The following is a 115,343-nucleotide window of genomic DNA, read 5'->3' on the forward strand; positions in this document are numbered from 1 at the left end:
GTTTGAAATGCATGCGTGCGTATTTTCCGCCCCTGCCGACGGCCCGGAAATCACCGGTTCAGTGCCTGCCATCACGGCTTCATGGGGCCCTGGCAAGTGAATACGTATGCGTCGCAACGCAGCAATCATCTGCATACGTATTTTCGCGCTCTCCGTTTTCAAGGTTTGTAACTAAATTCGGGATGCAACATGCCGGATCAATGGGGCCCTTTACCGGGTCCATTGCTAACGCCGCCGACGGGTCGCCCAAGTTCTGCACAGGAATGATGCACCCGTTTTACTTGGTCACCTTTGTGATCAAGGGGCGGCGGGGGGCGGTCAATAATACCAAGGCTGTTGCGGGTGAAGGTTTGTCGTCGCGTCCGTTCGTTAAGGTTGTTGCGCGCCCGGAAGGAATGGCGGGCAATGGAAGTTGCTTGCCTGTTTGCGGTCAGGAACTGCGCCCCCGCCAAAAGGGGTCAACAAGAACAATGGCGTCGGTGACGCTCAAGTCGATGGGGAGTGAGAGGAATGTCCAAGGTTCATCCAATGCGTTTCGCGTTGCTGGCGACGGTTGCCGGCGCCGCCCTGGTGCAGGCAGGATCCGCGTTTGCGGCTGATGACAGCATCGTCACCCAGCGGGCCGAGACCCAGGTGGCCCAGGCCGCCCCCGCCGCTGCGGCCGGCGGCGACACCATGCTGGAAGAGATCATCGTCTCCGGCTTCCGCCAGTCGATCCAGGCCTCGATCGAGCAGAAGCGCAACGCCACGCAGATCGTGGAAGTGATCACGGCGGAGGATATCGGCAAGCTGCCCGACAATTCCATCGCCGAAAGCATCGCCCGCCTGCCCGGTCTGGCGGCCCAGCGCGTCGATGGCCGTGCCTCGGTGATCAGCCTGCGCGGTCTCGGCCCCGACTTCACCGCCACGCTGCTGAACGGGCGCGAGCAGGTGTCGACCGGCAATAATCGCGGCGTGGAATTCGACCAGTATCCGGCCGAAATCTCGTCGGGTGTCGCCGTCTACAAGACCTCCCAGGCCAGCGTCATCGGCCAGGGCCTGGCCGGCACGGTGGACCTGAAGACCATCCGACCGCTGGATTACAAGGAACGCGTGGTCGCCCTGTCGGCCCGGTCCGAATATGTCACCAACGGCAAGCTGAACAGCGACAGCAAGGAGATCGGCTACCGTTTCTCCGGCACCTATGTCGACCGTTTCGCCAATGACACGCTGGGCCTGTCCATCGGCGTGTCGCACCTGAACCAGCCGACGCAGATCAAGTCGGCCCGCTTCTGGGGCGACGGCAACTATCCGCAGGCCACGCGCGGCACGACGGTGCTGCCGAACATCCCGACCACGCCGACCTATATCATCGGCGGCGGCGAGTTCCGGGCCAATTCCCAGACGCTGAAGCGCACGGGCGTTGTCGCCACCGTGCAGTATGAGCCGACGGACAATTTCGCCACCTCCTTGGACTTCTTCTATTCGAAGTTCGACGATGTCCAGTATCAGCGCGGCGTGGAGCTGCCGCTGTTCTGGTCGGGCGCGGTGCCGACGGCCACGACGGTGGAAAACGGTCTGGTCACGGCCGGCAGCTTCTCCGGCGTCAAGGGCGTGGGCCGGTCGGACATCCGCGAGACGCAGGCCGACCTCTACTCCGCCGGCTGGAACGGCCAATACACCAAGGACGCCTGGACCGTGACCGCCGACCTGGGCTACAGCTCGGCCGACCGCAAATCCTCGCGCTTTGAGGCCTATTACGGCACGGGCCGCAATGGTGTCGGCGCCACCGACACGGTGGGCTATACCTCCAAGCCCAACGATTTCGGCTGGCAGCTGACGCATAACCTGAACTATGCCGACCCCAACCTGATGCTGCTGACCGATCCGGGCGGCTGGTCCGGCGGCTCGATCAAGGGTCTGGTCAACGGTGTCGAATATAATCTGGACCAGAACGGCTACCTGAACCAGCCGCACATCAAGGACGAGCTGTACACGGCCCGCTTCGACGTGAAGCGCGAGATCGACAGCCAGGCGTTCAGCGCCGTTACCCTGGGCGCCAATTACACCGACCGCAGCAAGGAGTACGAGCAGCCGGAATGGTACATCGTGACCACGGCCAACGTGCAGAACCCCGCTTCCCAGCGTTCCATCGCCGTACCGTCCGGTTCCGTGCTGAAGCCGACGGACCTGTCCTGGATCGGCTTGGGCGATACGCTGGCCTTCGATCCGCGTGACCTGCTGGCCGACGGTACCTATTCACTGGTCAAGTGCCCGCGCCTGAACTGCGTCGATGATCTGGCCTATTCCATCGATGAGAAGGTGTGGACCGGCTATGCCCAGGTCGATATCGATGCGCAGCTGGGCGATACCCGCCTGACCGGCAATATCGGTGCCCAGTATATCCGCACCGACCAGAGCTCCACCGCACCCGTCATCAATCCGGACAAGAGCTTCAAGGCCATCACCGACGGCATCAAGTACAATAACTTCCTGCCGAACATGAACCTGATCTTCACGCTGCCGAATGAGGATCACAAGATTCGCCTGGCGGCGGCGCGGCAGATGGCGCGGGCCCGGCCGGACCAGCTATCCGCCCTGTTCACCTATGGATTCGACGGCGGCAACGAGGCGAAGCTCAACAGCACCAATATCGAGATGTCGCCCTGGAGTGCCGATGACGAGAAGAACGGCAACCCGAAGCTGAAGCCCTGGATCGCGGACGCCATCGACGCCACCTATGAGTTCTACTTCGCCGATGCCGGCTATCTGGCCCTGAATGGCTATTACAAGTGGCTGAAGACCTACATCTACCGTGAAACGACCATCTACGACTTCACCGGCCTGCCCACCAACGGCCTGACGCCGAAGCTGTTCACCGGCTATTCCAAGCGTCCGGTGAACGGCAATGGCGGCGACATCTACGGCATGGAATTCGCCCTGTCGCTGCCGTTCGAGCTGATCAGCGAGCGTCTGGACGGTTTCGGTGTCACCGGCAATGTCGGCTACACCAAGACCAGCATCACGCCCGACCCCGGTCAGCCGTCGCAGCCGATCCCCGGTTATTCCAAATACACCGCCCAGGGCACCTTCTATTACGACAAGGACGGTTTCCAGGCCCGTGTCTCGGCCAACCACCGGTCCAAGTTCCTGGCGGAGGTCACCGGTTTCGGCCAGGGCCGTGCCAACCGCATGGCCAAGGGCGAGACGGTGATGGACGCCCAGGTATCCTACGAGTTCCAGGAAGGCTCCTCGCTCCAGGGCCTGACCATCATGCTCCAGGGCTACAACCTGACCAACGAGCCGTTCGTGGCCTATGGCCAGAACGACACCCGTCTGGTGGAGCGGTACGAGGAATTCGGCAGCCGCTATCTGCTGGGCGTTTCCTACAAGTTCTGACCCCATCCTCCCTCGCCCCCGCCGGCAACATCCGGCGGGGGTTTTTCTTATGAGGGCGGCTTTTTCCCATGACGTCTGGGCTGTAAGGGGTCCAACTCCCCCACCATCACCCCCGCTTGTCGCCCATAGGCGCTAAGTTAGGATATTTGCATCACCGTAGACGCCTCTCCTACCGTCACCCCGGCGAAAGCCGGGGCCCAGTTCGTAGAACAAAGCGCTCGTGATTCTGGGCCCCGGCCTTCGCCGGGGTGACGGTGGATGCTCAAGCGCCCTCGAATAGCGGCTTCCTGTACATTGACGCCCCGCCCCCAATCGCGCTTCGCTGACCCTCTCCACCCCTCCCGAACCGAGGCGGCAATCCATGCACAAACCCATCCGTACCATCGTGATCGTCGGCGGCGGCACCGCCGGCTGGATGTCGGCCGCCGCCCTGGCCCGCGTGGCCGGCAAGACCCACCGGATCCATCTGGTGGAAAGCGATGAGATCGGTACGGTCGGGGTGGGGGAGGCGACGATCCCGCCCATCGCCACCTTCAACCGCGTGCTGGGCATCGACGAGGATGATTTCCTGCGCGCCACCAACGGTACCATCAAGCTGGGGATCGAGTTCAAGGACTGGTACCGCCCCGGCCATCGCTACATGCACGCCTTCGGTGCCGTCGGCCGACCCCTGGGCATGACCCCGTTCCACCATGTCTGGCGCCGGGCAAACGCACTGGGCCTGGATCATGACTGGGAACAATATGTCTTTAACACCGTGGCCGCCCGCGACCTGCGCTATGGCCGGCCGGGGCCGCAGCGGCGCACGCCGCTGGAACCGCTGGGCCATGCCTTCCATTTCGATGCCGGCCTCTATGCCGCCTATCTGCGCCGCTATTCCACTGAACGTGGCGTGGTGCGCACAGAGGGCAAGATCCGTCGCACCATCCTGAACGCCTTCAACGGCCATGTGGAGGCGGTGGAGCTGGAGGATGGCACAAGGATTCAAGGCGACCTGTTCCTGGACTGCTCCGGCTTCCGTGGCCTCTTGATCGAGGGGGCGCTGGGCACGGGGTTTGAGGATTGGTCGCACTGGCTGCCCTGTGACCGGGCCTGGGCCGTGCCCTGTGCCAATGGCGGCGACTTCACCCCCTTTACCCGCTCCACGGCGCATGCGGCCGGCTGGCAATGGCGCATCCCGTTGCAGCACCGCATCGGCAACGGCCATGTCTTTTCCAGCCGCTATATGGGGGAGGAGCAGGCCCGCGACATCCTGATGGCCAATCTGGATGGCGAACCCCAGGCCGACCCCCGCCTGCTGCGCTTCACCGCCGGGCGCCGCCGGAAGATGTGGAACCGCAATGTCATCGCCATCGGCCTGGCCAGCGGCTTCCTGGAACCGCTGGAAAGCACGTCGATCCATTTGGTGCAGTCGGCGGTATCGCGCCTGCTGATGGCCCTGCCAAATGACGGCATCGATGCGGTGGAGGTCGAGGATTTCAACGAGAAATCCCGCAGCGAGTATGAGCGCATCCGCGACTTCATCATCCTGCATTACAAGGCGACGGAGCGCGACGACAGTCCATTCTGGCGCGACTGCCGGACCATGGACATCCCCGACGAACTGGCCCGCCGCATGCGCTATTTCGCCTCCCACGGCCGCGTCAGCCGCGTCTATGACGAGCTGTTCATGGAGGTGAACTGGATTCAGGTCTTCCTGGGCCAGGGCGTGATCCCGCGCAGCTGGCACCCGCTGGCCGACCAGTTGAGCGAGGCGGAACTGAAGGAATTCCTGGCCGAGGTGAAAGGCATGATCGCGCATGAAATGAAGACCCTGCCCACCCATGCCGAGTTCATCCAGCGCAATTGTGCGGCAGGTTCGTAGGCGAATTGCGCTTCGCTAATCCGCACTACGAACCTGCCGCGTACCCCTGGGCACCCTCATTCCCGTCCTCTCTACCGTCACCCCGGCGAAAGCCGGGGCCCAGTGTCAAGGCGCGGTTAGCGCCGGTATGACTCATATCGCGGCAGACGCCGCTCTACGCCTGGGCCCCGGCTTTCGCCGGGGTGACGGTAGAGAGTGGTGGCACCCTCACAGCCCGGAACTTCACCAAACAAAAACAAACCCCAAGGAGTTGGAGCCATGCCCCGCCTGCTGACGACAGCCGCCACCCTGCTGGCCCTGGCCACCCCCGCCTTGGCCCAGACGCAGAACCCCGACCGGCCCTTTGCCGATGACGTGGTCTATTTCGTCGTCACCGACCGCATGGCCAGTGGCGACACGGCCAGCGACAGGGGCGGCCTGTCCGGCGGGCCGGAACAGACCGGCTACGATCCCACCGATATCGGCATGTTCCATGGCGGCGATTTCCAGGGGCTGACCGCGAAGCTGGATTATATCCAGGGGCTGGGCGTCACGGCGATCTGGGTCACCCCGCCTGTCGTCAACAAGGTGGTGCACAAATATGATGGCGGCCTGTCGGCCGGATATCACGGCTATTGGGGCGTGGATTTCCTGAATGTCGATCCGCATCTGGGCGGCAACGCCGCCTTCAAGGCTTTCGTGCAGGCGGCCCATGCCAGGGGCATCAAGGTGATCATGGATATCGTCGTCAACCATACCGGCGACGTCATCCAGTACCGGGAATGCGACGGCACCAGCATGGCCAAGCCCTGCCCCTACCGCTCCAAGGGCGATTACCCCACCACACGCCGCGCCGCCGACGGTGCCACCATCAACCAGGGCTTCCAGGGCGACCGCCCGGCGGCCCAGACCATTCCCAACTACGCCGCCCTGACCGACATCAATTACGCCTACACGCCCTATGTCCCCGCCGGGCAGGAGGCGGCGAAGAACCCCGCCTGGATGAACGACCCCCGCCATTACCATAATCGCGGCGACAGCACCTTCAGCGGGGAGGACAGCATTTTCGGCGATTTCGCTCGCCTGGACGATCTCTATACCGAACAGCCCGCCGTGGTGGACGGCCTGATCGACATCTACAAGCACTGGGTCCGCGAATACCGCATCGACGGCTTCCGCCTGGACACGGCCAAACATGTGAACCCGGAATTCTGGCACCGTTTCGTGCCGGAGGTGACCTCCTTCGCCAAGGCCCAGGGCATCCCGAACTTCATCATTTTCGGGGAGGTGGCCAATGATGATGTTGCCGATCTGGCCGCCTATACCGGCATCCTGGGCCTGCCCTCGGTCCTGGATTTCGCCCTGTCGGCGGCCACCCTGGACACGCTGGGCAAGGGCAGGGATCTGGACGCATGGGACCGGCTGTTCCGGGGCGACCGGCTCTATCCCGGCGGGGCCGATGCTGCCCGCACCCTCGCCACCTTCATCTCCAACCATGATCAGGGGCGTCTGGCCTTCAAGCTGCGCAAGGCCAATCCCAAGATGACGGCGGCGGAGCTGCAGGCCCGCGTGGCCCTGGGCCACGCCCTGATGTTCTTCTCCCGCGGTGTGCCCGTGCTCTATTACGGCGATGAACAGGGCTTCGTCGGTCTGGGCGACGACAAGGCCTCGCGCCAGCCGATGTTTGCCAGCGCTTCCAAGCAGTTCAATACAGAGGAACGACTGGGCACCGTCGGCCCCCGCACGGCCGACGCCTACCAGCCGACCCACGCGCTCTACCGCGCCTTCCGTGACATGGCCGCCATCCGCCAGGCCCATCCCGGTCTGCGCCGGGGCAAGACCGTGGTGCGTTACTTCGAACGCAAGGGACCGGGTCTGCTGGCCTTCTCCCGCGTGGACGAGGATCGGGGCGAACAGTTCCTGATAGTGGCCAACACCGACACCAGGCCACGGTCGGTCAGCATCGACGTGGACGGTCCGGGCCAGGAATGGACCGCCCTGCGCGGGGCCTGCGCACCGGCCGGGGCCACGGCGCAGAGCTACAGTGTCACGGTGCCGGCGCTGGATTATGTGGTGTGCAGAAGGGGGTGAGGGCAGCACCTCTATTGTCGTCCCTTCCACCGTTATTGCTTATACCCCGCTCACACCACCTCCACCTCCGACACCGGCCCATGCCGCATCAGGGTGGCCAGCTTCTCCAGCGCATGGGTCAGGGCCGGCTGGTCCGGGGCGGCACCCAGCGCCACGCGCACATATTTCTGCGGCGGTTCCGCCGCCATGGCGAAGTTGGAGCCGGGCACCACCGTCGCGCCGGCCTTCTTGGCGGCCAGGGCGAAGGCGCGGTCGGTCCAATAGGGCGGCAGGGTCAGCCACAGATGATGCCCCTGGGGATGGGCCGCCATCGATCCCAGCGGCAGCAGGCGCCGGGCGATCTCCTGCCGCTCCATGGCTTCCTGCCGGATGGCGGCCAGGATCTCCGTTGCCGTGCCATCCTCGATCCAGCCGGTGATGGCCGCCACCGACAAGGGCGGGGCCATCTGCGAGGTGGCGCGCAGTGCGGCGCGGATGGGGTTGGTGTCCGCACCTTGCGGGGCCACCAGATAGGCCACGCGCAGGCCTGGTGTCAGGCATTTGGACAGGGTGGCGATGTGCCAGACCCGCTCCGGTGCCAATGCTGCCAGCGGCGGCGGGCCGGGATCGGCCAGCATGCCATAGGCGTCATCCTCGATGATGATCAGGTTAAGCGCCCGTGCGATCTCGACGATCTCCAGGCGCCGTTCCAGCGGCATGGTGATTGTGGTCGGGTTGTGGATGGTGGGCGTCAGATAGACCAGCCTTGCCTGGCTGTCGCGCCCCACCGTCAGCAGCGCCGACGCCACCATGCCCAGCATATCCGCCTGGACCGGCGTCACCCGCAGGCCGCGCATCTGGGCGGCGAGACGGAAGCCGGTATAGGCATAGGGATCGGTCAACACGTCGCCGGCCCAGCTGGTCTCCAGCGTCAGCAGCGCCGTCAGGCAGGACTGCGCCCCGCCGGTGACCAGTACGCGCGACGCATCCAGGCCGGGGATGCGGCCAGCCAGCCATCTGGCCCCGGCCTTGCGGTCGGCCTCGCTGCCGCCATTGGGCTGATAGTTCAGCAGGCGTGTCAGGTCGGGCCGTCGCGTCAGCCCCGCCATGGTCCGCGCCAGCCGTGCCGCCAGATTGGCGCTAGGCGGCTGCGGCGGCAGGTTCATCGACAGGTCCAGCTCCACCGGTGGCGGCGGGGGCTGGCGGGCGGTATCGGCCACGAAGGTCCCGCGCCCCACCGACGCCTCCACCAGCCCGCGCGCCCGCGCATCGGCATAGGCCCGCGTGATGGTGGTCAGGTCGACCCCCACCGCATCGGCCAGCGCCCGGTGCGTGGGCAGCCTCGCCCCCGGCTTCAGCGCGCCCGAGGCGATGTCGGCGGCCATGGCGTCGGCAATGGCGCGATAAAGCGGCACACCGGGCGGCAGGGCAGGGGGCGTCCAGTCACTCATTCATCCCCGCCCTCGTCCAGCCGGCCCTGCTCGGCCTTGTTCATATACTGGGCACAGACCAGCCAGCCCTTCAACGGCCGCAGCAAGGCCAGGACCGACAGAACGGTCACGGGCAAGGTGGTGAACAGATGCACCCAGTACGGCGCCTGGAACACCATCTCCTGCCACACCGCGAACCCGGTCAGCGGAAAGCTGACGATCGACATGGTGAAGAACGCCGGCCCGTCGGCCGGATCGGCAAACGACATGTCCAATCCGCAGTTCGGACAGTTCTTGGCCAGCTTCAGATAACCGTCGAAGATCGACCCTTGCCGGCAATGCGGACACAGCCCCTTGATGCCCAGCCCGAAGGGGGTGGTGGCGAAATCGACCTTCTGCTTGCCGGCCATGACGGCTCTCCATTGTATGGCCATACAGATGGGATTGTATGGCAATTGTCTTATCCATACACGTGATCCACCGGCTTGTCTCGGGGCCAGCTTGTCGCAGCCCCCGCTTGCACCCCCATGCCACCCATGTTGATCTGTCATGGATCGGGTTTGGAGGATGGATGATGCGGGTTGTGGGATCGCTGCTGCTGGCCTGGATGCTGGTGGGAACCGCGCAGGCCAAGACCCTGGTCCATTGCGCCGAAGCCGCCCCCGACAGCCTCAATCCGCAATATTCCACCTCGGGCAATGCCTACGATATCGCCCAGCAACTCTATGAAAAGCTTGTGAATGTGAAGCGCGGCACGCTGGAGCTGGAGCCGCAGCTGGCCACCGGCTGGGAACTGGCGGATGGCGGGCGGACCATCATCTTCACCCTGCGTCAGGGCGTGAAATGGCACCGGTCCAAGCTGTTCACGCCCACCCGCGATTTCAATGCCGACGATGTGGTCTTCTCCTTCGCCCGGCAGATGGACAAGACCCATCCCTATCACGCCGTGGCGGGGGGCAAGATCTATCCGGCCTTCCATAATCTGGGCCTGTCCACCAATCTGCTGTCGGTGGAAAAGCTGAGTGATTACAAGGTCATCTTCCGCCTGAAGGAACCGGATGCCGGCATCTTCTACGCGCTCGCCAGCCACGCCATGTCCATCCAGTCGGCCGAATACGGGGCCGCCATGCTGAAGGCCGGCACCCCGGAAAAGGTTGATCTGGACCCGATCGGCACCGGCCCGTTCCAACTGATCCGCCACCTGCTGGATACGGAGGTGCGGATGCGCGCCAACAAGGATTACTGGCGCGGCGTGGCGCCGCTGGACCAGCTGGTCTTCGTCATCGTGCCCGATGCCACCGTGCGCTATGCCAAGCTGAAGGCCGGCGAATGCCACACCATGACCTATCCCAACCCCGCCGACCTGGGCCGCATGCGCCAGGACAAGGATGTGCGGTTGGTGGGCGTGGACGCCATGTCCGTGGGCTATGTGGCCATGAACATGGCGAAAAAGCCGTTCGATGACACCCGCGTCCGCCTTGCCGTCAATCTGGCGGTGGATAAGAAGGCGATCCTGGACCAGGCCTATATGGGTACCGCCAAACCCGCCGTCACACCGATTCCCCCCGGTCATTGGGCCCATGATGACACCATCAAGGACCTCCCCCACGATCCCGCCAAAGCCAAGGCTTTGCTGACGGAGGCCGGTTTGAAGGACGGGTTCGCGACGGAGCTGTGGACCATGCCCGTCACCCGCCCCTACAATCCTGCCCCACGCCGCATTGCGGAGATGATCCAGGCCGATCTGGCCAAGGTGGGGATCAAGGCGAAGATCGTGACCTACGAATGGGGCGAATATGTCCGCCGCGTGCGCTTCGGGGAGGCGCCGATGGCCCAATATGGCTGGTCGAATGACGAGGTGGACCGGTTCTGGTCCGACCTGCTGTCCTGCGAGGCCGCCAAGCCCGGCAATGGCAATCTGGCCCGCTGGTGCGACCCGGAAATGGACCGCCTGATCACCGCCGCGCGGCGCACCGGCGATCAGGCGGCGCGCAAGGAGTATTATTTCAAGGCCCAGGCCCTGTTCCACCAGACCCTGCCCTGGATCCCCGTGGCCCATCCGCAGGTCTTCACCGGCGTGCGCCCGGAAGTGGTGGATTTCCGCGCCTCGCCCTCCACCCGGCTGGATTTCTACGGCGTGGATGTGAAATAGGGCGGCAGGCCGAGCACGCCGATGGGGGTTTCGCGCCCGCGCAGCGTGACCGGGCCCAGCGGCGTCGGCTCCATCCCCGCCAGGGGCGTGCAGGCGGCCAGGGCGGCATCGGTCAGGATGATGTCGCGGCCCAGATCCTTGGCCACCCCGTCCAGCCGGGCCAGCGAATTGATCGTGTCGCCGAAATAGGTGATCTCCTTCCGCTCGTCCCCCACCTGGGCCACGATGACCGGGCCGGCATGGATGGCGATGCGAAAGCCCAGCCCCACCCCCATCTCCCGGTTCAGGCCGGTCAGGGCCCGGCGGATGGCAAGCGCGCAAGACAGGGCCGGCGCCTGGGGCCGCTTGGGCGTCAGGCGCCAGCTGATGATGGCCTGGTCGCCGACATATTTGTCGATCACCCCGCCATGGCAGCGCACCGGCTCGCCCAGCGCATAGAGGAAGCGGCCGACCACCCGCATCGCCTCCCGGTCGCCCAGCCGGGCGGCCAAGGCCGTGGAGTTGGCCATGTCCACCTGCAGGAACAGGCGCTGTTCCTCCATGGGCCGTGAATAGCGGCCGGTGATCAGGGCGAAGAACACCGGATTGCCGATCAGGCTGCGGCTCTGGTCCAGCAGCAGCAGCAGGACCACCGACGCGGCGGAATAGGAGAAGACCTGGAAGAAATCGATATTGGGCGACCCGTCATCCACATCCAGCCCGGTGCTGGCATTGATGATATGGGCCAGCGCGATGCCCACGATGATCAGCCCGCCATGGGTCAGATAAAGCGCCGGCAGCCCGAAGCCGCGCGGCAGATCGCCGATGCGGGTGTGCAGTCCCGGCAGCAGCAGCCGATGCTTGAAGGCCAGGCACAGGCCACCGATGCATGCGCCGAACACGATGGAAATGGGCAACGACACCCCGGCCCAATGCGCGATGGGAAAGCCCAGCGTCCCGCCGATCAACAGCACCATCAGCCAGCGGCGCAGGGTCCGCGTGCGCTCGCGCCACGTAGTAGAACCCCGATCCTGGGCGGCTTCATCACTGATGGGGACCATGGCGGCAGCCTTCTTACGCGGGCGGTGCGCCGGGCACGCTATCACGCGCGGGCGGGGATGCAATGACGGCGCACACAGCCCCATCCCTGCTGCCCCTGGGCAAAAGCCGCTTTCAGGCGCATATTGTGCGCCTGCAACATCGCTTTCTTTTTGTCTGGTGCCTGAACTCCCATGGATAACCTGTCCCCGGAACCGTCCGTCCCGATGGAACCGGACCTTGTCTTCGCCGTCGCCCGGCATCACCCGGAAATCACCACCATCGGACGCCTGGGCCTGGACCGGGTGGAGCAGGCGGCCGCCTATGGCATGGTGCCGCTGGGCCTGCCGCTGCCGCAGGGACGGCGCGATCTGGTGGTGCTGGCCGAAAGGCGCGACGCCGTGGCGCTGGAGATCGAGGGGCTGGTGGCCCGCTTGGTCCGGCGGTCGGAACTGCTGGAACAGGGCCGTCGCGCGCTGGAGGGCACCCATGTCACCCTGCTGTCGGCGGAGGCCAAGAGCCGGGTGCGCGCCCGCGCCCATGACGAACTATCCTTCCCCGACATTCCCGGCCCTATCCGGCTGGAGGTCAGCCGCAGCTTCGATATCGATGAGCTGACGGGATTGGACGACGACACCCTGCGCCAGCGGCTGGTGGAGGACCCGCAGCTGGCGCAGTTGCTGGAACAGGCCCTGTCCGACGTGTCGGGCCGGCTATGGCAGCTCCGCGCCGCGGTGGGGGAGGCGGACGATAGCTGGACCTTCGAAAACCTGGCCCAGCGCCTCTACCGCGTGGCCCGCACCAACCATCAGCCCAATGACATCCTGCGCCGGTGGGAGGAGACGGCCGACACCTGGCTGCGGGAGCGGGCGGTGGCGCGGGGCCGGACCTTCGTGAATACCGAGTTTGACTTCGCCAAGTTCGAACGGCTGTTCCCCACGGCGCGTGCCATGGGCCGCAAGCTGGTGGCCGTCGTCGGCCCCACTAATTCCGGCAAGACCCACCGCGCCATGGCGGCCCTGCATGAGGCGGAGCAGGGCGTCTATCTGGCGCCCCTGCGCCTGCTGGCGCTGGAGGTCATGGACCGGCTGAACCGTGAGGGCACGCCCACCACCCTGCTGACGGGCGAGGAGGAAATCCGGGTGCCCGGTGCCCGGCATCTGGCATCCACCATCGAAATGCTGGACCCGGAGCAGATCGTGGATGTGGCCGTCATCGACGAAATCCAGATGCTGGCCGACAAGGATCGCGGCTGGGCCTGGACGGCGGCGCTGATGGGCGTGGCGGCGCGCACTGTCTATCTGCTGGGCGCACCGGAAGCGCTGCCGCTGATTGAACGGGTGGCGGGATATCTGGGGGAGCCGCTGGAGGTGGTGCGGCTGGAGCGCAAGCAGCCGCTGCATATGCTGGATCAACGGCTGGAATATGAGGATGTGCGCAAGGGCGATGCCCTGATCGCCTTTTCCCGCCGCAATGTCCACATGGTCCGCGACATCGTGCAGGCCAAAGGCATGACGGCCGCCGTGATCTATGGCGCGCTGGCGCCGGAGGTGCGGCGGCGTGAGGCGGAGCGCTTCACCAATGGCGAGGCCGATGTGGTGGTGGCCACCGACGCCATCGGCATGGGCCTGAACCTGCCCATCCGCCGCGTGCTGTTCACCACCCTGGAAAAATATGACGGGGTGGAGCAGCGCGAATTGTCGCCGGCCGAACTGAAACAGATTGCCGGCCGCGCCGGCCGCTATGGCCATCATGAGGAGGGCGAGTTCGGCGTGGTCGGCAAGGGCACGCCGCAGCAGTTGCGCACCATCTGGACCCGGCCCGACCCGTCCTTCGGGCCGCGCCGGGCGCTGACCGTGCGGCCGACGCGGGCCATGGTGGCGCGACTGGCGACCCGCGTCGGGCGGGACAGCATGATGCTGCTGGTCGATTGCTTCGCGGCGGCACGGACGACGGGCAGCCCGTACCGTGTGGCCGATCTGTCGGCGCTGCGCCGTCTGGCTCAGGCGCTGGATGAGCGCAGCATCGGGTTCGAGGAGAAGCTGAGCCTGCTGTTCATGCCGGCCGATCTGGAGAAGGAAGTGGATGCCCGCTTCTTCAACCAGATGCTCCGTGCCGTGGAAAAGGATGAGCCGGTGCCGCTGGGCCTGGTCGTGCCGCTGCGCATGGAACGGCTGGATGATTACGGGCTGGAGGAGCTGTCGCGCTCCTGTGATCTTTACTACTGGGCCAGCCGCAAGTTCGCCCGCCTGTTCCCCGACCGCAAGGCGGTGGAGGAACGCCGGGCCGAGGTGGCGGGGCGTCTGTCGGAACTGCTGGCCAGCACGGCACGGCGGCAACGCATGGGCAAGCCCGGCGGTGGCGGGCGTCCTGGCGGCGGCGGCAAGCCCAAGCCGCCGCAGGGCTTCCGCGGTGCGCCCAAGAAACGCTACGGCCCGCGTAAGGGATAGGAGAGTGATTTTCCTCAGCCTTCACGCAACTGACATCAAACCGAGACAATCCTGTCGTCGATCCATCGGATAGTCCGGCCCGGTTTCCATGCCGCAAACGGGGCCCTTCCGATGTCGCCTGACCGTCCGTTCAACGTGCTGTTCGTTTGCCGCCGCAACGCCTCGCGCAGCCTGATGGCCGAAGGGCTGCTGCGCAAATGGGGGGCGGGCCGGTTCGAGACCTTCTCCGCCGGGCCGGAACCGCGCGAGACGGCGGATCCGATTACCCTGGACCTGCTGCACAAGGTCGGCATCGATACGGAAAATCTGCGGCCCAAGCAGTGGGACCTGTTCACCGGTCCCGATGCGCCCGACCTGGATTTTGTTTTCCATGTCTGCGAACAGTCGGCCGTGCTGCCACAGCCGGCCTGGACCGGCAATCCGATGATCGTCAATTGGCGCTTCCCCGATCCGCTGGCCCTGGAAGGGTCGGAGACGGAGCGCCGGGCGTTGCTGAACCTGGTGTTCGGCATGGTGGAACGCCGGGTCAAGCTGCTCTGTGCCCTGCCCGACCACCGCCTGGCCCGCCTGACGGCGTCGGACGTGTCCGATATCGCCATGGCGGGGTAAGGGGAACGAAGCCCCATTCCCTCCCGCCTGCATCCGCGTTAAACCATCCGCCGGTTTGGGAGCGGGTGGTGGCGGGAATGAGCAAGGCCTGGGTGAATGAGAATGCCCGCGACGCGGCGGGGGACGATGATGACGGTCACGACGATCCCAGCCCGCTGCCGCCCGGCCAGAAGAACCATATCACGCCCCAAGGGTTCGAGCGCATGCGGGGCGAGATGCAGAACCTGCTGCGCGTGGAGCGGCCCCGGGTGGTGGAGATCGTGCATTGGGCGGCCGGCAATGGCGACCGGTCGGAGAATGGCGATTACATCTATGGCAAGAAGCGGCTGCGTGAGATCGACCGGCGCATGCGATTCCTGTCCAAGCGTCTGGAAATCGCCAATGTCGTGGACCCCGCGAAGCAGAAGCACCGCGACCAGATATTCTTTGGCGCCACCGTCACCTATGCCCGCGAGGATGGGGTGGAGAACACGGTGACCATCGTCGGCGTGGATGAGACTGATATGGGGCCGGGCCGCATCAGCTGGGTTTCCCCCGTGGCGCGGGCCCTGCTGAAGGCCAAGCAGGGCGATCTGGTCATGCTGCGCACACCGGCGGGGGTGGAGGAGCTGGAAGTGGTTTCCATCCACTATCCGACGTCGGATGAAGCTGATCGCTAACGAAACCTAACCTTCTGCGTCTACCATACCGGTTGGTGATTTGTTACTTAATGCCCAACCGTATGAGGTGCGTTGGACAGCCATGTCCGTCGCCGGAGGGACGATGACCTTCGCGTCCAAAAAGCTGCTGCTGGTTCTGGCATCGACGCTGATCCTGATCTGGGCCGGGACCGGCAGCCTGCTCTGGCTGGAGCGGGAGCGCGCGCTGGAACAGGCGCGGCGGGACGTTGCCAATCTGGCGCTGGCGTTCGAGGAACAGTCCTTCTGGATTCTGTCCACCGTGGAGCAGACGCTGCGCACGGCCAGGGCGGAGTATGAGGCGGATCCGTCGGCCTTCCACCTGCAAGAATTCATGAAACAGCATACGATGCCTGTCGGCTTCACCGTCCAGATGTCCCTGGTCGGGCCCGATGGCTATCTGGTCGACAGCACGCTGGGCATGGGCCCGGAGGCGCGCATCACCAACTATCTGGACCGTGCCCATATCGCCATCCATATGCACCAGGACACGGGCACCATCTTCGTGGGTCCGCCCATTGTGGGGCGGCTGTCGGGGAAATGGTCGCTGCCGGTCAGTCTGCGCCTGAACCTGCCGGATGGCAGTTTCGGCGGCGTCATCATCATGGCCGTCGATCCCTTTTACCTCTCCAACTATTTCCACAAGCTGGACCTGGGCGATCAGGGGGTGGTCAATATCCTGGGCATGGACGGCATCGTGCGGGCCCGGTCCGGCCGGGCCGGCAATGTCGACAATGTCAGCGGCCTGGGCCAGTCCATGGCTGACAGTGGCGTGATGGCCATGGCGCGGCAGACGTCGAACGGCGTGCTGGACAGCCCCAGCAGCATTGACAATATCCGTCGCCTGATGGCTTTCCGGCATATCCGCGCCTATCCGCTGGTCGCCATCGTCGGCCGGGGCCTGGAGGAGATTCTGGCTCCCTGGCGTTCCCTGGCCTGGCGGGCGCTGGTCGCGGCCCTGGTGGCCAGCCTGGGGCTGGGTTTGATGATGCGGGCGCTCGAACATGAATCGCGCCGCCGGCGGGCCCAGGCCCGGGATCTGGCGGAGGCCAACCGCCTGCTGCGCCTGGGTGAGCAGTTGGCCATGGTCGGGCATTGGCGGTTCGAGCTGTCGACCCGGCGCCTGACCTGGTCGGACGAGGTCTATCGCATCCACGGCCTGCGCAAGGACAAGTTCCAGCCCACCATGGAGACCACGCTGGCCGCCCACCATCCCGACGACCGGGACCGGCTGCGCGAACTGGTACAGGCGGCGATGAGCACGGGCAGTTCCTATGAGATGGGCCTGCGCATCATCCGGCCGGGCGGGGAGGTGCGGCATGTGGTGACGCGCGGGGTGGTGGAGTTCGGGCCCGATGGCAAGCCTTTCGCCCTGTTCGGCGCCGTCAGCGATGTGACCGACCGCACCGCGCAGGAGGAGGCGCTGCTGGAGGCGCGGCGGGAGGCGGAGGCGGCGGCCCGCGCCAAGACCGACTTCCTGGCCACGGTCAGTCATGAGTTGCGCACGCCCTTGAACGCGGTCATCGGCTTTGCCGATCTGCTGCTCACGGCCGATCTGCCGGAAGCCGAGCGGCGGCGCTATATCCGCCTGCAGGCCGAAGCTGGCCGCACCCTGCTGGCCGTCATTAACGATGTGCTGGATTTCTCCAAGGTCGATGCCGGACATTTGCAGCTGGAGGAGATGCCGACCGACACGGTGGGCATGCTGCAGACCTGTGCCGAACTGGTGCGGCCCATGGCGCAGGAGAAGGGCCTGACCCTGAAGGTGGACCTGCCGCCCTACCTGCCGCCCTGGCTGATGCTGGACCCCACGCGGGTGCGCCAGGTGGTGCTGAACCTGCTGAACAATGCCGTGAAATTCACCCAGGCCGGCAGCGTGACCCTGGCGGTCAGCGCCGTGGGCGAGGGGGCGACCGATGGTGAGTGGCAACGGCTGCGCATCGCCGTTCAGGATACGGGCATCGGCATCGCACCCGAACGCCAGAAACAGCTTTTCGAGCCCTTCCATCAGGCCGACGCCTCCACGGCGCGACGCTATGGCGGCACAGGCCTGGGGCTGGCCATCTGCAAGCAGCTGGTGACCCTGATGGGCGGGCGTGTCGGCCTGTCCAGCGAAGCGGGGCGCGGCAGCCTGTTCTGGATCGAGATCCCGCTGCGCCCCACCGACCCGCCCTCGCACGGGCCCGCCCTGCCGACCCCCGGCGTGGGGGAGGAGGGGGCGCCGGCCCGGCCGCTCTATGTGCTGGTGGCGGAGGATTTGCCCGTCAACCAGTTGCTGGTCCGCGCCATTCTGGAACGGGCGGGCCACAAGGTCGATGTCGCCATGGATGGCATCGCCGCCGTGGAGGCGGTGCAGCGCCAGTCCTATGATCTGGTGCTGATGGATGTGCAAATGCCGGGCATGGATGGGCTGGAGGCGACGCGGGTCATCCGCGCCCTGCCATCGGCCGCCGGGCGCATCCCCATCGTGGCTCTGACCGCCAATGCCCTGCCGTCAGAGGTGGAGCGCTGCCGCGAGGCCGGCATGGACGACCATATTGCCAAGCCGATCGAGGCCAGCCACCTGATCGCCGCGCTGGCTCGCTGGTCACAGCGCATCGGTCCGGCGCCGCTGCCCGTGCCCGAGCCGGGCGGTGTTGCCCAGATGCCGGACGCCGAGGTGATGTCGGGTGCCATGCAGTCGCAGCTGGAAATGCTGATGGGGGCCGGGGCCCTGCTGACCATGTTGCAGGAAGTGGCGACATCGCTGCGCCAGCGCGTTTCCATCGCCACCGAGCCGGCCACGCCGCTGGACATACTGCGTGGTCATGCCCATTCCATGGTGTCGCTGGCCGGCAATTTCGGGCTGATGGAACTGTCGCAAGCGGCGCGCAACCTGGAACAGGCCATCGATAACGGCGCCGACCGGGAGAGTGTGGCGGGGCCGCTGGCCCGGCTGGTGGAGGCGTCGGGGCGGGCGCAGGTGGCATTGGCCGACCGTATCCCGGAGCTGTCGCGCGCAGCCACGGCGCAGGATACGGCTCCTGAAAAGGTTGGCTGATCGGCGCAATCGCCCCCTTGCCATCCGTGCCGGGAAGCGCCATGAAGTATGCTATCGTTCCGTGCTGGAAAGTATGACCCTCGATGCTCACCCAGCGGGCCAAGTACGCCCTTCGCGCCTGTATCCATCTGGCTGATCATTACGAAGACGCAACGACAGTTCAGATTGCGGAGATTGCGGCAGCGGAGAATATTCCGGCCAAGTTCCTGGAAGCCATCCTGCTGGACATGCGCAAGGCGGGGCTTTTACAGAGCCAGCGTGGTCGCCATGGCGGCTATCGTCTGGCGCGTGCACCGGAGAACCTGTCAGTGGGTGATATCATCCGGGTCATCGACGGCACGCTGGCCCCCATCCGCTGCGCCAGCCGTCTGAAGTTCGAGCCCTGCGAAGATTGCGAAGACGCGGCCACCTGCGTCATCCGCTGGGCCATGCTGAAGGCCCGCGATGCCATGGCCACCGTGCTGGACCGCTGTACCCTGGCCGAAGCCTCGCGCCGCCGCCGGTCGCTGAGCCACCCGATGGACTTCGTCATCTGACGGCGGTTCGTTCTGCTTCACCAAATCATCACCGGCATTCGGCTTGACTCCGGCCCGGCGTTATTCCCTATTCTACGTATAGGATAATGCCGCCAGCCATGGAGACAGCCCCGCATGACGGACCGCGCCCGACGTCCGACAGTCGCCGTGATCGGTGCGGGCTTCAGCGGGTCGCTGGTGGCGCTGCATCTTCTGGCGGCCGGATCGGCAGCCCCCCGTATCCTGCTGGTGGAACGGGCGCGGGGCTTTGGCAAGGGTGTCGCCTACAGCACCCGCCATGGCGCGCATCTGCTGAATGTCCGCGCCGGCAATATGAGCGCCTTTCCCGATCAGCCCGGCCATTTCCTGGACTGGTTACGATGCCGGAACGATAATGTCGATGCGGCGGGTTTCGTGGCCCGCGCCACCTATGGCCAGTATCTGCAGGAGATGCTGTCGCAGGCGGCCATGCGGTCGGAAGCGGTGGGGCGGTTGGTGCTGGTGGCCGATGATGCCGTATCCCTGACCCGTTTGCCGGAAGGCGGCTTCCGCCTGACCACGGATGTGGGCCGATCCTATGATGTCGATGGTGCCGTGCTGGCCGTGGGGAATTTTCCGCCCGATCCACCACCAGGCGTGGACAAGGATCTGCTTGGATCATTCCGGTTCCAGACCGATCCCTGGGCACCCAAGGCGCTGGCCCGGATCGGCAAGACGGATTCGGTGCTGTTGCTGGGCACCAGCCTGACCATGGTGGACGTGGCCCTGTCGCTGGCCGACCAGGGGCATGAGGGGCCGATCCTGGCCTTGTCGCGGCGCGGTCTGCTGCCGCGCCGTCACGGGTCGGCCGCCGCTCCCACGGTGCCGCAGGTGCCGCCGCCCATAGGGCCATCGTTGGCGGCGGCGCTGCACAGCGTGCGCGCGGCGGTGCGGGCGGCCGATGCGGAGGGACGGTCCTGGCATTTCGTCATCGACAGTCTGCGGGGCGGCACCGGTGCCTATTGGCATGGCATGTCGGTGGATATGCGCGCGCGGTTCCTGCGCCATCTACGGCCCTGGTGGGATGTACATCGCCACCGGCTGGCCCCGCCGGTCGATGAGAGGCTGCGCGCCATGATCGCTGCCGGCCGGTTGCGGGTGGTGGCCGGGCGGCTGGAGCGGCTGTCGGCGGGCAAGGAGGAGGATCTCTGCCTGCGGCTGCGTCCGCGCGGCCGGCCGGCGGGGGAAGAACTGTCCATCCGCCATGCCATTAATTGCGTGGGCCCCGGCGGCGATATCGCCGGCACCCATGACCCGCTGCTGCGCGGGTTGCTGGATGCGGGGCTGGTGCGACCCGATCCGCTGCGCCTGGGGCTGGATACCGATGGCGGGGGCCGGTTGCTGGACCGGGCGGGCGGGGTCGTGCCGGGACTTTACGCCATGGGGCCGATCATGCGGGGCACCTTGTGGGAGATCACGGCCGTGCCCGATATCCGGGTGCAGGCCCGGAAGCTGGCCGGCATCCTCCTGGCGGAGGCGGGGCTTTAGCGGCCTCCCGCGTGCACGCGCCTGGTATCGACCGCCCGCTTATCCGCCGTGGAAACGTTCCCAGACCCCGCGGACCTGGCCGGCCAAGCCCATCGGCTCGAAGGGCTTGGCGATAATATCCACCACGCCCAGGGCCCTGAAGGCCTCCACCTCGCGCGGCTGAACCTTGGCCGTGATGAAGATGACGGGGATGGATGCTGTTTCCGGATCGTCCTGCAGGGCCCGCAGGGTCGCGGGGCCATCCATGCCGGGCATCATCACGTCCAGCATGATCATGTCGGGCTTGAACCGCTTGGCAGTCTCCACGGCCTTGGTGCCGCTGTCGCAAAGCTCGACCGTGAACTTGCCGATGCGGGTCAGCGCCAGGTTGGTGACCGTGCGCAGCATTTCCTCATCGTCAACATAGAGGATGCGCTCCAGCACAGGGATCATGGCGGGGACTCCACAGGGGACGGTGCATGGGTTTCCAAATCGGGGGCCATCCTATGTATCAGGCGGCGGATCGTGTCCACCAGTTCCTCATTGCGGGCGCGCGACTTGACCAGGGTGGCGGTCACCTGGCGCAGATCCACCGGACCCGCGTCGGCGCCGGTGAAGACGACGATGGGTACGGGCTCCCCACGCCGGTCGCGCAGGAACTGGATGACATCCAGACCGCAGCCGTCGGGCATGTCGATATCGATGATCCCGACATCGAATGTCTGGCCGGCGGCCAGCTCCCGCGCCTCGGCCATGGTGGCGGCGGCGAGGATTTCCGCCTGATCGGATAGGAGCCTTTCCACGACGGCGCGGATATCGGCGTCATCCTCCACATGCAGCAGCCGGGGCCGGTCGCCGGCCCGGTCGCGGACGGCGCGGTGCAGGGCGGTGATCAGCCTGCCCTCGTCGATGGGCTTGGACAGCCAGTCGATAATGCCCACGGCCTCGCCCTCGATGGCCCCACGATCCCCATCGCCGATGGCAGTGACAATGATGACCGGCAGGTCGCGGGTTTCCGGCTGGGCCCGGATGGCGCGGAACAGGCTGATGCCCGGCAGGTCGGGCAGCATCAGGTCCAAGGTCATGGCCTGGAACCGCTGCCGCGACAGCAGCGTCATGGCCTCGCCGGCATTGGCGGCGATGACAGGCGCGAAGCCGGCCCGACCCAGCATCATGGACAGCAGGCGGGCGATATGGGGATCATCCTCGCAGATCAGGATGCCGGCGCCGTGGCCGCTGCTTTCCCTCCCCATCGGCTCGTCGGTCATCTCCGCCGTCGGCGGGGGCAAGGTCGCCTGGACGGGCAGGTCGATATGAAAGCGCGTACCTTCGCCCGGCTCGCTGTCGAAGCTGATGCGCCCGCCCTGGCGTTCCACGATCTCCCGCGTGATGGCCAGGCCCAGGCCCGTGCCGCCCTTGGCCCGGCTGTCGGAACCGTCGGCCTGGGCAAAACGCTGGAAGACGCGGGCGCGGAAGGCCTCGTCGATGCCGATGCCCTGATCGGCGACCGTCGTGCGCACCCAGCCATCCGCCAGCATCCGGGCCGACAGGGTGACGGTGCTGCCGGCGGGGGAGAATTTGACGGCGTTGCTGATCAGGTTGGCGAAGGCCTGGGCCAGCCGGTCGGGATCGATCAGCACGGTGGCCGGTACGACCGGCCCGGCCACCAGACGGATGTCCGCCCGCTCGGCCAGGGCGGCACTGCCCTGGATCGCATCCCTCATCAGATCGGCCAGCGGGCGGGGGGAAAGGTCGAAATGCATCTTGCCCGATGCGATCTTCTCCACATCCAGCAGATCGTTGATCAGCCGGATCAGGCGCTCCGTGCTTTGCTGGGCGATATCGGTCAGCTGGCGCGCCTCTTCCGGCAGGGTCCCGAACATGTTGGAATTGACCATCCCCAGCGAGGCACGGATGGCCGTCAGCGGTGTGCGCAGCTCATGGCTGACCGTTGAGATGAACTCCGATTTCAGCCGGTCCATCTCTTTCAGATGCGAGATGTCGTTGGCAACACCCAGGAAGCCCTGGATATGGTCGCTGCAGTCGCGAATGGCGGTCACCGAAAGCAATACGGGTACGCGCCGGCCGTCGCGGGCGATATAGGTCCATTCCCGCTGGTCGCGCTTGCCCTGACGGGCGCGATGGACGAACACCTCGAACGGGTCGGCCGGGGCCTGGCCCTGGCTGGCCGTCAGCTTGGCCAGGGCGGCCTCCATCTCCTCCGGGTCATGGAACATCCGGGGTGTGGCCTTGCCCACCATATCTTCGGCCTGGTAGCCCAGCATACGCTCGGCCCCGCGGTTGAAGGAACGGATGGTGCCGTCGGGATCGGTGACGATGATGGCGTTGGCGGCGCTATCGACGATGGCCTGCAACTCCGTTGCCAGGCGGCGCGTTTTGTCCTCCGCTTGCTTGCGGGCCGTCACCACCTCCGTGAACATGATGATGCCACCGACCTGGCCATCGATGTCGTACCAGGGATGGATGGCCCAGCGAACCCAGATGATGGAGCCATCCATGCGCACGAACTGGTCTTCGTCGGCGCTTGCATGCTCGCCCAGCAGGCAGCGCCGGTGGATGTCGCGCCAGCGTTCATCGATCTCCGGGAAGATCTCGTAGTGGCCGCGGCCGATGAGGTCGCGGTCGCCCAGTTCGTAGTCCGACAGCCAGCGCCGGCTGACGGCGACATAGCGCATGTTTGTGTCCAGCATGGCGATGGCGGCCGGCGTGTGGCGGATGAACAGATCCAGCAGATGCTCGCGCCGGCGCAGCGTCTCGGCCAGATGGGCGCCGGCCAGATGGGCGGCGCGGAAGGCAGTGGCGGCCCGGGCCAGGTCGCCCACCTCGTCCGGGCGGGTGATGTCGGGCATGGCCACATCCGTCTTTCCCCGGGCGATCTGTTCGAACAGGTCGGTCAATGCTGCCAGCGGCCGCAATACCCGCCATTGCACCAGCAGCAGGGCCGCGGTCCCGATGGCCAATGTGGCGAGGCAGAGCAGCACGCCCCTGGCCAGGCTGAGCAATGCCTCCTGCGACAGTTCGCGGGCCCGCATATCCGTCACGGCGCGCGATGCCGCCTGCACATCCTGAATGGCATTGATGCCCAGGGTGGCGATGGAGAACCAGTCATCGGCCATGACGGGATCGATGGTGCCGCTGCGTGCCGCATCCAGGGCGCCGCGATGGAACGGGTTCACACGATCGGCCATCGTGCTGTCGGCCGCCGTCACGGCAACACGCACCGGGGCCATCCCCGCATCCCCGCGTGCGGCCAGCTGGCGCACATTCTCCCAGGCCAGGACGAAGCGCGTCTCCGTCTCCGCCAGGGTTTGGCTAAGGGCCGGGCCATTGCCGCGCAGCAGGGCAGCCGACAGCAGCGCCCGGCTGCGGCCCGCCTGCTCTGCCGCGATCCAGGCGGACTGGCGCAGTTGTGCATGGGCGGCGATCAGCGGATCGATGACGGGCGACCGGTCGGCCAGCGCCTCATGCGTATTGCGGGCCTGGTCGATCAGCGCGGTCAGCGTGCCGAACCAGCGCTCCGCCAATGACGGGGGGCGGGATGCGCCGGGCCGGACCAGCGCCTGGTCCAGCTCCTCGCGCAGGTCGGCCAGGGCACGGCGTGCCTTTGTCAGGCCTGCAACCAGCTCCTCTCCGCCGCGCGGCGCGTTGTGGGGAGAGGTCAGCAGGGCCAGCAGTCCGTCCATCTCCGCGTCGGCATGCCGGCGCACCTCATGCAGATGCAGCAGCCGCGCCTCGGCCACTGGCTCGGGCCGGGCCAGCAGCACATAGGCGCTACCGCGTTCCAGTGCCCAGTTGCCGGCCAGTTCCGCCAGGTCGCCGCGGGCCTGGTTGGCGGCCAGGAACCGGTCGGCCGCACTCTTGTCTTCCCAGTCGCGGACAAGCCCCATGACGGCCAGCGCCACCAGGGACGCGGCCATGACCAGGATCAACAGGGGAATGAGCAAGCGCAAGCGCATGGGATGCCGATCCGGGCGGCTGTTCCTGTCCGGGTACGGCACCACCGCCCGCACAGCGCGACCATGCGACGATGACTCAATCAGGCCGGGTAGGCCAGCATCACGGCACCACCCTATCCCAAAGCATAGAAACGCGAAGCGTGCCTATTCCAGGTAGCCGTCCACCTCGGCGGCAGCACGCTCCAGGGGCCAGTTCAGGCGTTCGATGATCTCGTCGATGGCATCTTCGGGCGACAGGCCGCCGCGGCCCAGACGTTCCAGGATGGCGTCCAGAACCGACTCCTCCTTGGGGCTGGGGCGGCCATAGGGCTTCAGGATATCGAGAATGCTGCTCATGATGCGCGCAATGTTCCTTTGGCGCCGGCATCGGGAAAGGCCGGCCGATGAGTGATCTTAACACAGGACCCGGGCAGGTTGGCTAGAAGCTGCCGGGTCAGCGCCCGAAATCCATGAGATCGGGGGCGGCCTCGGCCAGATGGCGTGCCATCTCCTCCACCCGGCCCAGCAGAGCGGGGTCCAGCCCGGACACCGTCTCCTCCTCCTCGCGCAACTCATTCAGCTGCTTGACCCAGCGTTGCAGGACGAAGCGGGTACCGATGGGCATGTGGCCGATATTGGCCACCATCCTTTCCAGCCGGGGCGCCACGGCGGATAGGTGCAACTGCCACAGGGCGACGGTCAGCTGGCGCAACTGCCCCTCCACCTGGGCACGCCGCTCGACATCCAGGCTGACGGTGTTGGACCGCAGCACGGAGGTGAAGGCGGCCACCGCCTCGAACGCCGGCCCCAGCTCCTTGAATTGTCGCAGTGCGACGGTGACATCGGGCGGGATGGTCAACCCGGCGCATCGGTTTTGAAGCCGGGCAAGGTCTTCCTGCAGCAAGGCCAGCTGCAACTGTATAGCCCGATCGGTGGTCTTGATCTGCATCCCGCTACACCTCCAACGAAAGGTATAAACCGAATCGCCGGGAACGGCAGTGGAGAAATGAAAGGCCCGTGACGTCTCTGTTTTGTTGTCGCGAAACTGTAGACGGGGCTGCCTTTCATTTTCCCCGGTGGGCGTTGCGGTGCTGCACCATCACCATTCAGCATTACGCCGCATGTGATAGATACACATCCGAAATGGTCGGCCCCCGCTCGGCCATTTTTCCGAGGCGGGTGCGCAATCCATTGATATTCAACATGTATTCTTGCCATCGCAGGATGGTCTGGCGGCTCTTTAACGTCGCGGCGCCGCGACGGCATCCTTGAAGTGTACGGTCATGATGCTATTTTAGGCGGGCCGTCGCGCAAGAAGCCTCTCGCAACGCGAAAAAGAAGTGGTATAAGGCACATCGGTCCAACCTCTGGGGAATTTACCAATGAAAAAGGAACTCCTGGCTCTGACGCTTGCCCTCGCCCTGGGTGCTGCTCCGGGTGTTGCCAATGCGCAGAACACCACCAGCCAGCCGGCGGCGGCCCCGACCGCGACCGGTTCCGCGGCGGGTTCTGGCGCGTCCGGCGTCGCCCTGGGGTCCCTGGGCACTGTTGCTGTTGTTGGCGCCGTTGCCGTTGCCGGCATCGTGGCAGCCGCTTCTGGTGGTGGTGACGAAGAGCAGCCGGGTCCCGGTCCGGGCCCCGGCCCGGGCACCCAGACCACGCCCCCCGCGACCGGCACCACGACGTCGTCGGCGCGCTGACCCGGTCGGGGTTCGCACCAGCAGGCTGTGGACTTGGGGTATCGAGCTGGACCTCCGGAGAGATCCGGAGGTCCTTTTCGCTTGTCCGTCCGGCGGACGAAAAGGACGGAACCCGCGGGAACCATCCCGCAGGGTTCATGCGGGTCGGATCAGCCGGCCGGCTTGGTGATCTCTATATTCACCGCATCCGTGCGGTCATGAATGTGCTGGCGCGACTTCCAGCAGAAGCCGGTCTGGTCGATCCAATACTCGTTGGTGAAGGGCTTCATGCCACGCATTGTCACCTCTTCCCGGATGTGGGTCAGGGTGACGGGGCGTTCCAGGATGGTGACGGTTTGCGTGCCCGCCAGGGTGAAGCGCCCCCGAACCTCGACATCGAACAGGCCGGCGGCCTGGATGTCGACATGGCGGACGAACTCACCCCCGATCAGTTCACGCAGATCGGGAATCCGGTCGTCCGGAAGCCGGGTGTGGGACAAATCGCCGGGCAGGCCGACGGTCTGCACCAGGAAGGGGCCGCGCGTCACCAGCACCTGGCGGGTCTGGCTGTAATAATAGAGCGCCCCATTTCCGCCAACCTCGCCCAGTACCATGAAGGCTTGGCTGCTATCCTCCAGCCAGGCGAGGATCGAGGCATAGGGAAGGGCATCGGCCTGCGCGCGGGTCATGGGTGCTTGCCCGCCGATGCCGCCGACTGCCGCCACAGTTGCCCAGTACGGAGATTCAGTGTTACCCAGGTCACCACAGGCTGCCAGGACGCCGGCCGGTATGATGGCGGCAACAAGACCCAGGCACTTGCGGCGACTGATCCGTGCCGTTGGGCTACCGGAAACGCTTTTGGGAAGAGTCATGGAGAACTCGATGCGTCGTGTGTTCAGGGGCGCCGTCGGCGGACGGCACGTGCGGTTCGGTCTAGCATGGGCCGCCCTGCTTGTCAGTGCCGTGATGCCCGCCCCGGCCCAGACCATCGAATTATCAGAGGGTTCGCTGGATCTCCAGCGCCTGCAGAGCCAGTATGGCCAGCGTGGCGACGGGCAGATGTCGGCGCCCAGCAACCTCGACCGGGCCCGCGCCGGCAATGGTGTCGATGGATGGCTGAACATGCCGCCGGGCCAGTCGCAGTTCGATGTGCGGGATCCGTCCAACGGGCAGGATGATCAGCAGTACCGCAAGCCCTCCGTGCTGGAACAACAATATAGCCAGCGGGGCGGCAGGAAGCTGGAACAGTTTGGTTACGACCTGCGGGCCGACCGCCGCCTGACGGCCACCAGCCTCCTTAATGGCGCGGTGCCGGAGGATTATGTCCTGGGCATTGGCGACGAGCTGGTGGTGACGCTGCGCGGGCAGGTGAACAGCACCACATCGGTGCGGGTCGACCGCGAGGGGCGGGTGGTGCTGCCCAACATGGCGCCCGTGGCCGCCGCCGGCCGGCCCTTCGGCGAATTCCGTGACGACCTGACTGCCCAGGCCAATGCGGCCTTCCTGCAGACCAGCGTCTTCGTGTCCGTCGGCGCCGTACGCTCCATCGGCGTGCTGGTGACGGGTGAGGTGAAGGCGCCCGGCCGGTACACGCTGACCAGCTTTTCCAGCCTGATCGATGCCTTGAGCCAGGCTGACGGCATCCAGAAAACCGGTTCCTTGCGCAATCTGCGCATCCTGCGGGGGGGCAAGTCGATCCCCGTCGATCTGTATGAGGTGCTGCTGGGCAGCCGCACTGTCAACGACCTGCGCCTGGCCGATGGCGACCAGATCGTAGTGCCGGCCATCGGCGACACGGTGGCCGTGCAGGGCGATGTGGTCCGGTCCGGCATCTATGAATTGAAGCCGGGCCAGCCGGCCCTCTCCGATGTGGTGGAACTGGCCGGCGGCGCGCAACGCGCGCGCGGCAACCGCATCGACATCCTGCGCCTGGATAAGTCCGGCCGCAACCAGACCATCCGCGACGCGGGTGCCAAGACCAGGGTGCTGGCCGGCGACATCCTGACCGTGGAATTGCCGCGCGACGCCTTTGCCCTGGAAGGGGCGGCGGAGCGGCCGGGTGGGCGCGGGCTGGGGCAGGGCAAGACCCTGCGCGACGTGCTGAACGAGCCTTATGTTCTCGCCGCCAACCCCTATCTGCCGCTGGCGGTCATCGATACCGAGGATCCTGTCACGCGCCAGCGCCGCTATGTGCCGGTCGACCTCCAGCGCGTCATGGACGGGTCGATGAACGTCACCCTGCGTGAGCGTGACCGGGTGATCGTGCTGTCCCAGGCCGATATCCGCTATCTGGGTTCGGCCGACGTGCAGGCCGTACTGCGCGGCGAACAGCCGCCCAGCGTGAAGCTGGCCGTGGACCGCACCGTCACCAACGAAAAGCTGGCCATGGCCGGTGCCGCGGTCAACCTGGGCGGGGATGAGACGGGCACGCGCACCCAGATGCAAGGGCGCGCGCGCGACCGTACCCCCGCCGACACCGGTTACGACGACACTCAGAACCTTGACCGCTATACCGGTCAGCCGGGCCGCGACGATATTCCGGAAGGTCGTGAGGGCGATGATACGGCCCGCCCCCGCCGTCTGATCGGCACCTATGCCGACCCGCAGAGCCCCACGGGCGTGCGGCTGGTGGAATCGGACGTCGAATGCGGCGGCCTGCAGACCCTGGCGGCGCTGGCATCGGAAGGGCTGCAGCAGCGCTATGCCGTGTCGCTGCGCACCGGGTCGCGCAAATCGGGGGACACGCCGGTGATCGATATCCGGTCCTGCCCCAAGGTTTTCCACCGCCATCCCGACCTGCTGCCCTTCCTGCTGGAATATGCCATCTCCATCGAGGGTGAGGTGCGGTTCCCCGGTGTCTATCCCGTGGTGCCGGGGGCCAAGGCCGACAGCGTGATGCGCGCCGTCGGCGGCGTGACCTTGGATGCCGATAGCGACGCGGTGGAGATGACCAACGTGTCGGGTGAGCGCACCAGCGACATGAGCCTGCGCCAGCTGACCCAGTCCACCCTGAACCCCGGCGACGTGGTGCGTGTCAGTGCCCGCGTGGCGATGCGTGAGGTCGGTGTGGTCAAGGTGGCGGGCGAGGTGGTGCGGCCCGGCCGCTATGATATCAAGCGCGGGGAGCGCCTGTCGGAGCTGCTGCGCCGCGTCGATGGCCTGACGCCGGAGGCCTTCCCCTATGGGGCCGTCTTCACTCGCGTGCGGGTGCGCGAGGCGGAGGAGGCAGGGTTCCGCCGCGCGGCGCTGGAACTGGAACAATCCATCCCCAGCGTGCTGGCCGGCGCCTCGGGCCAGGAAGCCGAGCAGGCCCGTCAGGCCCTGCCTTTCCTGCAGGGCCTGATCACCAGCCTGAAGAGCACACGCGCCGTGGGTCGTGTTGTGGTGGAGGTCGACCCCACCATCCTGGCCGCGCGTCCGGAGATGGATTTTGTGCTGGAGCCGGGTGATGAGCTGATCATTCCCAAGCGTCCCTCCCATGTCACCGTTTCGGGTGAGGTGCTGAACCCCAGCTCCGTCATGTTCAAGAGCGGCAAGACAGCCCGCGACTATGTCACCCTTGCCGGTGGCGAGACGGCGGCGGCGGAGCTGTCGGACGCCTTCGTCATCTATCCCAACGGCGAGAGCGAGCCGCTGAGCCTGGGCCGGTTCAGCGACGGCAGCGTGCCGATTCCGCCCGGTTCCACCATCGTCGTGCCGCGTGATCCCCAGCCCTTCAACTTCCTGAGCGTGACCCGCACGGTCGTTGGGCTGGTCAGCGATCTGGCGCTGGCCGCGGCGTCCCTGGCCGTCATTTCCCGGAACTGAGGCGGGCCCCTTATCGTGAAGAAGCTCCGCTTTGCCCGTACGGCCAGTGCCGTCGTCGCCCTTCTGGCGGCGGCGGCCCCGGCCGGGGCCCAGGACAGCAACAATCCCTTTCTGCCCTGGCGGCCGCCGGAATCGGTGAATGATTTCGGCGGCACGGGACTGTTCCAGACGCCGATCGCGCGGGCGGCCGAGGATGGCCAGGCCTATGCCGGCTTCACCTATGTCTGGCCCTATTCGCGCTATTTCATCACGGTCCAGGGTCTACCCTGGCTGGAGGCGACGCTGCGCTATACCAGCGTCGCCAACCGTTATTATGGTCCGGAGGATTTCTCCGGCTTCCAGTCGTTCAAGGATCGCGGCATCGATGTGAAGGTGCGGCTGGTGGAAGGTGACGCCACCTGGCCCAACATCGCGGTCGGGCTGCGCGACATTGCCGGCACGGGTCTTTTCGGTGCCGAATATATCGTGGCCGACCGCACCTTTGGCGATTTCGACGTCTCGCTGGGCATGGGTTGGGGCAACATGGGCACCCGGAGCCATTTCGGCAATCCGCTGGGCTTCATCTCCAGCAAGTTCAAGCGACGCGGCGAGGGATTCACCTCCGGCGGCGGTGCGCTTTCCACCGATTTCTTCCGCGGCGACGTGGCCATGTTCGGCGGCGTTTCCTGGCAGACGCCCCTGGAAGGGCTGCGGCTCAAGCTGGAATACGACCCCAATGATTACCAGCAGGAACCGCTGGACAATAATCTGAAACAGTCCGTGCCGGTCAATGTCGGTTTCGACTACAAGCCCTGGGACTGGCTGCAGGTGGGGGCCGCATTTGAGCGGGGCGAGCGGCTGATGTTGCGTTTCGCCACCACCACGAATTTCCATAAGGCCAAGGGGCCGGGCAAGATCGATGCCCCGCCGCCGCCGCTGGTTCCCAGCGCCACGCTGGCGCCGGCCGTGGCCTTGGCACCGCCCGCGGCCGTGGGCCCCGCGCCCGGGCCGACGGATGATGTCCGCACCGGCCTGGGCCGGCAGGCGGCGCTGGACGGCGTGGCCCTGCAGCATTTCACCCGCATGGGGGGCGAAATCCACATTACCGTGTCGGGCACGCCGCTTCGCGACGGTACGGCCATGGCCTATGATCTGGCGCGCCGCGCAGCGGAACTGGCGCCGGATTTCAATGGCCGCATCCAGGTGACGCGGGTGGAGTACAACCTGCCCTGGATGGTTACCAGCTTTGAGGCGGAAAGCCTGCGCTCCGGCACCGGCCTGCGCGCCGCGACAGCTCCCGCTCCCGCGGTGCCGGTCGCACCGGCCGTCACCGGCCAGGCCCCCGCTGAGGATGTGCGCAAGGACCTGGCCAGCCAGCTGCAAAAGCAGGGCTTCTACCTGACAGCCGTCAATTACAAATCGCCCAAGGCAACCCTGTTCCTGACCAATGGCCGCTACCGTCAGGTGCCCAAGGCCATCGGCCGCGCCGCACGCACCGCCGCCGCCGTGCTGCCGCCGGAGTATCAGGAACTTGAGATCATCTTCATGGATAATGGCATGGAGATGCTGTCCGCCACCCTCTATCGGGCGGACCTGGAGCGGGCCCTGTCGCCCTATGGCGGCTCCATCGAGGAGGCCTGGCTGCGCACCCGCATCGAGCGGCCGGAGGCGAAGGCGGAGGACGCCAGCAACCCGGAGAAGGCGGAATATCCTGGTTTCGGCTGGAACATCCGGCCGGCACTGCGCCAGACCCTGGGCCGGCCGGAAAGCTTCATTCTCTATCAGGCCTGGGTGCGTCTGAACGGTACCATGGTGATCACGCCCGGCCTGAACCTGGCCGGCGGCCTGGGCATCAACGTGTCGAACAATTTCGACAAGATGCGCATCCCCTCGGACAGCCTGCTGCCGCATGTCCGATCCGACATCAAGAACTACCTGCAGGAGGGCACGACCGCGATGACCTACCTGCAGGCCGACTATACCAAGCAGGTGGCCACCGACACCTATGCCCGCCTGTATGGCGGGTATCTGGAAGAGATGTTCGGCGGTGTCGGCGGCGAAGTGCTCTATAAGCCTTTCGGCAAGGAATGGGCCATCGGCCTGGATGTGGCCTGGGCCAAGCAGCGCGACTACGATCAGTGGTTCAAGTTCCGGCCCTATGATGTCGTGACCGGTCACCTGACCGGTTATTATCATTATGAGCCGATGGGCGTGGATGCGCGCCTCAAGGTCGGCCGTTATCTGGCCGGCGACAAGGGGGCGACGTTCGAACTGTCGCGCACCTTCGACAGCGGCATCACCGTGGGCGCCTTCGCCACCTTCACCGACGTGTCGGCAAAGCAGTTCGGTGAAGGAAGATTCGACAAGGGCATTTATTTCATTTTCCCGCTGGACAATCTCTATGTGAAATCCACGCGCGGCAGCCTGGGCTGGCTGTGGCGCCCGTTGACCCGCGATGGCGGCCAGACGCTGAACAACCGCCGGCCGCTGATCGGGCAGGTGGGGACGGCGGACGGCTCGGCGCTGCGCCGTGACTGGAACATGTTGATGGATTGATGGTTGCCCATAGGCACCCTGATCCGAAGTTGAAAGCGTTGTCGATGATCTTTGACCAACCCTGGCCGGAAAGCGAACTGGAGACGCTGGGCGCCTGCCCCGTCTGCGGTTCGACCGAACGTGCGGTGCTGCTGGAGGGGCTGCATGACATGGCCTTCCGTGTGGCGCCGGGCCGCTGGACGCTGTGGCGCTGCCGCGGCTGCACGGCGGCGTACCTTGATCCGCGGCCGGCCGCCGCCTTCATCGTCAAGGCCTATGAGCGTTATTACACGCATGGGGTGAGCGATGCCTTCCGTCTGGATCCGCCGGGACCGCTGGATTTGCGCACGCGCTTCATCACCGGCATCCGCAATGCCTGGCTGAACCGTCGCTATGGCGTGAAGCTGCCTTGGGCGCTGCCGCTGGGCTGGCTGCTAGCCGGGCTGTTTCCGGACCGGCAGCGCCGGGTGGAACAGCTGATCCGCCACCTGCCGCCGGCCAAGGGGCAGCATCGCGTGCTGCTGGATGCGGGTTGCGGCAGTGGCGATTTCCTGCGCATGGCGGGGCAGTTGGGCTATCAGGCCATGGGCCTGGATTTCGACGCAGAAGCCGTGTCCCGCGGCAAGGCGGCCGGGCTGGATATACGTCAGGGGTCCCTGCCGGGTACGGGGCTGGCGCCGGAAAGCATCGACTATATCACCCTCAGCCATGTGCTGGAGCATGTGCATGACCCCGTGGGGACCTTGCAGGAGCTGTTCGGCCTTCTGAAACCCGGCGGCTGCCTGTGGGTCACCCAACCCAACTTGTCGGCTCTGGGCCTGAAGCAATTCGGGTCCGCGTGGCGTGGGCTGGAGCCTCCGCGCCACCTGACCCTGTTCGAGCCAGCGGGGTTGATGACCCTGTTGGGGCAATTGGGGTTCGAACGGGTGGAACTGCACGACGCCGTGCCACAGGCGGAATTCTATTACCGGCAGAGCCGGGCGCAGCAGGTGGGGGCCGATCCCTACCAGCCCGGTGAAACGCCTGGCTGGTCGTCGGAATGGGCCGCCAGCGCCGCCGCGGCCGATGACGCCGCCGCACAGGATTCCCGCCTGTCCGAAGCGCTGACCATCACGGCCTGGAAGCCGGCCTGAACATACCGGCGCCACAGGGTGCCGGCTGGAGTGCGCTGCTTTGACCGATCCGGGTCTGAAGAAGAATTTCGCCTATACCGTCATTGGCATGGCCACGCCTGTCATCGTGGCCCTGGCGACCATCCCGATCTATATCCATCATATCGGGGAGGAGCGGTATGGGGTTCTGTCCATCGTCTGGCTGCTGCTGGGTTATTTCGGCTTCCTGGACATGGGCCTGTCGCGCGCCTCGGCCAATGCCCTGGCCAAGCTGCGCGATGCGCCGGATGCCGAGCGCTCGCGGGTCTTCTCCTCCTCGCTCTACCTTAATCTGGGGCTGGGCGTCGGGGGGGGCGCGCTGATCTATTTCGCGGGCAGCTATCTGTTTCGTACACAGTTCAACCTGTCGCCTGATCTCTGGACGGAACTGGCCGGTGGCATGCCCTGGGTGGCCGCCATGCTGCCGCTGGCGCTGGCATCGGGTGTGGGGTTCGGCGCCTTGGAATCGCGGGAGCGTTTCCTAGCCGTCAACCTTTTGCAGATGACCGGATCGGCGGCGGGGCAGGTGGTGCCGGCGCTGTGCGCCGTGTTCATCTCCCCCTCGCTGGAATGGGTGATCCCGGCGGCCTTCATGATCCGCCTGCTGACCACGATGCAGGTCTTCTGGTACTTGTCGCGCGTCGACCGGCTGCGTCTGACCCGGTATGACCGGGGCCGGGGACGCGCCTTGTTCAGATATGGCGCCTGGGTTTCTGTCACCAACATTGTCGGGCCCATCCTGACCTCGCTGGACCAGTTCATCATCGGATCGAAGCTGGGCCCGGCCGCCGTCTCGCATTATTCCGTGCCGATGAACCTGACCACGCGGGTGCAGATCTTGGCTGCTGCCCTGTCGCGCGCCGCCTTTCCACGCTTGTCGCGCTACGGCAAGGAAGAGGCGGTCGACCTGGCCGAACGGTCGATCCGTGGTCTGGCCTATCTGTTCGGGGCGGCCTGCGTGGGGGCACTTTTCCTTGTGGAACCGTTTCTGGCGCTGTGGATCTCGCCGGCATTCGGGCAGGTGGCCACGCCCGTGGCCCATATCCTGCTGACCGGCGCCTGGATCAACGGCCTGGCCTTCGTGGCCTTGTCGCTGTTGCAGGGGCAGGGGCGGCCCGATCTGGCGGCCAAGATGCATGTGCTGGAGCTGGTGCCCTTCATCGGGGTGCTCTGGCTGCTGATCGACCGGTTCGGCCTGCCCGGGGCGGCAGCGGCCTGGACTCTGCGCGTGGGCGTGGATGCGCTGTTGATGTTCCACCTGTCGGGCCTGCGCTGGCGCCGGCTCTGGACCCTGCTGCCGGCGGGCCTGCTGGTGCTGCTGGCGCAGTTCGCGGTTACCTGCTGGTCGCCGGCATTGTTGCCCGCCCTGGCGGCGGGGATGGTGGCGGCGGTGTTTGTCGTCATGGTGGGGTTTGCTGTTGACGAGGCGATGCGCGCGGCTGTCGTCGCGCTGTGGCGGCGCTGGCGCCGTCGGGAGGGATGATGAGCATCATGGCGCCCAGCATCGACATCCTGTTGGCCACCTACAATGGCGCGCGCTACCTGCCCGAGATGCTGGCCTCGCTGGACGCGCAGGAGGGGGCGGAATTCCGCGTGCTGGTCCGTGACGACGGCTCCTCGGACGGTACGCGCAGCCTGTTGGCCGACTGGGCTGCCCGCCGGCCCGACCGGGTCACCCTGCTCCCGGCCGACCAGCCGACCGGCAGTGCCGCGGGCAATTTCGCTCGGCTGATGGCGGCATCGGGCGCCGACTATGTGCTGTTCGCGGACCAGGATGATCGCTGGCGACCGGCCAAGGTGGCCACCACCCTCGCGGCCCTGCGCGCGGGAGAGGTGGAGGCCGGCGGGCCCGACCGGCCGGTCATGGCCTTCTGCGATCTGGCGCTGGTCGATGCGGCGGGCACGCTGCTGCATCCCAGCTTCCGTGCTTTCCAGCGCCTTGACGCGGTTGCCGGGGCGCGGTTCGACCGGCTGCTGTTGAACAATGTCGTCACCGGTTGCGCCATGGGGGTGAACCGGGCGGCGCTTGATACTTGCGGAACCCCGCCGGCCGAGGCGGAGATGCATGATTGGTGGCTGGCGCTGATCTGTGCCGGCATGGGCGTGGTCAAGGTCATGCCGGAATGCCTGATCGACTATCGCCAGCATGGTGGCAACGTTGTCGGGGCCCGCCAGGACACGGTGCTGGACGCGCTTCCCGGTCTGCGGCGCCTCTCCGCCGTCGCCGCCAATATCAAGGCCTACAGGGCCTGGCTGGACCGGCTCTATGTCCAGGCTGCCGCCTTCGAGACTCGCCATGGCGCGCAGCTGCCGGCGGATCGTCGCGCCGTGCTGGCCGCCTTTGCCGGCTTGCGCCGGCAGGGTCCTCTGGGGCGCCGATGGACGGCGATCCGGTACGGATTCCACCTGGAGTCCCGCGTCCAAACACTGGCTTTCCTGGCCCGCATGTGAAATGGTCCGACGCGGAGAATCAGCCTGCCGCCCTTTCGCGGGGGAATCGGACTCCGACTTTCCCGCGTCGCAGTGATTTTGATGCGGGGCAACCGATAGCGGTGCCACTACCGGCCATAAATCCGACCCCGGATGTGTTCATCAACACTTCTACCTGCTATGTGGCAGAAATGCACCAGTCGCGGGTGTGCTTGATTTATGTATTTTTATCAATGACTTATGGAGACTTCTTCAAGCGTCGCCGCCTATCAGCGACCTCATGTTAAAGAGTTGCTATACAAAACCTCATTCCTGGCGGTTTCGCAGTGCATTTGCCGCTTGCATCAAGAATGTACCTCGCATAAAGAACCTAACGACGCATAACGTGTGAGGAGCGTTTTTGGAGCATGGTGTGGCCGAGCAAAATGTCTTCTGTCAGCTTTTTGCCAGTGCGTGCCGCCCTGTTCACGGCGGATGCCAACGTTTTATCCTATCTTTTGCGGGCGAATCCGTCTGCAAATAGGCCCTTTGGCTCGCCGCACGCCAGTTTCCAATAACGGTTTCCAACACGGTTAAGCGCGACCAAGACTTTCCTACGGAGATACTTAGATGGCTAGTCCCTCCATTGTCGTGTTCAACGAAGCCTACTATCTGGCTCAGAACCCGGATGTCGCCGCCGCTGTTACTTCCGGCGTTTTCGCCACCGGTCTGGCGCACTGGCAGGCCTACGGTCAGTCCGAGGGCCGTCCTTCGTCTGCTTTCTTCGACCTGCAGACCTACAAGGACAATAACGGCGATCTGAACGCTGATGCCGGCTTCGTCACCGATGCCGACTACATCCGCCACTTCACGACCTATGGCTATGCCGAGCAGCGCGTGTTCCTGAGCGCCACCGTGTTCAACGCCGACATCTATGCGGCGCAGAACCCGGATCTGGCTGAAGCCGGGATCACCGACCGTCTGGCCCTGGAGCAGCATTTCCTGCGCAGCGGCATCTATGAAGGCCGTATCACCAAGGCTGGCTTCGATCCGGTCGCCTATATCAATGCCAATGCCGATCTGAAGGCGCTGCTGGATGCCGGTGGCAACATCAACGGCTATACCAGCGCGAACATCGCCAAGGCCGGCTGGTTCCACTACCTGAACTTCGGCATCAGCGAAGGCCGTACCGTTCCGGCCCCGAACCCGACGGTGACGATCGCCGCCGGCGCCAGCACGGTCACGGAAGGCAATGGCGCGACCTTCACGGTCACGCTGTCCATTCCGCTGACGACCGACACGACCTACACGTTCAACGTGACGGGCGACACCAAGAATGGTGCCCTGAACGCGGCGTCGGCCACTGATTTCGGTTCCGTCACCGGCACCGTGACCATCTCGGCCGGCTCCACCACCGGCACCTTCACCGTCACCCCGTCGGCTGACGGCGTGTCGGAAGGCCTGGAAGGCTTCAAGGTCACCCTGTTCGACGCTTCGCTGAACGTCATCAAGACCTCTGACGTCATCGGCATCATCGACGCCGCCGCCCCGGTGACCCCGAAGACGATCACCCTGACCACCTCTGCCGATGCCGGCACGGGCTTCATCGGTGACACCGCCAACGACACCTTCATCGGCGCGTTCAACCTGGGTGCTTCCGCCACGGACACGGCGACCACGACGCTGACCGCTGGCGACAGCCTGGTTGGTGCTGCTGGTACGGATACGCTGTCCATCTCCGTCGCCGGTAGCTCCGGCACCGGCAGCGTCACCCCAACCCTGATCGGGGTCGAGAAGATCAGCATTGCCTCGTCCCATGCGGGCGTTGCCACGTTCGATCTGTCGCTGACCGACAGCGCGCTGAGCAGCATCAGCGTCACCTCCTCGGTGACCGCTGGCTCCGACCTGAATTTCACGAATGTCGGCACGATCGTCGCTCTTGACGTCAAGGGCGTGGGCGATGTCGATCTGGGCTTCGCCACCGCGACCACCTCCGGTACTGGCGATGCCCTGTCGCTGACCCTGAATGGCGTTGGCACCTCCGGCACCGCGTCCGTCATCGATGCCAATGGCATCGAGACGCTGAACGTGACCAGCGCCGGTGCGGCCAATTACCTGACCCTGGGTACTGATTTCGCCGCTGGCACCAAGACCGTCAATGTCTCGGGTTCGCAGGCCGCGACCATCAATCTGGGTGGTACCACCAGCGTCGTCACCGCGGTCAATGCCTCCGGCCTGACCGCGGCCCTGTCGCTGTCCGGTATCGGCACCGGCAAGGTCACCGTGACCGGTGGCGCTGGCAATGACACGTTCGATTTCGGCACCGGTTTCGATGCCACGCTGGTGACCGGGACGGGCGCTGCCCAGAACGACGTCATCGTCGGCGGCGCCGGTAACGACACGCTGAAGATCAACGCCGCTGCCGTCGTCGGCGATGCGCTGTTCGGCAACGTGTCCTCGGTCGAAGTGCTGAACCTGACCGGGACCAGCGCTGTGACCTTGGATGCCAAGGCCCTGGCCGCCGGCATCGGCACCGTCATCGAAGCCAGCGCCGGCGATATCAGCCTGTCGGTCGGCACCGGCTATACCGGTGGTCTGATCGTCGCTCTGACCAGCACCACCGGTGCCGACAGCATCACTGTCGCCGCCAGCGGTTCCGCCAGCCTGACGGTTTCGGCGGTGTTGAGCGACAATCTGGGTCTGACCGGCACGACGATCACCGCCGGCACGGGCACGGGCCAGACCAGCGACGTCCTGTCGCTGACGGCTTCCGGCACGGGCACCATTGCCTCCACGCTGGCCGCCACCATCACCGGTATCGACAAGATCACCGTTGGCGCCACGGGCGGCGCCACGGGTCTGACCCTGACCACCAATAATGCGAACATCGCCTCCGGCGGTACGCTGACGGTTGACGCTTCCGCCCTGGGGACCGGCACTGCCCTGACCCTGAGCGGTGGTGCGGAGGCCGACGGCAAGTTCAGCGTGACGGGTGGCGCTGCGGCCGACACCATCATCGTCGGTGCTGGCAACGACACCGTGTTCGGTGGTGCTGGCAATGACTCGATCGACGCTTCCTCTGGCGGCAACGACGTCCTGTCGGGCGGTGCGGGCAACGACACGTTCAACTTGTCGGGCGCGCTGACCTCCGGCGACGTCATTGATGGCGGCGACGGCACGGATACGCTGGTCCTGGCCAGTGGCACGGTGACTTCGGCCATGCTGACCGGCGTGACCAACGTCGAGAACCTGGTGTTCTCCGGCGACGCCACCCTGAACGCGCCGATCCAGTTCACCAGCTTCGACCTGAGCCTGGCTTCCACCGCCGGCGTCCTGACCCTGGCCTCCGGCTATACCGGTGCCACCACTGTGACGCTGGGTGCCGGTGACAGCGTCGTGAACAGCGCCAATGTCGTCCTGACGGTCAATGTTACCGACGTGGCCTATACCACGACCACCGGTCTGGTGATTTCCGGCGGTACGGGCACCGACACGCTGAACCTGACGGGCGGCTCCACCGGTGCGTCCGGCGGCACGGCCACTGTCGTCACCCTGAACGCCGCTAGCAATATCGAAGTCATCAACATCGTTGATGCCGGCGATGGTACGGGCACCGGCGCCACCGGCGCCGGCAAGGATGTCTCGCTGGTCCTGGCGTCCTCTTACGGCAAAGCCGTTACCGTTGACGCGTCCTCGCTGGACAGCGGTTCGTCGGGTCTGGATGAGACCTTCACCTTCGACGGTTCCGCGTCTTCCTTCACCGTGACGGTGACCGGTGGCGCGGCCAATGACAGCATCACTGGCAGCTCCGGCAATGACGTGCTGAACGGTGGCGCTGGCGCTGATCATCTGGTCGCTGGTGTCAACACCGGCACCGGCACCGGCAACAACTTCGATGTCCTGAATGGCGGCGACGGCAACGACACGCTGGTGTTCAGCACGGGCTTCGACGGCAATGACACGGTCAATGGCGGGTCGGGCACCGACACGCTGTCGATCGAGCAGGGCACGGGTGGCCTCGGCGATCTGGCGTTCCTGAATGTCTCCAATGTCGAAACCCTGTCCCTGGGTACCGGCACGGGTGCCGTGACCCTGGACACTCGCGCTCTGGCCGCCGGTATCGTAACCGTCGCCCTGACCACGGGTGCGGTCAACACCGTGGTCAATGCCGGTGGCTACAGCTCCGGCATCGCGTTCGCCGTCGGCAGCAATGCAGGCAATGTTTCGCTGACCGGTGGTGCGGGCAATGACAGCTTCACCTTCGACACCGCCAGTCTGACGGCAGCCGACACGCTGGTCGGCGGCTCCGGCACCGATACCATCTATCTGGTCAACGGTTCGGGCACCGGTGTTGGTGCTGCCTTCACCGCTACCCTGGGTTCCGCCGTCTCCGGTATCGAGGTGATCACCGTCACTGACGGCCTGTCCAACACCGGGAGCAGCGGTGCCGTCACCCTGACGCTGAACAGTGGCTTTAACGGCGGTACGGCGGTCACGGTCAATGCCTCGGCCCTGAACGGCACGGGTGAGACCTTCACCTTCACCAATGACGGCACGGGTGCCGTGACGGTGACGGGTGGCGCGGCTGCCGACACGATCAACGGCGGTTCCGCCGCCGATAGCATCGTCGCCGGTGCAGGTAATGACAGCGTCAATGGTGGTGCAGGCAACGACGTCATCGACGGCGCCGCCGGTAACGACATCCTGATCGGTGGCTCCGGCGCCGATACGCTGACGGGTGGTTCGGGCAATGATACGTTCTTCATCACCTCCGGCTCCTCCAGCAGCACCGGTGCCGACACCATCACCGACTTCGCGTCGGGTGATGTGGTCAAGCTGTCGCTGACCGGTACGGGCTCGATCGATGCTACCTACAAGGGTTCGGCTACGTCCTACGCCAACGCCCTGTCGCTGCTGACCGGTCAGTCCGGCACCAACACCGCTCAGTATGTCTATGTCTCCGACCTGAACCAGCTGGTCATCGATGTGGATGGCAACGGCCTGCTCCAGGGTAATGATCTGTACCTGACCCTGTCGGGCACGACCGGAATCGCTGCCAACACGGTGGCTCTGGATTATCTGTTCACGGGCACCAGCACCACCGGTACCGGCGGTGCCGGGACCACGGCTGTCACTGTCATCGGCGGCACGGCGTCCGACACGGTTACGCAGAGTGGGACGGGGCACCTGACCCTGTCAGGTGTTGAAACCTACACTGGCGACACCGCGACGGGTACGGTCTACCTGTCCGGTACCCAGGCGATCTCGATCAGCGACACTGCGGGGCTGAGCGTTATTGGCGCTACTGGTGCCGACACGATCACCTTCTCTGCCGTGACCTCTGCGACGACTGTGTCGGGTGGCGCGGGTAACGACACGATTACCTTCGCTGCCAGCGGTGCCAACACCGCGACGCTGAACGGCGTCGAGACGGTGAACGGTTCGTCGGGTGCCGATGTGATCACGCTGGGTACGTCCGGCGAGACCATTACGGTTATCGATGTTGCCGGTGGCCTGACGGTCAGCGGCGCCTCGGGTGGCAATACGATCACGATCGGTTCCGGCAATGCCGGCACGATCAGCGTCGTTGCGCACGCTTCGGGTACCTTCACTGTGAATGGTACGACGGGTGCTGACACTGTCGTCTATACCGCTTCCTCGGGATCGGGCGTCATCAGCCTGGGTTCGGGCAGCGACGTCCTGACGCTGTCCGGCACCACCGGTTCGGTCACGGTGACCGATACCGCCGGTACCGCCGATACGTTGACCTTCAGCGGCGCTGGCGCCCTGACGGCCACCATCAGCGGCATCGAGTCGGTGACGGGTGACGCTGGTGTCAACACTGTTGCCCTGAGCAACACCGGCAGCGACGTTGTTCTGCTCGGCGCTGGTACGGGTACCGGTACGACGGTTACCTTCACCAGCTGGGGAACGGGCGCCGATGTGATCGATCTGACCACCGCCGGTGGTGCTGATACGGTCGTGTTCGGTACCGGCTTCTCTGCCTCTGGCATCACGGGCTTGGTGATCAACAACTTCGACGCTGGCGCTAGTTCCGATGTGTTGAACTTCGCCGACATCGTGGTTGGCACGACCATCGCAACCACCGGTGCAGCCTATGATCTGGGTGCCACCACTGCGGCCGACCTTGCGGTTGGTTCCAATGGCGTGGTTCTCACGTACGGTTCGTTGACCCTGGCCAACACCGACTTCACGGTGACGTCGGGTTCGAACACCGACATCTTTGTCGGTAACAACGATCCGTTCATCGTGTTCGCCGCTGCGACCAACACTTCCACCGCGATCAACGTGTACCTGGTTGATCGGGATCTGGACAGCAACGCGGCTGATGTTTCTGCTAACGACATCCGTTTGATCGGTACGATCAATCTGGTGACGGGCGACAACATCAATACCTTCGCGACCGCGAATTTCGGCCTCTAAGGCTGAAGCGTTCACAAAGGTAGAGTACAAGACCTCCGCCGCCCCAACCGGGGCGGCGGATTTTTTTTGAGAGATACTTTCCCCAAGGCCGATTTCAGCAGGTTGAGATGCACGCGTTCCTGGTTGCGGAAGATTTCACGCTTAACACCACCCGCTTTGTCCGGAAATATCGCGGCGGGTCGTTGCAGGGTGAGGTTCCGCTGGACCGGCTGGTCATCGATATCGGCGCAGAGGCCGACATGGTCCGCAAGGCCATGGAGGCGGAGCACAAGAAGAAGCATGCCCAGGACGAAGTGCTGAACCTGGAGGGGTCGGGCACCAGCTCGGGCGGGTCGGACCCGGCGTCGGGTGATGGCACCGCGACGGGCGACGGTTCTGGTGGCGATGCCCCCAACCCCGACATGCCGCAATTTGTCACCACGGTGAATGAACCGGCACTGTTGAGCTGGGTCGGCACCCCGCCGCGCCTGGGTCGTGTCTCCGCCCGCTTCGTGGGCGACGGGTTGCACAAGCATCCCGATGAGGGCGATGTGCTGGCGGCACAGCTGGCCGCCCTGAAGGCCCGCCACCCCAACCGCAAGCATTTCCGTCTGGCTGTGGTCAACGCCTTCGGCACCAATCTGGGTGATTGCATCCAGGGCATGACGGCGATGCGCCATATCGCCAAATACCTGAAGCAGCATCTGGACAGCTTCGTCATCGACCTGCTGCTGGGCGCCAATTCCGGCGTTGCCAATTTTGACATTGCCGGTCATGACGACTGGGTGGGTGAGCAGTTCCTGATCGGCCCGACCCTGTCGGAATTCAGCCGCTATGATGCCTATTTCGATTTTTCTGGCCTGATCGCCCTGCCGCGCATCACGGAGATCGCCATTTCCGACTGGTACCTGTGGTGGTGCGGGCTGGACCCGGACACGGTGCCGGCGGCGGAAAAGCGCAATGTGATGCACCATCAATGGTCCGTCTGGCAGGACGTGACCCGCATCCTGCAGGGCATCAAGGGCAAGAAGATCTTCTTCAACCCCAAGGCCAGCGTGCCCCTGCGCACCTTCGCCGACGCGCATGTGCCGAAATTCCTGAAGAAGCTGCTGAAGATCGCCCCCGACGTCACCGTGATCGTCGATCGGGAGATCAAGCTGGATCACCCGCGTCTGGTGGACCTGTCGAAGGAGATGAACTCCGCCGCCCGGTTCGCGGCCCTGGTGGCCCAGGTCGACGGGATGATCAGCGTCGACAGTTTCGCGCTGCACGCGGCCGATTGCGGCAATGTGCCAACGGTCGGTCTGTTCGCGTCCATCGACCCCTATGCCTATCCCTATTATCCCCATCACAAGGGCATGCTGATCCCCGGCGGGGAGACGCTGCCCTTCTATAAGAAGTTCAAGACCAACACCGATGAGGAGTGGGACGGCGTCAAGGAAGGCTATGCCGAGGCCTGGAGCCGCCTGGACGCCGAGAAGGTCTATGAGGCGCTGCAGGCCCAGATGGCGAACCGGGGCAACGCGCCGGCCCATATCGGCACCCGCATGACCTATGGGCCGCATATGCGCCCGCGCTATCGCCAGACGGGGCAGGGCCGCGCACTGCCCTATGAAAACCCGCCGGAGGTGTGGACGCGCGCGCAGCGCCGCCTGCAGGAGATCGGCCGGTCGTTGATCCGCCCGCGCACCCAGGCGATCCTGGTCACACCGGGCCAGAGCCATCTGCCCGTGGCCATTGCCCAGCAGCTGGACCATGAAGGAAGGCTGCATATCTTCGAACCGCGCGAGGCGCGGCGCCAGCTGATCAGCATGGACATCCTGGACCGGGCCGCCAACGGTCTTTCCATCACCTGGCATGACACGTTTCCCGGCAAGGTGGAGCAGGCCAGCTTTGGGCTGGAGGATGCGCTCAGCGAGACCAATCCCGCACACTGGGGCGGATTGCGCGAGAAGAAGACCGTCAAGCCGAAGAGCATTGACGAGATGCAGCTGGACACCTTGGCCAGTATCGTCATGTCGGCGCCGGCGCCGTGGAGGCTGGTGCTGGAATCGGCGATGGAAACACTGGAACGGACCAAGGCCGCCGTCCTGATCGGCCCGCTGGGGACGTTCCAGGAAGTGCGCGAGATTGTCACCCTGCTGCTGCCCATCAAGTATCAGTGCTGGGTGGAACAGCTGGAGCCCGGCAAGACCGAGACCTCGATCCTGCTGGCCGTCAATGACCAGGTGAAGGTCCAGGGCCTGAAGCGCGTTCAATTCAGCTGACCGGCATCGCCGGCAGCCCGACCGATAAGGAGTGGACCCATGTCCCAGAGCTGGACCGACATCCCCCTGCTGCCCGTTGCCTGGGGAGAGGTCTTTGACAAATGGACCATCCTTGTCATCAAGGAAGCCCGCATCGGCGATCCGGACAAGGTGCGCAACGTCGCGCGCGAGCGTGTGGAGATCGAGAAGGTCGTTGGCGACCGCACGCGCTTTCCCGCCGGTCTGGACGCGCTGGTCGATGCGCTGCACGACATCAATGCCCAGCTTTGGGACATCGAGGACGGCAAGCGCCGCTGCGAGCGGGAGAAAAGCTTCGATGACGGTTTCATCCAGCTTGCCCGCCATGTCTATATGAAGAATGACGAGCGGGCGCGGATCAAGAAGGATATCAATCTGCTGCTGGGCAGCGCCATCGTCGAGGAGAAATCCTACAAACCGTATTGAGCGCGGTCCCGGGGCGGGGTATCGGGTTTCAGCCGGGCGGGGACGATGACGCCTCCTGCCACGGATTAATAGATGTACGCCCCAGCGGAGGTCGGTTTTGCCAGGTAACGCCGCGATCTTCTTCCATCCGGAAGGGTTCGATACGAAAAGCCCAAAGTTGATGGGCCGCCACGCGGCGGGCGAGGGGTTTCTGCGGGGTTGGGCGCTGCATGGCGGCTTCGACGTGCTGCATACCCAGGTCGGCGATCTGCGCCATGCCAAGGTTTTCGTACAGGAGACCGCTGCCCATGGCTGGCAGGGCAAGGTGCATGTCCATCGGCTGGATCAGCCGGAAACATTGTCCGCAGTGGGCGGTGTCATCCTGCCGGGCCCGATGTTGGCCCCACCCGCCTGGCATCGCCGCTCCCGCGGCTTGTCCAGCAACCATTCCATCATCGGCCTGACGCACACCACCGCCTCTGCCTCGGCCCTGGATAATATCGGGGAGATTCTGACGGCGCCGCTGGAGGAGTGGGATGCCCTGATCTGTACGTCCCAGGCGGTGAAATCCATGGTCATCCGCACGCTGGGCGACCATGCTGACTATCTGAGTCAGCGCTTCTCCATTCCGTCCGGCGCGCCGTTCCGGTTGCCGCAGCTGCCAGTCATCCCGCTGGGCGTGGAATGTGACCGGTACGCGGCGCAGCCGGAACGGCGCCGGGAATGGCGGGACCGGCTGGCCATCGGTCCCCTGGATGTCGCCGTGCTGTTCATGGGTCGCCTCAGTTTCCATGCCAAGGCCCATCCCATGGCCATGTACATGGCGCTGCAGGAGGCGCGGAGCGCCTTGCCTGACGGAGCGCGGCTGCATCTGATCGAGGCCGGCTGGTTCGCCAGCGACGCGATCAGGCAGGCTTTCCACGACGCGGCGACCATGCTGTGCCCCGACATCATCCGCCATGTGCTGGACGGGCGCCAGCCGGAGGTGCGGGACGGTATCTGGCAGGCGGCCGACATCTTCTGTTCCCTGTCCGATAATATCCAGGAGACGTTCGGCCTGACCCCGATCGAAGCCATGGCGGCCGGGCTGCCCTGCGTGGTGTCCGACTGGAACGGTTACAAGGAGACGGTGCGCGACGGTATCGACGGTTTCCGCATCCCGACCTGGATGCCGCCATCCCCGATCGGACGCGAGATGGCGGAGCGCCATGCCATCGGCATGGACAGCTATGACCTCTATTGCGGCGTTACCTGTCAGTATGTCAGCGTCGATGTCGAACGCACTGTGCAGGCCTTCCGCGCCCTGATCGCTGATCCGGCCCTGCGTCGCCGCATGGGGGACGCAGGGCGCCGCCATTGCCGGGAACGGTTCGACTGGCGGGTCGTCATCGGCGCCTATAAGCACCTGATGGTTGAGCTGGCGGCCCGCCGCGCCGCGGCCGCGCCGTTGCCGGCACCCCGGCCGGGCACAGCCTGGCCCTTGCGGCCGGACCCGTTCCGGTCCTTTGCCCATTACCCGACCCATCTGCTGACGCTCGACACGCGGGTGGAGGGCACGGGCGCGCCGCCCGACCGGCTGGCCGCCATCCATGCCAGCGGGATGGTCAATTATGCCCATGCCAGGGTGCCCGGCGTCGATCGGCTGACCGAAGTCCTGGCCCTGCTACCCCCGCAGGGGGCGGTGACCATCGCCGGGCTGGCGGCGGCCGGCGGTGCATCCATCGCCCCTATCCTGGCGTCGGCTCTGGCCTTCCTGGCCAAGTACGGCTTCGTTCGGCTTTCGCCTTCTGGCGACACCCAAGGAAACGTGGGATGAAGATCCTCTGCGTCCACCAGAATTTTCCCGGACAGTTCAAGCATCTGGCCGCCGCCCTGGAGCGGGCCGGGCATCAGGTGCGCGCCCTGGCCATTAAGGGCGTTGGCATGCCCGGCATCGACCTCACCAACTATCCCGTGGCGCGCACCTCCACCCAGGGTATCCATCCCTGGGCTGTCGATTTCGAAACCAAGCTGATCCGTGGCGAATCCTGCGCGCAGGCCGCGCTGGTGATGAAGCAGCAGGGCTATCAGCCCGATCTGATCCTTGGCCATCCGGGCTGGGGGGAGATGCTGTTCCTGAAGGAAATCTGGCCCCAGGTGCCGCAGCTGCATTTCCTGGAGTTTTATTACAGCCCCGATGGCGCCGATGTCGGTTTCGACCCGGAATTCTGGGTGGATGACTGGCGGGGCCCGGCGCGGGTGCGCGCCAAGAACAGCAATGGGTTGTTGAACCTGGAAAGCATGGATGCGGCCTACAGCCCTACCCATTGGCAGCGTTCCAGCTATCCCGCCCTGTACCAGCCCCGGATCGAGGTCATCCATGACGGGATCGACACGGATGCGCTGGTCCCCGGCCCGGCACAGGAGGTGAGTGTCGGCCCCGATAAGCTGATGCTGCGCCCGGGGATGGAGATCGTCACCTTCGTCAATCGCAATCTGGAACCCTATCGCGGCTACCATGTTTTTATGCGCACGCTGCCGCGGCTGCAGAAACTGCGACCCAACGCCATCTTCCTGGTCGTGGGCGGTGACGGCGTCTCCTACGGTGCCGCGGCGCCCAAGGGGCAGAGCTGGAAGAACATTTTCCTGGATGAGGTCAAGGACCAGATCGACCTGTCCCGCGTCATCTTCCTGGGCAATCTGCCATACGCCCATTTCATCAACATTCTGCGCCTCAGTGCCGCCCATATCTATCTGACCTACCCGTTCGTGCTGAGCTGGTCGATGCTGGAGGCGATGAGCCTGGGGGCCCTGGTGGTGGGCAGCCGCACCCAGCCGGTGGAAGAGGTCATCGAGCATGGCAGGAACGGCGTGCTCGTCGATTTCTTCGACCGTGAGGGGCTGGCCGACCAGGTGGCCGATGCCCTGGCCAATCCACACAGCTATCTGGGCATACGGCAGGCCGCCCGGCAGACCATTATCGACCGTTACGACCTGAAGCGTCATAGCCTGCCCCGGCAGATGGAACTGGTCGAGCGCGTTGCCGCCGGCAACGCGTGAGGAAGGGAAACGGCATGAGCCTGCGCGCAACCGCCCTTGATGTGCGCTACATCCTGCTGGAGGACCGGCTGGGCCTGACCTTGCGGTCCGACAGTGACAGCGTGGAGATGCTGGTGACCCGTCGCATGACGCGCGCCATCCTGGCCGGGATGATCGACCTGCTGATGCGCAGCAGTCGCGAAGTGGCGGCTGCCCCTGGTGAAAGCCGCAACGATGTGCTGCTGTTCGAGCATATGGCGGCCGCAGCCGGCTGGAAACGCATGGAGGAACCGGCGCCGGAAGCTGGTGCGGTCGGCGGCAGTGCGATGGCCGGGGAAGGGGTGCGGCAAACTGCTGCTCCCGCCACATTGTTGGTGAAGGCGGATATCACCGTGCGCCAGGAAGTCATGCACCTGCTGTTCCAGGATACCGCCGGGCTGCGGGCCGAAATCGATCTGCCGCGAGAGAAGGCACACCATCTTCTGTCGATCCTGCGGGAGAAATCCGTGCAGGCGCAATGGGATATCGGCGAGATGTCGTGGCTGGACCGCCGCACGCATTTCGTGATCCCGGATGGGTTGCGGCTCAGCTGACGCATGGGATGGCCGGGCGGGAGCGGATGCGGCTCCTACGGGTCACCGTTGTGACATCAGCAACTTACTGATATTGCCCTGCAGTACATGCGCGGATACAATGCAGGTGCGATTGAGTGGGTGGCCTCGTGCAGGCACCCCTTATATAAGGCAGCCAAGTCTATGAAAATCATGGTTCCGAACCGCCCCGCAGGCGCTCATTCTCCGCTGCGGCAGGCGCTACAGAAGTCCGCGCGAGCCTTCGGGTTCGTTGGGGTTTTCAGCTTCTTCGTCAATCTGTTGATGCTGGCTTCGCCCATTTACATGCTGCAGGTCTATGACCGGGTGCTGACGGCGCGCAGCGAATCGACCCTGCTGTATCTCAGCCTGGTTATCGGCGCCATGATGATGGTCATGGCCATGCTGGAGGTCATCCGCTCCCGCGTGCTGGTGCGCGTCAGTGGCAAGATGGAAAAGGAATTGGGCGCGCGCGTCTTCGACGCGATCTTCGCGCTGAACCTGCGCATGCCTGCGGCCAACCGCAGCCAGTCGCTGCGCGACCTGGACAATGTGCGCCAGTTCATCACCTCTCAGGGGCCCTTCGCCTTCTTCGATGCGCCCTGGGCGCCGATCTTCATCGGCATTGTCTGCCTGATGCACCCGCTGCTGGGGGTCGTGGCGCTTGGCGGCGCCATCCTGCTGTTCGCGCTGGCCTATGCCACGGAAGTGGTGACGAAGAAGCCGCTGTCGGAGGCCAATGGCCACGCGCTGCGCGCCACCTCCTTCGCCGAAGCCAGCCTGAAGAACAGCGAAGTGCTGGCGGCCATGGGCATGCTGCCCGGTATCCGCCGCCGCTGGCGCGCCAGTCAGGACAAGGCCATGCTGTTGCAGGCCGTGGCCAGCGACAATGCCGGCTTCATCGGTGCCATGACCAAGTTCACCCGTCTGGCCGTACAGTCGGCCATTCTGGGCATGGGTGCCTATCTGGCGCTGGAAAATGAGATCACGCCGGGCGTGATGATCGCGTCATCCATCATCATGGGCCGCGGCCTGGCTCCGGTGGAGCAGGCCATCGGTTCGTGGCGGATGTTCGTCGGCGCCCGTGGCGCCTATTCCCGCCTCAACGAGCTTCTGCGCGCCTTTGATGGCGGTCAGGAAAGCATGGAACTGCCGCCCCCGCAGGGCAACCTGTCGGTGGAGCGCGTCGTGGCCGTGCCGCCGGGTGGCAACACCCCCACGATCAAGGGCGTCAGCTTCGCCCTGGCGGCGGGCGAGGCGCTGGCCATCGTCGGTCCCAGCGCCGCCGGCAAGTCCACCCTGGCCCGCCTGCTGGTCGGCGTCTGGGCCCCGCATAGCGGTTCCGTCCGCCTGGACGGTGCCGATGTCTATTCCTGGAACCATGAAAGCCTGGGGCCGCATATCGGCTACCTGCCCCAGGATGTCGAAATCTTCGACGGCATGATCAAGGACAACATCGCCCGGTTCGGTGAGGTTGATCCTGCCAAGGTGGTGGAAGCGGCCCAGCTGGCCGGGGTGCATGAGATGATCCTGCGCCTGCCCAACGGGTATGACACGCTGATCGGGCCGGGCGGCATCGCCCTGTCCGGTGGGCAGCGCCAGCGGCTGGGCCTGGCCCGTGCCGTCTATGGCAATCCGCGCTTCCTGATCCTGGATGAGCCGAATTCCAACCTCGACAGCGAAGGGGAGGCCGCCCTGGTCCAGGGGCTGGCCAAGCTGAAGGAACGCAAGGCGACCGTCATCCTCATTTCCCACCGTCCCAGCGTCATGAACCATGTCGACAAGATCCTGGTTCTGCGCGACGGCCTGGTGGAGATGTTCGGTCCCAAGCAGGAAGTCCTGGCCCGCTTGACCCGCCCTGTTGCACAGCCGCAGCAGGTGGCGCCGCAGCAGGCCCCGGGCCAGATCGCCTCTTCCGCCGGTGCGGGCGCCTGATCGCGCGTCCCCGGTCGCCCCTCGTTGGAAAGTGTCGGAAATGATGAAGCTCCTGACCACCTCGAAAGTGCCGGCCCTGGCCGGCGATGCGGACGTTCCCGCGGTTCCCACCGATGAGATGCCCGTCGTCCGCGCCGGCCTGGCCCTGATCGCCGTCGCCTTCGGCGGCGTGCTGCTCTGGTCCTTCCTGGCGCCCATCGCCAAGGGCATCGTAGCCCCCGGCCTGGTCGCCGTGGACAGCAACCGCAAGACCATCCAGCATCTGGAGGGCGGCATCGTCGCCGAGATCCTGGTGCGGGACGGCGCCATGGTGAAGGCCGGCGACGTGCTGCTGCGCCTGGACGAGGTGACCCCCCAGGCCCAGCGCGATGTGCTGTACGGCCAGTTCCTGACATCCAAGGCCCAGGAGGCCCGCTTCATCGCCGAACGCGATGGGGCGAAGGACATCGCCTTCCCGGTGGAGCTGCAGGGGACCGGCGACACCAGCCGCAACGCTTCCATCCGCGGGTCGGAACAGGAAGTGTTCAAGTCCCGTCGAGACGCCTTGAACGGCCAGCTCTCCATCTATGAGGCGCGCATCAAGCAGCTGGAGGAGCAGAGCAAGGGCCTGCAGGCCCAGGTCGATGCCAACACCAAGCAGATCACCCTGATCGATAGCGAGCTGGAAGGCCTTCAGCAGCTGTTCGAGAAGGGCTATGCCTCCAAGACAAGGTTGCTGGAGCTCCAGCGCCGCCGGGCGGAGCTGGATGGCGACCGCGGCAATTACGCGGCCGAGATGGCCCGCAACCGGGTGGCCATCGGTGAGGCGCGCCTGCAGATCATCCAGGTCCGCAAGACCTTCGAGGAGGATGTGGCCAAGGGCCTGTCGGAGGCGCAGGCCCGCGTCTTCGATCTTCAGGACCGTCTGACCAGCGCCACCGATGTATTGAAGCGTCGCGAAGTGAAAGCGACGACGGATGGCACCATCGTCAATTCGCGGGTCCATACGGTGGGCGGTGTCGTCCGCGCCGGCGACCCGCTGATGGAACTGGTGCCCAGCAACGATGACATGATCATCGAGGCGATGGTGTCGCCGATGGATGTCGACGTCGCCAACCCCGGCATGGAAGCGGAGGTCCGCTTTTCCTCCCTGTCCACCCGCCATATCCCCATTCTGACGGGGACGGTGGAGACGGTGGCGGCCGATGCCACGACCGACCAGCATGGCAACCGCTATTTCGTGTCGCGTGTACGTGTGCCCAAGGAGCAGTTGCAGCATCTGGCCGGCCAGAAGCTGGTCCCCGGCATGCCGGCGGAGGTGCTGATCAAGGCGGGTGAGCGGACGATCCTGGAATATCTGTTCCGGCCGCTGACCGACAGTTTCTTCCGCGCGTTCAAGGAAGGCTGAGGAGAGGAGACGGAGCATGATCCCCGTACAGGGCGGCTCCGGTCTCATCTGGCGTATCCAGGCGGCCCCGCGGGACCTGTCGCGGGGCATTGCCGCCTGCGACCTGCCCGCGAACTGCCTGGTGGTGCCGGAGGCGACCTGGAACGGCACAGTGCCCGACGCGGCCTATGTCGAATGCCCCACCTTTTTCCTGGAGGACCGGGCGGGTTTCGTGGCGCTGCTGGCCTTCTTCGTGGTCAATGCGCTGCGCTTCCGCCTCTATGCCCGCGCGCCTGCGGGGGAGGCGGACGGGCTGCTGATGGCCTATCCGCGCCTGGACGATGCGACGATGGAGATGCTGCGGCATTTCGATCCCCGCTCGGCCCAGCAGATCAGCATGCTGTGGCAGCGCCTTGAGGCCTTCCTGGGCCACATCGCCCTGCCCAAGCCGCCCGAGCAGGGCATGTTGTAGAAGGGAGCGGCTCAGACCGGGGCCGCTCTTTTCATTTCACGACGACGCGCGGCAGCTGGTCGATCGGTTCCAGGGTGATGCGGCGGAAGAAGGTTTCCGCGCCTTCCGATTGGAACTGGATATGGCCGCGCGTCAGGGACGTGCGTTTGCCGTCGGCACCCAGCACGGACAGATCGCGCAGTTCCATGACCGGTATGCCGTTGACCACATGGATGGAACGGTCGCCCAGGACATAGAGATCCAGGACGTTCCATTGCCCCACAGGCCGTTCGGCGTCCGTGGCCGCTTCGACGTTCCAGGCCGGCGCCTCCACCGTCACGGCGCGTCCGCCGGCCATGTAGCGGCGTTGCGGGTCGATCAGGGACCGGTCGCGGGCGGCATCCGTCACCGGCTTCACCATAGTTCCCACGGGCACGACCATGCCGGTGGACCCACGCATGATCTCGAACTCCACGGCCGGCATCCAGGTGCCATAGACGCCGCCCGCCGGCCCGAAGGAATGATAGAGCAGGCCGTTATTCTCCGGCAGATCCAGGCGCGGGGCATGGCGCTTGCCGCTCCATTTGAATTCCAGGCGCAGGTGGTAATCGCCGTAAACCCCGCGATGGACGATGGAGCCCCAGGTGGCGCCATCGACGCGCAGGGCGGGCTCCCCCTCCAGCGTTACCATGGTGAACATCGGATCGCCGTCGGGTCGGGCTCCGTATGGCGTCTCGGTCTTGTTGGTGTAGGTGATGGACGGATCGGCATAGCCCAGCCAGATGTCCCAGTCCGACAGGTCCCGGCCATTCAGCAGGCTGACCGCTGGGCCGACGGCCGACGGAATGTCGGCCAGGGTCAGGCGTTGTGGCCGGTATTCCGGATCGCCGGCCAGGATGGCTTCCAGCTTGGGATCCATCTCCGCCGCGCCGGCCATCATGCCCGTGCCCGCCAACAGCAACAGGGCCGCCAGGCCCCAACCGATCCGCCGCATGCCTTGATCCTCCCATGATTATTGATAGCGCTGTCAATTTTAACGGCACTATGCCGCAGAAAAAGGGGCGATCACAGGTGTTTCTCCATGAAGATGCTGGCGCTGCCACCGCAGGGATAATCGCCGAAGGCGCCGCAATCGGTGAAGCCCAGCCGGCGATAAAGGCCCACCGCCTCGCGCTGCAGATCCCCGGTTTCCAGCTTCAGCAGGGTGATGCCCTCGGTGCGGGCCAGTTCCTCCAGCCTTGCCATGATGGCCCCGGCGATGCCGCGCCCGCGATGCACGGGATCGACATACATGCGTTTCACCTCCGCATAACCCGCCGGATCGATGCGCAGCGCGCCGCAGCCCACGGCGCGCCCATCGCGCCGCGCCAGCAGGAAGCGCATGTCGGGCGCCTTCAGCTGTTCGGGGTTCAGCAGGTGGTTGTCATCGGGCTGGTAGAGCTGTCCCAGATACAGGTCCAAGGCCGCGATCAGGGCGCGGGCATCGGGCTGTGTCGGGTCGGCGGGCGTGACAAGGATGCTGTTCATCGGACCTCCTTCAACAGATAATCGACCAGGGCCGGCACGGTCGCGGTGGCGGGACCGTAAAACCCGCCATCGAATCGCCCGCCTGTTTCCTCCATATTGATTTCCACGGTGACGGCGCCGTTGGCGCGCGCCTCGGCCGTGAAGCCAGCGGCCGGATAGACGGTGCCCGACGTGCCGATGGACAGGAACAGGCCGGCATCGGACAGAGCCTCGCCGATCTCCGCCATGTACAGGGGCATCTCCCCGAACCAGACGATATGCGGCCGCAAGGTGCCGCGTGCGCCGCAATCGGGGCAGGTGGCATCGGTATCCAGATCGCCTTCGCACCGGTCGATGTGGTCACACGCGGTGCAGCGGATCTTCAGCAGTTCGCCATGCATATGCAGCAGGCGGGTGGAGCCGGCCCGGTCATGCAGGTCATCGACATTCTGGGTAACCAGCAGGAACGGCCCGCGCCATTCCCTCTCCAGGCGCACCAGCGCCGCATGCGCCGCGTTGGGCCGCACCGCCGGGTCCTGCACTGCGCGGCGGCGGGCATTGTAGAAACCCTGGACGCGGGCCGGGTCGCGGGCGAAGGCCTGGGGTGTGGCCACCTCCTCCAGCCGCACCTGGGCCCAGATGCCGTCGGCATCGCGGAAGGTGTGCAGGCCGGACTCGCGGCTGATGCCGGCCCCGGTCAGGACCACCAGACCCGCATCGGGCCGCAATCCCTGTAACAGGCGCTTGAGGTTGGGATCGATCATGGGGCGGACCGGCAATGATGGGGAAGCCGGGGGGCAGGGTGGCATGGGTAGCGCCCGCCGGACAAGTCCATGTCGTCAGGGTTGTGTTCGCCTGCTATAAATTCATCCGCGACCCGGCAACCGTTCCTGTGGTTTTCCCCATGCGCTCCGTCCTGTTCGTCTGCACCGGCAATATCTGTCGCTCCCCCACGGCGGATGGGGTGTTCGCCAAGCTGGTGGCCGATGCCGGGCTGGATGTGCGGGTCGACAGTGCCGGTACCCATGGCTATCACATCGGGGAGGGGCCCGATCCGCGCACGGTGCGCGCCGCCCGCACGCGGGGATACGACCTGTCGCCGCTGCGCGCCCGCAAGCTGGTGGCGACGGATTATGACCGGTTCGACCTGATGCTGGCCATGGATCGCGGGCATCTGGACATCATGCGCCGGCTGGCTCCGGCGGGGTCGGCGGCGCAACTGGCTCTCTTTACCGATTTCGCCCCGGCCCCCTGGCGCGGACGCGACGTGCCCGACCCCTATTATGGCGGTGCCGAAGGCTTTACGGCGGTGCTGGACATGGTGGAGGCCGGTGCCAGGGCGTTGCTGGACCATATCAGGGGCGCCTGAGCATCTCCAGCGCGTCCGGGAACCGCCGCGACAAGGGCGCGATACTGCCATCCGTCAGGGTCAGGGCGTAATCGCCTGACCCTTCCGGTTCCAGCCCCCGCACATGGGCCGCATTGACCAGCCAGGACCGGTGGGTGCGCGCCATGCCATGGGGCGACAATTCATCCGCCACCTGGGTCAGGGTGGTACGCATCAGGGGGCGTTTGCCGTCGGCCAGCAGGAATTCCACGTAATTGCCGGCCGACCGCGCCGCCATGATCTCCGCCACCGTCACGCGCCACAGGCGGGACCCGTCGCGGATGTCGAACAGGGTCGGGGCAGTGGGGGTGGCGGGAACCGCCTCCGGCGGTGCCTCGATGACGACAGGCCTGGCCGCCGGTCGCCCATGGCCGAACAGCAGGAAGACGCCGCAGATGACCAGATAGGTCATCATGTCCTTGCGTCCTTCATAGATCAGCACCGGAACCGACACCCCGAACCGGTAGTCAAGGTCCAGCAGTGCGGAGGTGCTATTGCGCAGCAGCGCCATGCCCAGCGTGTGCAGCAGGCTGAAAATCACGGCCGTCGCCCCATGCACCAGGGCCACCCGTCCCCAGGGCCGCGCCAGCGGTGCTTTGGCCAGCGCCAGGGCCGGCAGCCAGCAAAGACAAAGGATACTGATGGCGCTGCTCAGCTCCGTCAGCACCGGCAGCCAGGTGGGCCAGTTGCGGTCTTCCCAGGCCGAGGCGATGTTGACGATGTTGGACCCGATCATCAGCGGCACCAGCCCCAGATAGGGCCGCCAGCCGCCCAGGCCGCTCGTCACGACTCCCGTGCCGTTCGTCCCGGTCGCGTCAGAACCGGTTCCGCCCGTCCCCGCCGCCTTGTCGGCACGGGGGGCACGGGGCCAGAAGCGGGGGCCGGCACCAGCGCCCCCCGTCCCCTGGCCACCCCTCTCCTGGCCCCGTGCCTCCTGGGAAGTTGATGATGACGATGACAAACCCTGTCCCATCCGTTTCGCCCGCCAGCAACAAGCGCTTGGCCTTCCTGGACTGGGTCCGGGTCGGCGCCTTCGGCCTGCTGATCCTTTACCATGTCGGCATGTTCTATGTGAGTTGGGATTGGCATGTGAAGAGCCAGCATGCCGGGTTCGCGATAGAGCCGCTGATGCTGCTGACCAATCCCTGGCGCCTGTCGCTTCTGTTCCTGATCTCCGGCGTGGCTGCCCGCTTCATGGCCGACCGTATGGGGCCGGGGGCACTGGCCGGGTCCCGCCTGCCGCGCCTGGGCATCCCGCTGCTGTTCGTCATGGCCATCCTGGTCGTGCCCCAGCCCTATTACGAGGTGGTGGAGAAGATCGATTATGCCGACGGCTACTGGGCCTTCTGGGGCCGCTACCTGTCCTTTGACCAAAGCTTCTGTCGCGGCGATGACTGCCTGACCCTGCCCACCTGGAACCATATGTGGTTCGTGGCCTATCTGCTGGTCTATACACTGATCCTGGCCGGATTGCTGAAGCTGGGGGCGGGGCGCTGGCTGGTCCGGCTGGGGGAAGGGGGCTGGACGCGCGGTTGGGCCGTGCTGGTGCTGCCTGTTCTGGCGCTGGCCCTGCTGCGTATCTTCATGCTCGACCCGTTCCCCATCACCCATGACCTGGTCTGGGACTGGTACAATCATGCGGTCAGCTTCGCCATGTTCCTGCTGGGCTTCGGTTTCGCCCGCAACACCGACCTGTTCGACCGGCTGGCGGCGCGGCGCTGGCTGCTGCTGGGCATCGGCCTGGCGGCCTGGGCCTTCTATGCCTGGTATGGCTGGACCTATTGGCAGGACGGGTCGCCCAAGCCGCCCGATGCCCTGCGCATGACCGCCCGCACCGCCTATGCCGTGGAACAATGGGCCATGATCCTGGCCGTGCTGGGCTTGGCGCGCCGCCATCTGAACCGCTCGACGCCTCTGCTGCGCTACCTGTCGGTCGGGGTGTTTCCCTTCTATATCATCCACCAGACCCTGATCGTGGTGATCGGCCATAATTTGACGCCGCTGGCCCTGCCGGTCGGTGTCGAGTCGGTGCTGTTGATCGCCCTGACGGTGGCGGGATGCTTTGTCACCTATGAATTGGCCCGCCGGATCAAGCTGTTGGGGCCGTTGCTGGGCGTGAGATGAGGCCGGCGCTGCGTGATTGCGGATAGCATCAAGGCTTTGTTTACCCCTGCGGCGTAAACTGCCCGCGTCGGTATCCTACCGGCGCGGGTTTCGGGGTGTGCTGTGAGCGGTGTCGCCAATCTGCTGGAGAAGACCGAAGCAGGGATCGGCCCGGTGTCGGACCCGCGTCTGCGCGGGCTGGTGGATTATTGGTCGGCCCGGCGCGGGCCTGACCGGCCCATTCCGGCCCGTCACGACCTGGACCCGGCGGCGGTGCAGCCGCTGCTGCCCTGGATCATGCTGCTGGACGTGCTGGAGGCGGATTATCGCTACCGTCTGGTGGGGACCGGCCTGGACGGGCTGTTCGGCCGGGCGCTGACCGGCACCACGCTGCGCCAATCCTGGCCCGCCGATCTGGGCGACCATTGGTGCCACTGGATGGACCGCGCCAGCCGGGAGGCCTTGCCCGTGGCCACCAGCGCGGTGCTGAACACACGGCGTGGCCGGCTGCGCCTGGATGGGGTGATCCTGCCGCTCAGCAACCATCCCGACCAGATCGACATGCTGCTGTGCGGCGTTTCCGGATCGTCCATGCGCCGCCCCCCATCTCCGCTGCTGCGCCCTACGGACGAGGTGGTGGAGGATGAGCTGGTCAGTTTCCAGGCGGCGGCACTGACGCTTTGAGGCGTGCGGGTGGGGTGCTAGGGTGCCGCTTCCCTTCGGCAGCCCTATGACCGTCCCGTGACCGACAACAGCTCCCCCGTCTCCAATTCTCCCGTCTCCCCCATGATGACGCAGTATCTGGAGATCAAGCGCCAGCATCCCGGCTCGCTGCTGTTCTACCGGATGGGCGATTTCTACGAGCTGTTCTTCGACGACGCGGTCCAGGCGGCGGCATCGCTGGACATTACATTGACCAAGCGCGGCCAGCACCAGGGGGAGGATATCCCCATGTGCGGCGTGCCGGTCCATTCCCATGAACAGTACCTCTCCCGCCTGATCCGCGCCGGTTTCCGCGTCGCCATCTGTGAGCAGACCGAAGACCCGGCGGAGGCCAAGAAGCGCGGCAGCAAATCGGTGGTCCGCCGCGACGTGGTCCGCGTCGTCACGCCGGGCACCATCACCGAGGATGGGTTGCTGGACGCAAGGTCCAACAATTACCTGGCCGCCATGGCGGAGGCCGGGGGCGAGGGCGGGCTGGCCTGGCTGGACCTATCGACGGGCGAGCTGACCCTGTCGCCGGTGGAGCGGGTGAACCTGCCCTCCCTGCTGGCCCGCCTGTCGCCGGGGGAACTGCTGCTGCCCGAACGATTGTCGCAGACCGATGAGCTGTCGCCGCTGTGGGATGAATGGCGCGCCCGCCTGACGGTGCAGCCCAATGCAAGGTTCGACAGCGAGAATGGGCGCAAGCGCCTGCTGTCGCTCTATCATGTCGGCACGCTGGACGCGTTCGGTGCCTTCGGCCGGGCGGAGGTGGCGGCGGCCGGTGCCCTGGTCGACTATGTGGAACTGACCCAGAAGGGTCGTCTGCCGCGCATCGATGCGCCCCGCCGTCTGGCCGCCGGCCAGGTGATGGAGATCGACCCCGCCACCCGCCGCAACCTGGAACTGACCCGCACCCTGACCGGCGACCGCAAGGGCAGTCTGCTGGCCGCCATTGACCGCACCGTCACCGGCGCCGGTGCTCGCCTGCTGGCCGGGCGCCTGTCGGCACCGCTGACCGATCCGGCGCGGATCGAGCGGCGGCTGGACATGGTGGCCTATCTGGCGGGGGAGACGGCGCTGCGCATCGATATCCGCGAGGATTTGCGCCGCACGCCGGACATGGAACGTTCGCTGACCCGCCTGACGCTGGACCGCGGCAGCCCGCGCGACCTGGCGGCGGTGCGCGACGCGCTGGACCGCGCCGTCGCCTTGCGTGGCCGGTTGGCCTATGGCGCTGGCGGCATCGCCCCCCCTTTGCCGGCGGGCCTGTCGCGCATCGTCGAGGGGCTGGGCGGTGGCCCAGGGGCCGATCATGAGGGGCTGATCGGGCTGTTGTCGCGCGCCCTGGGCCCGGACCTGCCGCTGCTGGCACGCGATGGCGGCTTCGTGGCCGCCGGTTATGCCCCGGCCCTGGATGAGTTGCGGGCCCTGCGCGATGACAGCCGCCGCCACATCGCCAATTTGCAGGCGCAATATGTCGATGCCACGGGCATCGCATCCCTGAAGATCCGGCACAATAATGTGCTGGGTTATTATATCGAGGTCACGGCCATCCATGCTGACAAGCTGATGTCGGAGAAGCACCGGGCCGATTTCATCCATCGTCAGACCATGGCCGGGGCCGTGCGCTTCACCACCGTTGCCCTGTCGGAACTGGAGCGCAAGGTGGCCGAAGCCGGCGACCGGTCACTGGCCCTGGAACTGGAGATTTTTGCCCAGCTGGTGCGGGCGGTGATCGACCTGGCCGATCCCATCGCCACCACGGCCCGGGCGCTGGCCACCCTGGACGTCACCGCCGCGCTGGCCGATCTGGCGGTCGATGGCGGCTGGTGCCGGCCGGAAATGGCCAGCGACCTGTCCTTCGACGTGGCGGGCGGGCGCCATCCCGTGGTGGAACTGGCCCTGTCGGAAAGCGGCGGCGGCCCGTTTGTGGCGAACGATTGCGACCTGTCGCCGGGCCAGCGCCTGTGGCTGCTGACCGGCCCGAACATGGCGGGTAAATCCACCTTCCTGCGCCAGAACGCCCTGATCGCCGTGCTGGCGCAGATGGGCAGCTACGTGCCCGCCACCCGGGCCCGTATCGGCACCGTGGACAAGCTGTTCAGCCGGGTGGGGGCGGCCGATGATCTGGCGCGCGGGCGGTCCACCTTCATGGTGGAGATGGTGGAGACGGCCACCATCCTGAACCAGGCCACCCGCCAGTCCCTGGTCATCCTGGACGAGATCGGGCGTGGCACCGCCACCTTCGACGGCCTGTCCATCGCCTGGGCCTGTATGGAGCATCTGCATGAGATGGCCCGCTGCCGCGGCCTGTTCGCCACCCACTATCACGAACTGACCGCCCTGTCGGCCAAGCTGCCCGACCTGTCCTGCCACACGATGCGCATCAAGGAATGGAAGGGCGACGTCATCTTCCTGCATGAGGTGGCGGCGGGTGCCGCCGACCGGTCCTATGGCATCCATGTCGCCCGCCTGGCCGGGCTGCCGCCGACTGTCATTACGCGGGCGGAACAGGTGTTGCATATCCTGGAGAAGGGCGATCAGGCCAGTGCGGCCAGCCGCTTGGCCGACGACCTGCCGCTGTTCGCCGCCATGGCGCAGAAGCCGGCACCCAGGCAGATCGTTACGGAACCGGAACCATCGGTCGTGGAGGCGGAACTGCGCGATATCAATCCCGACGAGTTGACGCCGCGCGAAGCGCTGGATGCGCTTTACCGGCTGCGGGGGTTGCTGCGATAACTCAACCCGTCAGGAAGCTGACGATCAGCACATCCTCCACCAGCGGCTGGCCGATGATATTGTTGGCCAGATCGCGGACATGGCGCTTCACTTCCTTCAGATCATCGGGCCCGGCGGTGCGGGTCAGGCTGTCATCCGTGGGAAGCTGTTCGGTGAGCAGCCCCACGATGCGCGGCATATAGGTATTGACCAGGGCCGATTCCACCGGCAACTGCTCGGTCCGGCGTACGACCAGCTGCATGGCGATGCGGATGAAGGTATAGCGCTCCCGCCCTGGCAGCAGCAGGGGCGGCACATTCACGAAGCGCAGCTTGGGATCATCCAGATTGGCCTCTGCCGCCAGGGCAGGGGATGGCAGCGCGGCTGCGGCCAGGGCACCCGCACCCAGCCGCAGCAATGCCCGTCTGTCAAAAGCCGCCCCTGTCATCTCGCGCCCCGCGATGCCTGTCACGGGTTTGAATAGAACGTTAAATCAGGGGTCTCCACAAGCACCCACTTATGACCATGCGGTCAGGGCATGACAGCCTTCACGAATACGGAACTATCCAGTCTATTAATTCGGTTGACCGCCAGACGGTCAGGATGCACCTTCATCACAAAACTGGACTATCCAGTTCCGTAATTGCCGACCCAGGATCAAGACCATGAACAGGAAGATCGCCCTGACCCTCGCCGTGCCGCTGTTGGTTGCTGGTACGTATGGCGGCTGGCACTGGTGGTCCGTCGCACGGTTCAATGAGTCCACCGACAATGCCTATGTCGAGGCCGACATCACCATGATCAGCCCGCGGGTGGAGGGTTATCTCGCCGCGGTGGAGGTGGTGGAAAACCAGATGGTGCGGGCGGGCGAGGTGCTGGCCCGGCTGGATGACCGCGACCTGCGCGCCAAGGCCGACCAGGCCCGCGCCCGGCGTGACGCGGCGGCGGCATCCATCGCCAATATCGACAGCCGCCTGACGCTGGAGGATTCGCTGATCCGCCAGGCCGCCGCGAATGTGGCGTCGGCCCAGGCCGAACAGCGCCGGGCCGGGGCCGACGCCCAGCGCTATACGGCATTGGCCGGGCGGGAGTTCGCCAGCCAGCAGAAGCTGTCCACCACCCAGGCCGACGCGCAGAAGGCGGGTGCGGCCCTGGCCAGGGCGCAGGCCGCCCTGGTGGCGGAGCGCGACCAGGTGTCGGTCCTGTCCACCGAAAGGTCCAAGGCGGAAGCCGCGCTGAAGGAGGCCCAGGCCGCCCTGGAACTGGCGGAGAACGATTTGGACAAGAGCACCATCCGCGCCCCCATCGACGGCGTGATCGGCAGTTCCGGTGCCCGCGTGGGCCAGTTCGTGAAGGCCGGCGCCCAGATGATGTCGCTGGTTCCCGTCCAGGACGCCTATGTCACCGCCAATTTCAAGGAGACCCAGATCGGCCGGCTGCGCGTGGGCCAGCCGGTGGAACTGACCGTGGATGCCTATCCGGGCCTGGTGGTCACCGGCAGGATCGACAGCCTGTCGCCGGCGTCGGGCGCGCAGTTCAGCCTGCTGCCGCCGGAAAATGCCACGGGCAACTTCACCAAGATCGTGCAGCGCGTACCGGTGCGCATCGCCCTGCCCAAGGACGGGCCGCTGGCCGGCCGCTTGCGTCCCGGCCTGTCGGTGGAGGCCAGCGTCGATACCCGTGGCGGTGGACGTGACCTGATCGGCATCGCCCGGGCCGACATCACCATTCCCCAGCAGGTGGCGGTACGGCCATGAGCACCACCGCCACCCTGGACGGGGCGGAACTTCCGGCCCCGCCGCCACCCATCACTGCCGGCATTTCCAAGCGCACCCTGGTCGGCTTCGTGGCCATGGTGTTCGGCATGTTCATGGCCATTCTGGATATCCAGATTGTGGCCAGCAGCCTGCGCCAGATCCAGGCGGGTGTGGCGGCCAGTGCCGATGAGATCGTCTGGGTCCAGACCAGCTATCTGATCGCCGAAGTGGTGATGATCCCGCTCTCAGGTTATCTGACGCGGCTTCTGTCCACGCGGGTGCTGTTCACGGTGGCGGCCTTGGGCTTTACGCTGACCAGCCTGCTCTGTGCCCAGTCCTCCTCCCTGGAGGAACTGGTTGTCTGGCGTACCCTGCAGGGCTTCATCGGTGGCGGCATGATCCCCACCGTCTTCGCCACCAGCTTCACCGCCTTCCCGCCCGCGCGCCGCGCACCCGTCACCGTGGTCATCGGGCTGGTGGCCACGCTGGGCCCCACCATCGGGCCGACGCTGGGCGGGTTCCTGACGGAGCAGTTTTCCTGGCACTGGCTGTTCATCATCAATCTGGTGCCGGGCCTGGCCGTGGCCGCCATCGTCTGGACCTGCATCGATATCGACAGGCCGAATCGCTCGCTGCTGAAGGGTATCGACCTGACGGGCATTGCCCTGATGGCCATCTTCCTGGCCAGCCTGGATTACGTGATCGAGGAAGGGGCGCGCGAGCAATGGTTCCAGGACGAGACGATCCGCGATTTCGCCATCGTGGCGGCCGTGGCCGGCATCGGCTTCTTCTGGCGTATGTTCACCTATGACAAGCCGATCGTCGATCTGCGATCCCTGCGCAACGTCAATTTCGCCATGGGCTCCATCTATGGCTTCATCATCGGTATCGGGCTCTATGGCTCGGTCTATATGCTGCCGCTCTATCTGGGCCAGGTGCGGGGGCTGAATGCCCAGCAGATCGGCGCCACCATGGTGGTGACCGGCATCTGCCAGTTCCTGTCCTCGCCCATCGCCGGGGTGCTATCGTCGAAGATCGACGTGCGCAAGGTGCTGGCCATCGGCTTCACCCTGCTGGCCACCAGCTTCTATATCTCCGTGCCCGTCACCGCCGACTGGCAGTTCGACCAGCTGCTGGTGCCGCAGATGATCCGGGGGGCGGGGCTGATGTTCTGCATCATCCCCATCACCTCGCTGGCCATGGGCACGCTGCCGCCCCAGCAGGTGCCCAATGCGTCCGGCCTGTTCAACCTGATGCGCAATCTGGGCGGGGCGTTCGGGCTGGCCGGGATCAACACCCTGATCACCGAGCGTATGGCCCAGCATGGCCGCGTGCTTTATGACTGGATCGACCCGACGCGGCCGGAGGTGCAGAATTATCTGGCCGGCGTCGGGTCCCGCGTGGCCGAGGCCACGGGTGCCGATCCGGCCACGGCCGGTCTGCCCGTGCTGGCGGCCACCATCCAACGCCAGGCGACGGTGATGACCTTCTCCGACCTGTTCCTGGCCATGGGGGTGGTGTTCACCCTGGCGCTGCTGACGCTGCCGTTTGTGAAGCGGCCGGTGCTGCGCGGGGCGCCGGAAGGCGGGCATTGAGAAGGGGGCAACGGTGATGAGCGCGACGGATGGGATGGAGGATGTGAAGCCGGTGCGCCGCGGTGCCGGGCGTCCCCTGGACATGGCCAAGCGCGACGCCATCCTGGACGCCGCCGAGGATGCCTTCGCCCAGGATGGCTATGGCGCCAGCATGGACAAGGTGGCGGAGATGGCCGGCGTCTCCAAACAGACCATCTACAAGCATTTCACCGCCAAGGACCGGCTGTTCGATGCCATGGTGGTGCGCCGGTCGGAACGCATGACCGAACCGGTGACCATGGCCGACCCTGGCCGCCCGGTGGCCGAGGTGCTGACCGATCAGGGTATCCGGTTCCTGGACCTGATGGCGGGCAAGCAGCTGAACTGCCTGCTGCGCGTCATCCTGTCGGCCGGTGCGGAAACGGAACTGGCGCGGCATTTCTACCAGACCGGCCCTGCCGTCTCGCTTTCCCGCATCGCCGCCTTCCTGAAGCGCCAGCATGATGACGGGCGGCTGAACACGCCCGATCCGATGCAGGCGGCCGAGCATTTCTTCGGCCTGCTGAACGGTCATACGCAGCTGCGGGGCCTGCTGGGCGTGCTGCCCCCGATGAGCGATGCGGAAAAGCAGGCGCGCACGGCGGCGGCGGTCAGGGTCTTCCTGGCCGCTTACGGCCAGTAGAAAAGGGGCGGCCCGTTGGAGCCGCCCCTGTCATGTCCAGATGTCCATGCCCGATCGCGACCACCTTACGCCGTGCGGCGCAGGGTGGGGCGGTGATGGGGCTGGATCAGCTCCGACAATTGTGCCGCCAGTGCACGCCCCTTGTCGGTCAGGGTGATGATCTTGCGGCGGCGCTCACGCGGGTCCTCCTCCGCCTGCACCAGATCGTGGCCGGCCTTGCCGAAGCTGTGCCATTTCGACAAGGCCGCCACATTGCGCGAGGCCGAGGATTGGGCGATGCCCAGCCGTTCCGACAGGTCGCGGATCGACAGACCCTCATTCTGCGCGATCGTCAGGAACGACAGCGCATATTGGATGGGCAGGTCGGGATCCAATGTCCGCAGCGCTTCCAGGACGCGGACCAGCGGGTCCAGCGTTTCAGGATGCCAGGCGGCGGTCCCTGGATTGGTAGGCATCATGGTGACGGCCATCGTTTGTGGGTCCCCTGGCCACCGGGCGCCAGCGGCCCGGCGTATAAATCACATGCAGCCGGCCGAACCAGATCAGGGTCTCGCCATTCTCGCGCCGGACTTCATAGCCGCGCGTGCGTGGGGCGTCCCGATGGGGCCGGCTTGTCAGTTCAAAGAAGAATTTCGGGCCCTTGCCCAGCGACATGAAGAAGCTCATCACTGCCCTCGATTGTTCGGAAGATCGTTTGTTGGTTGAGGGTGATTTGTCGGGCGGTCATCAGATAGCCGGTACCGCGCGGGGATACCCCGCGCTGGGTACCGGTATGGTTAAACAGATTATCCATGGAAATTTGCTCCTCTGCTGGATGGTGGCGGGAAGGGGTTCAGAAGGATTTATCGCTGAAGGGCGGGAAGGTTGCAAGAAACAATCTGTCCCTGTATTCCGTCAGTTCCGAGATCGGATGAATACGGAACGAAAAAGGCCGGCGATGGCGCCGCGCCGTCTCCTCCAGCGCGCGAAGCGTGCCGGCATCGAGCTCGCGCAGGATCACATCGGGCAGGTCGGGATGGGGCGGGGCAATCCGGACCAGCCGGCCCAGCAGGGTGAGAAAACGCATGATCGGGGTCCTTGATGTCGGGTGGCGGTTAACCATCCGATATCGGATATAATCCGTCAACATGCAGGATTTGCGGGGACGCCATTCGGAGTGCGGGCGGGGAAAACTCCGAATGCGGCGGCCCTGTGCAACATCGTGAAACGGAAAATCGCGATGTTTCGGAGCTATCGCGGTACGCGCTCCGATTCAAAGGCGCAGGAATGTCTTTGATGGGCAGATCATAGCATCACGCTTGGGCCTGTGTCAGCGATTTACCGTTTGAGAACCGCACAGCGCGCCGCCCGTGCCAGTGGCCCGACCATTTATCGATAGACGCGCATCGGACCGGGCTTGTGGAAATCCAAAAGGAGGCGCAGAGTTTGGAATATTACTGGAACCAATCAAAGCGAGAATCCACCCGGAGAATGTTACCTGGAGGGCGCCATGACCTGCGAGATTTCGATTACGTCATTTACGGGCGTCGGCACCTCGCAGAACGGAGGATTTCAGTCGGTCACCGTGACCGCGTCGGTTTCCGGTTGTGACGAGGTTTCCATCGAGATCTTCCAGGTCGGGGCCGCCACGCCCTTGCTGTCGACGACGGCGTTTACGTCCGGCGGCACGGTGACGGCGACCCTGACGTCGCCGCTGGGTCGTCCGCTCCCCTGTGGTGGCGATTATCGGGTACGTGTCACGTGCCTGTCGGACAAGGATTGCTTTGCCGACGCGCAGATCAAGCTGCCATGCGGGGCCGATTGCTGCGTTGATTTCACCATCACGCCATCGATCGGACCTTGCGTGAATGGCGAGCGGCTGGTGGATTTCCTGGTTTCATTCACGCTGAATGATCCGAGATGCCTGCCCTATGTTCTGAACATCGATTTTGATCATAATCAGAGTCACAGCGGATCAAATGTATTCACGACTTTAGGTTCATTTTCATTTCAGGAAAGCCACCTGTACCCGTCGGCCGTTGCGACGGACTATACGGTCAGTATCGAAGACAGCTTGCATGGCGCCTGTCCCGCATCCGCCATTACGCTCCATCTCGACGCCTGCGCGCCGCCGGATTGCTGTGCGATCGTCGGGCCGCTGTCGGCGCAGGTCGGCGATTGCGGCGACAATTGCGGGCGCCTTGTTGTGCTGAGCGCCAGTTTCAGTCCGCCGTCACCACCCTGTGGGCCCGCGACGCTGCAGTGGCAGATCAAGGATCAGGCGGGCACGATTGTCGCCTGGAATTCCGTGGCGTTTTCCACCGCGTCGGCATCCCCGAACGTCCAATTGCCTGTCGAACTGAGCGCCGCCGGATCGCCCTATGTCGCCACGCTGGTCGCGATCCATCCCGTGCCCTGCACCTATGGAAGTGTCGCGATCGTCGTTCCGGCCTGCAACACGCCGGCACAATGCCCCGATAATCTGTCGCTCTCGGCGACGGATCTCGGCTGCCAGAAGGACGGCAACGGAACCTGTGCGCGTAAATATGTATTCTACGTCGATGCGACAACATATGCCGGATGCGGACAGGGGGCCGCGGCGACGCAGTTCAACCTGTCGTTCGGCGACGGTGCCGATGTGCAGTTCGGTGCCGGGGGAAGTGGCCAGCAGAGCTTCACCTTCCACCATTTCTATACGAATGGCGGGTCGCGCACGGCGACGCTCAGCGTGATCAGTCCAAGCGGCTGCCACCAGACGACAAGTCTCACATTGGCCGTGCAGAAATGCGCCGCCACCGATTGTGCCGATTCCACCACCGTGGGCCCGCCCGCGATTGAATGCGTGCTGTGCCGGAATTGTCAGGATTATCTGGCCAAGATCGGCGCCTCTTTCTGGCGGACGGTCGGCTGCAAGTTGCTCATGCTGGCGCTGATACTGGGATTGGCGACGTTCTTTGCCATCATGGCCACGGCTGTCCCGGACGGCGTGCCCTTGGCTTTGGCAAACGTCAGCACCCTTTCGGGTGTGCTGATCGCCATTGGCGCGTTCGCCGGAATGGTTGCCGGCTTCGCGTTACTTCCCAATCTCTGCGGAAATTGCTGTTTATATTGTGCTGTATTGGCCGCATTGGTACTGGCCGTTATACTCATCATCATAGAAGCGATATCCGGTTTGGCCACGGGAGGAGCCATACCTGCAATAGTTTTCATAATTTTTCTATTTTACATCAATGAAACGTCGATCAAGCCAAGATGCCAGACCGAGTTGAATTCCTGAAGGGACGGTTCCCGGCTTGACGGCACTGCGCCCAGCCGGGCCCCGTCCCTCAGATCAGATCGCCGATATCCAGCGTGCCGGTATAGCCGGTGATGTTGACGATGACATCGTCGGTGCCGAAGACTTGGCCGGTGACCATGCCGCTGACCACCAGGTACTTGTCCTCGCCATAGGAGAAGATGCCGGCCGTGCCGTTCTTGCCCAGCGGGCCGGTGGTGGCGAACAGGCGGTTGACGGCGGCGGCCAGAGTGGTGCCGGTCATCGCCGTCTCCCCACCTTCCGCGATGGTGCGCACAGTGAAGGGCAGGTCGAGGCGGTCCACCCAGTCACCGTCGCCGCCACCCAGATCCAGGTCGGTGATCAGGTCGATGCCGGCGCGGGTGATTGTGCCGGTGGCGCGGCCTTCGATCGCGGTGGCGAACTGGAACAGGTCCTGGCCGTCGCCGCCCGTCATCTCGTCAATGCCCGCACTGCCGACCAGGGTGTCGTTGCCGGCCCCGCCGACGGTTGTGTCATTGCCGTTGCCGCCATTCAGCCGGTCATTGCCGTCGCCACCAGTCAGGATGTTGTTGAGCGCGTTGCCGGTGCCGGTGAAGCCGTCGCCGCCGGTATAGGTGAGGTTCTCCACCTCCGCCCCCAGCGAAAAGCGCGCCAGACTGGTCAGCACCGTATCGTTGCCGCCCTTGGTCAGTTCGGTGATGATGTCGCCGCTGGCATCGATGATATAGGTGTCGTCGCCGGCCCCGCCGGCCATGGTATCGTTGCCGGCCCCGCCATCCAGCGTATCGTTGCCGACCCCGCCGGTCAGCTTGTTGTTGAGCGCGTTGCCCAGGCCGGCGAACGCCTCCTTGCCCTGATAGGTCAGCAGGTCCAGGTTGGCGCCCAGGCGGTAGGTGGCCAGCGTGGTCCGCACCTCATCCGTGCCGGCGGCCAGCGCCTCTGTCATGCTGTCGGTCTCGTCATCCACGACATAGATGTCGTTGCCGGCCCCGCCGGTCATCATGTCGGCGCCGGTGCCGCCGTTCAGCAGGTCGTTGCCCAGCCCGCCTTCCAGCGTGTCGTTGCCGGCCCCGCCATTCAGCGTGTCATTGCCATTATGGCCCAGGATGATGTTGTCCAGCCCGTTGCCCGTAGCGATCAGGCTGGCGACCGAGACGATCACCAGATTTTCGACATTGTCGGGCAGGGTGTAGCTGTTGGTGATGAAGACGCTGTCGATGCCTTCACCATCATTCTCCACCACCTTGTCGCCGGAGACATCGACCTCGTAATTGTCGGCACCGGCCCCGCCGACCATGGAATCCACGCCGCTGCCGCCGCGCAGGAAATCCGAACCCGCCCCGCCGGTCAGCGTGTCGGCGCCCAGCCCGCCGATCAGGATGTCGGCATGGTCGCCGCCGGTCAGATTGTCATTGCCCACCCCGCCATCCAGCAGGGTTCCGGTGCTGCCGGCCGATGCGGCCAGGATGTCGGCGGCGGTCGTGCCCGTGCGTATGTCGAATTCAGAGCGCAGGCGATAGACCAGCAGCTCATTGGGGGACGCGGCGGCGAAATCGGCGGCGCTGGTCACGGTTTCGGCCACCACCCCATTGCGGCCCGTCGTGTCCAGGCGGGTCACGGCACCGGTGGCGGCATCGATGCCGGTCAGGATGAAGGCGTGGGCGCGCTGGGCCTGGCTGGCCGACGGGGTCCAGTTCAGCCGCACCTGGTCACCCACGCGGGCACTGCCCTGCCAGTCCGCCACCTCTGTCCCGGCATAGGCGCCGGCCAGCAGCCAATTATCGGCGACGGCGCGGGGATTGATCAATTCGTAGCGGATGGCCGCCAACACGTTGCTGCGCGAATCGCCGTCCCCGACATAGAAGGAATTGTTGGGCCCCTCGGCAATGGCATTGACCTCGCGCAGGAATTCCAGCGAGGCGGTGTCCCCCACCACCAGTCCCAGATTGGCACGGGCAATGGCCACGGTTTCCGCGGCACTGATGCGGCCGGCCTGCGCCGCCGTTTTCACCATGCTCGACTGCCAACCCGCCATTGCCATCCTCCAGACCGTGCCCTGGGATGGCCGATCAATTGCGCCGGGGAAGTTTAGAGAGGAATTGTGTAAAATGCGAGTGATTTGGCCCGATTTCCCGTCGGCCCCATCATGAAAAAGCCCCCGCCCGGTTTCCCGGACGGGGGAGCAGGCTTGGTACTGCCCGACGAAGGTCGCTTTGGCCGAGGGCTGGTGGCCGGTTGCTTACTTGGCGGCGATGGTGACGGTGACGGTGTCGGCATAGTCGCCGGCGATATACTGGTCGGAGGCGGCAACGGTGACCTTCAGATCGGACTTCTTGTTGAACTGCGCGTTGGCGCGGTCAACGACGGCCTGGCTGGTCAGGGCACCGGTGAAGCTGTCGTAGTTCACCTGATAATCGATGGTGAAGTTGCCGGACTTCAGCTTGCCGGCGTTGGACGAGGCCAGCGTGATCTTGTAGCCGGAGCCGGAATTGCAGTTCTCGGTGACGGAGCCGACGGTCTTGTTGCTCTCGCCAGTCTTCAGGGACAGGGACTGGCCCAGGTCCTGAACGGCGATGGTGCAGGACAGCGCGACATTGCCCTTCAGCTGGATGGTGCCGGACGCGTTCTGGGCCAGGGCGGGGCTGGCGATGGCGGCGACGATCAGGGCGGCAGCGGCGGTCTTGGCGAAGAACTTGGTCATGGTCGGCTCCGTCGGTTCATTGGGTGAGGCGTTGTTGCCTTCATGGGAACCAAGGATTGCAGGCCGGATGCCAAGTGCGTGCAGACCCTAAAAGTTGAGGGAATCTGCGGCAATCTGGGTGTGTTTACGCCCCATTGACATATTGCATAATGCAAAATTCTTGGAAATGCGTTTAATAATGCAACAGACATTGCCTTATGCAACGATCCGGCGGGCCGACGACGCAACCTAACCGGAAGGTTAGGGTGGGATATTTTCTGTGGAAGCTCCCGCCTCAAGCCATACAGGGGGATGGATCACATCAATCCCGCACTCTTGAAGCTGACATATTTGCCGCCCTTGCCGATGATGACATGATCGTGGATGACCACGCCCAGCGCCGTGGCGGCGGCGACGATCTGTTTCGTCATGTCCAGGTCGGCGCGGCTGGGCGTGGGGTCGCCGCTGGGATGGTTATGGACCAGGATCACCGCGCTGGCCCCCAGCTCCAGCGCGCGGCGCACCACCTCGCGCGGATAGACGGGCGTATGGTCGATGGTGCCCTTCTGCTGCACCTCGTCGGCGATCAGGATGTTCTTGCGATCCAGGAACAGCAGGCGGAACTGTTCCACCGGTTCATGGGCCATGGCGCCGGCGCAGTAATCCAGCAGCTTCTGCCAGGAGGACAGGATGGTCTGGCCGATCACCTGTTGCCGGGCCATGCGGAGGCCGATGGCGCCCACCACCCTGATATGGGCGATGGTGGCATCGGAGAAGTTGAACCGGCTGCGCAGCGCCTCTGCCGGCGCCTGGGTCACGGCCCAGAGCGAGCCGAACGCGGCCAGCAGCTCCTTGGCCAGCGGCTTGATGTCCCGGCGGGGAATGGCCTGGAACAGCAGCAGTTCCAGCAGCTCGTAATCGGCCAGCGCGTCGGGACCGGCGGTGAGGAAGCGCTGGCGCAGCCGGTCGCGGTGGCCGTGATAATGCGGCTTGTCCTCCTCCGCCTCTTCCACCGGTACCGGCCGGGGCACTGGCGACGGGTCACCGCGGCCGGCCACCAGCGAGGCCAGCAGGTCATCGTCGGTCGCCGGGGCCTTTGCCGCCGCTTCATCCAGCCGGGCCGTCTTCGCCGTCCGCTTCACCGCCATCCCGATACATCCATGATGTGCATGACCATCGCCAGCCACTTGCCTACAAGTGTAGCAGCGGGCGGCGGCGGATGCCAGACGGGAAGCGGGCGGAAGTGTTACGCGTACGGGGGCTTGGTATAGCCTGCCGGCGAGAGGGTGAAGATCTCGAACCCGTCCTTGGTGACGCCGATGGAATGTTCGAACTGGGCCGACAGGCTCTTGTCGCGGGTCACGGCGGTCCAGCCGTCGGACAGGACCTTCACCTCGTACCGGCCGGCATTGATCATAGGCTCGATGGTGAAGAACATGCCCTCCTCCAGCACGGCACCCCGGCCCTTCTGGCCGTAATGCAGCACCGATGGCGCGTCATGGAAGACACGGCCCAGCCCATGGCCGCAGAAATCGCGGACCACGGAGAAACGGAAGCTCTCGGCATAGGACTGGATGGCGTGGCCGATATCGCCCAGCGTCGCCCCCGGCTTCACCACCGAGATGCCGCGCATCATCGCCTCGTATGTCACGTCGACCAGACGCCGCGCCTTCAGCGGGACATCGCCCACCATGTACATGCGGCTGGTATCGCCGAACCAGCCATCGACGATGACGGTGACGTCGATATTGGCGATGTCGCCGGTGACCAGACGCTTTGGCCCCGGAATGCCATGGCAGACGACATGGTTGATGGAGATGCAACTGGCCTTGGTATAGCCCTTGTACCCGACAGTGGCCGAGGTGCCGCCATTGGCCTCCACATAGGCCAGGATCTTGTCGTCGATCTCCTCCGTCACCGCACCGGGAACGACGAAGGGCGTGATGTAATCAAGCGTGGCGGCAGCCAGACGGCCGGCCCGGCGCATGCCCTCGAAATCCTCGGGCTTGTGCAGCTTGATGGAACGCTTGTCTTCGTAATCGTCGGCGAGTTCGGCCTGGGTCATCGGGGGTCGGTACTTTCGAAGCGGGAACCGGAAATTTCAAGCGGAACACTTTACACGATGGGTGGGCCGGGCCGCAAACCCGCCGTCCCAATGCCTGGGCTGGTTGCCCCGCATAGCGGGGCGGGGGTGGCTGCCCCGCATAGCGGGGGGGGGGGGCGGGTCATGGCCCATCCCCTTGCCATGGCGGCATTGCGTGCCCACCCCCTGCCAAGCGCGCGCATGATGCGCTATGGTGGCCCCACCATGAATGAAGACCATCTGATCCTTCCGCCGCCGCCGGCCCCGCCGCCCCCTTGCGCCACCTGCGGCAAGCCCGACGATCTGTGCCTGTGCGCCGACCTGGTGCCGGAGCGCACCCGCCTGCAATTGCTGATCATCCAGCATCCGCAGGAACAGGATGTGGAACTGGGCACCGCCCGGCTGCTGGCCGGCCAGATCGAGGGGGCGGTGGTCAAGGTCGGCCTGTCCTGGCCGTCCCTGTCCAAGGCGATGGGCCGCCCGGTGGAGGCCAAGCGCTGGGGCGTGCTGTTCATGGGAGCCAAGGATGAGGTGGCCAAGGTGCCGCGCGGCGGCATCGCCGTGTTCGGGCGCAAGGATGTGGCGCCCGACAGCGACCTGATCCTGGCCGACCTGGAAGGCATCGTGCTGATCGACGGCACCTGGGCCCAGGCCAAGACCCTGTGGTGGCGCAATGCCTGGATGCTGAAGCTGCGCCGCATCGTCATCCATCCGGATTTCCGCTCGGCCTATGGCAATGTCCGCAAGGAACCGCGCAAGGAAAGCGTCTCCACGCTGGAAGCCGGGGCCTTCGTCTTCGGCAAGCTGGAGGGCGATCCGGGCCTGCAGGACCGGCTGCTGAAGCCGTTCGACGAGCTGCTGGTCCGCTGGCGCAAGCGCAAGCGCCAGCCCGTGAAGGCGGCTGCGGCCGCTATTGAGTAACTGACCTAACTCACTGCTTGTCCACGATGCGCTTCAGGGCCAGCAGCAGCCGGTCGATGTCGTTGCCTTGTGTGAAAAGGGCGGGCGTCACACGCACGCAGGCGCCGCTGCCCAGACCGCTGCGCAGCACGGTGAAGATCCCATGCTCGTCCAGCAGGGTGCGGGCCAGGGCGGCATTGTCACCCACGCTGGTCCGGCCCCGACGGCGGAAGCTGGTCAGGCCGGCGGACAGGCGCGGGTCGGCGGGCGTCAGGATGTCAAAGGCAGGATGGTCACGCAAGGCTTCCGCCCACCGGTCGCGCAGGTAACGCAGCCGCTCCCGCACACGGGTCGTGCCAATGGTTTGATGGAAATCGATGGCTGTCGGGATTGTCAGGATCGCGGCCAGATCACGGGTGCCGGTATGCACGCGGGCCCGGATATCATCGGGCTTGGCGTCCGCTTCGCCCATATGCGGGTCGATATCGGGCACACGACCCTTGCGGATATAAAGGACGCCCACGCCGACGGGGGCGCCCATCCATTTGTGCATGTTGTAGCCGACGAAATCCGCCCCGAGGCTGTCGGCGTTGAAATCCAGAACGCCGATGGAATGGGCAGCATCGACGATGACGTCCACGCCGCGCCGCCTAGCCATCGCCGTGATTTCCGCCACAGGCAGCACCAGGCCGGTGCGATGGCTGAGATGGGTCAGCAGCAGCAAACGCACGGTCGGATGCTGGATCAGGGCCTGTTCATAGGCGTCGATCAGCCCTTGATGGTTGGCGGGTTCGGGCAGGGTGATGCGGATGACCTCCACGCCGCGCCGCGCCCGCAATGCCTCCATCCCCGCCTGCATGGCGTCATAATCCAGATCGGCATAAAGCACCCCATCGCCCGACCGCAGCCTGTTATAGCCACCGATCAGGGCCAGCAGCGCCTCTGTGGCATTGCGGGTCAAGGTGATCTCGTCGGGTGCGCAGCCGATCAATGCCGCCACCCGCGCCACCACCTTGTGCGCATCCGCCCCGAAGGCGCGGCGGGCATAGAAGGAGGTCTCGCGATTGACCCGGTCCATGTGCCGGCCATATTCGGCCAGGACGGGCCGGGCCATCATGCACCAGTTGCCGTTTTCCAACTGCACGACATCGTTGGTGACGTCATACAGCCCGGCCACGGCCCGCCAGTAAGGGCCGTCCTGCGGTCCCGTCGGCGTTGGCAGCGTGTAGGGCGGCAGCGCCGCTGCCGCCCCTTTCATTGTCCCCGCCACCGGCTCCGCCCTGGCCCTACCGGCCGCCAGAAGGGCGGCACCGGCGGGGCCGGCCTGTAACAGGCCGCGTCTTGTCAGGCTGTTCATGTCCGTCCGATCAGAAGCGCACATCCAGGCGAACATAATACTGGCCGCCATCCGTGTCGTAAGGGGCGTTACGCGAATAGATCAGTCCGCGGTTTGCCTGGTTCGTCGCTTCGTCCGGATAGGTATCGAAGACATTCTCCGCGCCGATCCGCACGGACAGGGCATCCGTCACGTCCCAGGTGGCGGCCAGATCAACGAAGCTCTCCGCCCCGAAGGTCTGGAAGATATCGCCCGTGGCATTGCCGGAACTGTCCGTCCACTTCCCGTAATAGCGCATCTTGGCCAGCAGGCTGAACGCGTCCCAGCGATATTCGGCCGACAGGCTGGCATTGTTCTGGGGCAGACCTTCTTCGAACAGGCGGCGCTGGGTGGCGCTGGCTTCCAGCGACCCGCCCACCACCTTGGTCTCGTTGTAGTTATAGGCGGCCGACAAAAGCAGCGTGCCCTCGGCCACGGGCAGGGAATAGGTGCCAACCAGATCGATACCCCGCGTGCGCGTGTCGAAATCGTTGGTGAAGAAGCTGACGGAGGTGAAGGTATTGGCCCCCGGCACCCCCAGCGCGATCAGTTGTGCCCGCACGGCCGGGGTGACGGTGAAGCTGGCCGACTGGCTGAACCGGTCGGTCAGCTTGATCTGGTAGAGGTCGGCCGTCAGAGACAGCCCGTCACCATTCTGGAAGGCCAGACCCGCCGACAGGTTGGTCGATTGCTCGGGCTTCAGCGGCTTGGCACCGAAATATTGCGCGACCGGGTTGGACGGCGACAGCCGGCCCGAGGTGAAGGTGTTCAGCGTCACCGTGTCCAGCCCCTGCGAGGTGCGGGTGCTGTTGGCCTGACCCGGCGTGGGCGCGCGGAAGCCGGTGGAGGCCGACCCCCGCAGGGCCAGCTCGGGCAGGATTTCGACGCGCGTTGAGATCTTGCCGTCCGTCGTGTGCCCGAATTCGGAGAAATCCTCATACCGGCCGGCGATGCCGACGGTCCAGATGCGGGTCAACGGCGCCTCCACATCCACATAGCCGGCATAGGAGGTCTGATCGAAGCTGCCAGCCTGTTCGGGGCTGTAGCCGGGGAAGCCATTGGAGCCGGTAGCAAGCCCGGCGGCGGCACCCGGACCGACGAGCCAGGAGGCCTGATCGCCGGCCTTGATCTCATAGGTCTCTTCGCGCCGTTCGCCGCCGAAGGCGACATTGACGGGGCCTGACAGGGCACCGGTCTCCCAGTCATAGACGAAATCCAGATTGATGTTTTTTTCGTCCTGGATCAGGGAGCCGTCATCGAAGCTGGTCGGGCTGGACGGTCCCATGGAGGCGTTGATGCTCTCCTTCATCTTGTAATCGATGCGGCTGCGGCCGTAAGAGGCGGAGAGGTCGGCGGTCAGGCCCGGCGCGATGTCGCCGCGCACGCCGCCGGTGACAGCCATATCCTCGTCTTCCTGCCCGAAGCGGGGGGTGAAGCCCGCGGGGTAAAGCTGGCTGGCGTTCCAGCCGGGAAACTGGGTGGTGTTGCGATAAACATTGCTGGTGCTGGCCGGGTTGCGCCAGTTGAAGTCGGTCCAGCCATCGCCCTGACCATAGGTGCCAAACAGATAGGCCTCCGCCCCCTCATCATTGATCGGCAGGGCGCTGTCCAATGCCAGCCGCACCGTCTCCAGCTCCGGCTGACCCCAGCGCTGCACGGGATTGGGCACGGACAGGGTGGGGTTGGCCTGCTGGAAGGTGATGGCGTCGGGACGCTGGCGCGTGCGCGACGTGGCGTCGGACTTGTTCCATTCCACCGTGCCGGTCACATGCCCGCCCCGGCCGATCTCCCACCCGGCCTGGGCGCCAGCCTGCCAATTCTCGCCATCGCCCTCGTAATATTTGGAATATTGGCTGAAGGCCTGCACACCCGGCTGGTCATCCAGGATGATGTTGATGACGCCGGCGATGGCGTCCGACCCGTACTGGGCGGCGGCACCGTCACGCAGCACCTCGATCCGTTTGATGGCAAAGGACGGGATCTGGGCCAGATCGGCACCCTGCGCACCGCGATTGCCCAGCAGGGCCGACCGGTGGCGGCGCTTGCCATTGACCAGAACCAGCGTCTGATCCGGCGACAGGCCGCGCAGCGTGGCAGGGCGCACGAAGGCCAGCCCGTCTGCCGCCGGCAGGCGCTGCACATTGAAGGACGGGATGGACTGGGCCAGCGCATCCACCAATTCGCTCGACACCGTCTGGTCGATGGTGCCGCCGCCGATCACATCCACAGGGGCCAGGGTGTCGAACGCCGTGCGCTGCGCCTTCCGGGTGCCGGTGACGATGATCTCTTCCAGCTGGGTTTCGGAGCCGGTTGCGGCCTGCTGTGCCAGGGCGGGCGACAGCGCAGCCGTCAGCGACAGCGCGACGAGGGAGATGCCGGAGCGGAGCTTCATGTGACTTCTCATAGCAATGGGTGCCGACGACGCTGGACCGCGCCACGGCCGCAAAGGCGATGGCCCCCTCTACCGTTCAAATATTACATCTGTAGGTATGTTTGATTGCGGATGAATTATTGTTTATCGAGCGCCGATGTTTTGGATCGTACTGCGAATATATTGGTTAATTTATTTAGTATTATATTAACCAAATCCGGGACGATATCGATTGAGAGAAATGAATTCAGGAAATGGGTATGTAAGCGACTGTCGCCGCGCCGCCGGATAGCGGCGCCGATGATTGACGCCCGCTGATCGGTTGCGATCAATGGGCGGGGTATGAAGCATCACATCGTCAATGCGATCTAACTGCCTGGCCCGAAGAATTTATAGGCCAGGCCCACCGCCGTGAAGATCGCCAGCCAGATGGCGATCTTGGGCAGCAACCCCTCGCGCGGCAGCCGGTTGCCGCGGACGACCAGGATCAGCGCCAGCACCGATGCGATGAGGGCCAGGATTTGGTTCTCTGTCATTTCCCGCATGTGGGGTGGCGGCCGCAAGGCCGCAAGGGGCTGGCATGCCGGTTGCTTTTGATCCCGTACCCTTCCCCGCAATGACGGGGTGTCCGGGACAAAGGCATGCGAGAGACCGCCGGACGACCAAGGGAAACCGCTTCTCCTCCGCCTCGGGTGTCGGCAAAGCCTGCCCAGCGGTATGGGCAACTATTGCCCAGTGATGGGAAGGAATGACCCATGGATATCCAGGCACTTCTGGCCGCGCGCACCCGCTGGCAACCGGCATCGGCGGTTTCCGGCAGTTCCAAGAGTGCGGGCGCATCGGCCACCGGAACGGAAGATATCGGCACCGGCGGGGAGATCGGCTTCCATGGTGCGTCCACCGGCAAGACGATGGATGTCGGTGGCCTGACCGCGACCAACCACAGTCTGGTGGAAAGTGCGACCGGCGCGCAGAAGGCGCCGCCCACCCCGGCGGACGTGGAAACCGCCCGCCGCCAAGTGGGGCAGCAATTGCAGATGGCGCTGGCCATCGCGGGCATCCAGGCCAGCCCGCCCATTCAGTTCAAGCTGAACGACCAGGGCCAGCCGGAAGTGGCGGGCGACGATCCGCGCGCCGCCCAGGTGCAGCAGGTGCTGGATGGCGATCAGGAACTGAAGGACAATCTGACCACGCTGATCGGCGACGCGCAGCAGGTGGAGCAAGCGGTCGCCCAGGCCGGCTGGATGCGGCAGGTGAATGGTGGCGTGTCGCAAAAGGATGCCGACCGCAACCTGAAGAATGCGATGGACCAGATCGGCAAGGCCAACGGCTTCACCCTGGACGGTGACGAGCTGACCTTGGACTGCACCGGCATGGGTGACCGGCTGATGCAAGCCGACGCCGCCCCGCCCACGGATGATGAACGGATGTGGCGCGAAACCATGCGCCTGACCGATCGGATGACGCCCACCGGTGTGACCGGTGCCGCCGCCATGGCCAGGGCAGAGGAACAGGCGGCCAAGGATGGGCCGGACGCGATGGGCCTGCGCTTGGGCGGGCCCAAACCCGAGCTGAAGGATGGCAGCAGTGCCGCGGAGACGGTGAAAACGGCGTGACGTCCGCCCTTGAAGGGGCATACCGCCCGGCCGGGTTCAGCTCTCACGCCAGCGGTTCAGGTGCCTGCAAGGCCGTCCGCCCCAACACCGCCAGGAGAGGGCCTGCTAAAACCGCAGGAACGCCCCCAGGTCGCGCGCGGTGCTGCGCAGCACCGGCAGGATGGTGCCGACCAGCGCGTCATGGGGATAGCGGATGGCGGCCACGCCCAAGGCTGCCTCCACCTTCTGGCCGGTGCCGAAGATCGGCACGGCGATGGAGGTCAACCCTTCCTCGAACTCGCTGTCGGAGATTGAATAGCCGGTCTGGCGCACCTGTTCCAGCACTGCGTCCAGGGCGGCGCGGTCGGTGACGGTGCGGCTGGTATGGGCGACCAGGCTGGTGCCGGCCAGCTGGCGCTCCAGCTCGTCCGGCGGCAGATGCGCCAGGATGCAGCGGCCCAGCGAGGTGCAATAGGCGGGGATGCGGCTGCCCACCGACAGGGATGCCGACACCATGCGCCGGCTGGCCGACCGCGCCACGAAGGTGACATGGCCCTCATCCAGCACGGCGATGGAACAGCTCTCATTCACCTGATTGCCAATCCGGTCCAGCGTCTCCTGCGCCATGCTGGCCAGGGAATTCGATGAGAGGTACGCCTGTCCCAGGGCCAGCGTCTTGGGCAGCAGCTGGAACGACCGCCCCTCCGAGCGCACATATCCCAGCTTTTCCAGCGTATTGACCAGCCGCGCCACGGACCCGCGCGACAGGCCGGTGATGCGGCTGATGTCGGAAATGCTGAGATGCTTGCGTGAGCCGGCAAAGGCCAGCAGCACGTTCAGCCCGCGCGCCAGCGACACCACGAAATTGGGATCATCCTCATAGGTCTCGTGCAGTTCGTCTGCGGTGTTCCCCGGCGTGGCCCCAGCCTGGCGACGTGCCATCCCTGTCTTCTCCTTATATGCGGCTGCCGATGCCGCCGGGCCTGAAACTGATCCAAGCCCGGTGGCGGCGTCAACCACCGCCACTGCCGACAAAGCTGTAGCCGAACTTTTCGTTTGACAACAGGTCTGGCGTGATCAATCATTCGCATATCGGACAAACGTCCGCACAGCGGACAAAATAAAGTCGGCTCACCAGGCGAGGCGACAGGGGAGGAGCGGGTTTCGGGACGATCACGTCCCCAGCCATCTCCATACGGATTTTCGGGTTATTGCGTGCCGGCGGCGGTCCCCCGTCGCGGCATGCCCATCCATGGCCGCCCGGCGGGTTCAGCCCGCGACAGAGGCTTGGCCGGACAGCGAATAGGGGGTTTCTTTGTCCTATATCGGTACGGATATCGGCGGCACGTTCACGGACTTGGTCCTGTTGTCGGACGATGGCGACATCCGCATCTTCAAGGCGTTGACCACGCCGGAGGATCGCACCATGGGCGTGCTAAACGCCATGAACCTGGCGGCGGAAGCTCTGGGCATCGCACCGGCCGAACTGGTCGCCCGGCTGCAGTATTTCTCCCACGGCACCACGGCCGCCACCAACGCCTTCATCGAGCGCAAGGGGGCGAAGACCGGCCTGCTGACCACCCGCGGGTTCGAGGATACGCTGCGCATCCAGCGCGCCATGGGCGGCTGGGTCGGCATGGCGGCACATGAAATCTCGCATTTCTCCGTTCGCCGCCTGCCCGATCCCATCGTGCCGCGTGCCCTGACGGCCGGCATCATCGAGCGCGTGGATTACAAGGGTGAGATCATCGTGCCGCTGGACGAGGATGCGGCCCGTGCCAGCATAGCCAAACTGGTGGAAGACGGCGTGGAATCCATCGCCATCAGCCTGCTCTGGTCCTTCCGCAACATGGCGCATGAGCGAAGGCTGGCGGAACTGCTGGCCGAAGAGGCGCCGGGCGTCTTCGTCACCACCTCATCGTCGCTCGTCCCCATCATCGGGGAGTATGAGCGGGCATCGACCACCGCCATCAACGCCTATCTGGGCCCGGTCATCCATCGCTATATCAATGGGTTGGAGAAGGCGATCCGGGGCCATGGGTTCGAAGGTCCCATTTCCATCATGGAATCCGGCGGCGGCGTGCTGCCAGCATCGGAGGCGGCGTTCCAGGCGGCGAACCTGCTGACCTCGGGTCCCGCCGGCGGCGTGCTGGCGTCGCAGAAGCTGGGTGAGCTGCTGAACTATCCCAACGTCCTGACCGCCGACATGGGCGGCACCAGCTTCGATGTGGGCCTGATCGTCAACGGCCAGCCGCTGCTGGAAACGGTGCGTGAGGAAGGGCGGTTCCATGTCGCCCTGCCATCGATCAAGGTCACCGCGATCGGTGCCGGCGGCGGTTCCATCGCCCGGGTCCGCGACGGGCACATGACGGTGGGGCCGGAGAGCGCCGGTTCCACGCCCGGTCCCGCCTGTTATGGCAGGGGCGGGGTGGAGCCGACCATCACCGATGCCGACGTGGTGCTGGGCATCATCGACCCCAAATATTTCCTGGGCGGCAAGATGCGCCTGGATATCGAGGCGGCGCACAAGGCGGTGCGCGACCATGTCGCCGAACCGCTGGGCATGGGCGTGGCTGAGGCGGCGTCCGGCATCCGCGAGGTGGCCAACAACCAGATGGCCGACCTGCTGCGCCGCGTCACCCTGCGCGCCGGCTACGATCCCCGCGACTTTGTGCTGATGGCCTATGGCGGGGCAGGGGCCACCCACGCCCACCAGTTCGCCGAGGCCGCCGGTATCGCCACCATCATCATCCCCAATACCGGCCCGGCCCATTCCGCCTATGGCACCGTCACCGGCGACCGGCATCGGTCCTTCTCGCTGGCACTGGGCCAGCATGCCCCGGCCCGGTTCCGCCGCGCGTCCGACCATGTCGACATCGCCCGGATCAATGACAGCCTGAACGGTCTGGCCGCCCGTTGTGTTGAGGCGCTGGGCGATGGCGTCACCATCAAGCGCTTCATCGGCATGCGTTTCCGCCAGCAGGTGCACGAGATCAGCGTGGCGGTGCCCGACGGTGCATTGGACGCGGCCGGCATCGACGCCCTGGTCGACCGGTTCGAGGAACAGTATGAGCGGGTCTATGGCAAGAACACCGCCCTGCGCATTTCCGGCGTGGAATTCTCCGTGGTCCGGGTCGAAGGCACCTCTCCCGTGATCAAGCCGGTGCCGCGCAAGGTGGATGGCAGCGGGCGTTCCAACAAGCCCATCGACGCCCGCGAGGTCTATTTCTACGGCAAGGGCTTCCTGACCGCCGCGATCTATCGCAGCGAGGATATCGGCCCCGGCCAGCCCATCGCCGGCCCCTGCATCATCGAGCGGCCGGACACCACCATCGTTGTCGGCCCCGCCCAGACAGCGGAGATGGAGCCCTACGGCAACATCATCATCCGCACCTCCCAGGCCGCCTGACACATGATACCGGGGACCAAACCCATGGACGTTGTTTTCAATTACGAAACCCAGGATGTCGACCCGATCACCTTCGAGGTGATCCGCCACCGGCTCCTGTCCATCACCGACGAACAGGCAGCAACCCTGGCCGCCGTTTCCGGCTCCACCCTGGTGAACGAGGCGACGGACTTCAATACCGGCCTCTACCGCGCCTTTGGCGAGGTGGTGACGATGGGCCGCACGGTGACCTTCCACGCCGCCTCCCTGTCCTTGATGGTCAAGCATGTGATCGAGGATTGCGCGGAGAATCCGGGCATCAACCCGGGCGACATGTTCATCGTCAACCATCCGCACAAGGGCGCGCTGCACTGCCCCGATATCGGCATCCTGGCGCCGATCTTCGTGGGCGACAAACGCATCGGCTGGACCGGGGCGTGCGCCCATCAGCTGGATGTGGGCGGCATGGTGCCGGGCAGCTTCGCCTCCATGGCCAAGGATATCCGCCAGGAAGGCATCCTGATCCCGCCCGTGAAGCTGGTGGACCGGGGCGAGCTGCGGGCCGACGTGCTGAACTTCATCACCGGCATGTCGCGCCTGCCCATCAATGTCAGCTTGGACCTGAAGGGGCTGATGGCCGCCTGCAATACCGGCGTGAAGGGCGTGCTGGATACGGTGGCCAAGTATGGCGTCGACACGGTCCTGACCGTCATGGACGGGATGATGGACCTGTCGGAAGCCAAGATGCGCAAGCGCCTGCACGAACTGCCCGACGGTATCTTCCGCGCCCAGGCCTTCCTGGATCATGACGGGTTCGAGAACAAGATCTACAAGATCCATGTCGAACTGCGCAAACAGGGCGACCGCATCACCTTCGACTATACCGGTTCCGACGATCAGGCACCGGGCTTCGTCAATGCCACCCGCACCGGCCTGCTGGCCGGCATCTATGCCGGCATCCTGCCGCTGATCGCCTTCGACCTGCCCTGGAATGACGGGCTGCTGCGCCCGCTGGAGGTGCTGTCGCGCGAAGGCTCCGTCGTCTCCTGCAAGTTCCCCGCCCCCTGCTCACAAGGCCCGCTCGGCGCCATGTGGCTGGTAGAGGTGACGACGACGGAGGCGATGTCCAAGCTGCTGGCCAGCCATCCGGATTATGTGCGCGAGGCGCAGGCCGCCCCCGCCAGCGGCCCCGACCTGTTCCACATCCATGGCAAGAACCAGTATGGCGAGCCGGCGACGGCGCCGATCCTGGAGGTGATGCTGTCGGGCGGTGGCGCCTATGCCCATCGCGATGGCATCACCGTGTCGGGCCAGCGCAACATCACCGCCGGCCGCGCGCCGAATGTGGAGGCGACGGAGCTGAAGCTGCCCGTGCTCTATATGTACCGGCGCATCATCACCGACAGTTCCGGTCCCGGCCGCAATGCCGGCGGCCAGGCGGCGGGGGCGGCCTTCGTCCTGCACGATGTGCATGAGGTTGAATCGCTGGTCGCCTGCCATGGCTATCAGTCGCCAACCTCGCGCGGGTTGTTCGGCGGCTATCCCAGCGGCTGCAACCATCGCCGCCTGCTGCGCCATTCCAACATCCGCGAGTTGATGGAAGGCGGGATGTTCCCCGACAGCATGGACGGGCTGGTGGGGGAGGAAACCACCTTCACCGCCAAGCCGCCGGAATTCGAATTCGCCCATGATGACGTGTACGAGTGCAACCCCACGGCCGGCGGCGGCTGGGGCGACCCGATCGGGCGGGAGCCGGCACGGGTGGCCGAAGATGTGGCCAGCCGCGCCTTTTCCGCCGCATCGGCCGAACGCATCTTCGGCGTCGTGCTGGATGGGGCGGGCAATGTGGACGCGGCGGCGACGGCGGCGCGGCGCGATACCATCCGCCAGGAGCGCCTGTCCTGGCCCGTCACCCGCAAGCTGACATCCGCGCCGCCTGTGCATGGCAATGCGCACGCCGTGGCCATCGTCGGCGATGTGGCCCGCATCCTGACGCTGGAGGATGGCCGTAACTACTTCGTCTGCAATTGCGGCCATGTCATCGCACCTGCCGATGAGAACTGGAAGGACTATGCCGCCCACGCCCCGGCAACGGCCGAGGATCTGGGCCCCCGCGTGCGGGTGCATGACGACCTGGAGGTTGTGCGCCATGCCTGCCGCGGCTGCGGCACGCTGCTGGATGTGGAGGTGAAGCGGCGTGGCGAGGCCGACCTGTTCGACATCGAAATCGCCGCCTGAGGGGGAGGGATGATGAGCCATCCAACCTATCCCGTCACCGGCCGCTGGGTGAGTTTCCCCAATGGCGGTGACATGATCCGGGGCTATCTGGCAGAGCCGGCGGGCGCCGGCCCCTGGGGAGGCATCGTCACGGCCCCGGAAAATCTGGGCGTCACCGAGCATCGCCAGGCAGAGACACGCCGCCTGGCGGCGGAGGGGTTCGTGGTCCTGTCCGTCGATCCCTATAGCCGGATCGGTGGCCGCCCGCCCCAGGATTACACCACGCCGGAGGAACGCCGCAGCAAGGCGTTCCTGGCCGCCAGGGATGAGACGGCGGTACCCGACATGCAGGCGGGGTTCGACTTCCTGGCGACCCTGCCCACTGTCGATCCGGCCCGCATCGGCACCCTGGGTTACTGTCTGGGTGGCGGCACCTCGCTTGCCTGGGCGGCAACGCCCAATAAGCTGGCCTGCGCCGTCATCCTCTATGCCCTGCCCATCCTGCCGGCGGCCTATTCCCCGGATGGCAAGGAACGCTCCCGCCTGACCCTGGCGCCCAACATCCAGTGCCCGTTGCAACTGCATTTCGGCACCAATGATGAGGCGATCCCCCTGGAGCAGACGGAAGCGCTGCGGGCGGCTCTGCTGGCGCAGAGCCCCCAACCGGTGGATTTCCACCTCTATGAGGGCGCGCGTCACGCCTACATGGACAGCACCCTGGAACGCTATTCGCCCGAAGCGGCGGCGCTGACCTTCCAGCGCTTCGTCACCTTCTTCCACCAGCATCTGGGATAGGCACCATGAGCCTGTGGACGCAAATGCTGGGCGGGGAGGTGGGGTTCGTGCAGGCCGGTGGCCTTCGCACCCGCTATGTCCGGCTGGGCCGGGGGGAACCGCTGCTGCTGCTGCATGGTCGTGGCGGGCATCTGGAAACCTTCGCCCGCAATATCGGCCCGCTATCGGCCCATTTCACGGTCTATGCCGTGGATCTGGCCGGACACGGGCTGACGGCCCCCTTCGATGGTGACTACACCATCGACCGGCTGGCGGCACATGTCGCCGATGCCATGGCGGCGCTGGGCCTGGACCGTGCCCATGTCGTGGGCCAGAGCCTGGGCGGCTGGGCGGCAGCCTGGCTGGCCCTGACCCAGCCGGAGCGGTTCGCCCGGCTGGTGCTGATCGAGCCGGCGGGATTGCAGGCCGAGGCCGAGCGCCTGGCCGATCCCAAGATCGCCCAGGCCTATAAGGCGGGTGGGGAGGCGTTCGAGAAGCCGACGCTGGAGGCCGTGCGCAAGCGGCTGTCGGGCCTGCTGGCCGATCCGGACAGCGTGGACCCGGAAATCCTGGCCACCCGCTTGGCACTGTACCAGCCGGACGCCGCCCGTGCCGTGCATCTGAAGGTGCGCCAGGCCGACAATGGCCCCTTTCTGCTGACGCCAGAACGGCTTTCCGGCCTGTCCATGCCGACCCTGTTCATCCGCGGAGAGGGGGGAAATACGGCGGTCGGGATCGTGGCCCAGGCCGTCGCCGCCTGCCCCGATGCGCGGCTGGTCACGGTCGAGGGTGCCCGGCAATGGCCGCAATACGAACAGGCCGACAGGACCAACACCCTGATCGGCGGCTTTCTGAAAAACGGGAGAGAATGATGTCCTTCTGGACCGATGCCCTTGGGGCGCAAGTCAAATATTACGATGCCGGCGGCTGGCGCACCCGCGTGATCGAGGCGGGCGAAGGCACCCCGGTGATCATGATGCACGGCCTGTCCGGCCATGCCGAGGGCTTCATCCGCAATGTCGTGCCGATTTCCCAGGCCGGCTACCGCGCCATCTCCATGGACGCGATCGGCCATGGGCTGAGCGCCAAGCCGCTGGACGTCACCTACCATTCGCCCCTGTTCGTGGAGCATCTGAAGCGCTTCATGGATGCCATCGGCGCGGAGAAGGCGCATCTGGTGGGACAGTCGCTGGGCGGCTGGACGGGTTTCAACTTCGCCCAGACCTATCCCGACCGCGTCGCCTCCCTGATCTCCATCACCGGGGCGGGTTTCCTGCTCAGCGACGCGGAAAGCCAGGCGGAGAGTGCGCGCATCCACCAGCAGGTGAAGAACGTCACCAAGAAGGCCAGTGAGGAACCGACCCGCGACAAGGTCAGGGAACGGCTGCAATGGCTGATGTGGGACAAGTCGGTGGCTACCGACGAGCTGGTCGATACCCGCTTCCACTTCTTCATGCTGCCCGACAGCCGTGCGGCCATGCCCAAGATGGTGGAAGAACAGCCGGGCGAGGAGAACCGCAAGTATCTGCTGGACGAGGCGCAACTCGCCAAACTGGATATCCGCACCAAGATCATCTGGAGCGACCATAACCCCACCACCCCCTGGACGGTGGCCAAGAAGGTGTCGGAGATCATGCCCAATGCCAGCTTCTCCCTGGTGGAGGGGGCCGGGCACTGGCCGCAGTTCGAACAGGCCGACGCCGTCAACCGTCTGATCATCGACTTCCTGAAGGGGTGAGGGCCATGGGCAGCTTCGTCTGGGCCGCCGCGACGGCCCATACCGGCGCCATGATGCGCCTTCCCGATGGCGGGGCCGACGAGGCCCGTGCCGAGCGGGTGTTCGGTGGGTTCCGCACCCTGGCGTCCTCGCTGAAGGCGGCGCGCCCGGACGTGCTGATCACCATCGCCACCGACCATTTCCTGACCTATGGCTATGAATTCCTGCCCATCTTCTGCGTCGGCACTGGCGACCGGTTCGAGGGCTGGGGGGAGTTCGGCGTGCCCAAGCGCGACTATTCCGGCATCGCTGATTTCGGCACTGCCGTGCAGGCGGGGCTGGTGGCGGCCGGCTTCGATGCGGCGGGGGCGCGTGACGTGAAGCTGGATCACGCCTTCTCCTGCCCGCTGCAATTGCTGTTGCAGGATTGGGACGTGCCGGTCCTGCCCATCTATATCAACTGCACCGTCGCCCCCTTGCCCAGCCATGCCCGCGCCCTGGCCTTCGGCCGGGCGCTGGGAGACGTGGTGCGGGCCCAGGGCGTGGCGGAGCGGGTGGCCATCGTCGGCACCGGCGGCCTGTCGCACTGGGTCGGCACGCCGCAGACCGGCACCATCAATACCGCGTTCGACCGGCAGTTCCTGGACCTGTTCACCGCCGGCCGGCTAGACGAGATCGCGGCGATGGACAGCGACTGGGTGATCGACAATGCCGGCAACGGGGCGGCGGAAATCCGCAACTGGCTGGCCGCCGCCGGGGCGGTGAATGCCAAGGGCGCCAGGGAAATCGCCTATGAACCCGTGGCCATGTGGAACACCGGCATCGCCGTGACGGAGATCCTGTCATGAGCCGCCGTGACCTAGAGAGGTTCCTGTTCCGCTTCGACAAGGAACCCGATTTGCAGGCGGCCTTTGCCGAGGAACCGGCCAAGGCCTTCACCGAATATGACCTGAGCGAGGACGAAAGGACGGTGCTGGCCGCCCGCGATGTGGCCACCCTCTATGAATGGGGCTTGCACCCGCTGCTGGTGCGCAATTTCGCCGGTACCCTGGGTGTGCGCTATGTCGGGGAATACCGGCGGCGGGGGCTGACATGAGCCTGGATACCGCCTTTCAAGAATTGGCCCTGGCCAACCGCATCCTGGCGAACGAGGGCGTGGTGGATGCGTTCGGCCATGTCAGCCGGCGCCACCCCGACCGGCCCGGCCATTTCCTGCTGTCCCGCTCGGTCAGTCCGGAACTGGTGGTGGCCGGTGACATCATGGTGTTCGGGCCGGACGGGCAGGCGGCGGATGGCGACACCCGCGCGCCCTATCTGGAACGCTTCATCCATGCCGCGATCTATGAACAGCGGCCGGATGTGCTGGCCGTGGTCCATTCCCACGCCCATGACCTGATCCCGTTCGGCGTGACCGGCACGTCTGTGCGTCCGCTGCTGCATGTCGCCGGCCCGCTGGGCAGGGTGCCCGTCTGGGACATCGCCGACCGGTTCGGCGATACCTCCCTGCTGGTCACCAGCATGGACCAGGGCCGCGATCTGGCCGACCGGCTGGGCACCGGCCGGGCCGTGTTGATGCGTGGGCATGGCGGCGTGGTGGTGGGCGACAGCCTGCGCGCCGCCGTGATCATGGCCGTCTATCTCCAGGTCAATGCCGGGCTGGACCTGAAGGCCCGTCAGCTGGGCCCCGTCCGCTATCTCAGCGACGGGGAGGTCGAGATGAGCTTCGACGCCATCCTGGCCGAGGGGCCGGCGCGGCGTGCCTGGGATTACTTCAAGCGACGGGTGGATACGCACGCCTGAGCTTTCATCGCCAAACAATGCCATAAGGCAAGACAGAGGGAGGAAGAGGAATGGGCACCATGTCCTGGATGCAGAAATACACGGGTTCGACCCTGGCTTTGCTGGCCGCAGCGGGGGCAGCACAGGCCCAGACGACACCGGCCGCCGATCCGTTTCCGTTGCTGGAAGAGATCGTGGTGACGGCGGAGCGCCGGTCGGAATCGCTCCAGGATACCCCGCTTTCCATCCTCACCTTCTCCGGCGACGCGCTGGAAAAGGCCAATGTGCGGTCGGTGGATGATCTGCAGAACTTCCTGCCCAACGTCTCCATCGGCGGCTCCGCACCGGTCGGCAACTCGGCCCCCAACTTCTCCATCCGTGGCGTCGGCCAAACATCGGGCCGCGCCAATAACGAGAAGGGTGTGGGCCTCTATGTCGATGATGTCTATTACCCGCGTTCCACGGGTGCGATCCTGAACCTGTTGGATGTGGAACGGATCGAGGTGCTGCGCGGGCCGCAGGGCACCTTGTTCGGCCGCAACACCACGGGCGGCGCCATCCGCTATATCACCCGCAAGCCTACGGATGAGCTGGAGGGCCGGATCACCGGCACCTATGGTTCCCATGACCGCACGGATATCGAGGGCATCCTGAATGTGCCCATTTCCGACAAGGTCGCCTTCCGTGGCCAGGGCGCCTATTTCAAGCGCGACGGCTATGTCGACGTGATCGGCACCGACCGCACGCGCGGCAACCAGGACGACTATGCCATCCGCGGCGCCCTGCGCCTGAAGCCCACCGACAACATCTTGATCGATCTGACCGCCGCCTATACGGAGAACCGCAGCAACGGTTCGCCCACGGTGATCGCCGGTGTCGGCCTGCGGCAGGCCTCGGGCTTCCCCATCGCGGCGGTCAATGCCTATAACGCCTATCTGGCGTCCAAGGGCCAGACGCCCATCGTCGCCGACGATCCGCGCTTCGTCTCGCCCGACGGCTATTCCGTCCCCGACAGCTGCATCATGGACCAGGTCGCGCTGAACCCGGCCAAGTTCGGCGATGCGCCCAACCTGGTGCCCAATTCGCGTCCGCAGGCCAGCCTGTGCGATGGTGCGCGCCGGACCAAGAACACCTTCCTGTCGGCCGATATCGGCATCGACATCAATGACGCGCTCTCGCTGCGCTCCATCACCGGTTACAACAAGGGTACGGATATCGATCAGGGCGATTACGGCCTGTTCGGCGCCCAGACCAACTATACCCTGAACGAGATGGACAGCCTCTCCCAGGAACTCCAGCTGCTGGGCAGTCATGAGGGGCTGGAATGGGTGGCCGGTCTCTATTACTTCCACGAAACCCCGGCGGAGCGCCGCTTCCTGCGCGAGGCGGTGGTCAATGCCGGCCGGGTGGAATGCTGCAACGGTTTCGACGCCAATGTGCAGCTGAAGACCAACAGCTACTCCGCCTTCGGCCAGGCAACCCTGGACCTGACCGACAAGGCGCGGGTGACGGCCGGGGCGCGCTATTCCTATGACGACAAGGATGTGTTCATCAGCAAAGTGGGCATCTTCACCCCGGCCCTGCCGGCCGGCGGCTCGCCGCGCACCAATGCCAACCATTGGGACGCCATCGATTACCGCCTGACGCTGGATTACCAGTGGACGGATGCGCTGATGACCTATGCGACATATTCCAAGGGCTTCAAGTCCGGCGGTTTCAATGTCGATATCGTCACCCTGGGCACGGCGGCCCCCACCATCACCTCCTTCGATCCGGAAACGGTGAAGAATCTGGAGGCCGGTGTACGTTCGGAATGGTTCGACAAGCGGCTGCGCGCCAACCTGACCGGCTTCCACATGAAGTACGACAATCTGGTCGTCCAGCTTGCCGACTTCTCCCGTGGCGCCCTGCAGGTGCTGTTCCTGAATGCCGGCAAGCTGGAGATCGACGGATTCGAGGGGGAGTTCGCCGTGGTCCCGGTCGAACGGCTGACGCTGAACGCCAATGTCGGTTATACCAAGATCAAGTATGTCGACCTGCCCACCGGCAGCCCGCTGTTCGATCCCGCCAGCTGCCCCGGCGGTGCCCTGACCTTCGACCGCTGCTGGGCCCAGCCGCTGGCCCGGTCGCCGGAATGGACCTATACGCTGGGTGCGCAGTACAGCATTCCGGTGGGCGAGGGCGATGTCAGCCTCAATGCCAACTATGCCTACAAGGGCAGCCAGTATTCCAACAACTCCACCTCCAACTCGGTGAAGCTGCCCAGCTATGGCATCGCCAATGTCCGGGTGGAGTATGACAGCGGTGCTGCGTGGAAGGTCGCGGCCTTCGGCACCAATATCTTCGACAAATATTACATCACCACCGGCACCAATGGCCGCCAGAACACCCTGGCGACCCTGACCCATTCGCCGGGGCGCCCGGCAGAATATGGTGTCTCGCTGACCTGGAGTTTCTGACACCAAACGGATGGTGGAGACCATGGTATGTGTGCCATGGTCTCCTCAAAAAAAAGTCACACCCGCTGAGGCGGATGGACCAAGGGGAGGAATATGCAAACCGCACAGGAACAGCCCGTCGTCGCCCGCCGGGGCATCATCATCCTGCTTTGCTTCCTGGTGGCGGTGCTGGAAGGGTTCGACCTGCAGGTCATTGGCGTGGCGGCCCCGCAGCTGACGCGTGAGCTGGGCCTGACGCCGCAACAGATCGGCTGGGCCTTCGGGGCCAGCCTGATCGGCCTGGCGCTGGGCGCCCTGGCCGGCGGGCGGCTGGCCGACAAGGTGGGGCGCAAGCCGGTGCTGGTCGGGTCGGTCGTCGCCTTCGGGGCTGCGACCTTGGCCTCCTCCTGCGCCTGGGACTATCCTTCGTTGTTCGTGCTGCGGGTGCTGACCGGGCTGGGGCTGGGCGGTACCTTCCCCAATGTCATCGCCATCGCGTCGGAAGTGACGGTCAAGGCGCGGGTGACCGTGACGGTGGCATCCATTTCCTGCGGGCTGGCGGTGGGGGGCATCATCGTATCGCTGATGGCCAAGCTTGCGCCGGGCGGCATGGACTGGCGCGGCCTGTTCATCGTCGGCGGGGCGCTGCCGCTGCTGGTGGCGCCGGCCCTGTGGTATTTCATGGCGGAGACCAAGCGGGTTGCCCGTGATCAGGCGGCAGACCGCCCGCCCATCGGTCAGGCCCTGTTCGGCGCCCGGCAGGCGGGGCCGACCCTGATGCTGTGGATCGTCTTTGCCCTGACCCTGTTGCAGCTGTCCTTGCTGCTGAACTGGCTGCCCACCCTGATCATCGCCAAGGGCTTCCCGCCGGCCCAGGCCTTCCTGACCGCGCTGGTGCTGAATAGCGGCAGCATCTTCGGGTCCATCATCGCCGGTTTCCTGTGCGACCGGTACGGTGCGCGCACGCCGATGGCGGTGGGTTATCTGGCGATGGCCCTGGTCATGTATCTGCTGTCGCTGGCCAGCGACATGGACATGCTGCTGGTGCTGGCTTTCTGGGCTGGGTTCCTGGTGCTGGGGGCGCAGTTCGCGCTCTACGGTCTGGCGCCCAAGGTCTATCCCGATCAGACGCGTGGCACCGGGGTGGGGGCCGCCGTGGCCGCCGGCCGCGTCGGTGCCATCTCCGGTCCGCTGATCGCCGGCCAGATGATCGGGGCCGGGGCGTCGGGCGATCAGGTGGTGCTGCTGATGGTGCCGCTGGCCCTGCTGGCCGGTTTGGCGCTGTTGGCGCTGGCCCATATGGCCGGTCCGCGCCTGCATGCGGCGGGTGGAGCGGTGGTGCACTAACCGAAGGCGCCTTGCCCCACATTTTCCGCCACGGCGCGCAGCATGGGCAGCAGCACATCGTCCGGCACCCGGTTGGCCGCAGATGCGATCTGCGAGACGGAGATGGCGGCCGGTGCGCGACCATCCCGTCCCCGGATGGGCACGGCCATGCAACGCAGATCGGCCGCGATCTCCCCGTCGTCCAGGGCATAACCCTGCGCCCGGATGCGGTCCAGTTCCGCGCGCAGCAGGGCAGGGTCGGTGATGGTGCGGTCGGTCAGGGCCACGAACGGCCCGCCGGCCAGATAGGCTTCCCGCTGCTCCTCGGCCAGATGGGCCAGCAGCACCTTGCCGATGCCCGAGCAATAGGCCTCCAGCTGCATCCCCACCCGCGTGAACAGGCCGCTGGCGCCGCGCCCGGTCTTGAGGCGGTAGGTGACCATGTCATTCTCGAACGTGCCTAGCTGCACCGTGCTGCGGACCTGCACGGCCAGCCGGTGCAGCAGCGGGGCGGCGATGTTGACGATCACCTGCTTCTCGTCCAGCCGCTGCGCCAGGCCCAGCAGCCGGCTGCCCGCCACATGCCGGCCCTTGCCCGACGGTGCCAGGTACCCCGCCTCCACCAGGGTCAGCACCTGGCGATGGGCCGTGGCCACGGGCATGTCTGTCAGGCGGGCGATGTCGGAGACACTGGAGCGTCCGCCATCGGCGATCACCGCCTCCAGCATGGTCAGCGTCCGTTTCAGGGACTGGATCTTGGGAGTACCATTTCTCATGGAGTGAGAATATAGCGCCGTGCCCGTCTGGCGCCAAGCACCCGAATATCCTATCCCTTTTCACCAGCATCGCGGCGGCGACGACCGCTTCGCGACAAGGATATGGAGGAAATCCCGGCATGACCTCTCCCACCCATGACGAACTGGCACGGCGTCTGCGCGATGCCTATGCACAAGGTGCCGTACCGCCGCTGCGCGACGGGCTGGACCCGCTGGATGCCGATGGCGCCTATGCGGTTCAGACCCTGAACACCCGCTTCTGGCAGGCGCAGGGACGGCGCATCGTGGGCCGCAAGGCGGGCCTGACGGCCAAGGCCGTGCAGACCCAGCTGGGCGTCAGCCAGCCGGATTTCGGCGCCTTGTTCGATGACATGCGCGTCCCGGATGGCGGCCATCTGGACCCCGCCCGCACCTTGCAGCCCAAGGCCGAGGCGGAAGTGGCGCTGGTCCTGGGCACCGCCCTGACCGACCCATACACCACGCCGGAGCAGGTGGCGGCGGCCGTCGCCACCGTCCATGCCGCGATCGAGATCGTGGACAGCCGCATCGCCGACTGGAAGATCACTTTCGCCGACACGGTTGCCGACAATGGCTCGTCCGCCTTCTTCGTCATCGCGGACGAAGGCAGGCCCCTGGCGGGCCTGGATCTATACACCTGCGGCATGGTGTTGGAGGTGGATGGCGCCGTCGCCTCCCTGGGCGCCGGGGCGGCCTGTCTGGGCCATCCGCTGAACGCGGCCGCCTGGCTGGCCCGCACCCTGGCGGCGCGGGGGGAGCCGCTGCAGGCCGGCGATATCCTGCTGACCGGGGCGCTGGGGCCCATGGTGGCGCTGTCGCCGGGCCAGACGATCACGGCCAGGGTCGGCGGCCTGGGTTCTTGTTCCTTCACCTATGGAAAGGCCTGACGCCATGGGCAAGACGAAAGTAGCGATCATCGGGTCGGGCAATATCGGCACCGACCTGATGATCAAGGTGATGCGTCTGTCATCGGGGCTGGAAATGGGCGCCTTTGTCGGCATCGACCCGCTGTCCGACGGGCTGAAGCGGGCGCAGCGCCTGGGTGTGCCGGTCACGGCCGGGGGCATCGACGGGCTGGTTTCCATGCCGGAATTCAAGGATATCGCCATCGTCTTCGACGCCACCTCTGCCGGCGCACACAAGCACCATGACGCCGTGCTGCGCGCCCATGGCAAGCGGGTGATCGACCTGACGCCGGCCGCCATCGGCCCCTATGTCATTCCGCCGGTCAATGGTCTGGTGCATCTGGATGCACCCAACGTCAATATGGTGACCTGCGGCGGGCAGGCGACGATCCCCATCGTCCATGCCGTCAACCGGGTGGCCAAGGTGTATTACGGGGAGATCGTGGCCTCCATCTCCTCCAAAAGTGCCGGCCCCGGCACCCGCGCCAATATCGACGAGTTCACGGAGACGACCAGCCAGGCCATCGTCGATGTCGGCGGTGCCACGCGCGGCAAGGCCATCATCATCCTGAACCCGGCCGAACCGCCGCTGATCATGCGCGACACGGTCTATTGCCTGGCCGAGGAGGGCGACCGCGAGGCCATCGCCGACAGTGTCGCCGCGATGGTGGAAGAGGTGCGCACCTATGTGCCGGGATATCGCCTGAAACAAGCGGTTCAGTTCGAGCATATTGGCTCCAACCGGCCCCTGCGCATCCCGGAAATGGGCGGGGAGTTCACCGGCCTGAAGGTCAGCGTGTTCCTGGAGGTGGAGGGGGCGGCGCATTACCTGCCTTCCTATGCCGGCAATCTGGACATCATGACGTCCGCCGCGCTGCGCACGGCCGAACGCATCGCCACGCGTATGACGGAAGGAGTGGCGGCATGAGCCTCGATCCCACCAGCCCCAAGCTCTATATCCAGGACGTGACGCTGCGCGACGGCATGCACGCCATCCGCCACCAGTATGGGCTGGACCATGTGCGCGCCATCGCCAGGGCCCTGGACCGCGCCAGGGTGGACGCCATCGAGGTGGCGCATGGGGATGGCTTGAACGGCTCCAGCTTCAATTACGGCTTCGGTGCCCATACCGACTGGGAATGGATCGAAGCCGTGGCCGATGTGCTGGACCATGCCGTGCTGACCACCCTGCTGTTGCCCGGCATCGGCACGGTGCATGACCTGAAGCATGCCTACAAGCTGGGTGTGCGGTCGGTGCGCATCGCCACCCATTGCACCGAGGCCGATGTCTCCAGACAGCATATCGAGGCGGCGCGCAACCTGGGCATGGATGTCTCCGGCTTCCTGATGATGAGCCATATGTCACCGCCCGAGGCGCTGGCCAAACAGGCCAAGCTGATGGAGACCTATGGCGCCCATTGCGTCTATGTCACCGACAGCGGCGGGGCCATGAACATGGACGAATATGCCGCCCGTCTGGCCGTCTATGAAAGGGTGCTGAAGCCGGAGACGCAGCGCGGCGTGCATGCCCATCACAACCTGTCGCTGGGCGTGGCCAATTCCATCGTCGCGGTGCAGAACGGCGCCATCCGTGTGGATGCCAGCTTGGCCGGCATGGGGGCAGGGGCCGGCAATGCGCCGCTGGAAGTGTTCATCGCCGCCGCAGACCGCCTGGGCTGGCACCATGGCTGCGACCTCTACGCCCTGATGGATGCGGCGGAAGAACTGGTGCGGCCGCTGCAGGACCGGCCCGTGCGCGTGGACCGGGAGACGCTTTCGCTGGGCTATGCCGGCGTCTATTCCAGCTTCCTGCGCCATGCGGAAAAGGCAGCGGGAGAGCATGGGCTGGACACCCGCGCCATCCTGGTCGAACTGGGAAGGCGCAAGATGGTGGGCGGGCAGGAGGACATGATCGTCGACGTGGCGCTGGACATGGTTGCCGCCGCACGCTGAACGCCGGTTTTCCCCGACCGAGGCCGGCGCTGGCGGCAAACGCACAAGCGCCGGCCTCGATCTGTTTTCGGACTACCCCTTCTGCACGAATTGCCTAGTCCATGTCGCGAGGTTGCCGGGCGGCCGGATTGACCTTACACGGTAGGCATGGACAAGGAACTGGTCGACTTCATCCAATCATCCTTCAAGTCCGTCTGGGCATTGGAGCTGGTGATGTTCCTGCGGGGCCACCGCGAGCGCGGCTGGACGGAACAGGAACTGGTGCTGGAATTGCGGGGCAGCCTGCCGGCCGTCAGCCAGGGTCTCCGGACGCTTGGCAATGCCGGCCTCGTGGCCGCCGATTCGGATGGCCTGTTCCGCTACGCCCCCGCCTCCCCCGTCCTGGACCACCTGACGGAAAAGCTGGAGGCCGTGCACCGTGACAAACCGTTTGCCGTGCATCGCACCATCATGACAGCGCCCAATGAAAAGCTTTACACCTTGGCCGACGCCTTCAAGCTGAAGCGGGATTGACCCCATGGACTTTGCCATCCAGCCCTTCATCTACCTGCTCTGCTTCGCGGCCAGTACCGCGTGTGCCGTGCTGCTGGTGCGATCCTATCGGACCAGCCGGGTGAGGCTGCTGATGTGGGTGGCCATCTGCTTCGTGCTGCTGGCCTTCAACAATTTGTTCGTCGTGCTCGACATGTGGCTGCTGCCCGATGTCGATCTGCAGCCGATGCGCCAGATTTCATCCCTGGGCGCGATTTCGGTGCTGCTGATCGGCTTCGTCTGGGATGCGGATTGATGCCGGCGGTGATGTCATCGGCATTCACCGCCACAGGCCGGCGACCGGCGGCCCGCGCCCCCATGGGCGCTGCCAAGCCAAGCCGCCGGATGGCGGCGCCCGGCGTTTGAGGGAACAAGAAAGGGGCGGCCATGCAGCAATTCATCTGGGGCCTGATCACGATGGGTTATCTCGTGGCCGGCCTGTTCTTTCTGCGATTCTGGTGGCGCACCCGCGATCTGCTGTTCGGCGCCTTCGCCATCGCCTTCTGGCTTCTGGCGCTCAACCAGGGGCTGGTGGCCATCGCCTTCGTTCCGCGCGAGGAGCAGAGCTGGATCTATCTCCTGCGCCTGCTGGCCTTCCTGATCATCATCGCCGCCGTGGTCGAGAAGAATGCCCGGCGGCGGACGCGATAGCGCCCCCCTACCGCCCCCATAACGGGATGACGTTGGGCGCCGTCGGGCTCTGCCCCAGTACGGCCAGCAGCGAGGCGGCCAGATCCTCCTGCCGGTAGGGTTTGGCCAGTCGCGGCAGGTCCAGCACCTCTTCAGGACATTGCGGCAGCTCCGCGAAGCCCGAAGCCAGGATGATCGGCATGTCGGGCCGCATGCGCCGCAGGTGGCGGGCCAGTTCCATGCCCGTCATGCCCGGCATGGCATGATCGGTGATGACCAGATCGATATGCTGGCCGGACCGCATGATTTCCAGCGCTTCGGCCCCGGATTGGGCGCTGAGGACATTATGGCCCAGGTCTTCCAGCATGGCGGCGGTGCCGATGGCGACCAGGGTATCGTCATCGACCAGCAGGATGGATCGCGGCAGCATGCTGCCCCTGTCCGCGACCCCGCCCAGGGACACGACCACCTCGCCGGTGGGCAGGATCACGTCGGCCCGCGGCAGCCACAGGTCGATGACCGTACCCTTGCCGGGCTTGCTGGACAGTTTCAGGCGCCCACCCGACTGTGCCGCCAGCCCATGCACCATCGACAGGCCCAGGCCCGTGCCCTTGCCCGGCCCCTTGGTGGTGAAGAACGGTTCGGTGGCACGGGCCAGGGTCTCTGTGTCCATGCCGATACCGCTGTCCGACACGGTGATGCGGACATAGGCGCCGGGGCGCAGCTTGTCCTCCGCCCCCAGCTCCTCGACCTTGGCGGCGATGCCCAGCATCCCGCCCACCGGCATGGCGTCGCGCGCATTCACCGCCAGGTTCAGCAGCGCCAGCTCCAGCTGGTTGGCATCCACGCAGACGGGTGGCAGGTCGGTGGGCAGGCTCTTGGCGATGCGCACGCTCTGTCCCAGGGCGCGCTGCAGCAGATCCTCGATACCGCCGATCAGCCGGGAAACGTCCACCGCCTCCGGCTTCAACTCCTGGCGCCGCGCGAAGGCCAGCAGCCGCTGGGTCAGCGCCGACCCGCGCTCCGCCGCCTGCCTTGCATTGTCCAGCAGGCGCAGGATGCGGGCATCGTCGGGCGGCAGCCATTTCTTCATCAACTCCAGGCTGCCCAGGATGGCCATCAGCAAATTGTTGAAGTCATGGGCCATGCCGCCGGTCAGCTGGCCGATCGTATCCACCTTCTGCGCTTCGAACAGCTGGGCCAGCGCATGCTCGCGCTCGCGCGTCCGTTCCTCGATGCGCCGTTCCAGGTCATCGTTCAGGGTGCGCAGCGCATGCTCGGCATTCTTGCGCTCGGTCACGTCATAGGTGATGCCGCAGAGCCGGGCAGGGCCGCCGCCGGCATCCGGGCTGACCGCCGCGATCGATACGCACCAGCGCCAGCCGCCGTCGGCATGCTTGATGCGGAACTCGACATTCAGCGGCTGGCCCGCTTGCACGCAAGCCCAGCTGGCCTCATGCACCAGTTGCCGGTCATCGGGATGGATGAAGGTGGCGATGCTGTCCTGGGTCGGCTTGAACGCGCCCGGCTCCAGGCCATAGAGCCGGAACTGCCCCTCGTCCCAGGTGCAGATGCCCGACGCCACGTCCCAGTCCCAGGACCCCATGCGCCCGGCCGCCATGGCCAGGGTGCGGCGCTGTTCGCTGTCGGTCAGGCGGGCGTTGGAGGCCTCCAACGCCGCCGTGCGCTCCTTTACCCGCTGTTCCAGTTCGGCATTCAGCCGTTCCAGCTGGCGGGTCTTGCGGAACAGTTCGGCGAAGATGCGGACCTTGGCGCGCAGCACGTCGGGCACCACGGGGACGGGCACATAGTCCACGGCACCCGCCTGATACCCGCGCAGCCGGTCCAGATCGGCCACCTGGATGGCGGAGACGAAGATGATGGCAATGTCCTGGAAGCGCGGATGCTCCCGGATCATGGCCGCCAGCTCGAACCCGTCCAGTTCCGGCATGCAGACATCGACCAGGACGACCGCCACCTCGTGCCGCAGCAGGTGCTCCAGCGCCTCGCGCGCCGAATTGGCCTTCAGCAGATGCTCGTCAAGGTCACGCAGGATGACCTCATAGCTCATCAGCTTGGCAGGCTGGTCATCGACCAGCAGGATATTGACCTTGTCGGATTGCTTGATGGCCATCACCGCCTCCTTCCCCCGCCTCAGCGATGCAGCCACATCCGCAGGGCGGACAGCAGCTGGTCGGTGTTGACGGGCTTGGCCAGATAGTCGGACGCACCGGCTTCCAGGCATTTCTCCCGGTCGCCCTTCATGGCCTTGGCCGTGAGCGCGATGATGGGCAGGCGGCGGAACACGGGCTTGGCCCGGATCACCTGCATCGTCTCATACCCGTCCATGCCGGGCATCATGATGTCCATCAGCACGATGGTGACATCCGACCGCGATTCCAGGACGGAGATCGCCTCGCTGCCCGTCGTCGCCGTCAGCACCACCATGCCACGCCGTTCCAGCACGCTGGACAGGGCGAAGATGTTGCGGGCGTCATCATCGACCAGCAGCACGGTGCGGCCGACCAGGTCGTCGTCGGAACTGTGCAGCCGTTCCAGCATCTGGCGCTTCGGCGGGGGCAGGTCGGACACGATGCGGTGCAGGAACAGGGCCGTCTCGTCCAGCAGGCGCTCGGGGCTTTCCACGCCCTTCACCACCACGGAACGGGCCATGGTGTGCAGGCGCGCATCCTCGTCCGGCGACAATTCGCGGCCGGTGAAGACGACGACGGGCACGTCGCGCAGGTCCTCATCCTCGCTGATACTCTCCAGCACCTCGAAGCCCGACATGTCGGGCAGTTTCAGGTCCAGCACGACGCAGTCGATCGGCTCCGACCGCAGCGTTGCCAGCGCCTCCCCGCCGGTGCCGACGGTGGCGATGTCGATATCGTCATGGCCCAGCAGCTCGGTCACGCTCATCAACTCGGCTGTATTGTCCTCCACCACCAGCAGGCGCTTGCGGCGGGGGCGGGCATATTCCTGGATACGCGTCAGCGCCGCCTCCAAACCTTCTGTCGTCGTCGGCTTGTTCAGGAAGGCGAAGGCGCCGCGGGCCAGGCCGTGCTGGCGATCTTCGTCCAGGGTCACGATCTGCACGGGGATATGGCGGGTGGCCGGGCTCTGCTTCAGCTGGCTCAGCACCGTCCAGCCCAGCATGTCCGGCAGGAACACGTCCAGCGACACGGCCGTGGGCTTGAACTCCCGCGCCAGGGCCAGGGCATCGGCCCCGCGATGGGCCACCAGCACCTTGAAGCCGCGATCATGCGCCAGATCGACCATGACACGGGCATAGTGCGGGTCATCCTCCACGATCAGCAGCACCGTATCGTCGGGCAACAGGTTGGCGCGGTCGTCGGCCACCGCCTCGATCGGCCGTTCCGGCATGCGCACGACCAGGCCGGCGGGCAGGTTGGGGCGCGTGTGCTGCTGGGGTTCCGGCAGCCGCGCGGTGACGCCGGCATAGGTCAGCGGCAGATACAGCGTGAAGGTGCTGCCCGATCCGGGCTGGCTGCGCAGGTGAATCTCGCCGCCCAGCAGGTTGGCCAGCTCGCGGCTGATGGCCAGGCCCAGGCCGGTGCCGCCATATTTGCGGCTGGTGCCGGCATCGGCCTGCTGGAACGCCTCGAAAATGATGCGCTGCTTTTCCGGCGGGATGCCGATGCCGGTGTCCGACACCTCGAACGCGACGACGCTGGCCGCATGTTTCAGGCTGGCATTGTCGGGGCTCCAGCCGCTCCTGGCCGGCGTCACCGTCAGGCGCACGCCGCCGCGTTCGGTGAATTTGAAGGCATTCGACAGCAGGTTCTTCAGCACCTGCTGCAACCGCTTGGCATCGGTGATCATGGACCGGTCCAGGTCGGGCGCCATCACCACCTCGAAATCCAGCTTGCGGCTCTCCGCCTCGTGCCGGAAGGGCCGGGCCATCATTTCCAGCAGGTTGGCGAAGAAGATCTCTTCGGCATCCACCGACACGGTGCCGGATTCGATCTTCGACAGGTCCAGGATGTCGGAAATCAGGTTCAACAGGTCGGTGCCGGCGCCATGGATGGTGCGGGCGAATTCCACCTGCCGGTCGGACAGGTTGCCGTCGGGATTGTCGCCCAGCTGCTGGCCCAGGATCAGGATGGAATTGAGCGGCGTGCGCAGCTCGTGGCTCATATTGGCCAGGAATTCCGACTTGTACTTGGAGGTCAGCGCCAGTTCGGTGGCCTTTTCCTCCAGCGCACGGCGGGCCTGCTCGATCTCCTGGTTCTTGGCTTCCACCTCGACATTGCGTTCGGCCAGCTGCTGGGCCTTCTGTTCCAGCTGCTCGTTGGTCTGCTGCAATTCGCGCTGCTGGGCCTGCAACTCGCCGGCCAGCTGCTGCGACTGTTTCAGGAAGCCTTCCGTCTGCATGGTGGCTTCGATGGAGTTCAGCACGATGCCGATGCCGGTGGTCAGCTGTTCCAGGAAGGTCATCTGCAGGTCGGTGAAGGCGCCCAGCGATGCCAGCTCGATCACCGCCTTCACCTGGCCTTCGAACAGCACGGGCAGGACGATGACGCTGCGCGGCAGTGCCTTGAACACGCCCGACCCGATGGGCACGACGTTGGACGGCATCTCCGTGATCAGCATGCGGCGCGCATCCAGCGCGCATTGGCCGATCAGGCCCTGACCCATGCGCAACCGTTCCGGATGGCCGACGATGGGATCGTCGGCATAGGCGGACAAAAGGCGCAGGCCGGGCGAGCCCCCTTCACTTTCCACCTGATAGATCACCCCGTGCTGGGCATCGACCAGCGGCGCCAGTTCCGACAGCAGCACCCGGCCCACCGTGGTCAACTCGCGCTGGCCCTGCAGCATGCTGGTGAAGCGGGCCAGATTGGTCTTCAGCCAGTCCTGTTCGGTATTGCGCTCCGTCGTCAGGCGCAGATTGCCGATCATGGTGTTGATATTGTCCTTCAGCTCCGCCACCTCGCCACGCGCATCCACCTGGATCGACCTTGTCAGGTCGCCCTTGGTCACGGCGGTCGCCACCTCGGCGATGGCGCGGACCTGGGTGGTCAGGTTGGCGGCCAGCAGGTTGACATTGCCGGTCAGGTCCTTCCAGGTGCCCGACGCACCCGGCACATGCGCCTGGCCGCCCAGCCGGCCCTCCACGCCCACCTCGCGCGCCACCGACGTCACCTGATCGGCGAAGGTGGCCAGCGTGTCGGTCATGTTGTTGATGGTTTCGGCCAGGGCCGCCACTTCGCCCTTCGATGCCACGGTCAGGTTCTGCTTCAGGTCGCCGTTGGCCACCGCCGTCACCACCTTCACGATGCCGCGCACCTGTTCGGTCAGGTTGGCGGCCATGACATTCACGGTGTCGGTCAGGTCCTTCCAGGTGCCGGCCACGCCCGGCACCTGCGCCTGACCGCCCAGCTTGCCCTCGGTGCCGACCTCGCGCGCCACGCGCGTCACCTCGCCCGCGAACGCATTCAGCTGGTCGACCATGGTGTTGATGGTGTTCTTCAGCTCCAGGATCTCGCCCTTCACATCCACGGTGATCTTGCGGGACAAGTCACCGCGCGCCACGGCGGTCGTCACCTCGGCGATGTTGCGGACCTGGGTGGTCAGGTTGGCGGCCAGCAGGTTGACATTGTCGGTCAGGTCCTTCCACGTCCCCGCCACGCCCGGCACCACCGCCTGACCGCCCAGCTTGCCCTCGGTCCCCACCTCACGCGCCACGCGCGTCACCTCACCGGCGAAGGACCGCAGCTGATCCACCATGGTGTTCAGCGTTTCCTTCAGCAGCAAAATCTCCCCGCGCACATCCACGGTGATCTTGCGGGACAAGTCGCCATTGGCGATGGCGGTCGCCACCTCGGCGATGTTGCGCACCTGGCCGGTGAGGTTGCCGGCCATGGAATTCACATTGTCGGTCAAATCCTTCCAGGTGCCGGCCACGCCCGGCACCTGCGCCTGACCGCCCAGCTTGCCCTCCGTCCCCACCTCACGCGCCACGCGCGTCACCTCACCGGCGAAGGCGTTGAGCTGATCCACCATGGTGTTGATGGTGTTTTTCAGCTCCAGAATCTCGCCCTTCACATCCACGGTGATCTTGCGGCTAAGGTCACCGCGCGCCACGGCCGTCGTCACTTCCGCGATGTTGCGGACCTGGCCGGTCAGGTTGGATGCCATGGAGTTGACGTTCTCCGTCAAGTCCTTCCACGTCCCTGCCACGCCCGGCACTTGCGCCTGGCCGCCCAGCTTGCCCTCGGTACCCACCTCGCGCGCCACGCGCGTCACTTCCGAGGCGAAGCGGTTCAGCTGATCCACCATGGTGTTCAGCGTTTCCTTCAATTGAAGGATCTCGCCGCGCACATCCACGGTGATCTTGCGGGAAAGGTCGCCATTGGCGATGGCGGTGGACACTTCGGCGATGTTGCGGACCTGGGCCGTCAGGTTGCCGGCCATGGAATTCACAGAGTCGGTCAAATCCTTCCAGGTCCCCGCCACGCCCGACACATTGGCCTGACCGCCCAGCCTTCCCTCGGTCCCCACCTCGCGCGCCACGCGGGTCACCTCGCCGGCGAAGGAACGCAGCTGGTCCACCATGGTGTTCAGCGTTTCCTTCAGCAGCAGAATCTCGCCCGACACGTTCACGGTGATCTTCTTGGACAAGTCGCCCTGGGCCACGGCGGTGGCCACCTCGGCGATGTTGCGCACCTGACCGGTCAGGTTGGACGCCATGGAGTTGACCGAGTCCGTCAGATCCTTCCAGGTACCGGCCACGCCCTTTAACTGTGCCTGACCGCCCAGCTTGCCTTCGGTCCCCACCTCGCGCGCCACGCGGGTCACCTCACCGGCAAAGGCGTTCAACTGGTCGACCATGGTGTTGATGGTTTCCTTCAACTGAAGGATTTCACCCGACACATTCACGGTGATCTTTTTCGACAAGTCGCCATTGGCGATGGCGGTGGACACCTCGGCAATGTTGCGGACCTGGGCCGTCAGATTGCCGGCCATGGAATTCACACTATCGGTCAGATCCTTCCAGGTGCCGGCCACGCCCATCACATTGGCCTGCCCGCCCAGGCGCCCTTCGGTTCCCACCTCGCGTGCCACACGGGTGACCTCACCGGCAAAGGCGTTCAGCTGATCGACCATGGTGTTGATGGTCTCCTTCAACTGAAGGATTTCACCCGACACGTTCACGGTGATCTTCTTGGACAAGTCGCCATTGGCGATGGCGGTGGACACTTCGGCGATGTTGCGGACCTGGGCCGTCAGGTTGCCGGCCATGGAATTCACACTGTCGGTCAAATCCTTCCAGGTGCCGGCCACACCGGGCACCTGCGCCTGCCCGCCCAGCCGGCCCTCGGTACCGACCTCACGCGCCACGCGGGTGACCTCACCGGCAAAGGCGTTCAACTGGTCGACCATCGTATTGATGGTTTCCTTCAGCTCCAGGATTTCGCCCGACACATCCACGGTGATCTTGCGGGAAAGGTCGCCACGGGCCACGGCCGTCGTCACCTGGGCGATGTTGCGGACCTGGGCCGTCAGGTTGCCGCACATGGCGTTCACGCTGTCGGTCAGATCCTTCCAGGTGCCGGCCACACCGGGGACCAAAGCCTGACCGCCCAGCTTGCCCTCCGTCCCGACCTCGCGCGCCACGCGGGTCACTTCCGATGCGAAGGATCGCAGCTGGTCCACCATGGTGTTGATGGCTTCCTTCAGCTGCAAAATCTCGCCGCGCACGTCTACGGTGATCTTCTTGGACAGATCGCCATTGGCCACGGCGATGGTCACGTCGGCGATGTTGCGGACCTGGGCCGTCAGGTTGGACGCCATGGAATTGACGCTCTCCGTCAAATCCTTCCACACGCCCGTCACCTCGCGCACCTGGGCCTGACCGCCCAGCTTGCCGTCAGTGCCCACCTCGCGCGCCACGCGCGTCACTTCGGAGGTGAAGATGCCCAGCTGCCCGATCATGGCGTTCACGATGGTGGCGGCACGCAGGAACTCGCCTTTCAGCGGGCGGCCATCCACGTCCAGCGGCATGGTCTGCAGCAGGTCGCCCTTGGCGACCGCGCTGATGGAGCGGGTGACGGCGTTGACGGGCCAGAGCAGATCGTCGATCAGCGAGTTGACCGAATTCTCCATGTCCGTCCAGGCGCCGCTGGTCAGGCCGAAACGGACGCGGGTGCTGGTCTTGCCGTCGCGTCCCACCACCTGGCCGACATGTTCCAGCTGCTGGGCCATATGCTGGTTGGCGGCGACGATGTCGTTGAAGGTGTCGGCCACCTTCCCGGCCAGGCCCGTCAGGTTGCCCGGCAGCCGCACGGAGAAATCGCCGGCCCGCATGGCCTGCAACCCCGCCAGCAGCGCATCCAGGTCCAGGGTGACCATGTCATTGGCGGGCATGCCCACCGGCACCATGCTGTCATTGGCAGTGTCGATGGTGTCGATCTCGGCCGTCATTGCTTTTCCCCCGGGGAAACCCATGTCACACAGCGGGGAAATGCAGGCCCCGCCCGCTGCCATTGGACGGGCAGGGGGCCAACGAACAACTGGACATGTCCGAAGGAGGCTCCGACGGATACCTCCCTTTTCCCCTTGATACGCGTACCGGAATGTCAGGCTTTCCGCGAGTAGGGCAATGGTCTGCGCCCGCCTAGCCTGATGTCTTATGCCCAAGCGCGGGCGGGAAGCATCGACAGGCCTATCCGATGGTGGTGCCCCTTGCGCGGTGCTGGCGGGAGGATCGCCCTCATCCCATATCCCGCAGGGTGAAACGGATATCGCTGATCCTCATCCTGCTGGTCCTGGCGGTCCTGGGCATCATCGCCGCCGGGCGGGATGGCCGGCTGGCGACCCTTATCCCGGCCCGCTGGAATCCCTGGGCGTTGCCCGACCCGGCACAGCAGCCGGGCTGGCTGACCAGCTGGCAGCTGGCGCGGCTGGCCGACGATACGCCCGCCTGCCTGGCCTGGCTGGAACGCGCTGGCCTGTCGGTCTCGCCAGTGCCGGACCGGACGGGACCGGAACCGGGCTGCGGCCTGTCCGGGGCCGCGACGCTGCGCCAATCGATGCTGCGCTATCAGGGGCGGGTGACGGCAAGCTGTCCGGTGCTGGCCGGGCTTGCCCTTTATGAACGCCATGTGCTGGTGCCGGCGGCGGAGCGGCATCTGGGCGCCAAACCCATCGCCATCCGCCATCTGGGCACCTATGCCTGCCGGGCCGTGCGCACCGATCGCGGGGAGGGCGGCCGGCGCAGCCAGCACGCCACCGCCAACGCCATCGACATCGCCGCCGTCACCCTGGCCGACGGGCGGGAGACGGTGCTGGCCCGCGACTGGGGCGAACAGGGGGGAACGGGTCCTCGCGCCCTGTTCTGGCGCGACGCGCATGCGGGCGCCTGCGGCATCTTCCGCACGGTGCTGGGGCCGGAATACAACGCCCTGCACCGCGACCATTTTCATCTGGACATGGCCCGCTTCGGCATCTGCCGGTAAGCGGCGTCAGAGGCCATCATAGGTGATGGCCTTCGCCGCCTCATCCGCCAGGATGAAGCCGATGGGCCGCTCCGCCTCTTCCGCCAGATGCGCGATCAGGCTGGCGGTGCGGGCCAGCAGCGATATGCCCTTCAGCGCGGCCAGCGGAAAGCCGACATCCAGCATCACCGCCGGGATGGCGCCGTTGACATTGATCGGCAGGTCGCGGCCATGGGTCTGCGGCAGGGCGGCCTTCACCGCGCGCAGCATGGCGATGTGCCGGCCGGCCACGCCGCGTTCATCGGCCAGGGCCAGCAGGCGGCGGGCGCGCGGATCGCCATCGGCATGCAGCGGATGGCCGAAGCCGGGCACGGCGCACCGTGCCGCCTTATATTCGGCCAGCCTTGCCGCCACCACCGCGGCCGGATCGCCATCCCCGGCCGCCGCCACCAGATCGGCCAGGAACCGCCCCGCCACCTCCGCACTGCCCAGCACGACCGTGCCGCAGCCCGACAGGCCCGCCGCCACCGCGCCCTGCAATGCCTCCGGTGCCGCGGCATAGGTCATGCGCGCCGCCACGACGCTGGGCACCAGCCCATGTTCGGCGATGGCCGTCAGCACGGCGTCGGCGAAGAACCGCTGAGTGTCGTCGGGAGGTGTGCCGGTGACCAGCAGCCAGAAATAGCTGGTGAAATCCAGCTTGCCGATAATCTCCCCGCACAGATCCAATCCCCGCACCCGGATACTCTCGGCGTCGGCGGTGGAGATGGCGGTGAGGGGCTGGTCGGTCTTGCCGATGCGCATGGGTCACTCCCTTAATTCGTCTGACGCCCACCTAATCCCAGTGCCCGGCCCCTGACAAGAGAATTTCGATCATCGAAGTTGATTTCGATTATCGAAGTCGATATACCGGAAGACAGGAAGCGACGGCGCCCGCCGCCCGGCCTTGGCATCCCTGGCCCTTCCCCAATTGGAGCATGACATGGCAAACGTCCTGAAGGATGTCAGGGTACTGGAAATGGGCACCTTCATCACCGGGCCGGCGGCGGGGATGCTGCTGGCCGACCTGGGTGCGGATGTGGTGAAGATCGAACAGAAGGGCACCGGCGACCCGTTCCGCGCCTTCAACGGCGGGCTCTACAGCCCGCATTTCCAGACCTATAACCGCAACAAGCGGTCCATCACCCTGGACACGCGCGAGGCGGCGGGCCGGGAGAAGCTGGATGAACTGGTGGCCGGTGCGGATATCTTCATCCAGAATTTCCGCCCCGGTGCCGCGGCCAAGCTGAATGTCGATGCCGCCCGGCTGCAGGCCTTGAACCCGCGCCTGATCTATTGCGCCATCTCCGGCTTTGGTGCCACCGGGCCTGACAGCCAGCGCCCGGCCTTCGACACGGTGGCGCAGGCGGCCAGTGGCTTCCTGCGTCTGGTGCTGAATCCCGACAATCCGCGCGTGGTGGGCCCGGCGCTGGCCGACGCCATCACCGGCTTCTACGCCGCCTATGGCATCCTGGGCGCGCTGCATGAACGCCACAGCACCGGCAAGGGGCGGCTGGTAGAAACCTCCATGCTGGAGGCCATGTGCCATTTCAACCTGGATGATTTCACCCACTACTTCGCCGCCGACCAGATCATGGGGCCCTATAGCCGGCCGTCAGTGTCGCAATCTTATGTCTTCGTCTGTGCGGACGGGAAATGGATCGCGCTGCACATGTCGTCGCCGCCGAAATTCTGGGAAGGGCTGGCCCAGGCCGTGGACTGGCCCGACATGCTGCAACATCCGGAATTCACCGACCGCCAGGCCCGCATCGCCAATTACGAAAAGGTGGTGGAACAGTTGGCCCCCATCTTCCGCACCCGCAGCCTGGCCGACTGGTGCGACCGGCTGAGCCGCCTGGACGTGCCGCATTCGCCCGTGCATGACGCTGCCGCCGCGCTGGCCACCGACCAAGCCAGGCACCTGCATTTGCAGGTGGCGGCCGACCATCCGCAGATGGGCACCTTCCGCACCGTCCGCTCCCCCATCACCTATGACGGGGAACGCGACCTGGGTGTCACGCCGCCGCCCGTGCTGGGCGAACATAACGCCGCCATCCTGGGTAAAGCATAGTTCTGGCGGTCAGCCGGTGCTGCGGCTATAGCTGGCCCGCTGGGATTTCGGCGGACAGGGCGGACGCGATGGCGGACAAGGGCGTGAAGGATGAACCGGCGGCGGAGCGGGAACCCGTAGCGGAGCGGGAAAAGGATCCCGAATATCTGCTGACCCTGGAACGCGGCCTCACCGTCCTGCGCGCCTTCAACCAGCAGCGCCCGGAAATGCAGTTGAGCGAGGTGGCGGCCGCCACCGGCCTTAGCCCCGCCGTGGCGCGGCGTTGCCTGAACACGCTGGTGGCGCTGGGCTATGTCGGCCGGCACGGACGGCGCTTCCTGCTGCGGCCGGAGGTGCTGGTGTTCGGTTCGGCCTATCTGGCGTCGATGAACCTGGAACAGGTGGTGACGCCACACCTGCAGGCCCTGCGCGACGAGACCGGCGACAGCGCGTCGATGGCCACCCTGTCGGGCCATGACATCCTCTATCTCGTCCATGTCTCCACCAACCGCCATATCCGCATCGGCGCCAGTGTCGGCACCCGCTTTCCAGCCCATGCCACCTCGCTGGGCAAGGTGATGCTGGCTTTCGAGCCGGCGCCGGCGCTGGCCGATTATCTGACCAAGGCCAGCCTGACCCGCTTCACCGAACGCACCATCACCAACCGCGAGGAACTGGCCTTCCGCCTGCAGAAGGTGCGGGAGATCGGTTATGATTCCGCTCTGGATGAGCTGGATTACGGCATCGTCTCCGTCGCCGTGCCGGTGCGCGACAAGGAGGGCACTGTCTGTGCCTCCATCAACTGTTCCACCTCCACCACCCGCATTTCCCAGGATGAACTGGTGCGCACCCGCCTGCCGCTGCTGCGCACCGCCGCCCGCGATATCGAGGCGTCGTTGCAGCAATGGCCCTTCCTGATGCATTCGCTGGCCAGGAACTGAGGACACCCCTCTTTCAACATTCGGCATTCCCAACCAACGCCCCGGCCCACCCGCCGGGGCGTTTTTCGTTGCGTGCCCAGTATTCTTCGATAAACGGAAAAAACTTCGAACATCGAACTTGACTTCGATAATCGAAGGATGGATTGTTCGGATCACGGGCAACGACCCGATGGCCGCGCATCAGCGTGGGCCCAAGCGCACCGGCCGCCGCGAGAGGCGGAAAACGACGTGCGCCCTCAATGACAAGTGACGAACGGGAGGTTTTGCATGGCACGTTCCTCTTGGCGCTTTGCCTGTTTGGCCGGCGCCTCGGCCCTCGCCCTGGCGGCCACGACCCCGGCTGGTGCCCAATCCAATTCAGAGATCGAGGAGGTGGTGGTCACCGGCCTGCGCCGGCCGCAGGCGCAGCAGGATGTGCCGGCCGCCATCATGGCGTTCACGGCCGACGCGATCGAAATGGCGGGCATCGAGAAACCGGCCGATTTCATCGACCTGACCTCCAACGTGACGCTGGTGGAGACGCAGAACGCCGGCAACGCCTTCATCATCATCCGCGGCATCACCCAGGCCCGCAACAGCGAGCCGTCGGTGGCAGTCATCGTCGATGGCGTGCAGCAGGTGAATGCCGCCCAGTTCAGCCAGGAACTGTTCGATATCGACCAGATCGAAGTGCTGAAGGGCCCGCAGGGCGCCTTGTACGGCCGCAACGCCATCGGCGGCGCCATCGTCATCCGCACCAAGCAGCCCACCGACACATTCGACACCCGCGTCAAGGTCGGGGTGGAGAACGGCTTTGGCTATTCCGCCCGCGCCGGCATCAGCGGGCCCTTGTCGGAGAAGGTGAAATTCCGGCTGGCCGGGTCCTACGTCAATAATGACGGCCTGATCCGCAATGAATATCTGGATGAAAAGGCCGATCCGTATGAGGATCTGTCGCTGCGCGGCACGCTGTTGTTCCAGCCGTCGGATAATCTGACGGTGGACGTGCGCGGATCGGCGTCGCAGCTGCGCACCCAGGCGCTGTATTTCAACATCGTCGCCGATGTGAACGACACCAGCCTGCCGGTACGGGTCAATAATCCCGGCCAGAATGACCGCGACATGTATGGCACGTCGTTGCGCATCGCGTACGAGACGGATGCCGGCAGCCTGACCTCGGTCACGTCCTATGACGTGGTGAAGGAAATCCTGACCGGTGACGCCTTCGACTTCCTGCCCATTACCGAGAGCCTGTTCTTTCAGATACTGGGCTTCGATCTGAACCAGAGCCAGTATCTGAACGTCAAGGCCTGGAGCGAGGAGTTGCGCTTCGCTTCACCCACCACCGACCGGTTCCAGTGGAGTGTCGGCGGCTACATGATCGGCACCAAGCGCTATATCTCCACCGGCAACATGATCGACCGGGGGCAGGGGGTGTTTCCGGTCTATCGCACGCCCAGCACCGATCCGCGCAACCCGCAATTCTCCTTCCTGGCCGACAGTCAGGACAATTTCGCCTGGGCGATGTTCGCCAGCAGCAGCTATGACCTGACCGAGAAGCTGACCGCCGACCTGTCGCTGCGCTATGACAAGGACAAGCGGGAGAACACCACCCTGACGCCCACCGCCTTCCTGCCCAATGTCGCGGGTTTCCCCGCCGGCCGGTCGGGCGAGGTACGCAAGGAGACCTTTACCGCCTGGCAGCCGAAATTCACCCTGACCTACAAGGCGGATGAGGCGCTGACGCTCTATAGCGGCTATTCCAAGGGCTTCCGCAGCGGCGGCTTCAACCAGACCGGCGTCGGCGCGGTGGCGGCCAGCAATGGCATCCTGGGTGTGTCGGACGTGTTTGAGGCGGAAACGGCCAGTACGGTGGAGGCCGGGTTCAAGTCGCAATTGCTGGACCGCAAGCTGCGCCTGAACGGCTCCGTCTATAACACCATCTCCGACAATTCCTATTTCTTCGTCTTCCTGGCCGCCAATTCCACCCAGAATCTGGGCAATGTCCCGGAAACCCGGCTGCGCGGGTTCGAACTGGATGCCACGGCCTTCCTGACCACCGGCCTGCAGGTCAATGTCGGCTATGGCTATACCGACAGCAAGATCAAGGAATTTCCCGACCCCACCGTCCTGGGCAATGAAGCACCGCTGATCTCCCGCTACACCCTCAACGTCGGTGCCCAGTACAGCACCCCGCTGGGCGACAGCGGGCTGACGGGCACCATGCGCGCCGATTACCGCCGCCTGGGCAAGACTTGGTTCGATATCCAGAACAGCACGGTCCGCGACCCGCTGGACATTGTCGATATCCGCTTCGGGCTGGAGGGGGAGAACTGGACCCTGTCCGCCTATTCCGACAATCTGTTCGACAAGAAATACAATGCCGAATTCTCGCCCGGCGGCTTCGTCTTCAAGGGACGGCCCCGCCGCTATGGCGTCGAGTACGGGATGAAATTCTAAGGGAGGCCCGTTATGGCAAAGGTGCTTGTGCTCTATTATTCCAGCTACGGACATGTGGAAACCATGGCCGGCGCGATCGCCGATGGTGCGCGGTCGGTGGCGGGGGCCGATGTGACGGTCAAACGCGTGCCGGAACTGGTGCCTGACGATGTCGCCAGGGCATCCGGCATCCGCCTGGACCAGGATGCCCCCATCGCCAGCCCCGGCGAGCTGGGTGATTACGACGCCATCATCTTCGGCACGCCCACCCGCTTCGGCAACATGGCAGCCCAAATGCGCAACTTCCTGGACCAGACGGGCGGGCTGTGGGCCAAGGGTGCGCTGATCGGCAAGGTGGGCAGCGTCTTCGTCTCCACCGCCAGCCAGCATGGCGGGCAGGAAACCACCATCACCTCGTTCCACACCACCCTGCTGCATCACGGCATGATCATCGTGGGCCTGCCCTATAGCTGGGCCGGCGCCACGAAGATGGACGAGGTCAGTGGCGGCACGCCTTACGGGGCCAGCACCCTGGCCGGGGCGGACGGGTCGCGCCAGCCCAGCGCCAATGAGCTGGAGGGCGCCCGTTTCCAGGGCCGCCATGTCACGGAAATCGCCACAAGGCTGTTCGGCTGAAACATCAGGGATGAGGAAACGACCATGAAAGCCAAGCTTCCCAACCGCCTGCACCATACCGCCTATGTCACGCGTGACCTGGAGGCGACCCGGCATTTCTATGAGGATGTGCTGGGCATCCCGCTGATCGCCACCTGGTGCGAGAAGGATATGCTGTTCGGGGCGGAGCGCACCTATTGCCATTGCTTCTTCGGCCTGGGCGATGGCAGCGCGCTGGCCTTTTTCCAGTTCGCCGATCCTGAGGATCAGAAGCTGTTCGGGCCGGAGATCCCGGAATCGCCCTTCCATCATATCGCCCTGCATGTCGATGCCGACACCCAGGCGCAGCTGGAAACCCGCATCCGGGCGGCGGGCTTCACGGAGCCGCAGACCTATACGCTGGAACATGGCTATTGCCGCTCGGTCTATATCAAGGACCCCAATGGCATGATCCTGGAATTCACCTATGACGCGCCGGAGGCGGCGGCCCTGGCCGAGGGCAAGCAGGCCACGGCGCGGGACGAGCTGACCCGCTGGCTGTCTGGCAACCACGACATCAACAATACCTTCCGCCACTGACCATGGCCTTCAACGTACCCGTGGCCGGCGGGACCCTGTCCGTGGAACGGGTGGGGTCGGGTGCGCCGGCCCTGCTGCTGTTGCATGGATGGACCCTGGACCGGCGCATGTGGCGGCCGCAGGCCGATGGCCTGTCCGACCGCTTCACCCTGCTGCTGCCCGACCGGCGCGGCTTCGGCCGGTCGCCGGCCCCGCCCGGCCTGGCGCGGGAGCCCGACGACGTGCCGGCCATTCTGGACCATTTCGGGCTGGAGCGTGCCGTGCTGGTCGGCCATTCCCAGGCGGGACGGGTGGCCTTTGCCGCCGCCGCCCGCCATCCCGGCCGGGTGGCGGGCCTGGTGCTGCTGGCCGCCCCGCATGATGCGATACCGCCCGATCCGGCCCGCGAACCGGCCCTGCCGCTCGCCCGCTTGGTGGAACTGGTGCGGGCCGGGGAGGTGGCCGCCGCCCGCCGCCTCTGGCGGTCGCACCCGATGCTGCAGGTGGCCGACGCGGCAACATCGGACCTGCTGGATGAGGTGCTGGGCGATTATGAGGGCCGCGACCTGCTGGCCCCGCCGGTACCGCTGCCGGTGGATGACGCGTTGCTGGCGGCCATCACCTGTCCCGCCCTGGTCATGGTGGGGGACGCGGACGCCTGGTCACGGGTGCAATCCGCCGCAAAGCTGGCGGATGGAATGGGGCAATCCACCAGCCTGATCCTTCCGGGTGCTGGCCATATGGCCAATATCAGCCATGCCGCCGCCTGCAACGATGCCATTGGCGCCTTTGCCCTGGCCTTGGTTCGCGGATAAACGACCCGCTCAGACGCCCGGTTCCGGCGCCGTCTCCTTCACATCGTCGGCAGCCGCTGTCGCCAGAGCCTCCTGCAGCTTCGCCGCTTCCGCCGCCAGCACCTGGTAGCGCCGGGCGGAGAAGGGGATGCTGGCGATATAGGCCAGCCCCACCACCGACAGGGTCGCCCAGGGCGCGCTGACCAGGGCGGCGGCCGTGGCACCGACGCCCAGCAGCACGAACACCACATAGCGCTGTGGAATGCGCAGCCCCTTCATGGAATAGGTGGGGATGGCGCTGATCATCAGGCCCGCGACACCCACCGTCCAGGGCACGACGATCCACGGGCTGTCGAACCAGCCGGGCCCGACCTCCAGCGTGGCGATCAGCGGCAGCAGCGCCAGAAAGGCCCCGGCCGGGGCCGGCACGCCGGTAAAGTAATTATAGGCAAAGGGCGGCTTTTCCGCCGCGGCCCCCAGCATGGTGTTGAACCGCGCCAGACGCAGCGCCGCGCACACGCCCATCAGCAAGGCCGCCATCCAGCCGATGGTGCGGGCATCGTCCAAGGACCAGAGATAGAGGATCATGGCCGGGGCCACGCCGAAACTGACCACGTCGGACAGGCTGTCCAATTCCTCGCCGAACT

At 65.6% G+C, this 115,343-nt stretch carries 87 protein-coding genes (1 of these 87 running past the window's edge); 58 read left to right on the forward strand and 29 right to left on the reverse strand.

What is annotated here, in order from left to right; genetic code table 11:
* Positions 1–510: 510 nt before the first annotated feature.
* The 3 genes from AC1Q7F_RS12425 to AC1Q7F_RS12435 all read left to right on the forward strand — a co-directional run bounded on the left by AC1Q7F_RS12425 (position 511) and on the right by AC1Q7F_RS12435 (position 7,312).
* Complete coding sequence (locus tag AC1Q7F_RS12425; RefSeq protein ID WP_492507194.1) at positions 511–3,378, forward strand: TonB-dependent receptor; 2,868 nt, start codon at positions 511–513, stop codon at positions 3,376–3,378.
* A gap of 361 nt (positions 3,379–3,739) precedes the next feature.
* Positions 3,740–5,242 (forward strand): tryptophan halogenase family protein, encoded by a 1,503-nt coding sequence (locus AC1Q7F_RS12430; RefSeq protein ID WP_492507196.1) that lies wholly within the window; start codon positions 3,740–3,742, stop codon positions 5,240–5,242.
* 258 nt (positions 5,243–5,500) lie between these two features.
* Positions 5,501–7,312 carry an alpha-amylase family glycosyl hydrolase gene (locus AC1Q7F_RS12435; protein WP_492507198.1) on the forward strand — a complete coding sequence of 604 codons (1,812 nt, stop codon included), beginning with the start codon at positions 5,501–5,503 and terminating at the stop codon, positions 7,310–7,312.
* 50 nt (positions 7,313–7,362) lie between these two features.
* Here the strand turns inward: AC1Q7F_RS12435 and AC1Q7F_RS12440 are convergent, their stop codons facing one another.
* Entirely contained in the window at positions 7,363–8,742 is a 1,380-nt protein-coding gene (locus AC1Q7F_RS12440) for an aminotransferase-like domain-containing protein (RefSeq protein WP_492507200.1), read from the reverse strand.
* Entirely contained in the window at positions 8,739–9,131 is a 393-nt protein-coding gene (locus AC1Q7F_RS12445) for a DUF983 domain-containing protein (protein ID WP_492507202.1), read from the reverse strand. The genes AC1Q7F_RS12440 and AC1Q7F_RS12445 overlap by 4 nt, the downstream gene beginning before the upstream one ends.
* 161 nt (positions 9,132–9,292) lie before the next feature.
* Between AC1Q7F_RS12445 and AC1Q7F_RS12450 the strand changes: the two genes are divergently transcribed.
* The gene (locus AC1Q7F_RS12450) at positions 9,293–10,873 is read left to right on the forward strand and encodes an ABC transporter substrate-binding protein (RefSeq protein ID WP_492507204.1); all 1,581 of its coding nucleotides are present in this window, start codon (positions 9,293–9,295) and stop codon (positions 10,871–10,873) included.
* Here the strand turns inward: AC1Q7F_RS12450 and AC1Q7F_RS12455 are convergent.
* Complete coding sequence (locus tag AC1Q7F_RS12455; RefSeq protein ID WP_492507206.1) at positions 10,852–11,913, reverse strand: adenylate/guanylate cyclase domain-containing protein; 1,062 nt, start codon at positions 11,911–11,913, stop codon at positions 10,852–10,854. The two genes, AC1Q7F_RS12450 and AC1Q7F_RS12455, sit on opposite strands and share 22 nt — an antisense overlap.
* Positions 11,914–12,084: 171 nt before the next feature.
* Between AC1Q7F_RS12455 and AC1Q7F_RS12460 the strand changes: the two genes are divergently transcribed.
* The 6 genes from AC1Q7F_RS12460 to AC1Q7F_RS12485 all read left to right on the forward strand — a co-directional run bounded on the left by AC1Q7F_RS12460 (position 12,085) and on the right by AC1Q7F_RS12485 (position 20,708).
* Entirely contained in the window at positions 12,085–14,340 is a 2,256-nt protein-coding gene (locus tag AC1Q7F_RS12460; protein ID WP_492507208.1) for a helicase-related protein, read from the forward strand.
* Between the two features lie 111 nt (positions 14,341–14,451).
* On the forward strand, positions 14,452–14,949 hold the full coding sequence (locus tag AC1Q7F_RS12465) for an arsenate reductase ArsC (RefSeq protein WP_492507210.1): 498 nt from the start codon (positions 14,452–14,454) through the stop codon (positions 14,947–14,949).
* 77 nt (positions 14,950–15,026) lie between these two features.
* Positions 15,027–15,608, forward strand: coding sequence for a transcription elongation factor GreB (greB, locus tag AC1Q7F_RS12470; RefSeq protein WP_492507212.1), 582 nt, complete (start codon positions 15,027–15,029; stop codon positions 15,606–15,608).
* A 103-nt stretch (positions 15,609–15,711) separates the two neighbouring features.
* Positions 15,712–18,666, forward strand: a complete 2,955-nt coding sequence (locus AC1Q7F_RS12475; RefSeq protein WP_492507214.1) for an ATP-binding protein — start codon at positions 15,712–15,714, stop codon at positions 18,664–18,666.
* 83 nt (positions 18,667–18,749) lie between these two features.
* The gene (locus AC1Q7F_RS12480) at positions 18,750–19,202 is read left to right on the forward strand and encodes an RrF2 family transcriptional regulator (protein ID WP_492507216.1); all 453 of its coding nucleotides are present in this window, start codon (positions 18,750–18,752) and stop codon (positions 19,200–19,202) included.
* 114 nt (positions 19,203–19,316) lie between these two features.
* Positions 19,317–20,708, forward strand: coding sequence for an FAD/NAD(P)-binding protein (locus AC1Q7F_RS12485; protein ID WP_492507218.1), 1,392 nt, complete (start codon positions 19,317–19,319; stop codon positions 20,706–20,708).
* A gap of 39 nt (positions 20,709–20,747) precedes the next feature.
* On the opposite strand, the gene AC1Q7F_RS12490 is transcribed toward AC1Q7F_RS12485, so the two are convergent.
* The 4 genes from AC1Q7F_RS12490 to AC1Q7F_RS12505 form a co-directional block, all read right to left on the reverse strand.
* Complete coding sequence (locus AC1Q7F_RS12490) at positions 20,748–21,140, reverse strand: response regulator (RefSeq protein WP_492507220.1); 393 nt, start codon at positions 21,138–21,140, stop codon at positions 20,748–20,750.
* Positions 21,137–24,664 carry a PAS domain S-box protein gene (locus AC1Q7F_RS12495; protein ID WP_492507222.1) on the reverse strand — a complete coding sequence of 1,176 codons (3,528 nt, stop codon included), beginning with the start codon at positions 24,662–24,664 and terminating at the stop codon, positions 21,137–21,139. Before AC1Q7F_RS12495 ends, AC1Q7F_RS12490 begins: the two co-directional genes overlap by 4 nt.
* 144 nt (positions 24,665–24,808) lie before the next feature.
* Positions 24,809–25,000, reverse strand: a complete 192-nt coding sequence (locus tag AC1Q7F_RS12500; protein ID WP_492507224.1) for a hypothetical protein — start codon at positions 24,998–25,000, stop codon at positions 24,809–24,811.
* 97 nt (positions 25,001–25,097) lie between these two features.
* Positions 25,098–25,592, reverse strand: coding sequence for a hypothetical protein (locus tag AC1Q7F_RS12505; RefSeq protein ID WP_492507226.1), 495 nt, complete (start codon positions 25,590–25,592; stop codon positions 25,098–25,100).
* Between the two features lie 433 nt (positions 25,593–26,025).
* Between AC1Q7F_RS12505 and AC1Q7F_RS12510 the strand changes: the two genes are divergently transcribed.
* Positions 26,026–26,343, forward strand: a complete 318-nt coding sequence (locus AC1Q7F_RS12510; protein ID WP_492507227.1) for a hypothetical protein — start codon at positions 26,026–26,028, stop codon at positions 26,341–26,343.
* A 149-nt stretch (positions 26,344–26,492) separates the two neighbouring features.
* Here the strand turns inward: AC1Q7F_RS12510 and AC1Q7F_RS12515 are convergent, their stop codons facing one another.
* On the reverse strand, positions 26,493–27,011 hold the full coding sequence (locus AC1Q7F_RS12515; protein WP_492507228.1) for a YjbF family lipoprotein: 519 nt from the start codon (positions 27,009–27,011) through the stop codon (positions 26,493–26,495).
* A 193-nt stretch (positions 27,012–27,204) separates the two neighbouring features.
* On the opposite strand from AC1Q7F_RS12515, the gene AC1Q7F_RS12520 reads away from it, so the two are divergent.
* The 14 genes from AC1Q7F_RS12520 (at position 27,205) to AC1Q7F_RS12585 (ending at position 52,697) form a co-directional block, all read left to right on the forward strand.
* On the forward strand, positions 27,205–30,129 hold the full coding sequence (locus AC1Q7F_RS12520) for an SLBB domain-containing protein (protein ID WP_492507230.1): 2,925 nt from the start codon (positions 27,205–27,207) through the stop codon (positions 30,127–30,129).
* A gap of 15 nt (positions 30,130–30,144) precedes the next feature.
* Entirely contained in the window at positions 30,145–32,664 is a 2,520-nt protein-coding gene (locus AC1Q7F_RS12525; protein WP_492507232.1) for a YjbH domain-containing protein, read from the forward strand.
* Positions 32,665–32,708: 44 nt separating this feature from the next.
* Entirely contained in the window at positions 32,709–33,776 is a 1,068-nt protein-coding gene (locus AC1Q7F_RS12530; protein ID WP_492507234.1) for a class I SAM-dependent methyltransferase, read from the forward strand.
* Between the two features lie 40 nt (positions 33,777–33,816).
* The gene (locus AC1Q7F_RS12535) at positions 33,817–35,277 is read left to right on the forward strand and encodes a flippase (protein WP_492507236.1); all 1,461 of its coding nucleotides are present in this window, start codon (positions 33,817–33,819) and stop codon (positions 35,275–35,277) included.
* Complete coding sequence (locus AC1Q7F_RS12540; RefSeq protein ID WP_492507238.1) at positions 35,277–36,245, forward strand: glycosyltransferase family 2 protein; 969 nt, start codon at positions 35,277–35,279, stop codon at positions 36,243–36,245. Before AC1Q7F_RS12535 ends, AC1Q7F_RS12540 begins: the two co-directional genes overlap by 1 nt.
* Before the next feature lie 588 nt (positions 36,246–36,833).
* Positions 36,834–42,647, forward strand: a complete 5,814-nt coding sequence (locus tag AC1Q7F_RS12545) for a beta strand repeat-containing protein (protein ID WP_492507240.1) — start codon at positions 36,834–36,836, stop codon at positions 42,645–42,647.
* Positions 42,648–42,754: 107 nt separating this feature from the next.
* The gene (locus tag AC1Q7F_RS12550; RefSeq protein ID WP_492507242.1) at positions 42,755–44,893 is read left to right on the forward strand and encodes a glycosyltransferase family 9 protein; all 2,139 of its coding nucleotides are present in this window, start codon (positions 42,755–42,757) and stop codon (positions 44,891–44,893) included.
* A gap of 39 nt (positions 44,894–44,932) precedes the next feature.
* On the forward strand, positions 44,933–45,337 hold the full coding sequence (locus tag AC1Q7F_RS12555) for a hypothetical protein (RefSeq protein WP_492507244.1): 405 nt from the start codon (positions 44,933–44,935) through the stop codon (positions 45,335–45,337).
* A gap of 97 nt (positions 45,338–45,434) precedes the next feature.
* Positions 45,435–47,132, forward strand: coding sequence for a glycosyltransferase family 4 protein (locus AC1Q7F_RS12560; protein ID WP_492507246.1), 1,698 nt, complete (start codon positions 45,435–45,437; stop codon positions 47,130–47,132).
* Positions 47,129–48,355 (forward strand): glycosyltransferase family 4 protein, encoded by a 1,227-nt coding sequence (locus tag AC1Q7F_RS12565; protein WP_492507248.1) that lies wholly within the window; start codon positions 47,129–47,131, stop codon positions 48,353–48,355. Before AC1Q7F_RS12560 ends, AC1Q7F_RS12565 begins: the two co-directional genes overlap by 4 nt.
* A gap of 14 nt (positions 48,356–48,369) precedes the next feature.
* On the forward strand, positions 48,370–48,927 hold the full coding sequence (locus tag AC1Q7F_RS12570) for a hypothetical protein (RefSeq protein ID WP_492507250.1): 558 nt from the start codon (positions 48,370–48,372) through the stop codon (positions 48,925–48,927).
* Between the two features lie 171 nt (positions 48,928–49,098).
* Positions 49,099–50,859 (forward strand): type I secretion system permease/ATPase, encoded by a 1,761-nt coding sequence (locus AC1Q7F_RS12575; protein WP_492507796.1) that lies wholly within the window; start codon positions 49,099–49,101, stop codon positions 50,857–50,859.
* Between the two features lie 40 nt (positions 50,860–50,899).
* The gene (locus tag AC1Q7F_RS12580) at positions 50,900–52,246 is read left to right on the forward strand and encodes an HlyD family type I secretion periplasmic adaptor subunit (protein ID WP_492507252.1); all 1,347 of its coding nucleotides are present in this window, start codon (positions 50,900–50,902) and stop codon (positions 52,244–52,246) included.
* A 16-nt stretch (positions 52,247–52,262) separates the two neighbouring features.
* Positions 52,263–52,697: a hypothetical protein gene (locus AC1Q7F_RS12585; RefSeq protein WP_492507254.1), complete on the forward strand. Its 435-nt coding sequence runs from the start codon at positions 52,263–52,265 to the stop codon at positions 52,695–52,697.
* A gap of 31 nt (positions 52,698–52,728) precedes the next feature.
* Here AC1Q7F_RS12585 and AC1Q7F_RS12590 read toward each other — a convergent pair whose 3' ends face one another.
* The 3 genes from AC1Q7F_RS12590 to AC1Q7F_RS12600 form a co-directional block, all read right to left on the reverse strand.
* Entirely contained in the window at positions 52,729–53,670 is a 942-nt protein-coding gene (locus tag AC1Q7F_RS12590; RefSeq protein ID WP_492507256.1) for a 3-keto-disaccharide hydrolase, read from the reverse strand.
* Between the two features lie 71 nt (positions 53,671–53,741).
* Positions 53,742–54,203 carry a GNAT family N-acetyltransferase gene (locus AC1Q7F_RS12595; RefSeq protein ID WP_492507258.1) on the reverse strand — a complete coding sequence of 154 codons (462 nt, stop codon included), beginning with the start codon at positions 54,201–54,203 and terminating at the stop codon, positions 53,742–53,744.
* Positions 54,200–54,946, reverse strand: a complete 747-nt coding sequence (locus AC1Q7F_RS12600) for an NAD-dependent deacylase (RefSeq protein WP_492507260.1) — start codon at positions 54,944–54,946, stop codon at positions 54,200–54,202. Before AC1Q7F_RS12600 ends, AC1Q7F_RS12595 begins: the two co-directional genes overlap by 4 nt.
* A 140-nt stretch (positions 54,947–55,086) precedes the next feature.
* Here AC1Q7F_RS12600 and AC1Q7F_RS12605 point away from each other — a divergent pair, with 140 nt between their 5' ends.
* Complete coding sequence (locus AC1Q7F_RS12605; RefSeq protein WP_492507262.1) at positions 55,087–55,551, forward strand: low molecular weight protein-tyrosine-phosphatase; 465 nt, start codon at positions 55,087–55,089, stop codon at positions 55,549–55,551.
* On the opposite strand, the gene AC1Q7F_RS12610 is transcribed toward AC1Q7F_RS12605, so the two are convergent.
* Positions 55,538–56,356 (reverse strand): LytTR family DNA-binding domain-containing protein, encoded by an 819-nt coding sequence (locus AC1Q7F_RS12610; RefSeq protein ID WP_492507264.1) that lies wholly within the window; start codon positions 56,354–56,356, stop codon positions 55,538–55,540. The genes AC1Q7F_RS12605 and AC1Q7F_RS12610 overlap by 14 nt on opposite strands.
* Before the next feature lie 161 nt (positions 56,357–56,517).
* On the opposite strand from AC1Q7F_RS12610, the gene AC1Q7F_RS12615 reads away from it, so the two are divergent.
* The 3 genes from AC1Q7F_RS12615 (at position 56,518) to mutS (ending at position 61,116) form a co-directional block, all read left to right on the forward strand.
* Positions 56,518–57,693 (forward strand): acyltransferase family protein, encoded by a 1,176-nt coding sequence (locus AC1Q7F_RS12615; protein ID WP_492507266.1) that lies wholly within the window; start codon positions 56,518–56,520, stop codon positions 57,691–57,693.
* A 102-nt stretch (positions 57,694–57,795) separates the two neighbouring features.
* Positions 57,796–58,356, forward strand: coding sequence for a PAS domain-containing protein (locus tag AC1Q7F_RS12620; RefSeq protein ID WP_492507268.1), 561 nt, complete (start codon positions 57,796–57,798; stop codon positions 58,354–58,356).
* Between the two features lie 102 nt (positions 58,357–58,458).
* The gene (mutS, locus tag AC1Q7F_RS12625; protein WP_492507798.1) at positions 58,459–61,116 is read left to right on the forward strand and encodes a DNA mismatch repair protein MutS; all 2,658 of its coding nucleotides are present in this window, start codon (positions 58,459–58,461) and stop codon (positions 61,114–61,116) included.
* Between the two features lies 1 nt (position 61,117).
* Here the strand turns inward: mutS and AC1Q7F_RS12630 are convergent, their stop codons facing one another.
* The gene (locus tag AC1Q7F_RS12630; protein ID WP_492507270.1) at positions 61,118–61,543 is read right to left on the reverse strand and encodes a flagellar basal body-associated FliL family protein; all 426 of its coding nucleotides are present in this window, start codon (positions 61,541–61,543) and stop codon (positions 61,118–61,120) included.
* A 217-nt stretch (positions 61,544–61,760) separates the two neighbouring features.
* Between AC1Q7F_RS12630 and AC1Q7F_RS12635 the strand changes: the two genes are divergently transcribed.
* Genes AC1Q7F_RS12635 through AC1Q7F_RS12645 form a run of 3 tightly spaced genes read left to right on the forward strand, consistent with a single transcriptional unit; the run spans position 61,761 to position 65,108 of the window.
* On the forward strand, positions 61,761–62,852 hold the full coding sequence (locus tag AC1Q7F_RS12635) for an HlyD family secretion protein (protein ID WP_492507272.1): 1,092 nt from the start codon (positions 61,761–61,763) through the stop codon (positions 62,850–62,852).
* The gene (locus AC1Q7F_RS12640; protein WP_492507274.1) at positions 62,849–64,447 is read left to right on the forward strand and encodes a DHA2 family efflux MFS transporter permease subunit; all 1,599 of its coding nucleotides are present in this window, start codon (positions 62,849–62,851) and stop codon (positions 64,445–64,447) included. Before AC1Q7F_RS12635 ends, AC1Q7F_RS12640 begins: the two co-directional genes overlap by 4 nt.
* Before the next feature lie 16 nt (positions 64,448–64,463).
* Complete coding sequence (locus AC1Q7F_RS12645; protein WP_492507276.1) at positions 64,464–65,108, forward strand: TetR/AcrR family transcriptional regulator; 645 nt, start codon at positions 64,464–64,466, stop codon at positions 65,106–65,108.
* 65 nt (positions 65,109–65,173) lie between these two features.
* Here AC1Q7F_RS12645 and AC1Q7F_RS12650 read toward each other — a convergent pair whose 3' ends face one another.
* The 3 genes from AC1Q7F_RS12650 to AC1Q7F_RS12660 all read right to left on the reverse strand — a co-directional run bounded on the left by AC1Q7F_RS12650 (position 65,174) and on the right by AC1Q7F_RS12660 (position 66,174).
* Positions 65,174–65,578, reverse strand: a complete 405-nt coding sequence (locus AC1Q7F_RS12650; RefSeq protein WP_492507278.1) for a MarR family winged helix-turn-helix transcriptional regulator — start codon at positions 65,576–65,578, stop codon at positions 65,174–65,176.
* 149 nt (positions 65,579–65,727) lie between these two features.
* Entirely contained in the window at positions 65,728–65,901 is a 174-nt protein-coding gene (locus AC1Q7F_RS12655; RefSeq protein WP_492507280.1) for a hypothetical protein, read from the reverse strand.
* A 39-nt stretch (positions 65,902–65,940) separates the two neighbouring features.
* A complete protein-coding gene (locus tag AC1Q7F_RS12660; RefSeq protein WP_492507282.1) occupies positions 65,941–66,174 on the reverse strand; it encodes a hypothetical protein in 234 nt (77 codons plus the stop codon).
* Positions 66,175–66,597: 423 nt separating this feature from the next.
* On the opposite strand from AC1Q7F_RS12660, the gene AC1Q7F_RS12665 reads away from it, so the two are divergent.
* Positions 66,598–68,364, forward strand: coding sequence for a hypothetical protein (locus AC1Q7F_RS12665; protein WP_492507284.1), 1,767 nt, complete (start codon positions 66,598–66,600; stop codon positions 68,362–68,364).
* Between the two features lie 49 nt (positions 68,365–68,413).
* Here AC1Q7F_RS12665 and AC1Q7F_RS12670 read toward each other — a convergent pair whose 3' ends face one another.
* The 4 genes from AC1Q7F_RS12670 to map form a co-directional block, all read right to left on the reverse strand.
* Positions 68,414–70,399 carry a calcium-binding protein gene (locus tag AC1Q7F_RS12670; RefSeq protein WP_492507286.1) on the reverse strand — a complete coding sequence of 662 codons (1,986 nt, stop codon included), beginning with the start codon at positions 70,397–70,399 and terminating at the stop codon, positions 68,414–68,416.
* A 204-nt stretch (positions 70,400–70,603) separates the two neighbouring features.
* Positions 70,604–71,065: a spore coat protein U domain-containing protein gene (locus AC1Q7F_RS12675; protein ID WP_492507288.1), complete on the reverse strand. Its 462-nt coding sequence runs from the start codon at positions 71,063–71,065 to the stop codon at positions 70,604–70,606.
* 296 nt (positions 71,066–71,361) lie between these two features.
* On the reverse strand, positions 71,362–72,192 hold the full coding sequence (gene radC / locus AC1Q7F_RS12680; protein WP_492507290.1) for a RadC family protein: 831 nt from the start codon (positions 72,190–72,192) through the stop codon (positions 71,362–71,364).
* A 98-nt stretch (positions 72,193–72,290) separates the two neighbouring features.
* Positions 72,291–73,109 (reverse strand): type I methionyl aminopeptidase, encoded by an 819-nt coding sequence (map, locus tag AC1Q7F_RS12685; RefSeq protein WP_492507292.1) that lies wholly within the window; start codon positions 73,107–73,109, stop codon positions 72,291–72,293.
* A 162-nt stretch (positions 73,110–73,271) separates the two neighbouring features.
* Between map and AC1Q7F_RS12690 the strand changes: the two genes are divergently transcribed.
* Entirely contained in the window at positions 73,272–74,048 is a 777-nt protein-coding gene (locus AC1Q7F_RS12690; protein WP_492507294.1) for a tRNA-uridine aminocarboxypropyltransferase, read from the forward strand.
* 10 nt (positions 74,049–74,058) lie between these two features.
* On the opposite strand, the gene AC1Q7F_RS12695 is transcribed toward AC1Q7F_RS12690, so the two are convergent.
* The 3 genes from AC1Q7F_RS12695 to AC1Q7F_RS12705 form a co-directional block, all read right to left on the reverse strand.
* A complete protein-coding gene (locus tag AC1Q7F_RS12695) occupies positions 74,059–75,384 on the reverse strand; it encodes an aminotransferase class V-fold PLP-dependent enzyme (RefSeq protein ID WP_492507295.1) in 1,326 nt (441 codons plus the stop codon).
* A 10-nt stretch (positions 75,385–75,394) separates the two neighbouring features.
* Positions 75,395–77,794, reverse strand: a complete 2,400-nt coding sequence (locus AC1Q7F_RS12700) for a TonB-dependent receptor plug domain-containing protein (protein ID WP_492507296.1) — start codon at positions 77,792–77,794, stop codon at positions 75,395–75,397.
* 347 nt (positions 77,795–78,141) lie between these two features.
* A complete protein-coding gene (locus AC1Q7F_RS12705) occupies positions 78,142–78,309 on the reverse strand; it encodes a hypothetical protein (RefSeq protein WP_492507298.1) in 168 nt (55 codons plus the stop codon).
* A gap of 219 nt (positions 78,310–78,528) precedes the next feature.
* On the opposite strand from AC1Q7F_RS12705, the gene AC1Q7F_RS12710 reads away from it, so the two are divergent.
* Positions 78,529–79,389 (forward strand): hypothetical protein, encoded by an 861-nt coding sequence (locus AC1Q7F_RS12710; protein ID WP_492507300.1) that lies wholly within the window; start codon positions 78,529–78,531, stop codon positions 79,387–79,389.
* 105 nt (positions 79,390–79,494) lie between these two features.
* On the opposite strand, the gene AC1Q7F_RS12715 is transcribed toward AC1Q7F_RS12710, so the two are convergent.
* Complete coding sequence (locus AC1Q7F_RS12715; protein WP_492507302.1) at positions 79,495–80,310, reverse strand: IclR family transcriptional regulator domain-containing protein; 816 nt, start codon at positions 80,308–80,310, stop codon at positions 79,495–79,497.
* Between the two features lie 373 nt (positions 80,311–80,683).
* Between AC1Q7F_RS12715 and AC1Q7F_RS12720 the strand changes: the two genes are divergently transcribed.
* The 10 genes from AC1Q7F_RS12720 (at position 80,684) to AC1Q7F_RS12765 (ending at position 93,028) form a co-directional block, all read left to right on the forward strand.
* Positions 80,684–82,777: a hydantoinase/oxoprolinase family protein gene (locus AC1Q7F_RS12720; RefSeq protein ID WP_492507304.1), complete on the forward strand. Its 2,094-nt coding sequence runs from the start codon at positions 80,684–80,686 to the stop codon at positions 82,775–82,777.
* Positions 82,778–82,801: 24 nt separating this feature from the next.
* Entirely contained in the window at positions 82,802–84,994 is a 2,193-nt protein-coding gene (locus AC1Q7F_RS12725) for a hydantoinase B/oxoprolinase family protein (RefSeq protein WP_492507306.1), read from the forward strand.
* 12 nt (positions 84,995–85,006) lie between these two features.
* Positions 85,007–85,768: a dienelactone hydrolase family protein gene (locus tag AC1Q7F_RS12730; protein WP_492507308.1), complete on the forward strand. Its 762-nt coding sequence runs from the start codon at positions 85,007–85,009 to the stop codon at positions 85,766–85,768.
* 5 nt (positions 85,769–85,773) lie between these two features.
* Positions 85,774–86,619: an alpha/beta fold hydrolase gene (locus AC1Q7F_RS12735; RefSeq protein ID WP_492507310.1), complete on the forward strand. Its 846-nt coding sequence runs from the start codon at positions 85,774–85,776 to the stop codon at positions 86,617–86,619.
* The gene (locus AC1Q7F_RS12740) at positions 86,619–87,485 is read left to right on the forward strand and encodes an alpha/beta fold hydrolase (protein WP_492507312.1); all 867 of its coding nucleotides are present in this window, start codon (positions 86,619–86,621) and stop codon (positions 87,483–87,485) included. Before AC1Q7F_RS12735 ends, AC1Q7F_RS12740 begins: the two co-directional genes overlap by 1 nt.
* Before the next feature lie 5 nt (positions 87,486–87,490).
* Positions 87,491–88,312, forward strand: coding sequence for a DODA-type extradiol aromatic ring-opening family dioxygenase (locus AC1Q7F_RS12745; RefSeq protein ID WP_492507313.1), 822 nt, complete (start codon positions 87,491–87,493; stop codon positions 88,310–88,312).
* Entirely contained in the window at positions 88,309–88,560 is a 252-nt protein-coding gene (locus AC1Q7F_RS12750) for a hypothetical protein (RefSeq protein ID WP_492507315.1), read from the forward strand. Before AC1Q7F_RS12745 ends, AC1Q7F_RS12750 begins: the two co-directional genes overlap by 4 nt.
* Positions 88,557–89,264, forward strand: a complete 708-nt coding sequence (locus tag AC1Q7F_RS12755; protein WP_492507317.1) for a class II aldolase/adducin family protein — start codon at positions 88,557–88,559, stop codon at positions 89,262–89,264. The genes AC1Q7F_RS12750 and AC1Q7F_RS12755 overlap by 4 nt, the downstream gene beginning before the upstream one ends.
* 50 nt (positions 89,265–89,314) lie before the next feature.
* The gene (locus AC1Q7F_RS12760) at positions 89,315–91,702 is read left to right on the forward strand and encodes a TonB-dependent receptor (protein ID WP_492507319.1); all 2,388 of its coding nucleotides are present in this window, start codon (positions 89,315–89,317) and stop codon (positions 91,700–91,702) included.
* Between the two features lie 93 nt (positions 91,703–91,795).
* On the forward strand, positions 91,796–93,028 hold the full coding sequence (locus AC1Q7F_RS12765; RefSeq protein WP_492507321.1) for an MFS transporter: 1,233 nt from the start codon (positions 91,796–91,798) through the stop codon (positions 93,026–93,028).
* Here the strand turns inward: AC1Q7F_RS12765 and AC1Q7F_RS12770 are convergent.
* On the reverse strand, positions 93,025–93,783 hold the full coding sequence (locus AC1Q7F_RS12770; RefSeq protein WP_492507322.1) for an IclR family transcriptional regulator: 759 nt from the start codon (positions 93,781–93,783) through the stop codon (positions 93,025–93,027). The two genes, AC1Q7F_RS12765 and AC1Q7F_RS12770, sit on opposite strands and share 4 nt — an antisense overlap.
* 119 nt (positions 93,784–93,902) lie before the next feature.
* Between AC1Q7F_RS12770 and AC1Q7F_RS12775 the strand changes: the two genes are divergently transcribed.
* From AC1Q7F_RS12775 to AC1Q7F_RS12800, 6 genes are all read left to right on the forward strand, one after another.
* Complete coding sequence (locus AC1Q7F_RS12775; RefSeq protein ID WP_492507324.1) at positions 93,903–94,688, forward strand: 2-keto-4-pentenoate hydratase; 786 nt, start codon at positions 93,903–93,905, stop codon at positions 94,686–94,688.
* Between the two features lie 4 nt (positions 94,689–94,692).
* On the forward strand, positions 94,693–95,634 hold the full coding sequence (locus tag AC1Q7F_RS12780; RefSeq protein ID WP_492507326.1) for an acetaldehyde dehydrogenase (acetylating): 942 nt from the start codon (positions 94,693–94,695) through the stop codon (positions 95,632–95,634).
* Complete coding sequence (dmpG, locus tag AC1Q7F_RS12785; RefSeq protein WP_492507328.1) at positions 95,631–96,659, forward strand: 4-hydroxy-2-oxovalerate aldolase; 1,029 nt, start codon at positions 95,631–95,633, stop codon at positions 96,657–96,659. The genes AC1Q7F_RS12780 and dmpG overlap by 4 nt, the downstream gene beginning before the upstream one ends.
* A 147-nt stretch (positions 96,660–96,806) precedes the next feature.
* The gene (locus tag AC1Q7F_RS12790; protein WP_492507330.1) at positions 96,807–97,172 is read left to right on the forward strand and encodes a hypothetical protein; all 366 of its coding nucleotides are present in this window, start codon (positions 96,807–96,809) and stop codon (positions 97,170–97,172) included.
* Between the two features lie 4 nt (positions 97,173–97,176).
* The gene (locus AC1Q7F_RS12795; RefSeq protein WP_492507332.1) at positions 97,177–97,446 is read left to right on the forward strand and encodes a DUF5985 family protein; all 270 of its coding nucleotides are present in this window, start codon (positions 97,177–97,179) and stop codon (positions 97,444–97,446) included.
* A 131-nt stretch (positions 97,447–97,577) separates the two neighbouring features.
* The gene (locus tag AC1Q7F_RS12800) at positions 97,578–97,841 is read left to right on the forward strand and encodes a DUF5985 family protein (protein WP_492507334.1); all 264 of its coding nucleotides are present in this window, start codon (positions 97,578–97,580) and stop codon (positions 97,839–97,841) included.
* Between the two features lie 7 nt (positions 97,842–97,848).
* On the opposite strand, the gene AC1Q7F_RS12805 is transcribed toward AC1Q7F_RS12800, so the two are convergent.
* Together AC1Q7F_RS12805 and AC1Q7F_RS12810 are read right to left on the reverse strand one after the other, a co-directional pair.
* Positions 97,849–99,954: a response regulator gene (locus tag AC1Q7F_RS12805; RefSeq protein WP_492507336.1), complete on the reverse strand. Its 2,106-nt coding sequence runs from the start codon at positions 99,952–99,954 to the stop codon at positions 97,849–97,851.
* Between the two features lie 20 nt (positions 99,955–99,974).
* Positions 99,975–106,268, reverse strand: a complete 6,294-nt coding sequence (locus tag AC1Q7F_RS12810) for a HAMP domain-containing protein (RefSeq protein WP_492507338.1) — start codon at positions 106,266–106,268, stop codon at positions 99,975–99,977.
* Between the two features lie 308 nt (positions 106,269–106,576).
* Here AC1Q7F_RS12810 and AC1Q7F_RS12815 point away from each other — a divergent pair, with 308 nt between their 5' ends.
* Complete coding sequence (locus tag AC1Q7F_RS12815) at positions 106,577–107,302, forward strand: extensin-like domain-containing protein (RefSeq protein WP_492507339.1); 726 nt, start codon at positions 106,577–106,579, stop codon at positions 107,300–107,302.
* Between the two features lie 6 nt (positions 107,303–107,308).
* On the opposite strand, the gene AC1Q7F_RS12820 is transcribed toward AC1Q7F_RS12815, so the two are convergent.
* Positions 107,309–108,085, reverse strand: a complete 777-nt coding sequence (locus AC1Q7F_RS12820; RefSeq protein WP_492507340.1) for a citryl-CoA lyase — start codon at positions 108,083–108,085, stop codon at positions 107,309–107,311.
* 178 nt (positions 108,086–108,263) lie between these two features.
* Here AC1Q7F_RS12820 and AC1Q7F_RS12825 point away from each other — a divergent pair, with 178 nt between their 5' ends.
* From AC1Q7F_RS12825 to AC1Q7F_RS12850, 6 genes are all read left to right on the forward strand, one after another.
* Entirely contained in the window at positions 108,264–109,391 is a 1,128-nt protein-coding gene (locus tag AC1Q7F_RS12825) for a CaiB/BaiF CoA transferase family protein (protein ID WP_492507342.1), read from the forward strand.
* A 68-nt stretch (positions 109,392–109,459) separates the two neighbouring features.
* The gene (locus tag AC1Q7F_RS12830) at positions 109,460–110,311 is read left to right on the forward strand and encodes an IclR family transcriptional regulator domain-containing protein (RefSeq protein WP_492507344.1); all 852 of its coding nucleotides are present in this window, start codon (positions 109,460–109,462) and stop codon (positions 110,309–110,311) included.
* Between the two features lie 267 nt (positions 110,312–110,578).
* Positions 110,579–112,750 carry a TonB-dependent receptor gene (locus AC1Q7F_RS12835; protein ID WP_492507346.1) on the forward strand — a complete coding sequence of 724 codons (2,172 nt, stop codon included), beginning with the start codon at positions 110,579–110,581 and terminating at the stop codon, positions 112,748–112,750.
* 12 nt (positions 112,751–112,762) lie between these two features.
* On the forward strand, positions 112,763–113,365 hold the full coding sequence (gene wrbA, locus AC1Q7F_RS12840) for an NAD(P)H:quinone oxidoreductase (RefSeq protein WP_492507348.1): 603 nt from the start codon (positions 112,763–112,765) through the stop codon (positions 113,363–113,365).
* 24 nt (positions 113,366–113,389) lie between these two features.
* The gene (locus AC1Q7F_RS12845) at positions 113,390–113,923 is read left to right on the forward strand and encodes a VOC family protein (protein ID WP_492507350.1); all 534 of its coding nucleotides are present in this window, start codon (positions 113,390–113,392) and stop codon (positions 113,921–113,923) included.
* 2 nt (positions 113,924–113,925) lie between these two features.
* Positions 113,926–114,717, forward strand: coding sequence for an alpha/beta fold hydrolase (locus AC1Q7F_RS12850; protein WP_492507352.1), 792 nt, complete (start codon positions 113,926–113,928; stop codon positions 114,715–114,717).
* A gap of 9 nt (positions 114,718–114,726) precedes the next feature.
* On the opposite strand, the gene pssA is transcribed toward AC1Q7F_RS12850, so the two are convergent.
* Positions 114,727–115,343: the 3' portion of a CDP-diacylglycerol--serine O-phosphatidyltransferase gene (gene pssA / locus AC1Q7F_RS12855; RefSeq protein ID WP_492507354.1), read on the reverse strand. 265 nt of this gene lie beyond the right edge of the window; the window shows 617 of its 882 coding nt (coding positions 266–882); its start codon lies off the right edge, out of view; the stop codon is at positions 114,727–114,729.

Source organism: Niveispirillum sp. GW835-FHT14G11 (assembly GCF_058793615.1).

Coding starts and splice junctions, on each gene's coding strand:
- AC1Q7F_RS12425 (WP_492507194.1), top strand. CDS start 511: ATGTCCAAGGTTCATCCAATGCGTTTCGCGTTGCTGGCGACGGTTGCC.
- AC1Q7F_RS12430 (WP_492507196.1), top strand. CDS start 3,740: ATGCACAAACCCATCCGTACCATCGTGATCGTCGGCGGCGGCACCGCC.
- AC1Q7F_RS12435 (WP_492507198.1), top strand. CDS start 5,501: ATGCCCCGCCTGCTGACGACAGCCGCCACCCTGCTGGCCCTGGCCACC.
- AC1Q7F_RS12440 (WP_492507200.1), bottom strand. CDS start 8,742: ATGAGTGACTGGACGCCCCCTGCCCTGCCGCCCGGTGTGCCGCTTTAT.
- AC1Q7F_RS12445 (WP_492507202.1), bottom strand. CDS start 9,131: ATGGCCGGCAAGCAGAAGGTCGATTTCGCCACCACCCCCTTCGGGCTG.
- AC1Q7F_RS12450 (WP_492507204.1), top strand. CDS start 9,293: ATGATGCGGGTTGTGGGATCGCTGCTGCTGGCCTGGATGCTGGTGGGA.
- AC1Q7F_RS12455 (WP_492507206.1), bottom strand. CDS start 11,913: ATGGTCCCCATCAGTGATGAAGCCGCCCAGGATCGGGGTTCTACTACG.
- AC1Q7F_RS12460 (WP_492507208.1), top strand. CDS start 12,085: ATGGATAACCTGTCCCCGGAACCGTCCGTCCCGATGGAACCGGACCTT.
- AC1Q7F_RS12465 (WP_492507210.1), top strand. CDS start 14,452: ATGTCGCCTGACCGTCCGTTCAACGTGCTGTTCGTTTGCCGCCGCAAC.
- greB (WP_492507212.1), top strand. CDS start 15,027: ATGAGCAAGGCCTGGGTGAATGAGAATGCCCGCGACGCGGCGGGGGAC.
- AC1Q7F_RS12475 (WP_492507214.1), top strand. CDS start 15,712: ATGACCTTCGCGTCCAAAAAGCTGCTGCTGGTTCTGGCATCGACGCTG.
- AC1Q7F_RS12480 (WP_492507216.1), top strand. CDS start 18,750: ATGCTCACCCAGCGGGCCAAGTACGCCCTTCGCGCCTGTATCCATCTG.
- AC1Q7F_RS12485 (WP_492507218.1), top strand. CDS start 19,317: ATGACGGACCGCGCCCGACGTCCGACAGTCGCCGTGATCGGTGCGGGC.
- AC1Q7F_RS12490 (WP_492507220.1), bottom strand. CDS start 21,140: ATGATCCCTGTGCTGGAGCGCATCCTCTATGTTGACGATGAGGAAATG.
- AC1Q7F_RS12495 (WP_492507222.1), bottom strand. CDS start 24,664: ATGCGCTTGCGCTTGCTCATTCCCCTGTTGATCCTGGTCATGGCCGCG.
- AC1Q7F_RS12500 (WP_492507224.1), bottom strand. CDS start 25,000: ATGAGCAGCATTCTCGATATCCTGAAGCCCTATGGCCGCCCCAGCCCC.
- AC1Q7F_RS12505 (WP_492507226.1), bottom strand. CDS start 25,592: ATGCAGATCAAGACCACCGATCGGGCTATACAGTTGCAGCTGGCCTTG.
- AC1Q7F_RS12510 (WP_492507227.1), top strand. CDS start 26,026: ATGAAAAAGGAACTCCTGGCTCTGACGCTTGCCCTCGCCCTGGGTGCT.
- AC1Q7F_RS12515 (WP_492507228.1), bottom strand. CDS start 27,011: ATGACCCGCGCGCAGGCCGATGCCCTTCCCTATGCCTCGATCCTCGCC.
- AC1Q7F_RS12520 (WP_492507230.1), top strand. CDS start 27,205: ATGCGTCGTGTGTTCAGGGGCGCCGTCGGCGGACGGCACGTGCGGTTC.
- AC1Q7F_RS12530 (WP_492507234.1), top strand. CDS start 32,709: ATGATCTTTGACCAACCCTGGCCGGAAAGCGAACTGGAGACGCTGGGC.
- AC1Q7F_RS12540 (WP_492507238.1), top strand. CDS start 35,277: ATGAGCATCATGGCGCCCAGCATCGACATCCTGTTGGCCACCTACAAT.
- AC1Q7F_RS12545 (WP_492507240.1), top strand. CDS start 36,834: ATGGCTAGTCCCTCCATTGTCGTGTTCAACGAAGCCTACTATCTGGCT.
- AC1Q7F_RS12550 (WP_492507242.1), top strand. CDS start 42,755: ATGCACGCGTTCCTGGTTGCGGAAGATTTCACGCTTAACACCACCCGC.
- AC1Q7F_RS12555 (WP_492507244.1), top strand. CDS start 44,933: ATGTCCCAGAGCTGGACCGACATCCCCCTGCTGCCCGTTGCCTGGGGA.
- AC1Q7F_RS12565 (WP_492507248.1), top strand. CDS start 47,129: ATGAAGATCCTCTGCGTCCACCAGAATTTTCCCGGACAGTTCAAGCAT.
- AC1Q7F_RS12570 (WP_492507250.1), top strand. CDS start 48,370: ATGAGCCTGCGCGCAACCGCCCTTGATGTGCGCTACATCCTGCTGGAG.
- AC1Q7F_RS12575 (WP_492507796.1), top strand. CDS start 49,099: ATGGTTCCGAACCGCCCCGCAGGCGCTCATTCTCCGCTGCGGCAGGCG.
- AC1Q7F_RS12580 (WP_492507252.1), top strand. CDS start 50,900: ATGATGAAGCTCCTGACCACCTCGAAAGTGCCGGCCCTGGCCGGCGAT.
- AC1Q7F_RS12585 (WP_492507254.1), top strand. CDS start 52,263: ATGATCCCCGTACAGGGCGGCTCCGGTCTCATCTGGCGTATCCAGGCG.
- AC1Q7F_RS12590 (WP_492507256.1), bottom strand. CDS start 53,670: ATGCGGCGGATCGGTTGGGGCCTGGCGGCCCTGTTGCTGTTGGCGGGC.
- AC1Q7F_RS12595 (WP_492507258.1), bottom strand. CDS start 54,203: ATGAACAGCATCCTTGTCACGCCCGCCGACCCGACACAGCCCGATGCC.
- AC1Q7F_RS12600 (WP_492507260.1), bottom strand. CDS start 54,946: ATGATCGATCCCAACCTCAAGCGCCTGTTACAGGGATTGCGGCCCGAT.
- AC1Q7F_RS12605 (WP_492507262.1), top strand. CDS start 55,087: ATGCGCTCCGTCCTGTTCGTCTGCACCGGCAATATCTGTCGCTCCCCC.
- AC1Q7F_RS12615 (WP_492507266.1), top strand. CDS start 56,518: ATGACGATGACAAACCCTGTCCCATCCGTTTCGCCCGCCAGCAACAAG.
- mutS (WP_492507798.1), top strand. CDS start 58,459: ATGATGACGCAGTATCTGGAGATCAAGCGCCAGCATCCCGGCTCGCTG.
- AC1Q7F_RS12630 (WP_492507270.1), bottom strand. CDS start 61,543: ATGACAGGGGCGGCTTTTGACAGACGGGCATTGCTGCGGCTGGGTGCG.
- AC1Q7F_RS12635 (WP_492507272.1), top strand. CDS start 61,761: ATGAACAGGAAGATCGCCCTGACCCTCGCCGTGCCGCTGTTGGTTGCT.
- AC1Q7F_RS12640 (WP_492507274.1), top strand. CDS start 62,849: ATGAGCACCACCGCCACCCTGGACGGGGCGGAACTTCCGGCCCCGCCG.
- AC1Q7F_RS12645 (WP_492507276.1), top strand. CDS start 64,464: ATGAGCGCGACGGATGGGATGGAGGATGTGAAGCCGGTGCGCCGCGGT.
- AC1Q7F_RS12650 (WP_492507278.1), bottom strand. CDS start 65,578: ATGGCCGTCACCATGATGCCTACCAATCCAGGGACCGCCGCCTGGCAT.
- AC1Q7F_RS12655 (WP_492507280.1), bottom strand. CDS start 65,901: ATGGATAATCTGTTTAACCATACCGGTACCCAGCGCGGGGTATCCCCG.
- AC1Q7F_RS12660 (WP_492507282.1), bottom strand. CDS start 66,174: ATGCGTTTTCTCACCCTGCTGGGCCGGCTGGTCCGGATTGCCCCGCCC.
- AC1Q7F_RS12665 (WP_492507284.1), top strand. CDS start 66,598: ATGACCTGCGAGATTTCGATTACGTCATTTACGGGCGTCGGCACCTCG.
- AC1Q7F_RS12670 (WP_492507286.1), bottom strand. CDS start 70,399: ATGGCGGGTTGGCAGTCGAGCATGGTGAAAACGGCGGCGCAGGCCGGC.
- AC1Q7F_RS12675 (WP_492507288.1), bottom strand. CDS start 71,065: ATGACCAAGTTCTTCGCCAAGACCGCCGCTGCCGCCCTGATCGTCGCC.
- radC (WP_492507290.1), bottom strand. CDS start 72,192: ATGGCGGTGAAGCGGACGGCGAAGACGGCCCGGCTGGATGAAGCGGCG.
- map (WP_492507292.1), bottom strand. CDS start 73,109: ATGACCCAGGCCGAACTCGCCGACGATTACGAAGACAAGCGTTCCATC.
- AC1Q7F_RS12690 (WP_492507294.1), top strand. CDS start 73,272: ATGGCCCATCCCCTTGCCATGGCGGCATTGCGTGCCCACCCCCTGCCA.
- AC1Q7F_RS12695 (WP_492507295.1), bottom strand. CDS start 75,384: ATGAACAGCCTGACAAGACGCGGCCTGTTACAGGCCGGCCCCGCCGGT.
- AC1Q7F_RS12700 (WP_492507296.1), bottom strand. CDS start 77,794: ATGAAGCTCCGCTCCGGCATCTCCCTCGTCGCGCTGTCGCTGACGGCT.
- AC1Q7F_RS12705 (WP_492507298.1), bottom strand. CDS start 78,309: ATGACAGAGAACCAAATCCTGGCCCTCATCGCATCGGTGCTGGCGCTG.
- AC1Q7F_RS12710 (WP_492507300.1), top strand. CDS start 78,529: ATGGATATCCAGGCACTTCTGGCCGCGCGCACCCGCTGGCAACCGGCA.
- AC1Q7F_RS12715 (WP_492507302.1), bottom strand. CDS start 80,310: ATGGCACGTCGCCAGGCTGGGGCCACGCCGGGGAACACCGCAGACGAA.
- AC1Q7F_RS12725 (WP_492507306.1), top strand. CDS start 82,802: ATGGACGTTGTTTTCAATTACGAAACCCAGGATGTCGACCCGATCACC.
- AC1Q7F_RS12730 (WP_492507308.1), top strand. CDS start 85,007: ATGAGCCATCCAACCTATCCCGTCACCGGCCGCTGGGTGAGTTTCCCC.
- AC1Q7F_RS12735 (WP_492507310.1), top strand. CDS start 85,774: ATGAGCCTGTGGACGCAAATGCTGGGCGGGGAGGTGGGGTTCGTGCAG.
- AC1Q7F_RS12740 (WP_492507312.1), top strand. CDS start 86,619: ATGTCCTTCTGGACCGATGCCCTTGGGGCGCAAGTCAAATATTACGAT.
- AC1Q7F_RS12745 (WP_492507313.1), top strand. CDS start 87,491: ATGGGCAGCTTCGTCTGGGCCGCCGCGACGGCCCATACCGGCGCCATG.
- AC1Q7F_RS12750 (WP_492507315.1), top strand. CDS start 88,309: ATGAGCCGCCGTGACCTAGAGAGGTTCCTGTTCCGCTTCGACAAGGAA.
- AC1Q7F_RS12755 (WP_492507317.1), top strand. CDS start 88,557: ATGAGCCTGGATACCGCCTTTCAAGAATTGGCCCTGGCCAACCGCATC.
- AC1Q7F_RS12760 (WP_492507319.1), top strand. CDS start 89,315: ATGGGCACCATGTCCTGGATGCAGAAATACACGGGTTCGACCCTGGCT.
- AC1Q7F_RS12765 (WP_492507321.1), top strand. CDS start 91,796: ATGCAAACCGCACAGGAACAGCCCGTCGTCGCCCGCCGGGGCATCATC.
- AC1Q7F_RS12770 (WP_492507322.1), bottom strand. CDS start 93,783: ATGAGAAATGGTACTCCCAAGATCCAGTCCCTGAAACGGACGCTGACC.
- AC1Q7F_RS12775 (WP_492507324.1), top strand. CDS start 93,903: ATGACCTCTCCCACCCATGACGAACTGGCACGGCGTCTGCGCGATGCC.
- AC1Q7F_RS12780 (WP_492507326.1), top strand. CDS start 94,693: ATGGGCAAGACGAAAGTAGCGATCATCGGGTCGGGCAATATCGGCACC.
- dmpG (WP_492507328.1), top strand. CDS start 95,631: ATGAGCCTCGATCCCACCAGCCCCAAGCTCTATATCCAGGACGTGACG.
- AC1Q7F_RS12790 (WP_492507330.1), top strand. CDS start 96,807: ATGGACAAGGAACTGGTCGACTTCATCCAATCATCCTTCAAGTCCGTC.
- AC1Q7F_RS12795 (WP_492507332.1), top strand. CDS start 97,177: ATGGACTTTGCCATCCAGCCCTTCATCTACCTGCTCTGCTTCGCGGCC.
- AC1Q7F_RS12800 (WP_492507334.1), top strand. CDS start 97,578: ATGCAGCAATTCATCTGGGGCCTGATCACGATGGGTTATCTCGTGGCC.
- AC1Q7F_RS12805 (WP_492507336.1), bottom strand. CDS start 99,954: ATGGCCATCAAGCAATCCGACAAGGTCAATATCCTGCTGGTCGATGAC.
- AC1Q7F_RS12810 (WP_492507338.1), bottom strand. CDS start 106,268: ATGACGGCCGAGATCGACACCATCGACACTGCCAATGACAGCATGGTG.
- AC1Q7F_RS12820 (WP_492507340.1), bottom strand. CDS start 108,085: ATGCGCATCGGCAAGACCGACCAGCCCCTCACCGCCATCTCCACCGCC.
- AC1Q7F_RS12825 (WP_492507342.1), top strand. CDS start 108,264: ATGGCAAACGTCCTGAAGGATGTCAGGGTACTGGAAATGGGCACCTTC.
- AC1Q7F_RS12830 (WP_492507344.1), top strand. CDS start 109,460: ATGGCGGACAAGGGCGTGAAGGATGAACCGGCGGCGGAGCGGGAACCC.
- AC1Q7F_RS12835 (WP_492507346.1), top strand. CDS start 110,579: ATGGCACGTTCCTCTTGGCGCTTTGCCTGTTTGGCCGGCGCCTCGGCC.
- wrbA (WP_492507348.1), top strand. CDS start 112,763: ATGGCAAAGGTGCTTGTGCTCTATTATTCCAGCTACGGACATGTGGAA.
- AC1Q7F_RS12845 (WP_492507350.1), top strand. CDS start 113,390: ATGAAAGCCAAGCTTCCCAACCGCCTGCACCATACCGCCTATGTCACG.
- AC1Q7F_RS12850 (WP_492507352.1), top strand. CDS start 113,926: ATGGCCTTCAACGTACCCGTGGCCGGCGGGACCCTGTCCGTGGAACGG.